We start from the raw sequence: 115343 nt of genomic DNA, 5'->3' as shown, positions 1-115343 counted from the left end.
TGCCCAGCGCGTTCCTGATTGTGCTTTTAAGAATAAAATGACTGTTTTCAGCCCATGGAGCACCCGACATGGAAGCTGCAACCCGCGCTTTTCACTTCCTCGGCAGCACCGGTGCGATTCGGGCCGGCTACCACACCCATGACTGGGCTGGCTGCGCCATCGGCCCGCCTGCCTGCTGGAGTCCCACGCTGTCCAACGCGGCCAGCCTGATCCTCGAATCGGAATTCCCGATGTACGTGGTGTGGGGTCCGCAACTGACCTTCCTGTACAACGCCGCCTTTGCCGCCCTGCTCGACAGCCGCCATCCACAGGCGCTCGGGCAACCGCTGGCCGAAGTACTGCCCGACCTGTGGCCGGGCGTGAAACCGCTGATCGAACGCGCGCTGGGCGGGCATCCGACCTACGGCGAAGACGTCCCCTGCCCGGTGTACCGCGACGGCCGCCCGGCCACCGGCTGGTTCACGCTGGCCTATTCGCCGCTGCGCGACGAAAAGGGCCTGGTGCGTGGCGTGCTGTGCGTGACCAGCGAAACCACCCAGCGCGTGCAGCTCGAGCGCCGCAACGCGCTGCAGCTGCAGGTGGTCGACACGCTGCGCCGCCTGCACCATCCGTCCGACATCATCGAAACCGCCTGCGCGCTGATCGGCAAATACCTGCAGCTCGACAATGCCTGCTACGTCGAAGCCGATGAAGAGAGCGGCAGCTTCGAGGTGGTGCACGACTGGCACCGCACCGCGCAGGCCGCGCCCTCGATGACCGGCCGGCTGGCACGCCTGGACGACTTCGGCGTGTCGACGCTGGCGCTGCTGCGCACCGGCGCCCCGCTCGCGGTGCACGACACCGAAGGCGACGGCCGCCTGCCGGAACGCGGGCCGCGCTATGCTGCCGCCGGCGTGCGCGCGATGCTGGCGCTGCCGCGGGTGCGCCGCAACGAACTCAAGGCCGCGCTGGTCGGCTATTCGAACACGCCGCGCGAGTGGGACGAGGAAGCCCAGCGCGTGGCCGCCGACATCGCCGAGCGCAGCTGGGAAGCGCTGGACCGCGTGCGCGCCGAGCAGGCGCTGCGCGACGCGGTGGCGCGCCAGACCACGCTGCTCGACATGAACGAGTTCCGCCTCGAGCTGTCCGATGTGCTGCGCCGGCTCGACGACCCGGCGCGCATCTTCGCCGAGACCGGCGCCATGCTGGGCCGCTTCCTGCAGGTCAGCCGCGTGCTGTACGGCGACTACGATGCCGACAAGGGCCTGGTCACCTTCCACTCGAACTACACCGACGGTATCGTCGCCGAGCTCAACGGCACCTTCCCGACCTCGCTGTTCGGCAACGGCAACTACACCGCGCTGGCGCACGGCACCTGGGTGTCGAGCGACCTGCAACGCGATACCCGCACCAACGGTCCCGAGGTCTGGCCCAACTATGCGGCGCTGCAGGTGCGCTCCGGCGTGGTGGTGCCGATCACCCGCAACGGCGCCCTCACCGCCTGCCTGTTCATCCACGACAACCTGCCGCGCGTGTGGAGCGCCGACATCGTGCGCCTGATCGAGGACGTGGCCGAACGCTCCTGGAGCGCGGTCGAGCGCGTGCGCGCCGAGGAAGCGCTGCGCCTGGCCGACCGCCGCAAGGACGAGTTCCTCGCCATGCTCGCGCACGAACTGCGCAACCCGCTGGCCCCGATCTCGGCCGCGGCCCAGCTGCTGAACATGGGCACGCCCGATAGCGCGCGCATCGAGCGCACCAGCGCCATCATCGCGCGCCAGGTGACCCACATGACCGGCCTGATCGACGACCTGCTGGACGTCTCGCGCGTGACGCGCGGGCTGGTGGTGCTGGCGCGCGACGAGATCGACCTGCGCCGCGTGATCGCCGATGCGGTCGAGCAGGTGCGTCCGCTGATCGAGGCGCGCCACCACCAGCTGACGCTGCGCATGCCGCCGGACGGCGACGCCGCCGTCGTGCAGGGCGACTACAAGCGCCTGGTGCAGGTGCTGGCCAACATGCTCAACAACGCCGCCAAGTACACGCCGGAATACGGCCTTCTGGCGATCGGCCTCGACCTGACCCGCGACCAGGTGCTGCTCAGCGTCGCGGACAGCGGCATCGGCATCTCGGCCGAACTGCTGCCGACCGTGTTCGACCTGTTCTCCCAGGCCGAGCGCACGTCGGACCGTGCCCAGGGCGGACTCGGGCTGGGCCTGGCCCTGGTCAAGAGCCTGGTCGAGCTGCATGGCGGCATGGTGACCGTCGCCAGCGCCGGCCGCAACCAGGGCAGCGAATTCACGCTGCGCCTGCCGCGCCGGCAGGGCGGCGACAGCGTCGAGGAAGCGCCGCCCGCGACTGCGGCGCCGGCCGCCGGCAGCCACCTGAACCTGATGCTGGTGGACGACAACGTCGATGCCGCCCTGACCCTGGGCCTGCTGCTGGAATCCGGCGGCCACACGGTCACCGTGGTGCACGACCCGCGCGACGCCCTGGCCCGCGCCGCGCGCCAGTCCTTCGACGGCTTCCTGCTCGACATTGGCCTGCCCGGCATGAGCGGCTACGAACTGGCACGCCGCCTGCGCAAGGCCGGCGCGCACGAGGCGCTGCTGGTGGCGATTACGGGGTATGGACGGCAAGCGGACCAGGGCGGCGCCGACGGGGCCGGGTTCGATCACTACTTCGTGAAGCCGGTGGACCCGGCGGGCTTGTTCGAGGTGCTGGCGGTGCGGGCCCGGGTGGGCCGTACGGCATGAGCTGACGCTCTTCTTTGCGTTGGCCAAAAAACCGTCGCCCCTGCGCAGGCAGGGGCGACGGTTTGAAGCTATTACTTAGAAGGTATTACGCCTCCTGCCCACCCTGCTCCCTCACCTCAGGCGCCAGGAACTCCCGCGGCTGGAAATCCTCCACCAGATCGAACACCCCGATCGACTCCACGTGCGAAGTATGCGGGAACATGTTCGCGATCCCGGCCTTGCTCAGCTTGTAGCCGGCGCGGTGCGTCAGGATGCCGGTGTCGCGTGCCAGCGTCGACGGACTGCACGACACGTACACGATGCGCTTGGGCAGCAGTTCCGGGTTGGACAGGCGCAGTTCGGCCAGCGCCACGGCGAGGGCCACGGCGCCGTCGCGCGGCGGATCGACCAGCATGCGGTCGAACTTGCCGAGGGCGATCAGGTCGTCCTTGGTGATCTCGAACAGGTTGCGCGTCGAGAAGCTGGTTTTATCCGACAGGCCGTTGGCGCGCGCATTTTCCAGCGCGCGCGTGGTCAGCGCGGTGCTGCCTTCGATGCCGACCACTTCGCGTGCCTGGGTCGCCAGCGGCAGCGTGAAGTTGCCGAGGCCGCAGAACAGGTCGGCCACGCGGTCTTCCGCTTGCACTTCCAGCAGGCGCAGCGCCTTGGCCACCAGCAGGCGGTTGATCTGGTGGTTGACCTGGGTGAAGTCGGTCGGCTTGAACGGCATGCGGATACCGAATTCCGGCAGCGTGTAATACAGTTCCTTCTTGTTCGGGTAGTACGGATACGCGGTATCCGGACCCTTCGGCTGCAGCCACCATTCGACGTTCCACTGGTCGGCGAAGGCTTTGACCAGCGTTTCGTCGGCCGGGGTCAGGGGCGCCATGATGCGCAGCACCAGCACCGTGCTTTCCTCGCCGACGGCCAGCTCGATCTGCGGCATCTGCTGGTAGATCGACAGCGACCCCACCAGTTCGCGCAGCGGCACCAGCATCTTCGCCACGTGCGGGGGCACGATGTAGCAGTTGGTCATGTCGGCCACGTAGCTGGAGTGGCGCTCGTGGAAGCCGACCAGCATGCCGCCCTTCTTGGCCACGTGGCGCACCGACAGGCGCGCGCGGTAGCGGTAGCCCCAGGTCGGGCCGTACATCGGGCGCATCACGTTCTCGGCCTTGGTCTTGCCGATGTGCCACAGGTTATCTTCGAGCACGCGCTGCTTCATCGCGACCTGGGCCGACGGCTCCAGGTGCTGCATCGAGCAGCCGCCGCAATGCCAGAAATGCTCGCACTTCGGCTCGACGCGCATCGACGACGCCTTTTGCAGGGTCACCATGCGGCCCGCTTCCCAGTTCTTCTTCTTGCGCGTGGTCTCGAAACTGACGCGCTCGCCCGGCAGCGCGCCTTCGACGAAGATCACCTTGCCCGGCGAGCCGTCTTCGTTCTCCAGGTGGCCGACGCCGCGCGCGTCCATGTCGAGGGATTTGATGTTGATGAAGGTTTCTTGCATGGGATAGAAGAAAGCAAAACGAGAAGACGAAAGCCGATGAACCGTACAATCAAGCAACGTCGTCCCTGCGCAGGCAGGGACCCAAGTTCGGTGCGTAGCGAGACAATTGTCAGCACTGCTTTAAAAAACTTGGGCCCCTGCCTTCGCAGGGGCGACGACTGTGGCACGTGTTCAAAAGAAAACTGGCCATTCCGGCCAGCCAAACATCATAGCAAGGAATCGCGCAAGACGCCACGGGCAGCCATGGCCCGCTTCAGCTTGACCAGGGCTTCCTGCTGGATCTGGCGCACCCGCTCGCGCGTCACGCCCATCTCTTCGGCCAGGGTTTCCAGCGTGGCGGGGTCGTCGTTGTCGAGGCCGAAACGGCGCATCACCACCACACGCTGCTTGTCGGGCAGCTTCTGCAGCCAGTCGCGCACCAGCAGCGTCATTTCGTGCTGCTCGGCCTGCGCATCCGGGCTGACGTCGCCGTCGTCCGGCAACATGTCCATCAGGCTGCTCTGCGGGTCGTTGTCGAGCGGGGCGTCGAGCGAGGTGGCGTGTTCGGACAGCGCCAGGATGTCCTGCACCTCTTCCACCGGCCGTCCGACCAGGCTGGCAATGTCTTCGGCGCTGGCTTCCTTGCCGTCGTGGTGCTGGGCTTCGAGATGGTATTTGGCGCGCAGGATCTGGTTCAGCTCGCGCACCATGTGCACCGGCAGGCGCACCGTGCGCGCCTGGTTCATGATCGCGCGCTCGATGCTCTGGCGGATCCACCAGGTGGCGTAGGTGGAAAAACGGAAACCGCGCTCCGGTTCGAACTTGTCGATGGCGCGCATCAGGCCGATGTTGCCCTCCTCGATCAGGTCGAGCAGCACCACGCCGCGGTTGATGTAATGCTTGGCGATCGAGACCACGAGCCGCAGATTGTGCTCGATCATCTTCTGGCGCGCGGCGAAGTCGCCGGCCTTGGCCAGCGTCGCGACCTGCACTTCCTGCTCGGCCCCGAGCAAGGGCTTGGCGCCGATGCGGTTCAGGTAATGCTGGGTGGTGTCGGTCGAAAGCTCGGCCTGGAGCACGCTTTTCAGCTCGTCGACGCCTTCGACGCTGCCCTCGTTCAGGAGCTCGGGGCGGCCGGCGCCATCCGCCCCGGATTCGCCGTCGTCCAGCGCCCCATCCGGAACATCATCCGGCGTATCTTCGTCCAGCGGATCGGGCGGCTGCGTCATTGGGCCTCTCTAGCGACTGGGCAGGAACTTCGACGGATCGACCGGCTTGCCCTGCTGGCGTATCTCGAAATGGAGTTTGACCGTGTCGGCATCCGAATTGCCCATTTCCGCAATGGCCTGGCCCTTGGCCACGTTCTGACCTTCCTTGACCAGGATCGAGCGGTTGTGCGCGTACGCCGACAGCAGACTGTTGCTGTGTTTGACGATTACGAGATTACCATATCCGCGGATGCCGCTGCCCGCGTACATCACCTTTCCGGCGCCGGCGGCCATCACTTGCTGGCCCGGCCTGCCCGCGATGTCGATGCCCTTGTTCTTGCCTTCATCAAAAGTGGCGATGATGCGGCCGTCGGACGGCCACATCCAGCTCAGCTTTTCGTCGTCGTTGGCGGTCACGGTGCTGCCGGCCGCCAGCGCGCCGCTGGCCGGCCGCTCGACCGCCTTCGGTGCCGGCGCCTCATCCTTGTCGGCATCGGCCAGGCTGGATTCGGAATACGGCTTCTTGTCGCCGCGCGGTGTCGTCTTCCTGGGGATGGCGGCCGGTTTCTCGGCGCCGGGCATGGTGATCGGCGAGGTCACCATCGCCGTGCTGCCCGCATTGCCGTTGCCGTTGCCGCTGCCATTGCCGTTCGGCGGCACCACGCGCAGTACCTGGCCGACCTTGATGTCGTCCGGGTCGCGCAGGTTGTTCCAGGTCACCAGGTCGCGGTAATTCTGGCCGTGGTCGAAGGCGATGCGCAGCAGGGTGTCGCCGCGGCGCACGGTATAACTGCCCTTGGCGTCGACATGATCCTCGCTGGCGGGCGCCGGCGCGGGGGATGGCGCCGGACGATACGGACGGTAGTTCGACGCGGAAGCCGTCGGACGGTCAACGACGGGCGCCTGGCGGGTCGGGGTGCTGCAGGCGGACAGGACGCCAAGGCAGAGGGTCAGCAGGGCTAAGCGGGGTGTTGGTTTCATTCTCTCTGTTTCTGTTACAACGTTCTGGCATGCTCAGGCTGTGCCTGGCCGCAACGGAACGAAATGGCAGGCCTCCAGCGTTTCGCTGGTCCATTCCGATGTGCCGGTGCGGATGATGCGCTGCAGGTGCTGGACATGGGCGCCGAGGGGCGCCACCAGTCGGGCACCGATGGCCATCTGCTCGAGCAGTGCGCGCGGCACCTCGAGTCCGGCCGCAGCAAGGATGATGGCATCGAAGGGCGCCACCTGCGGCAGCCCTAGCATACCATCTCCGTACTGCAAACGCAGGTTGGCGATGCGCAAGGGTCTCAGGTTGGCCTTGGCCAGCTCGTGCAGCGGCTTGATGCGCTCGATCGAATACACCTCCTGGGCCACGCAGGACAGCACCGCCGCCTGGTAGCCGCAGCCGGTACCGATCTCGAGCACGCGGCGCAGCGGATGGCCCCTGCCGCGCAGCAATTCGATCATGCGCGCCACGATGTAGGGCTGCGAAATCGTCTGGTTGTGGCCGATCGGCAGCGAGATGTCGGCATACGCCTGGGCCGACATGGCCGGCTCCAGGAACAGGTGGCGCGGCACCATTTCGAGCGCACTCAGGACCTGCGGATCCTTGACGCCCTGGCGCGCCACGCGCTGCGCCATGGCGCGGCGCGGCGCTTCGGTCGCCATCAGGTCGGAGCGCGGCAGCGCGGTCTGGGTCTGCGGCTGGGCCTGGCTCTTGGCCGGTCCGGCCGGGCCCGGCGCGGGCTGCACCGGGGCGCGCGTGGCGGCGCCCTGGCTGTTGCTGCGCGCGTTTTGCGTCGCGGTCTGCGGGGTCGCGATCGGCGCCCGCTCGACCGGTTTGCGCGTGACGGGTCCGGTCACGGACGACAGCGGCAAGGGAAAATTGCTGCGCTTTTCGCTCATGGTTGGCTCATTCCAGGCTGCTCCGCAGCAGCGCCAGCTGCTCGCGGTGGGTCAGGTCGACCTGCAGGGGCGTGACCGAGACGCGGCCCTGGGCGGTCGCATGGAAATCGGTGCCCTCGCCGGCATCGCGGCAGGCACCGGGCGCGCCGATCCAGAAGATTTCACGGCCGCGCGGATCCTGGCCGCGGATCACCGGTTCCGACTGGTGGCGGCGGCCCAGGCGGGTCGCGGTAAGCGGCCCCATCTGCTCGTACGGCAAATTGGGAATGTTGACGTTGAGCAGAAACGGCGCGTCGACCCCGTCGAAGCGGCGCAGCACGATGTCGCGCGCCACCCTGGCCGCCGATTCCACCTCGGCCCAGCCGGAGTGGACCTGGGAAAACGCGATCGCCGGGATGCCGAACAGGAAAGCTTCGGTCGCGGCCGCAACCGTGCCCGAATACAGGGTGTCGTCGCCCATGTTCTGGCCGTTGTTGATGCCGGACACGACCAGGTCGGGGCGCACGTCGAGCATCCCGGTCAATGCGATATGCACGCAGTCGGTCGGGGTGCCATTGACAAAATAAAAACCATTTGCAGCCTTCGACACCGACAGCGGACGGTCGAGCGACAAGGAGTTGGACGCGCCCGAGCGGTTGCTGTCGGGGGCGACCACCACTATGTCGGCAACCGCCGCGAGCGCTTCGGCCAGGGCGTTGATGCCGGGGGCGAGATAGCCGTCGTCGTTACTGATAAGGATACGCATGCAGCGATTTTACCTGAAGCAACGCCCGGAGCGACCTACCCCGCTGCACATTTATTGCTCAACCGGGCACCAGCGGCCGTCCACCGGCGGCCTGGATCAGGGCCCCTTCCAGCGAATGCACCTCGTCCTGGGTGAATGCCAGCAAGGCGTCCTTGTCGCCTTCCTGCAAATAGACCTGCTTGATCATGGCCGCTCCGCGCCGCCGTAGCGCATGCGCCACACTCGGGCGCAGGATGCTGGTGCGCAAGCTGTCGGCCAGTGCCCGCGCCTCGCGTGGACTGCGGCTGTCGATCAGTTCCTGCAGGCGCGACAGCTTGTCGTCGAGGGCATCGGCGCCGGCTGCGGCCGCGCCGGCCGCACTCCCGGCCACGCCGTCGGCGCCGCGGCGCACGCCGGGATGGCCGCGCTTGCCCTCCTCCATCGCATGCAAGCCTTCTTCCAGCGCGACCACGTGCTGTTCGATCCGGCGCGCCGCTTCCAGTTCGCCCTGCTGCCCGAGGTAGGATTGGCCCAGGCGGGCCAGCTCGCGCACTAGGGCCGGGGCCTGGGGGTCGGCGGCGCGCTCGTGCAGCGCATCGACCGCCTGTACCAGGCGCACCTCGGCCAGCGGACGCCAGGGAAAGTGCCCCGGCTCCAGCCATTCGAGCAGGGCCTCGATGCTGCGCACCGGGCCGAGCCGTCCCCCGGACACCTGGGTGCGTCCGGTCGGCAGGGCCATGCCGACCAGGCCGGCCTGGGGCAGCTGCACTTCGTCGAGGTAGCTGTCGAGCGACACGCTGGAGACGCCGTAACAGGCGCTCAGCAGCTTTTCCAGTGCCGGCTGGTAGGCCGGTCCGGCGGGTCCGACATCTCGGTCGCGGTCGCGGCAATGGGCGTCGCCGTAGCGCCAGCGCAGGCGCCCCTCGCAGGCCGCGTCGATCGGGCTCGGCAACGGATACACCAGCAGCGGCCGCTGCTCGTCCTCGTGGCTGCAGCGGTAGTCGAGGGCTCGCGCGACCACGCCCTGCAAGCCGTCCAGGCTGCGCGGGTCGGGCGTGAACAGGCCGACCATCTTGTCCGCCAGCAGCGCGGTGCAGACGCTGGTCGCGGCCGAGCGGCCGCTGCGGCAGTCGATCAGCACGTGGGCGAAACGCTGTTTCAGGTGCGCGGCAAAGCTGCGGAACAGCGCCGGGCAGGCGCAGAACAGCGCGTCCCAGTCGAGCCGGTCGGCGCGCTCGCCATAGCTGTCGTCGAAGCGGCCGGCGCGCATCAGGTACAGCGGGCGGCCATCATCCACCCGTTCGATGTGGGCATCCCAGTCGATACTGTCGAGCACGTGCGCGGCCAGCGCCTCGGTGTCGTCGCCGAAGCCGCGTCCCGGCGCACGCAGGCGGTCGCGGCAGGCCTCGAACAGTTCGAGCACGCCGCTGCGCCCGGGGGCGGCGGCGTCCTGGGTGCGCGGAAAATAATGGTGCAGGCCGGGACCCTCGAGGTCCCAGTCGATCATCAGCACCGGCGTCCTGGCATGCTTGCGGCCGGCCAGGAGCCAGCCGGCATGCGCGAGCGCCTGGCTGCGCACGCTGGCGCCGTCATAGGAATAGAACGTCGTCACCTCGCCGGTCTTCGTGGCCTGCGGCCCGGCAGCCGGCCCTCCGGCGGCCGACATGCCAGTGATGCGGTTGGTTTCCATAAGGCTCCTCATTTTTTTGGGAAGGTTGGATCCGGACTCTCGCGCCAGGGAGGTGGGACATCGGGAAGCACGAATTGGTTGCAGTCGTACCCCGGGGGCATGCTTTTTTTCTGGTAGTGGTAGTGCGTGACGATACGCTTGACCATACGGTCGATATCCGGGAGGAAGTCCGGATTCGACTTGAGGTCGGCGGTCGCCATCGTGTAACGCGAGAAGTCGACGTAGAACGAATCGGTGATCTGGGGCGGCAGGCCATCCGGGTGCTGGGTCATGATGACCGGGATGATCAGGCGGCTGGGCAGCGTGTACCACTTGCTGCGTTCGGCCTCGAGCCGGCGCATGGCCGCGTACTCGCGCCGCGTGTAGGCATGCGCCTCGTACTTCGGCGTGTAGATCAGCACCATGCAGACGCTCTCGCACATCGCGCGTGCGATCTTGCGGTCGAGGTCGTCTCCGCCGCCGAGCTGCTCGACATCGACGAAGAGCTCGTCTTCGTTGTCGAAATACGGTTCCAGATAGCAGCGCAGCGCATCCGCCAGCGTGGCCTTGAAACGCTGCATCAGCTCATGCCGGCCATGGGCATAGCTGAAAAAACAGCCGTAACGAATTGCCATTGCACCCCCTTAATTTTGCCTGCCGGTGTCAGCCGCAGGCCAGGACCTGCTGACTTTAGCAAGTCATTCATGGTGCATCTTGTGGGGGCACAAGTGGAAAGGTTAGCTTTCCGGTTTTGGCTGCTTGAAGAAATCGATGACGTCGGCCTGCACCCGTGTCCGCCTGAACGGCGGCAGGCTCTGCCAGATACGGCGCCCATACGGCTTGCTGATCACGCGCGGATCGCACAGCATCAGCACGCCGCGGTCCTCGACGTCGCGGATCAGGCGGCCGGCGCCCTGCTTCAGGTTGATGATGGCTTCCGGCAAGGTGTGATGGACGAAGCCGTTCATGCCCTTCTTTTCCATCACTTCGATGCGCGCGGCCAGCACCGGGTCGTCCGGCGGGGCGAACGGCAGCTTGTCGATGATCACCAGCGACAGCGCCTCGCCGCGCACGTCGATGCCTTCCCAGAAGCTCTGGCTGCCCACCAGCACGGCGTTGCCGGCGGTGCGGAAGGAATTCAGCAGTTCGGTGCGGCCGCGTTCGCCCTGCACGAACAGGGGGAAGTCGAGGCCGCGATCGGCGAACTCGGTGCGCAGGCGCTCGGCCACCCGGTTCACCGCGCGCAGCGTGGTGCACAGGAAGAAGCAGCGTCCGCCGGCGGCCTCGATCACGGGCAGCGCCATGTCGACCACGGCGTCGGTATAGCCCATGGTATTCGGCTCCGGCAGGCCGGTCGGCACGTACAGGATGCCCTGCTGCTGGTAATCGAAGGGGCTGGGCCAGCTAACCGCCGGCTCGCCGGTCATGCCGAGCTGGGCGCTGAAGTGCTTGAAGTCGTTCTTCACCGCCAGCGTGGCCGAGGTGAAGATCCAGCTGCGCGGCGTGCCGGCGCGCTGGCCGGCAAAGATCGGCGCGATCGACAGCGGCGTCTTGTGCAGTTGCAGCGCGGAAGCAAAGGCTTCGACCCACAGCACCGCGTCGTCGCCCTCGACCTCCTTGCCCTTCTTCGGTTCGCTCTTCCAGGATTTATATTGTTCCAGCAGCTCGACCGCGCGCACGCGGCACTGCTCCAGCGTCTCGGCGCGCTCGGCATTTTCCTCGAGTACGTCGACCAGGCCTTCCAGCTCTTCCTTCAGCTTGGCTAGCGCCGGGAAGAAATCCGAGCTCGGCGGCAATTGCGGCAGCGACAGACGGGTGCTGCCTTCGGGGAAGGTCAGGCGCAGGTCGCGCGCCGCCTTCTCGACCACCATCACGGTCTTGGCCCAGTCGGGACCGCCGCGCGCATGCGCCAGGCCCTCGGCCAGCACGTCGCGGCACAGTTCCAGCACCTGCGAAGTCGAGACCGAGGTGCCGAAGAACATGGTGGCCACTTCGGGCAGCTGGTGCGCCTCGTCGAAGATGATGGTGTTGGCAGCCGGCAGCAGCTCGCCCATGCCGCCCTCTTTCAGCGCCACGTCGGCAAAGAACACGTGGTGGTTGACCACCACCACGTCGGCCTGCTGGGCTTCGCGGCGCGCCTTCATCACGAAGCAATCCTGGTAGTACTGGCATTCCTGGCCGACGCAGTTCTCGCGCGTCGACGTGACCAGGTTCCATACCGATGCGGTTTCCGGCACCTTGGTCAATTCCGCCTTGTCGCCGGAATTCGTCATCTTCATGAAGCGCGAGATTTCGCGCAGGTGGCCGACGTCGTCGCGCGAAGTCAGGCGCCCGTTCGACAGCGTGCGTTCCAGGTTGTAATGGCAGACGTAGTTCGAGCGGCCCTTCAGCAGCGCGACCGAGACCGGCGCCCGCAGCGCGTTGCGCACGGTCGGGATATCGCGCGAGAACAATTGATCCTGCAGATTCTTGGTGCCGGTCGAGACGATGGTCTTGCCGCCCCACAGCAGAGCCGGCACCAGGTAGGCGAAAGTCTTGCCGGTGCCGGTGCCGGCCTCGGCGATCAGGGTGCCCTGCTTGCCGATGGCGTCGGCGATCGCCTTGGCCATTTCGGTCTGCGACTGGCGCGGGCGGAAGGTGCCGACGGCGGGCGCAAGCGGGCCGCCCGCACCGAAGATGCGGTCGACTTCCTCGTCGTATTTGCCGGGCGCCTGCGTGCCCATCAGTTCGGGCAGCTGGTCGGACGATGGCGCCGCTGGCGCGGGAGGAACGGATTCGTCCGCGGCGATGCCGGGCACAGGGAGATGATCGGTCAAAATGGTTTTGGAACGGAAAACAGGACGCTAGCTTAACGGAAATTATGCTGGCACGTCGGGGACCAGCTGCATCTTCAGCAGCGTAATGTGGTCCTTGAGTTGCAGCTTGCGCTTCTTCAGGCGGCGCAACTGCAACTGGTCGGCATGCCCGTCGCGGGTCAGCATGTCGATGACGGCGTCGAGATCGCGGTGTTCCACGTCGAGTTCGATAATACGGCGCTGGATCTCCTGGACGTCGATCATGGTATGCAATTCCGGACAGTTTGAGTAAGGACAGGGGTGGGAAGACAGCGGGCCGCCGCATGGGGGAGCGCGGGCGTCGCTATCGTAATGGCTTGCAACACTGGGGCAAACCAGTGCATAGTTTAATCTACCCCGGCGTTGCCGCCAACAAAGTTCGGCAAGCCGGTATCGGAAAGCCACGTTATGACTTCATACAAGATAGAAGCGGGAACCGCGCAGCACCTCGGCAACCGCCCGCAGCAGAACGACCGGGTGGCGCTGATGGGCGGCGCCCGCGCGCCGGGCTATGTGCTGGCGGTCCTGTCCGATGGGCTGGCGGGTGCGGCCGGATCGGAACAGGTCCTGCATACCGCCAAACAGGTGTTCGACGAATTCAAGCCGGGCGACCGTCCGTCCATCGAACGCCTCGAGCAGGTGCTGCGCGACATCGTGCAGGAGACCCACACCATCATCAAGATGAACGCGGTCGCGGCGCAGGCCGAAGCCCACGCCAGCTTCGTCGGCCTGGTGCTGAGTCCGCATGGCGAGGCGGTATGGGCGCACGTCGGCGACTCGCGCCTGTATCACTTCCATGACGCCAGATGCCTGGCGCGCACCGGCGACGCCGACTACGTCGAGCACCTGGTGTCGAGCGACCGCCTGCCGCTCGAATCGGCTAGGAACCACCGCAAGTCCAAGCTGCTGCTGAATGTGCTGGGCAATGGACGCAAGGATCCCTTCGTCACCGTCGGCCACCATACCGGGCTGGCGCCGGGCGACGTGTTCCTGCTGTGCTCGGATGGCTTGTGGCATTTCTTCACCGATGCCGAGCTGGGCGCGGCAACCGCGCGGGCAACCCCGCGCCAGGCCTCCGAGATGCTGATCGACAAGGCGGCCGAACGCTCGCAAGGCAAGTGGGGCAATTGCAGCATGGCCATCGTCAAGCTGGGGCACGCGCAAGCGCGCGGGTAGTTGAACGCGTGGACGGCAAAGCCGTCCACCCTACTGCAGCACAAACACCACCTTACTTCGGCTGCGCAGCCTTGGCTTTTTGTTCCGCTTCCCTGGCTGCTTTCGCAGCCTTCTCCGCCTTGCGCTCGGCCACGCGGCGCTGGCGCTCTTCCGACTCGGCCTTGCGCTTCTCGTAGGCGCGCACGTTGCTGGCGCGCTTGGCGGCGCCGGCCGCTTCCTTCTGCTGGGCTTCGCGCAGGCGCGCGTCGCGCTCGGCGACCCTGGCCGGCACGGTCGACTTGCGCGGCGCCGGCACCGGCGCAACCTCGGGCGCGGGCTTGGCCGGCTGCGCTGCCAGGCGCGCTTCCTCGGCCTGGAAGCGCTTCTCGGCTTCGGCCATGGCGCGGTCGCGTTCCTCGACCACGGCCTGGCGCTTGAAGTGCGCAGCCTGGACTTCGATCGCCCGCTGGGTCGCCAGCGCGCGGCGGCGCGTGTCCTTGGCTTCGTCGAGACAATTGTTGGTGAAGAATTTGTTGTAGCAGACGCGCTCGCGCTCGGCATAGCGGGCTTCGATCGCGGCGCGTTCGCGCGCCACGGCGGCCAGTTGCTGGTCGGCCTGGGCGACCGAGGTCACCGGCGGCGGCGGCGTCTCGCGCGGGACCGGCTCGGGGCCGGCGCAGGCCGCCAGGGCCAGGCTCAAGGTAATGGTCTGGGCGGCCAGGATGGCGCTGCGCAGTATCGGTTCGGGTTTCATCGGTTCCTCTTGTTGGATCACGCCAGTGCGTCGGCGGCGCCGCGGCGCTCCGCCAGCATGTATTCGCGCGACTGCATCTCAATGATACGCGACACGGTACGGTGGAACTCGTTCGCCATCGAACCCTGGGTGTACAACTGGTCGGGCGCGACCTCGGCCGACATCAGAAGCTTGACCTTGTGGTCGTAGAACACGTCGATCAGCCAGGTGAAGCGGCGCGCTTCCGACGACATCGAGGCCGACATGCGCGGGATGCCGGACAGGATCACGGTGTGGAAGCGGCTGGCCAGTTCCAGGTAGTCGTTCTGCGAGCGCGGGCCGCCGCACAGGGTCTGGAAGTCGAACCAGATCACGCCGCCGGCACGGCGCAGCGCACGGATCTCGCGCTGCTCGATGCGCATGCGCGGGTCTTCGTCGGCGGTGTCGGCCACCTTGGCGTAGGCGTCGCGCAGCGCGTGGTCGCTGGCCGCGTTCAGCGGCGTGTAATAGGCCTCGACCTGTTCCAGCGCGCGGTGGCGGTAGTCGATGCCGGCGTCGACGTTCATCACGTCCAGCTTGTCCTTCAGCAGCGCGATGGTCGGCAGCATGCGGTCGCGGTGCAGGCCGTCCGGGTACAGCTTGTCCGGGTCGTAGTTCGAGGTCATCACGAAGGAGACGCCGTACTCGAACAGCTTGGACAGCAGGTTGTACATGATCATCGCGTCGGCGACGTCGTTGACGTGGAATTCGTCGAAGCAGATCAGGCGATACTTCTTGGCGATGCGCTTGGCGACTTCGACCAGCGGGTCTTCCACGCCCTTCAATTCGTCCAACTGGCGGTGCACGGCGCGCATGAATTCGTGGAAGTGCAGGCGCGTCTTGCGCACCACCGGCACCACCGAATAGAAGCTGTCCATCAGGAAGGACTTGCCGCGCCCCACCCCGCCCCACATGTAGACGCCCTGCGGGACGTCGGGACGGTTGATCAGGCGCTTGAAAGCGGACGACCGCTGGGCCTTGTAATTTACCCAGTCGTCGTACGCCTGCTGCAGGCGGTCCACCGCGCGCTGCTGGGCAGCATCGGACTTGAAGCCGCGCTCGGTCAGCGCGTGCTGGTAATACTCTTGGACGTTCATGAGGATGACATCAAAAATATGGGGTGGACGGCAGTGCCGCCCACCCCACGACCGGTCAGGACAACCGGATTAGAAGTTCAGCGAACGCTTGTCGACGGCCAGCGCGGCTTCCTTGGTGGCTTCCGACAGGGTCGGGTGCGCGTGGCAGATGCGGGCGATGTCTTCGGCCGAAGCCTTGAACTCCATCGCGACCACGGCTTCCGAGATCAGCTCGGAAGCGACCGGGCCGACGATGTGCACGCCCAGGATCTCGTCGGTCGTGGCATCGGCGATGACTTTCACCATGCCGGTGGTGTCACCCAGCGCGCGCGCACGGCCGTTGGCCATGAACGGGAAGGTGCCGGCCTTGTAGGCGACGCCATCCTTCTTGAGCTGCTCTTCGGTGCGGCCGACCCAGGCGATTTCCGGCGAGGTGTAGATCACCCACGGGATGGTGTTGAAGTTGACATGGCCGTGCTGGCCGGCGATGCGCTCGGCAACCGCGACGCCCTCTTCTTCGGCCTTGTGCGCCAGCATCGGGCCGCGCACGACGTCGCCCACTGCCCAGATGCCCGGCACGCCGGTGCGGCACTCGTCGTCGACGGCGATGAAGCCGCGCTCGTCGAGTTGCAGGCCGACCGACTCGAAGCCCAGGCCATTGGTGTTCGGCACGCGGCCGATCGAGACGATCAGGCGGTCGAAGGTGGCGGTCTGCGCGGTGCCGGCAGCGTCGCTGTACTCGACGGTGACGTCATTACCGCGGTTGGTGATCGCGCCGATCTTGACGCCCAGGTGGATCGCCAGGCCCTGCTTGGTGAAGGCCTTCTGCGCTTCCTTGGCGATCTGCTGGTCGACCGCGCCCAGGAAGGCCGGCAGGCCTTCCAGCACGGTGACGTCGGCGCCCAGGCGGCGCCAGACCGAACCCATTTCCAGGCCGATCACGCCGGCGCCGATCACGCCCAGCTTGCCCGGGACGGCATCGATGGCCAGTGCGCCGGTGTTCGACAGGATGATCTTCTCGTCGAACGGTGCGCCCGGCAGTTCGCGCGGGTTGGAGCCGGTGGCGACGATCACGTTCTTGGCGGTGAGGGTGTCGGTGGCCGGACCGGTGACGTTGACGGTGAAGCCTTCGCCGGCCTTGCCGGCCAGGGTGCCGCGGCCATGGAAGAAGGTGACCTTGTTCTTCTTGAACAGGTAGACGATGCCGTCGTTGTTGGCCTTGACCACGCCGTCCTTGCGCTTGAGCATCTGGCCCAGGTCGAGTTGCAGGCCCTGCACGTTGATGCCGTGCTCCTTGAAGGCATGGCCGGCGTGCTCGAAGTGCTCCGACGACTGCAGCAGGGCCTTCGACGGGATGCAGCCGACGTTGGTGCAGGTGCCGCCCAGGGCAGGACCGCCCTTGGCGTTCTGCGCTTCGTCGATACAGGCGACCTTGAAGCCCAGCTGCGCTGCACGGATGGCAGCCACATAGCCGCCGGGGCCGCCGCCGATCACGACGACGTCAAATTGTTTTTCGGTGCTCATCAATTGTTTCCTTGTGTTCCCGATCTAGCGGGAAATTATTCTTCTGGAACGAAAATCCACAACAACACATAAACCACCGCGCCAAATCCGAATGTGAGGGTGAACAGCACGAATACCAGCCGCCACACCCACGCGTCGACACCCGAGGCCCGCGCCAGGCCGCCGCACACGCCGCTCAGCCAGCGGTCGGTGCGCGAGCGGCGCAGGGCGTTCAGTTCGGCGCCGAAGCTGCCGGCGCCCGCCGTGCTGCTGGCCTTGTCCAGGCGCACGTTGGCCGACGACAGGATCTTCGCCTTGGCCTGTTCGAATTCGGCATCGGTCAGGGCGCCGGCCTGGTGCAGTTCGTGCAAACGCTTGATTTCATCGGCAATCATGGTGACTCCCCTTCCATCAGACAACGATTAAACGAACCGGGCCGGCGCCCTGTCCTGGCGGATTACAGGTCGAGCAGCAGGCGCGACGGATCTTCCAGCGCGTCCTTCATGGCGACCAGGCCCAGCACGGCTTCGCGGCCGTCGATGATGCGGTGGTCGTAGGACATCGCCAGGTAGTTCATCGGACGGATCACGATCTCGCCGTTTTCGACCACGGCACGGTCCTTGGTCGCGTGCACGCCCAGGATCGCCGACTGCGGCGGGTTGATGATCGGGGTCGACAGCATCGAGCCGAAGGTGCCGCCGTTCGAGATCGAGAAGGTACCGCCGGTCAGGTCTTCCAGGGTCAGCTTGCCGTCCTTGGCCTTCTGGCCGAATTCGCCGATCTTCTTCTCGATCTCGGCGATCGACATCTGGTCGGCGTTGCGCAGGATCGGCACCACCAGGCCGCGCGGCGAACCGACGGCGATACCGATGTCGAAGTAGCCGTGGTAGATGATGTCATTACCGTCGACCGACGCGTTCAGGATCGGGTACTTCTTCAGTGCGGCGACGGCGGCCTTGACGAAGAAGGACATGAAGCCCAGCTTGACGCCGTGCTCTTTCTCGAACTTGTCCTTGTACTTGGCGCGCAGGTCCATGACCGGCTTCATGTTGACTTCATTGAAGGTGGTCAGGATGGCGTTGGTCGACTGCGACTGCAGCAGGCGCTCGGCGATACGGGCGCGCAGGCGGCTCATCGGCACGCGCTCTTCCGGACGGTCGCCCAGGTTGGCGGCCGGGGCGGCGACTTGCGGCAATGCTGCCTTCGGTGCCTGCTGCTGCAGCGGTGCCGGTGCGGCCGGTGCCGGTGCGGCGGCGCCGGCAGGCTTGTTGGCGACGGCGGCCAGGGCGTCGCCCTTGGTCACGCGGCCGTCACGGCCGGTGCCGCTGGCATCCGAGGTGCTCAGGTTGTTGTCGGCCAGGATCTTGGCGGCGGCCGGCATGGCGACGTCCGACTTGCTGCCGGCAGCCGGCGCTGCGCCGGTGGCGGCCGGGGTCGAATGCGGTGCGGCAGCGGTAACCGGCGCGTTGGCGACTGGTGCGGCGGTGATCGAGATCGGGCTGGTCTGGGCCGAGGCTTCGGTATCGATGATCGCGATGGTTTCACCGGCAACGACGGTGGCGCCGTCGGCCTTGATCAGCTGCACGATCACGCCGGCGGACGGTGCCGGCAGTTCCAGGACCACCTTGTCGGTCTCGATGTCGATCATGTTCTCGTCGCGCGAAACGGATTCGCCGACCTTCTTGTGCCACGACAGCAGGGTCGCTTCTGCGACCGATTCCGACAGCTGGGGGACCTTGACTTCGATTTGTGCCATTTAGAAAACTCCAATATTTGTGCTGTAAAAACCCCGTGCTGCATGTGCTTCACATGCAGCACGGGGTCATGTCGGACGTAGCCGCTTATTTCGTCAGGATGAAACCCTTGAGCTTCGAGAACGCGGTATCCAGCAGTTCCTTCTGCTGCGCGATGTGCTTGTCGGCGTAACCGACGGCAGGCGCTGCGGAAGCCGGACGGCCGGCATAGGCCAGGCGCTGGCCTGCTTCCATGCTTTCGAACAGGTTGTGCTGGATCTGGAACCACGGACCCTGGTTTTGCGGCTCGTCCTGTGCCCACACCACTTCGGTGGCGTTCGGGTAGCGCTTCAGTTCGGCGCCGAATGCCTTGTGCGGGAACGGATACAGCTGCTCGATACGGATGATGGCGGTGTCACTGACGCCGCGCGTCTTGCGTGCATTGACCAGGTCGTAGTAGACCTTGCCCGAGCAGGCGATCACGCGCTTGACCTTGTTGGCGTCGATCTTGTCGTCCAGTTCCGGAATCACGGTCTGGAAACCGCCCTTGGCCAGGTCGGTCAGCGCCGAGCCGGCGTCCTTGTTACGCAGCAGCGACTTCGGCGTGAAGATCACCAGCGGCTTGCGGAACTGGCGCACCATCTGGCGGCGCAGCAGGTGGAAGATCTGGGCGGCGGTGGTCGGCTGCACGACTTGCATGTTGTGGTCGGCGCACAGCTGCAGGAAGCGCTCGATACGGGCCGACGAGTGCTCCGGACCCTGGCCTTCGTAGCCGTGCGGCAGCATCAGCACCAGGCCCGAGGCGCGGCCCCACTTCACTTCGCCGGAAGCGATGAACTGGTCGATCACGACCTGCGCACCGTTGACGAAGTCGCCGAACTGGCCTTCCCAGATGGTCAGGGTGTTCGGTTCGGCGGTCGAGTAGCCGTATTCGAAGCCCAGCACCGCTTCTTCCGACAGCACCGAGTCGATCACGGTGAAGTTGGCCTGGTTTTCCTGGACGTTGGCCAGCGGCAGGTAGATGCCCTGGTCCCAGCGCTCGCGGTTCTGGTCGTGCAGCACGGCGTGGCGGTGCACGAAGGTGCCGCGGCCGGCATCCTGGCCCGACAGGCGCACGGCGTAGCCCGAGGCCAGCAGCGATGCGTAGGCCAGGTGTTCGCCCATGCCCCAGTCGAGGTTCATCTCGCCCTGGCCCATCTTGGCGCGGTCGCCCAGCACCTTCTCGACCAGCGAGTGCAGCTTGAAGTTTTCCGGCACGGTGGTGATGCGCTGGGCCAGGCGTTTCAGCTCGGTCAGCGGCACCGCGGTGTCGGCGGCGTCGGTCCACTTCTTGTTGAGGAACGGCGCCCAGTCGACGGCGTACTTGTTCTTGAAGTCGGTCAGCACCGGGTCGGTGGTGTGCTTGCCGGCGTCCATCGCGGCGCGGTACTCGGCGACCAGCTGGTCGCCGCCGTCGGCGGCGATGGTGTTCTGCGCAGCCAGCTTGTCCGCGTACATCTTGCGGGTGCCCGGGTGCTTGGCGATCTTCTTGTACATCAGCGGCTGAGTCAGGGCCGGGGTGTCCTGCTCGTTGTGGCCCAGCTTGCGGTAGCAGATGATGTCGACCACCACGTCCTTGTGGAACTCGGTGCGGTAGTCCATCGCGATCTGGGTGGCCAGCACGACGGCTTCCGGATCGTCGGCGTTCACGTGCAGCACCGGTGCCTCGATCATCTTGACGACGTCGGTGCAATACAGGGTCGAGCGCGCATCGCGCGGGTCGGAGGTGGTGAAGCCGATCTGGTTGTTGATGACCAGGTGGACGGTACCGCCGGTGCCGTAGCCGCGGGTCTGGGCCAGGTTCAGGGTTTCCATGACCACGCCCTGGCCGGCGAAGGCGGCGTCGCCGTGCACCAGGATCGGCAGCACTTCCTTGCCCTGGCGGTCGCCGCGGCGCTCCATGCGCGCCTTGACCGAGCCTTCGACGACCGGGTTGACGATTTCCAGGTGCGACGGGTTGAACGCCAGCGACAGGTGGACCGGGCCGCCCGGGGTCGAGATGTCGCTCGAGAAGCCCTGGTGGTATTTCACGTCGCCCGACGGCAGGTCGTCGGCGTGCTTGCCTTCGAATTCTTCGAACAGGTCGCCCGGGGCCTTGCCCAGGGTGTTGACCAGCACGTTCAGGCGGCCGCGGTGGGCCATGCCGATGACGATTTCCTGCACGCCCTGCTCACCGGCGCGCTGGATCACTTCGTCCATCGAGGCAATGAAGGATTCGCCGCCTTCCAGCGAGAAGCGCTTGGCGCCGACGTACTTGGTGTGGAGGTAGCGTTCCAGGCCTTCGGCCGCGGTCAGGCGCTCGAGGATGTGCTTTTTCTTTTCGGCAGTAAAGGCCGGGGTCGAGCGGATCGACTCCAGCTTTTCCTGCAGCCAGCGCTTTTCGGTCGGGTCGCTGACGTACATGAATTCAGCGCCGATCGAACGGCAGTAGGTATCGCGCAACATGTTCAGCAGGTCGCGCAGCGATGCGTCGTCCTTGCCGAAATAGGTGTTGCTGATATTGAATTTGGTGTCGAGGTCGGCTTCGGTGAAACCGTAGAAGGCGGGATCCAGTTCCGGGATCGGCGGACGTTCCTGGCGCTGCAGCGGGTCCAGGTTGGCCCAGCGCGAACCGAGGTAGCGGTAGGCGGCGATCAGCTGGGTCACGGCGACGCGCTTGCGGCCGAGTTCGGCGTCAGGCGATGCGGTCACGGTGCGGATCGGGCCCTGCTTGGCGCGCTCGGCGAAGGAGGCGATCACGGACGAGTGATCCACGTCCGGCTTGGCGGAACCATCGACCGCAGGCATGTGCTGCATGGCGTCGAAATAAGCGCGCCAGTTGTCCGGGACCGAACCCGGATTGCTCAGGTACGCTTCGTACAACTCTTCCACATACGGCGCGTTACCGCCGAACAGGTAGGAGTTGGCGTTATATTGTTGCATCATTCTTGCTCACCTTTCTTCGCGTTTCGCGAACTTAGGGCGGGTTATCTAACCTTCCGCGACACGGCCTGACCGGTTAGCGGATCGCACTACTACTCAAGTTGTGGGGGAAGGACTTTACGACACATTCAAGGGGCGAGAAAAACAACAGCCTGCTGCCCATTTTGCGCACGGTATTGTAACGCAAGCGGTGACATCAGACAGACACCGCAGACACATAATTTGTTGCCATATGTGACGGTTGACCATCTAAATGATAATCGTTATCATTTACCCATGAGCTCATCCACGCCCACGCCCGCATCCGCTGCCGCACCCGAACAGGATACGCCGACTTTGCCGGGCGCGCGCCGCGCCGTCTTCCTGCGCCAGCTGCACCAGTGGCACTGGATCAGTTCCGCCATCTGCCTGATGGCCATGCTGCTGTTCAGCGTGACCGGCTTCACGCTGAACCACGCGGCGCAGATCGAAGCCAGGCCCAGCGTGACGCGCCTGAAGGCGAGCCTGCCGCCGCCGCTGCAGAAAGAACTCGAAGCCTTCGCCACCGAACATCCGGACGCCAAGCTGCCGCTGCCGGCCGCACTGGCCGACTGGGCCGAACGCACCTTCCCGGTCGAGGTGCGCGGCGTGCGTGCCGAATGGAGCGAGGAAGACGCCTACGTGGCCCTGCCGCGCCCCGGCGGCGACGCCTGGCTGCGCATCGGCGCGGATGGCCAGGCCGAATACGAAAAGACCGACCGCGGCTGGATCTCCTGGCTGAACGACATGCACAAGGGCCGCAACGCCGGCACCGTGTGGAGCTGGTTCATCGACATCTTCGCGATCGCCTGCCTGGTGTTCTGCATCACCGGTTTCCTGATCATGAAATACCACGCGGCCAACCGGCCGTCGACCTGGCCGGTGATCGGCTTCGGCATCGTGCTGCCGATCGTGCTGGCCCTGCTGTTCGTTCACTAATATAAATACACTCACCGAGAAAGCGATCCATGAAACTGTCCCGCACGCTCGCCCTGACCCTGCCGCTCGTCTCCAGCGGTGCCATGGCTGCCGACCTGACCGTCAAGTTCGACCTGCCCCAGCTGAACGTGGCCGAGTACCACAAGCCCTATGTCGCGATCTGGGTCGAGCGCGCCGACCAGACTGTCGCTACTACTCTTGCCGTGCTGTACGACGTCAAGAAGCCGAACAATGCCGGCGAGAAGTGGGTCAAGGACCTGCGCACCTGGTGGCGCAAGGCCGGGCGCGACACCCAGCTGCCGATCGACGGCGTGTCCGGCGCCACCCGTGCCGCCGGCACCCAGACCCTCACCTTCGCCGGCGCCAAGGCCGGCCTCGACAAACTGCCGGCCGGCGACTACAAGCTGGTGATCGAAGCCGCGCGCGAAGCCGGCGGCCGCGAACTGGTGCGCGTGCCCTTCACCTGGCCGGCCAAGGGCAAGCTGGCCGCTGGTGGTGCAAATTCGGCCGCCGGCAAGGAAGAGCTGGGCGCGGTATCGATCGCCGTCCAATAACTGGAGACCTGCCATGAAAAAAATCGTCATCGTGCTGGCGCTGGCCGGCGCCGCTTTCTCCGCCCACGCCCACCGTCCGTGGATGGTGCCGACCCAGACCCTGATCGAATCCGACCGCGAGACCTGGGTCACGATCGACGGCGCCGTCTCGGAAGGCCTGTTCGACGTCGACCACATGCCGCTGCGCATGGAAGGCCTGACCGTCATCGCCCCGGACGGCACCAGCAGCCAGGCGCCGGCGCCGAGCGTCGGCAAGCACCGCTCCACGGTCGACGTCCAGCTGCCCAAGGACGGCACCTACCGCTTCACGCTGGCCGCGACCAACGTCATGGGCACCTATAAACTGAACGGCGAGACCAAGCGCTTCGGCCGCGGCGGCCCGCCCGAGGCCCCGGCCGGCGCCACCGACGTCAAGACCACTACCATGGTCCAGCGCCAGGACACCTTCGTCACCCGCAACAAGACCAGCACCGGCGCCCTGAAGCCGGTCGGCAGCGGCCTGGAAATGGTGCCGGTCAGCCACCCGAACGAGCTGCACGCCGGCGAACGGGCCAGATTCCGCTTCCTGCTGGACGGCAAACCGCTCGCCAACTTCCCGTTCAGCCTGGTCCCGGGCGGCGTCAAGTACCGCGGCACCGCCAACGAAGTGCGCCTCAGCACCGACGCCAACGGCGAAGCCAGCTTCACGCTGCCGGCGCCGAACATGTACTGGCTGAGCGCCGCCTATCCGGCCGACGCGCCGCGCGGCCCCGGCGCCGACGGTCCGGCCAAGCGCTACAGCTACTCGGCCACGCTCGAGATCCTGCCGGAGTAAGCGGAAGCTGTATGCGCGACGTCCTGGTTCCGCTCGAGATCGACCCAAGCCCGGCGCCCCCGGGCAGCCGCCCCCTGGCGCTGTCCGGCACCGCCATGGGCAGCGGCTGGTCGGCGCGCCTGATGCTGCCCGGCGGCGCCGATGCGCACCTGCTGCCGGCGCTGCAGGCCGAGCTGGACCTCGTGGTGGCCCAGATGAGCCACTGGGAACCCGACTCGCTGCTGTCGCGCTACAACCGGGCCGCGGCCGGCAGCTGGCATGCGCTGCCCTCGCCCTTCCTCGAGGTGATCGATTACGCATTGTCGGTGCAGCAGGCCAGCGGCGGCGCCTACGACCCGGCGGCCGGTGCGCTGGTCGACCTGTGGGGCTTCGGAGCCACCAAGCGCTACGACCAGGCCGGCTACTATGCGCCGGACGCGCAGGCCATCGGCGCCGTGCTGGCGCGCCGCCGCCATGCCCAGCCGGTGCTGGACCGGCAAGCCCGGCGCCTGCTGCAGCCGGGCGGCGCCGTGCTCGACCTGTCGGCCGTGGCCAAGGGCCATGCGGTGGACCGGCTGGCACTGTGCCTCGAGCGGCTGGGCATCCGCCACTACCTGGTCGAAGCCGGCGGCGAACTGCGCGGCGCCGGCGTCAAGGGCGATGGCCAGCCATGGTGGGTCGAGATCGAAGGCGTGCCCGACGCCGCTGCGGCCGGCGCACAACCCCTGCTGGCGCTGCATGGCCTGGCGGTCGCCACCTCGGGCGACTACCGGCGCTTCTACCGGCAGCACGCCGGCGGCCGCATCTCGCACACGCTCGATCCGCGCAGCGGCCAGCCGATCGCCAACGGCGTCGCCTCATGCACCGTCATCGCCCCCACCTGCATGGCGGCCGATGCGCTGTCCACCGCCCTCACCGTGCTGGGGCCGCGGGAAGGCCTGGCGCTGGCCGAGCGCGACGGCATCGCCGCCCGCTTCCTGGTGCGCGCCGCCGCAGCGAATGCCGTCCTGACCGCCATCACCTCGTCCGCCTGGCGCGCCCTGCTGCAATGATGCTCACCACCGAACCCTTGCGCTGGGGCGGCGCCCTGCTGCTGTCGGCCGGCTGGCTGGCGCTGAGCCTGCGTACCTGGTACGCGCAGCGCGCTGCCAGCGGCAAGGCCGCCACGGCCGACTGGCTGGTGGTGCATGCCAGCCAGACCGGCAACGCCGAGGCCCTGGCCAGGCACACCGCCGCGATCCTCGCCACCGGCGGCCTGCAGGCGCGCGCCGCCTGCATCTCCAGGCTCGACGAGGCGGCGCTGGCCGGCGCCACCAATATCCTGTTCGTCGCCAGCACCTACGGCGAAGGCGACGCCCCCGACGTGGCGGCGCGTTTCGCCGCCCGCCTGATGGCCAGGGAGGTCGACCTCCGCCACCTGCACTACGCGGTGCTGGCGCTGGGCGACGACAACTACATCAATTACTGCGGCTTCGGCCGCGCGCTCGACGCCTGGCTGGCGAAGCAAGGCGCCACCCGCCTGTTCGAACGCATCGACGTCGACAAGAACAGCGCGGCCGCGCTGGCCGCGTGGCAGCACCACGTCGGCCGCCTGGCCGGCACCGCGGACGCCCCGGACTGGGCGGCGCCGGCCTATGGCGAATGGCGCATCGGCGAGCGCCAGCTGCTCAATCCCGGCAGCAGCGGCGCGCCGCTGTACCGGCTGTCGCTGGTCCCGGCCGACGGCGCCCTGCCCGACTGGGAAGCCGGCGACCTGGCCCAGGTCGGCCCGCCGTCCGACCCGGCGCACCCGCGCGAATACTCGATCGCCTCGCTGCCCGGCGAAGGCCGGCTCGAGTTGCTGGTCCGCCTGCAGCGCAGGGAGGACGGTACCCCGGGCGCGGCCTCGGGCTGGCTGTGCCAGGGCGCCGCCACCGGCATCGACGGCGGCGACCCGGTCCAGCTGCGCGTGCGCGCGCACGAACGCTTCCGCCTCGGCGCCAACGCGCGCCGTCCGCTGATCGCGATCGGCAACGGCAGCGGCCTGGCCGGCCTGCGCGCGCTGCTGAAAGCGCGCATCCACGCCGGCGAGCACGCCAACTGGCTGCTGTTCGGCGAACGCCAGATCCGCCACGACTTCCTGCTGCGCGAAGAGTTGCTGGGCTGGCAGGATGCGGGCTGGCTGCAGCGCATCGACCTCGCCTTTTCGCGCGACCGCGCTGGCCCCCACGGCACCGATCGCCATTACGTCCAGCACCTGCTGCGCGAGCAGGCCGCACTGGTGGTCAACTGGATCGAACGCGGTGCCGCCATCTATGTCTGCGGCAGCCTGCAGGGCATGGCCGGTGGCGTGCACGAAGCGCTCGCGGAGATCCTCGGCAGCGCCACGCTGGAACAGTTGGTGGCAGACGGCCGCTACCGGCGCGATGTGTATTGACGACAGATTCGTCATTATTGTTTGTTCCTACCCGCACGATTGAAATAATTTTTCCATTTCCACATGGAAATTGATTAAACTGCCAATCAACTGTTCGACCCGCTACTTCCGGTCGAACAGCCCGTAACCGATTCCGCAGCACCATGCATGCATCCGCATTGACGAAACATGGGTGCACGGCCCGCAGGCTTTGCCGGACCGGACTGACTCACGACCACAAGAACAAAATGGGGCATGGCGGCCATCGCCATGTATGCGCAGGGACACTTATGTATTTTTCCGATAAATTGATGCGAACTTCCGCCGATCCGATTTCTTCCCAGTCTGCCGACATCCGGCAAGAACTGGCCTTGGCCGCCCTCGACGCCATCAACCGCGTCCAGGCCGTGGTCGAATTCGACCTGCAAGGCAACGTCATCCTGGCCAACCAGCACTTCCTGGATGCCATGGGCTATACCCGCGCCGAGATCGCGGGCCAGCACCATCGCATGTTCTGCACCGACGAGTTCGCCAATTCGGACGAGTACCGCGCCTTCTGGCACGCCCTCGCCGGCGGCCAGCCGAGCAGCGGCGAGTTCATGCGCATCGACAAGCACGGCTTCCCGGTCTGGCTGCAGGCGTCCTACAACCCGATCTTCGACGGCGAAGGCAAGCCGATCAAGATCATCAAGTTCGCCACCGATATCACCGCCGCCAAGCTGCAAAGCGCCGACAATGCCGCCAAGATCGACGCCATCAACCGCGCCCAGGCCGTGATCGAGTTCGACCTCAACGGCCGCATCGTGCACGCCAACGACAACTTCCTGGCGGTGATGGGCTACACGCTGGACGAGATCGAAGGCCAGCATCACGCCATCTTCTGCGAGCCGGCCTTCGCCGGCAGCCCCGAATACGCCGCCTTCTGGTCGCGCCTGGCCAGCGGCGAGCTGCATTCGGGCCAGTTCAAGCGCCGCCACAAGTCCGGCCGCGACGTCTGGATCAACGCCTCCTACAATCCGGTGTTCGGTCCCGACGGCAAGCCGTTCAAGGTCATCAAGTACGCCACCGACATCACTGCCCGCAAGCTGCGCAACGCCGACTTCGAAGGCCGCATGGCGGCCATCGACCGTGCCCAGGCCGTGATCGAGTTCGACCTCGAAGGCCGCATCCTGCACGCCAACCAGAACTTCCTCGACACCCTCGGCTACGCGCTCGACGACGTCGTCGGCCAGCACCACGCGATGTTCTGCGACCCGGTGTATGCTCGCTCGCACGAATACCGCGCCTTCTGGAAGCACCTCGGCAGCGGCGAATTCCACGCCGGCGAATTCAAGCGCATCGCCAAGGACGGCCACCCGGTCTGGATCCAGGCCACCTACAACCCGATCCTGGACGCCGACGGCAAGCCGTTCAAGGTGGTCAAGTTCGCCACCGACGTCACCGCCGTCAAGGCGCGCAACGCCGACTACGAAGGCAAGATGCAGGCGATCGACCGCGTGCAGGCCGTGATCGAATTCGACCTGCAGGGCAAGGTGCTTCACGCGAACCAGAATTTCCTCGACACGATGGGCTACGGCCTCGACGAGATCCGCGGCCAGCACCACCGCATGTTCTGCGACCCGGCCTTCGCGCATTCGCCGGAATACCTGGCGTTCTGGGACCGCCTCGGGCGCGGTGAATTCGACGCCGGCGAATACCGCCGCGTCGGCAAGGGCGGCAAGGAAATCTGGATCCTGGCCTCGTACAACCCGATCTTCGACGCCGAAGGCAAGCCGGTCAAGATCGTCAAGTTCGCCACCGACGTCACCCGCCAGAAGGCGCTGTCGGCCGAGAGCCGCGGCAAGCTGGACGCGATCGGCCGCTCGCAGGCCGTGATCGAGTTCGACATGCGCGGCAACGTGCTGTCGGCGAACGACAACTTCCTGCGCACCATGGGCTACGCTGAAGAAGAAGTGCTCAAGCAGCACCACAGCATGTTCTGCGAACCCGAACTGGTCAAGAGCGCGGCCTACCGCCACTTCTGGGCCAACCTGGGCCAGGGCCAGTTCCAGTCCGGCCGCTTCAAGCGCCGCGGCAAGCACGATGCCGACATCTGGATCGTGGCCACCTACAACCCGATCCTGGACGTCAACGGCAAGCCGTATAAAGTAGTGAAGTTCGCGATGGACGTCACCGAGCAGGTGCACCGCGAGGAGCTGGTCAGCGCCAAGGTCAAGGCGATTTCCGGCGTGCTGGGCGAGCTGTCGCAGTCGATCAGCGCGATCGCCGCCGGCGCCCAGCAATCGGCGGGCATGGCGACCCGGACCCAGGCCGACGCCACCGAAGGCAGCAAGCTGCTGGACCGCTCGAAGGACGCGATGCTGGCGATCCAGAAGTCGTCCGCCGACGTGCACGACATCATCGACACCATCAGCGAGATCGCCAGCCAGACCCACCTGCTGGCGTTCAATGCGGCGATCGAGGCGGCGCGTGCGGGCGAGCACGGCAACGGCTTCTCGGTGGTCGCCAACGAGGTGCGCAAGCTGGCCGAGAAATCGGCGATGGCGGCACGCGAGATCTCGAAGCTGATCAACGAGACCGTCAGCCGCGTCGGCGACGGCACCCGCCTGGCGGGCGAAGTCGAGCATGCATTCGAGCGCATCGTCCATTCGGTCGGCGCCACCAGCACCTCGATCGGCCAGATCCACGCCTCGACCAGCGAACAGGCGAGCGCCACGCGGGACGTCTCGAAGCTGCTGACCGAACTGGAAAGCATCGCCACGGAGCGCTGAGCCATGTCTGCTACCAAGCTGCGCCTGGCGCAGGCCAGCATCGGCGCGGTCCACCTCGGCATCCCGGTGGAAGCCGTGGTGCAGGCGATCGCGCTGCCCGACACCCCGGCCTTCCTGCCGCGCCGCCAGGGCGCGCTGCGCGGCGTGGTCGAGCACGGCGGCACCCTGGTGCCGGTGATCGACCTGGCGCGCTGGGTCGAGACCGGGACCCCGGCGCCGGGCGCCAGCGCACAGGATGCGCGCATCCTGGTGCTGCACGAAGGCGGACGCACCATCGGCCTGCAAGTCGATGCCGTGGGCGGCCTGCTCGACGTGGCGCCGCACCTGCTGACGCGCCTGCACCACGACGACAATCCGGAAGACGTGTTCCACACCGCGCTGCGCTCGCCCGACGACGGCCGTATCCTGAGCCTGCTCGAAGTCGGCCGCCTGGCCGACCTGGCGGCGGCCTGGAGCCAGGTCGGCCAGGCGATTGCGGCGGACCCGGCCGCATCCGGCGCCGCCCCCGCCCGCGCCGGCCACACCTGGGCGCTGCTGCAGACCGGCCACGGCCGGCTGGCCGTGCTGCCGGGCGACCTGCCCGAAGTGATGCCGATGCCGCCATTGGAACGCTTCGGCGGCGGCATCGACAGCGCCTACTGCATCTGGCGCGGCCGCCACCTGCCGGTGCTGCCTGCCGGCGCACTGATCGAAGGACCGTTCGAGGCCGGCAGCGAGCGCCTGCTGGCCGTGATCGAACGCGGCGGCCTCGCGCTCGGCCTGCCGGTGCGCGCGGCGCTGCAGATGTGCGCGCTGGAAGGAACCGGGCTGCCCGCCAAGAATGGCCTGACCGCCACCCTGTACGACGGCGACGGCCTCGAAGTCCACCTGCTCGACACCGCGCGCCTGTTCGAACGCTTCCCGGAAGCGGCACTCAGCAAGCCGACGGCCGCCGCCGTGGCCCCCGTGACGGCGGCGCGCCAGCGCAGCGCCAACGCGGTCGGCTACATCGTGTTCGAAGCCGACGGCCTGGGGGCCACCCCGCTCGGCGCGATCGAGCACATCCTGCCGCTGGCCGGCACCCTGGCGGCCACCATGGACTGGCGCGGCGCCGCCATCCCGATGGTCGACCTGCGCGGCGCGGCGGCCGGCGCTTCCGCCAACGTGCTGGTGGTAAAGGCGGCGGCCGGCCACGTCGGGTACGTGGTGGGGCGCGTGCAGTCGATGATCCCGCCGGGCAGCGGGACGCTGTACCGGATGGGCGTCGGCGGCAGCGGGCTGGAGTTCATCACCACCGGCGAGGGGGCCGAGCAGGCCAGTTACCGGACTGTCGACCTGGTGGCGCGGGCCGCCGCGTAGGCGCTGCCGCATCTCATCGTTATACGCAACACCGTCGCCCCTGCCTTCGCAGGGGCGACGTGCATGTTGCCGGGCCTTATCTGGCTTTCGCAGCCGGCACCGTCAACCCATCCAGCCAACCCACCGTCACCCCCGCCAGCGCGATCCGGTGATCCGCAAACCCGTGATCGCTCGCCAGCGTCACCGCCTTCAACGGCCCGCCGCGCGCGCGGATCGCCGCTGCCAGCGGCGCCACCTGCGCCGCGTTGCCGTACTGGGCATCGACGATCAGGAGCGGCTTGCGCGCCAGCTGCGGCGCCGCATCGACCAGGTCCCAGTCGCGCGCGTGGCGCTCGACTTCGGCCATCAGTTGCGCCGCATCGGTGCCGGCCAGGCTGTTGCCGAAATCGTCGCCCATGGCCGCGATCGCATCCTGGCGGCCCTCCGGCTTGGCCAGCACGGCCTTGCCCGAGGCGCCCACGTTCCAGGGATCGATCAGGGCCGCACCCAGCACATCGCCGTGCGTGGCGGCGTAGCGCGCGGCCAGGAAGCCGCCCATGCTGTGGCCGGCGACGACCAGGCGCGCAGGGTCGATGCCATACTGGCGGGCGTTGTCGGGCCGGCGCAGGAAGTCCATCGCCACCTCGACGTCATCGAAGGCGCCGGCCAGCGAAAAGCGGCCCGGCGAGCCCCAGCTGCCGCGGTAATGCAGCGTCAGCACGTTCCAGCCGGCGCGCCGGATCGCCTGCGCCAGGTCGAGGTTCTGCTCGTTGCCGGGGAGGCCGTGCAGCAGCAGCATGGTTGGTTTCGGCCCGGCGCCGGACGCCAGCATCAGCAGCGCATTCATGCCTTCGCCGTGGCTCAGGATCAGCACCTGGCGGTTGACGGCCGGATGGCTGGCGTCGCGCGCCGGATCGGCGACCACTGCGCGCGGGATGGACACGGTGGGGGCGGCCATTGCCGGCGCGGCCAGCATGGCGGCGGCGAGAACGACTGAAGCAAACTGGTGGCGCATGCGGGTCTCCTTATCGGTCGGACAGCGTGAACCTGCTGATAATAAATCCTTTTTCACCTAGAATGGCCTTCCACTTCCCATTCCGCCCCACCTTGAGATTCTCGATCGGCCACCGCCTGTTCGTTTCGGTCCTGCTTGCGATCCTCGCGGTGGCGGCCGGCGCCGTGTTCCTGCTGCGCCAGAACGTGCTGGCCAGCTTCGGCGACTACGCCGTCGGCATCGAACTGGACCGCCTGGACGAACTGTCGGCCGCGCTGGCGCGCCAGTACCGCAGCCACGGCGGCTGGACCTTCATCCCCGCGGATGGACGCCAGGCCTGGATCGCGCGCGAGCTGGCACGCCTGCAGCGGGTGCGCGAGGGCGGCTTGCCGGCAGCGCCACCGGGGCCGGCCGCCCCTTCCCTGCCCGCGGCGGCAGCCGGCCCGGCCGCGGCGCTACCGGCGGACCCGCCCGCGCCGCCGGCCCCGCCTGCACCGCCACCGCCGCCGCCCTTGTCCGCGCCGCGCGTGCTCGCCGCCGATGTCGATCCAGTGGCGGGGCCGCTGTCGCTGCCGCGCCGCATTACCCTGTTCGACGCCGGCGGCAGCTACCTGGCAGGCCGTCCACCCGGCGCCATCCCCCTCGCGCGGCGCGCCATCGAGAGCGGCGGCCGCACCGTCGGCTGGATCGGCGTGGCGCGCGGTGCCCGCCCCAGCGATGCGATGGCGTATGCCTTCCTGGAACAGCTGCACAGCAGCCTGTGGCTGATCTTCGCGGCGGCGGTGGGCTTGAGCGCGCTGGCGGCGATCGGCCTGGCGCGCCACTTCCGGCGCCCGATCGGGGCGCTCGAGGATGGCGCCCGCAAGCTCGCCGACGGCCGTTTCGAGACCCGCCTGCCCGTCACCCGCAGCGACGAACTGGGCGACCTGGCGCGCCACTTCAACGCCCTGGCAAGCCGGCTGCAGGGCGCCGAGGACGCACGCCGCCAGTGGGTGGCCGACACCTCGCACGAACTGCGCACGCCGCTGGCGGTACTGCGCGCCCAGCTCGAAGCGCTGCAGGACGGCGTGCGCAGCGCCACCCCGGACACGCTCGACGCCATGCTGCGCCAGGTGCTGGCCCTGAACAAGCTGATCGACGAACTGTATGCGCTGGCCCGCGCCGACGTCGGCGCGCTCGACTGCCGCCCGCTGCCGCTCGACCTGTGGCAGCTGGCCTGCGGCCAGCTCGATGCCTTCGCCGAACGCCTGGGGGCGGCCGGCCTGGCGCTCGACATCGGTCCGGCACCGGCGCACGGCACCGTGCTGGCCGATCCCGACCGCATGCGCCAGGTGCTCGACAACCTGCTGGAAAACAGCCTGCGCTACACCGCCCCGGGCGGACGCGTGGCCCTGCACGCCCAGGCCGGCCATGGAAGGCTGCAGCTGCACCTCGACGACAGCGCCCCCGGTGTGCCGGACGCCGCGCTGGCGCGCCTGGGCGAGCGCTTCTACCGCATCGACGCCTCGCGCAGCCGCGCCCACGGCGGCGCCGGCCTCGGCCTGGCGCTGTGCCGGCGCCTGCTCGAAGCGCAGGGTGCGGCGCTGGCCTTCGGGCAGTCGCCGCTGGGTGGCCTGCGGGTCACCATCAGCATCCCCACATTGAAGGAAACTGCATGAGCGCACGCATTGCCATCGTCGAGGACGAGCCGGAACTGGCCGCGCTGGTCGCCGACTACGCACGGGCCGCCGGCTACCGACCCGCGCTGTTCGACGACGGCGCACAGGCGCTGGCAGCGTTCCGGGACGCGCAGCCGGACCTCGTCGTGCTCGACCTGATGCTGCCCGGCCTCGACGGCCTGAGCCTGTGCCGCGCGCTGCGCGCGTTTTCGCAGGTGCCGGTGATCATGGTCACGGCCCGGGTCGAGGAAATCGACCGCCTGCTGGGCCTGGAAGCCGGCGCCGACGATTACCTGTGCAAGCCCTTCAGCCCACGCGAACTGATGGCGCGCATCAAGGCGATACTGCGCCGCAGCGGCCATGCGGCGGCGGTACTTGCCGTCGACAGCGCCGCGCACCGCATCGCCGTGCACGGCAAGCCGCTGGACCTGACGCCGAGCGAATATGGCATCCTGGCCGCGCTGGCACGCCGTCCCGGCCAGGTGTTTTCGCGCGCCCAGCTGCTCGACCTGGCGCGCGAAGGCAACGCCAGTCTCGATGTCACCGACCGCGCCATCGACAGCCACATCAAGAATCTGCGGCGCAAGCTGGAGGCCGTGCTGCCGGGCGTCGACGCGATCCATTCGATCTACGGGCTGGGTTATCGGTTCGATTTATAAGCAGCGTCTCCAAATTGTCTCCACATTCGGGCGGCATCATGGCTTCACTCAACTCACTGTCTGGGGAAAAACCATGAAACGTCTTCATCTGCGCCACCCGATCCTGCTGCTGGCCCTGATCGCCGCAGCGCCCGCCGCCTTCGCCCAGCAGCCCCAGGCGCGGGTCCACTGCACGGCCGCCAACGGCGACTGCCCGCCACCGCCACCACTGCCCGCACCGCCAGCACCGCCAGCGCCGGGAATGCATCGCGTGTCTGCGCCGCCTGCCCCGCCCGCACCGCCAGCACCGCCGGCCCCGGGGATGCGTGGCGTACCTGCGCCACCAGCGCCGCCCGCACCGCCGGCGCCGGGAATGCGTGGCGTGCCCGTGCCGCCTGCGCCGCCGGCACCGCCCGCCCCAGGGATGCATCCCGTGCCCCCGCATCCAGCCGCCGCGGCGGCGCCACCCGCCCCGCCGGCCCCGGCCGTGCCGCCGGTGCCGCCTCAGCCGAAGGAGGTCCCGCGCGACGACCGCGCCCGCTGACACGGCGGCGGCCCGGCCCTGCCTCGACTTTTGCGGGCCGATACTTTATGCTGGCCCGCATGCCGTCCCCGACTCCGCCGAAACCGACCGCCTCCGAACTCGAGCTGCTGCGCATCCTGTGGCAGCTCGGTCCGGCCACGGCGCGGCAGGTGCACGATGCCATCGCCGCGGAGCGTCCCGACATGACTGCCGCCACCGTCCTGCGCCTGCTGCAGCTGATGCACGGCAAGGGCTTGCTGGTGCGCGACGAAAGCCTGCGCGCCCATGTGTACGCGCCGGCCCAGCCGCAGGACGCGATGCAGACCAACCTGGTCAGTGAACTCATCCATAAAGCCTTTTCCGGCTCCGGCAAGGCCCTGATCCTGGCCGCGCTGCGCGGCCACGTCAGTGCCGGGGAGCGTGCCGAGATCAAGGCCATCCTCGACGGGGACAAGGCGCCGTGAACCCGGTTGTCGAGCGCGATTCCGATCCGCGTCCGGCCGCACCACGGGAACCCGAACTCGAGGATTGCTGCGGCACCGGCTGCGTCATGTGCGTGTTCGATGCCTACCAGATCGCCCTCGAGAACTACCAGGCCGCCCTGCTCGCCTGGCAGGCGCGCCATCCCGACCAGCCGGCCTAGCGCACTCTGTTCACTGACGAACAATCGATCAGCGCGCCCGTCATTACAATCACGTCTTCTACAACGGATGTGGAGGCATTCGTCATGTTCGACATGGATCTGCCCTGGTGGGAGTTCGTCGCGCGCGGCGCACTCGTTTATCTGGCCTTGCTGGTGATGGTGCGGCTGTCGGGCCGGCGCACGATCAGCCAGCTGACGCCCTTCGACCTGCTGGTCGTGATGCTGCTGTCGGAAGCGGTGTCGAACGGCCTGTCCGGCGGCGACGACTCCGTCAGCGGCGGCCTGATCATCGCAGCCACGCTGATCGTGCTGAATGCCAGCATCGGCATGCTGTCGGCGCGCAGCCGCAAGATGGAAGCGCTGTTCGACGGCGAGACCGTGCTGCTCGGCCGCGACGGCGTATTCTTCGACAAGGTGGTCAAGCGCAACCGCGTCGGCCAGTCCGACATCGAACAGGCGCTGCGCGAAGCCGATTGCTCGCGTCAGGAAATGCAGTGCGCCTTCCTCGAAGCCGGCGGCAGCATCACCATCATGAAGCGGCCGCTGGCCACCGACCCGCCCAGGACCTGACTGCCCGGACACCTGAGCATTTCCGGATCTCACTCGCCGCTGAGCATTATCTCAGCCGTACGGTGTGCACCTGTGCGCGCCGCCGGTGCTAAGTTTTTGTGCAGCACTCCAGGACGGGGTGCGCGTTGCAGGACTTATGCTCAACAGGAGAGTTCCATGAAACACGTTCTGTCTGTTCTCGCACTCGCCGCGGGTACCGCGCTGGCCGCGCCGGCCTTCGCGCAATCCGGCACCTTCCGGGCGGTCGCCAGTGGACCGGCCGAGTCGCCACCGAACGGCTCGGCCGGCAGCAGCCTGGTGACGATCGAAGTCATCGGCACCCAACTGACGGTCGACGCGCCGTTCCAGGACCTGACCGGCACCACCACCATGGCCCACGTGCATTGCTGCACGGCCGATCCGTTCACCGGCGTGGCGCCGGTCGCGGTACCGTTCACCGGATTCCCGACCGGGGTCCGCAGCGGGACCTACAGCGCCACCGTGTCGCTGGACGATGCCGCCTCGTATGACCCGGTCTTCCTGGCGGCCAACGGTGGCACCGCCCAGGGCGCGTATTCGGCGCTGGTCGACGCCATGCTCGCCAACGAGGCCTACGTCAACATCCACACCTCGGCCTATCCGAACGGTGAAATCCGCGGCTTCGTGGTGGCGGCGCCGATACCGGAACCGGCCGAGTGGGCGATGCTGGGCGCCGGCCTGGCCGGGCTGGTCTGGCTGGGACGGCGCCGGCGCGACGAGGAGAACTTGCGCCTGGCGGTCTAGGCCAGTTCGCCGTAGGGCGAGGCAGCTTGCGCTTCGCGCGCGGCAAGCAGCCTGGCCCAGGCCGGGACCGCCGCTTGCCAGAAGGCCGCCAGCGACGCGCCCGTCTTTGCGGCTTGCGGCCCCAGCTCGGCGTCGAGGTCGAGGCCGAGGAAGCGGGCCGCAGCGCGCAGGGCGGCCACCGCCGCCGCTTCGTCACCCGGCTGCACCGCCAGCGCGCCGGTCTGCTTCGAGAGCTTTTCGCCATGCTCGTTGCGGACCACCGGCACGTGCAGGTAGCGCGGGGTCGGCACCCCGAGCAGGCCCTGCAGGTAGATCTGGCGCGGCGTCGAATCGAGCAGGTCGGCGCCGCGCACCACGTCGGTCACGCCCTGCTCCGCATCGTCGACCACCACGGCCAGCTGGTAGGCCCAGAAGCCGTCGGCACGCTTCAGCACGAAATCCCCGGATTCCAGCGCCAGGCACTGCGTCACCCTGCCGGCGAAGCGGTCGATGAAGGTCACCAGGTCATTGCCGGTGTCGGGCACGCGCAGGCGCAGGCTGCGCGATGCGCGTCCCGGCGCCAGCCCGTGGCGGCAGGTACCCGGATAAATGGCGGCGCCATCCGGCCCGACGCCCAGGCGCGAATCGGCGATCTCGCGCCGGTTGCAGCCGCAGCCATACACGGCATCGGCCAGGCGCCGGCGCGCCGCCTCGTACAGATCCTTGCGCCGGCTCTGCCACACCACCTCGCCGTCGCTGTCCATCCCCAGCCGGTGCAGCAGGGCCAGGATGTCCTCGGCGGCGCCGGGGACGCTGCGGCCTTCGTCGATGTCCTCGATGCGGATCAGCCAGGTGCCCTGGTGGACGCGCGCGTCGAGATAGCTGGCCACGGCTGCGACCAGCGAGCCGGCGTGCAGCGGGCCGGTGGGCGACGGCGCAAAACGGCCGACATAGGGTTTCATAGCAGGTTGTAGAGACAGATCGGAAGGCGCCACCTTAGCATATCGGAACGGCGGCCGTGGCGCCTGGTGGCTGGCTTTTGCGGTTCGGTTTCGATTCATGTCGGTTAGTTGCAGATGCAGGCAGCAGCGAGGGCGATGCGCTGCTGGCAATCAGCCCTACTGCTATCATTGGAGTTCCGATCCGCCCCGAGATTCCCATGTGCGTCAACTACCGTCCCCCGCTGCCCGAACAACTCGACATGGTCCTCGGCGTCCTGGTCGACCTGATCCGCGACCGCGACTGGGCGCCCGAGACCTGGAAGGATTACGCCGCGCCGATCCTGCGCAGCGGCGCCGGCGGCCGCCGCGAAGTGAGCCTGGCCAGCTACGGCATGGTGCCGCGCCGCCACATCCCGGCCGGCGTGAAAGTGTTCGACACCATGAATGCGCGTGCTGAATCGATCGCCGACAAGCGTTCCTTCGCGCCCGCCTGGCACCGCACCCAGCTGTGCGCGGTGCCGATGACCTGCTTCTACGAACCGAACTACGAGAGCGGCCGCGCCGAACGCTGGGGCATCGGCATGCAGGACGACGCCCTGTTCTTCGTCGCCGGCCTGTGGCGCGAATGGGGCGAGGCCGACGGCAAGGTCGCGACCTCGTTCACCCAGATCACCATCAACGCCGACGAACACCCGCTGATGCGCCGCTTCCACAAGCCGGGCGACGAAAAGCGCGCGCTGGTGGTGCTGCCGCCGGATGAGGTCGACGCCTGGCTGGAATGCCGCAGCCCGGAGCTGGCACGCAGCTTCCTGCGCCACTACCCTGCCGAGGCGATGAAAGCCTGGCCGGCGCCCACCACCGTGCGCAAGAGCGCGGCGCCAGCGCCAGCGCCTGCCGCGCAGGGCAGCCTGTTCTAGCCTAGCTGCCCGTGGCCGGCTTGGCCGCCGCTTTCGCTTCGGCAGCCTTGATCAGCCCGGTCACCTGATCGGCAACCTCGTTCGGCACCGCAATCGACAGCTGGTAATGCAGGATCTCGAAGCCGCCGGCGGTCTTGCGCAGCACCCCGCTGGCCATGCAGTGGCCCATGTTCTCGGTGTCGAGCAATTCGTCGAACCAGACCAGCTTGCCGTCGTCGGACACGTGGACGTTGCGCCGCGTGGCATGGAATATCCAGGCCGCTTTCTTGCCCTCGAAGTACTTGCGGCCCCAGGCACGGAAGGCCTCGCGCTGCCACAGTTCGCTGCGGTCGGTACCGATGTAGACACCGTCGGGCGCCATCTTGTCGAAATACACCATGCGCGCATGGGCGGCATCGTCATGCCAGCCGTCGACAAAGGCATTCACCTGTTTGACCAGGGCAGGATCGGGCTGGGCGGCCTGGACCGCGCCGGTGAACAGCAGACAGCATGCCAGCAGCAGGGATTTCATCATGGCGTCGACCTTTGTCGGAAAATACATATTGTACTTTTGAAATGTAACCCTTCGTGCAAGTTGTCGGACGGATGTCAACTTGGTGTACATTTGTTCAGTATCGATTTGTACATTCGCCGCAAAGGATGACATGCAGATGAGATATCCGACACAAGCCGGCACGCTGGTACTGGCATTCGCCGGGTGCCTGGCGGCGGTGGCCCAGGAACCGGACGCATTGGCCCTGGAGGACAAGCCCAAGGTGCCGTTTTCCCTGAAGTTCAAGGATGACGCGATCGCCAGGGCCGTGCGCGAGACGGTGGCGGAGTCGAAGGAGATGGAGAAAGCCAGGGAGGGCACCACCTCGGCCGCCCTCAGCCTCAAGGGGGTCCTGAAGGGGGACCAGTACGACGCATTCGGCCGCCAGTTCTCGGAAGCGCAAAAGCCTTCCTGCCTGGGACCGGATGCATTGAAGCACCAGCCGGCCGGATTCACCTACGGCGGCTGGAACTTCAGCCTGGGTCCACTGCTTACCCTGCCGTTCTGGACCGCGGCGGTGGTGCGCGGCAAATGCAGGTAGGCAGGCGCAGCCAGGCCCAGGCATTGCCGGATCAGGCCGCCGGCAGCGCCGCCAGGATCTGCTCGGTGCTGCGCACCCGGCCCATCAGCGGGAACATGTTCTGGACGGCCCACTGGTGCGCGCCTTCGCCGATCGACGACATCGCGTCCTCGGCGAATACCAGGTCGTAGCCGAGGTCGTGCGCCACGCGCGCGGTCGACTCGACGCCGATGTTGGTCGCTATGCCGGTCAGGACGATGTCCTTGACGCCGCGGCGGCGCAGGATCTGGTCGAGCTCGGTGGCGTGGAAAGCGCCCCACTGGCGCTTGGTCACCAGGAAATCGCCCTCCTGCATGCCTGCTTCCGGCACGATGTCGCTCGGGTTCGGCGGAATCACTTTCAGGCCCGGGAGCGCGCGGTCGGCTTCGTGGGCCGTCAGTTCGCCGACGCTGACGCGTACGTAGACGATGGTGGCGCCGGCGGCGCGGAAGGCGTCGGCCAGGCGCACCGAGTTGGCGACGACCTGCGACGGCGGATACGGCGCCAGTTCACGCGCGACATTGCCGTGCTGGAGGTCGATCAGGACCAGGGCGGTGGTGTGGGGATTCAGGTTGGTCATACGGACTCGCAAAAAGAAAGTGAGGGTCTCCCTGGCCATGGGTGTGCAAGGGAAGCTGCGAGGATAGCAAAAGATTCCCCGGCGCGTGGGCGGCGCTCCGGTTACGGCCTCAGGCGCGCCGCGCCACTTCCAGCCGGCGTACTTCCGGCGCCTGCACCGTCGCGCGGGGCATGCCGAGCGCCACCGCGAACGGCAGCAGGAAGGGCGTCAGGTCCCACACGATGCGCCCATCCGCATGCCCGGTGATGGCCGCATGCAGCCCCGGCAGCAGCATCAGCACCAGCAGGCTGCGCAGGGCGCGGATACGCTCAGGCGCGTCGCGCAGGCCGGCCAGGGCCAGCGGCAGCACGAAGCCGGCGCAGGCGCCGAGCGATAGCAGCTGGTTCAGCCTGGACAATCCGGTAGGCTCCGGCGCAGCCACGATCTCAAGCGTGCCCGGCGCCAGCCAGACCTGCAGCACCACGATGCTGCCGATGGCCACCGCCAGCGCCGCACCGATGCGCGCGCGACTCACCTGCCCGCTGGCCGCCAGCCAGGCCAGCAGCAAGATGTCTTCGGCGCGGATCGCGGTCCCGGCCAGCGCCGCCGCCAGGGCCAGCCCGGGCCGGCCGGTCAGCACGCCGCACACGAACAGCATGCGCATGCAGATCGAACCCGGCTCGACCAGCACCGCCGGCGCATACCATACGGTCGGCAGCGACAGGATCACCAGCAGGCCCGCCGCCAGCGCCCGCTGGCTGCCGAAGCCGAGGCGGCGCACGGTGGCGGTGGCCAGCACTGCGGTCACCGTGACGAACAGCCAGTTGAGGGTGGCGAATACGTGGTGCAGTTCGCCCGGCAGCACGCTGGCCAGGGCCGGCAGACCCAGCCGATAGGTGAACGGCGCCGCCAGCACCGGCAGCGCCGATTCGCCGCGCAGCCAGTGCACCAGGCCGAGATAGGCGGACGATTCGGCTTCCACCGCGCCCCAGCGTCCCATCATCATGAGCAGTGCCAGCAAGGCGTAGCCGCCGATCACGAGGGGCCAGTTGAAATCGCGCGGAATGCGATACACGTTGCCGGAGAGGTGCGTCATGCTGCCTGGGTCGGAGTTCGGATGGTTTCAGCATAGTCAAACCTTGCGTTTCCGTCCATTTTGCCCGTGCGGCAGGCAGCCGGACGACCCGGCGTGCATGCGCCCACTCGCGTACGCGCATGGAATCGTGGATAATCGCGTGCATGAACGATACTACCCAATCCCAAACCCAAGCCGCCGAGCAAACCTCGGTGCAAACCCCTGCCCTGCCCGACCGCCTGTCGATCGACCCGAAGAGCCCGCACCACAATGCGGAGGTCTTCAAGCGTCCGGTCGGCATCCGTTTCAACGGCAAGGAACGCGTCGACGTCGAGGAGTACTGCATCAGCGAAGGCTGGATCAAGGTTGCCGCCGGCAAGACCCTGGACCGCAAGGGCCGTCCGATGCTGATCAAACTGAAGGGCACGGTCGAGCCGTACTTCCAGGACTGATTCCCTCTTTCGATCGAACGACGGCCGCTGGCGCAATCCAGCGGCCGTTTTTGTTTGGCGCGCAAGCGGCACAGGTGAGCGACAGAAGTAAGCGGCAAAAGCAAGCGGCACCAGCATAAAAAAAGCGAGCCCGAAGGCTCGCTTTTTGCAGACGACTGATTACAGTCGATCAGCGCTTGTCGATTTCCGGCACATCGCGGCGCGGTGCACCGACGTACAGCTGGCGCGGACGGCCGATCTTCTGTTCCGGGTCGGCGATCATTTCGTTCCACTGGGCGATCCAGCCGATGGTACGGGCCATCGCGAAGATACCGGTGAACAGCGAGACCGGGATGCCCAGGGCCGACTGCACGATGCCCGAGTAGAAGTCGACGTTCGGGTACAGCTTGCGCGACACGAAGTATTCGTCGTTCAGGGCGATCTTTTCCAGTTCCATGGCCAGCTTGAACAGCGGGTCGTCCTGCAGGCCCAGCTCTTCCAGCACTTCGTGGCAGGTTTCGCGCATCAGCTTGGCGCGCGGGTCGAAGTTCTTGTAGACGCGGTGACCGAAGCCCATCAGCTTGACGCCCGAGTTCTTGTCCTTGACCTTCTCGATGAAGGCCGGGATGTTCTCGACGGTGCCGATTTCCTTCAGCATGTTCAGTGCGGCTTCGTTGGCGCCGCCGTGTGCCGGGCCCCACAGGCAGGCGATACCGGCAGCGATACAGGCGAACGGGTTGGCGCCCGACGAACCGGCCAGGCGGACGGTCGAGGTCGATGCGTTCTGCTCGTGGTCGGCGTGCAGGATCAGGATGCGGTCGAGGGCGCGCACCAGCACGTCGTTGACCTTGTACTCTTCGCACGGGTTACCGAACATCATGTGCATGAAGTTCGCGCTGTACGACAGGTCGTTGCGCGGGTACATGAACGGCTGGCCGACCGAGTACTTGTATGCCATGGCGACCAGGGTCGGCAGCTTGGCGATCAGGCGGATGGCCGAGATCTCGCGCTGCTTGGCGTCGTTGATGTCCAGCGAGTCGTGGTAGAACGAGGCCAGCGCGCCGACGGTACCGACCAGCACCGACATCGGGTGCGCGTCGCGGCGGAAACCGCGGAAGAAGAACTGCATCTGCTCGTGGATCATCGTGTGCTTGGTCACGGTGTCGCTGAACGTCTGCTTCTGTTCGGCGTTCGGCAGTTCGCCGTTCAGCAGCAGGTAGCAGGTTTCCAGGAAGTCGCAGTTCACGGCCAGCTGCTCGATCGGGTAGCCGCGGTACAGCAGCTCGCCCTTGTCACCGTCGATGTAGGTGATCGCCGACTGGCAGGCAGCGGTCGACATGAAGCCCGGGTCGTAGGTGAACTCGCCGGTCTGGCCGTACAGCTTGCGGATATCGATGACGTCCGGGCCGATCGTGCCTTTGTAGATCGGCATGTCGATCGACTTGCTGCCGTCGGAGAACGACAGGGTGGCTTTGGTATCAGAGATGTTCATGTCACTTCCTTCTTTGGGTTAGTTTCGCTTACGCTTGCCGCAGGCGCGCCACCAGGGCATGCACGTGCGGCAGGTCGACCTCGCCTTCGGGCTCGGCGCGGCCCAGCAGCAGGTCCATCAGCGGATTGTCCGCCAGGTCCAGCAAACGGGTCAGCGCATCGACTTCCTCGTCCGTCAATTCTTCTTCATGCGCGTCCAGGAAGCGCGTGAGGATCAGGTCGTTTTCCAACAGGCCACGGCGTGCACGCCAGCGCAGGCGGGCGCGGTTGGCGGGGTCGGATTGATGCGCGTTTTGGGGCAGAGTCACACGAGAGTCCGTTGTTCGGTCAACACTATACTCCGGCTGCCCGGTATGGGCAGTACGGTAGTTCTACTGTATTTATTAGCAACAATTTAGGCGCGATATCTTCCGAAATATACCTGTTAGCAGAAGATGGCGTTTGTTTGTGCATTGCGTACCGTGGACGGGAAACCCATCCACGGTGCTGGTTCGATCTGTGCCTTAAATCGCGCGGCGGACCAGCAGCTCCTTGATCTTGCCGATCGCCTTGTTCGGATTCAGGCCCTTCGGGCACACGTCCGTGCAATTCATGATCGAGTGGCAGCGGAACAGGCGGTACGGGTCTTCCAGGTTGTCCAGGCGCTCGTTGGTCGCTTCGTCGCGCGAGTCGGCGATGAAGCGGTAGGCTTGCAGCAGGCCGGCCGGACCGACGAACTTGTCCGGGTTCCACCAGAACGACGGGCACGAGGTCGAGCAGCAGGCGCACAGGATGCACTCGTACACGCCGTCCAGCTCTTCGCGCTCGGCCGGCGACTGCAGGCGTTCCTTCTCCGGCGGGATCGACTCGTTGATCAGGAACGGCTTGATCGAGTGGTACTGCTTGAAGAAGTTGGTCATGTCGACGATCAGGTCGCGCACCACCGGCAGGCCCGGCAGCGGACGCAGCACGATCGGCTGCTTCAGCTCGTTCAGGTTGGTGGTGCAGGCCAGGCCGTTCTTGCCGTTGATGTTCATTGCGTCCGAACCGCACACGCCTTCGCGGCAGGAGCGGCGCAGCGCCAGCGAGTCGTCGACGTCGGACTTGATGCGCTGCAGGACGTCGAGCAGCATCTTGTCGGTGTCTTTCAGCTCGACGGTGACGTCTTGCATGTAGGGCTTCTGATCCTTGTCCGGATCGTAGCGGTAGATCTTCAGTTGGACTGTGCGTGCCATGGTTTACCTATTCGTTCGGGGCGGGGCCTGTGCCCCGTCCTCATCAATATGTTGGATCGTGGATCAGAACGTACGTGGCTTCGGTTTGAAGGTATCGACCGTCAGCGGCTTGGTGACCACCGGCTTGTAGTCGAGGCGGTTGCCTTCGGAGAAGAACAGCGTGTGCTTCATCCAGTTGTCGTCGTCGCGCTTCTCGTAGTCGCTGTGGGCGTGGGCGCCGCGCGATTCCTTGCGGGCCGCTGCCGACACGATGGTCGCCTTGGCGACTTCGATCAGGTTGTCCAGCTCGATCGCCTCGATGCGGGCGGTGTTGAACACGCGCGACTTGTCCTTGAACGAGACGTGCTTGCGGCGCTCGTCCAGCTTCATGATCTCGCGCACGCCTTCGTCCATCAGGGCCTGGGTACGGAACACGCCGCAGAACTTCTGCATGGTGGCGCGGATGTCGTTGGCCACGTGCTGCACCTTCTCGCCGCCGGTCGAGTTCTCGAGGCGGTTCAGGCGGTCCAGCGCGTAGTCGGCGAAGCCGCCCGGCAGCGCGCGGTTGCCCTGCGCCTTCAGGTTCTGGCCGACGATGTGGTTGCCGGCCGCGCGGCCGAACACCACCAGGTCGAGCAGCGAGTTGGTGCCCAGGCGGTTGGCGCCGTGCACCGAGACGCACGAGCATTCGCCGATCGCGTACAGGCCGTTGACGATCTTCTGGCCGCCGGTGCCGTCAGGGGCAACCACCTGGCCGTGGATGTTGGTCGGGATGCCGCCCATCTGGTAGTGGATGGTCGGGACGACCGGGATCGGTTCCTTGGTCGCGTCGACGTTGGCGAACTTGTGGCCGATTTCCAGGATCGACGGCAGGCGCTTGCGGATGGTGTCCGCGCCGATGTGGCGCAGGTCCAGCAGCACGTGGTCCTTGTTCGGGCCGACGCCGCGGCCTTCCTTGATTTCCTGGTCCATCGAGCGCGACACGAAGTCGCGCGGCGCCAGGTCCTTCAGGGTCGGCGCATAGCGCTCCATGAAGCGTTCGCCGTTCGAGTTGATCAGGATGCCGCCCTCGCCGCGCACACCCTCGGTGATCAAGACGCCCGCGCCGGCCACGCCGGTCGGGTGGAACTGCCAGAATTCCATGTCCTGCAGCGGCAGGCCGGCGCGTGCCGCCATGCCCAGGCCGTCGCCGGTGTTGATGAAGGCGTTGGTCGACGCGGCGAAGATACGGCCGGCGCCGCCGGTGGCGAACACGGTCGTCTTGGCTTGCAGCATCATGACGTCGCCGGTTTCCATTTCCAGCGCGATCACGCCCAGCACGTCGCCGTCGGCGTTGCGGACCAGGTCCAGCGCCTGCCATTCGACGAAGAAGTGGGTACGCGAGCGGACGTTACGCTGGTACAGGGTGTGCAGCAGTGCGTGGCCGGTACGGTCGGCGGCGGCGCAGGCGCGCTGCACCGGCTTTTCGCCGAAGTTGGCGGTGTGGCCGCCGAACGGACGCTGGTAGATCGTGCCGTCCGGGTTGCGGTCGAACGGCATGCCGAAGTGTTCCAGCTCGTACACGACCTTCGGGGCTTCGCGGCACATGAATTCGATCGCGTCCTGGTCACCGAGGTAGTCGGAACCCTTGACGGTATCGAACATGTGCCAGTACCAGTCGTCTTCGCTCATGTTGCCCAGCGACGCGCCGATGCCGCCCTGTGCAGCGACCGTGTGCGAACGGGTCGGGAAGACTTTCGACAGCACGGCCACGTTCAGGCCGGCTTCCGACAGTTGCAGTGCGGCGCGCAGGCCGGAACCACCGGCGCCGACGATGACGACGTCGAAGTGACGGGTAGGAATTGCAGAGTTGAATGCTGCCACGATTACACGCTCCAGAGAATTTGCACAGTCCATGCGGCGCAGGCGAGCAGCCACAAGATGGTCAGGGACTGCAGGGTCAGGCGCAGGCCGACCGATTTGATGTAGTCCATCCAGATGTCACGGATGCCGACCCACACGTGGTAGAACATGCCGAAGAAGGTCACCATGGTGAACAGCTTGAACCACTGGCGCGAGAACAGCCCGGCCCAGCCTTCATAGGTGAAATTCTGGCCGGTGAGGAAGGAAACCAGCAGGACGATGGTGAAGACCGCCATCAGGATCGCGGTCAGGCGCTGGGCCAGCCAGTCGCGCATGCCGTAGTGGGCGCCGACGACGAGGCGGCGCTGGCCGATATTCTTTTTGGTGTCAAAGCCTTGCATGATTAGAACACTCCGAACAGTTTCAGGGCCACCAGCAGGGTCAGGACCAGGCTGATGGTCAGCACCCAGCGTGCGGTTTTCTGCGAATCGTCCTTGTCCAGGGCGATGTGGTTATCCATGAACAGGTGGCGGATGCCAGCGGTAAAGTGGTGCAGGTAAGCCCAGGACAGGCCGAGGATGACGATCTTGGTCAGCGGGTGGCTTACGACACCGGCGAAGTGCTTGAAGGTGCCTTCCGACAGCAGGCTTTGCTGGAAGAGGTACAGCAGGAACGGCAGGAACAGGAACAGGCCGGCGCCGCTGACGCGGTGCAGAATCGACACGAGCGCCGACGGCGGCTGTTTGTAGTACCCGCGGTACGTGATATCGCCAAAGTCGACATTACGGATCACGGGCCGGCCCTTTTTCTGAGCCTCTCTCACGGCTTCGGACATTGCAACACCTCCATTAATACTGACAAATTTATCGAACCCAGTTTTCTTTGATTTTGTGACCTGCCCAGCGGCTGTTTCCAGCATCTGGTGGGGACGTCGACCGGGCCTTGCCAACGCTTTCCCAAAACCAAGGCATTGTAATCGCTACAAGCGATTAGTGCACCAGCATAGAGCCAGCGCAAAAAACATTCAGGACAATTCGTTTTGGTAATGATGCTGCGCAGTCAAATACAAACCGCGCCGCAACTCCACCGCCTTGTCTCCATAGGTAAACGACACCCGGTCCACGCACAGCAGCGGCGTCCCCGGCGTTACTTTCAACAATTCCGCATTCGCCTCGTCGGCCGCCACCGCACGGATCTTTTCGCTCGCGCGGATCATGCGCGTGCCGAATTCCGATTCGAACAGGCCGTACATCGGCCCCTTGTACTCGGCCAGGCGCTCCATCGTCAGGCCCTTGAACAGCTGGCCCGGGAGCCACAGCTCTTCCAGGATGGTGGGCGCGCCGCCGAAGGACAGCAGGCGCTTTACGTAGACGACCGCATCGCCCGACTTCAGGTCGAGCAGGCGCGCGACCTCGGCGGCCGCGCGCACGCGCTTGACCTCGATATACTGGTGATCGGCCTGGTGCGGCATGCCCTCGTCCGGCATCAGCTTCAGGAAGCGGAAGTGGGCACGCGCTTCGTGGTGGGAAGCGACGAAGGTGCCCTTGCCCTGGCGGCGCACCACCAGGTTCTCGGCCGCCAGTTCGTCGATCGCCTTGCGCACGGTGCCCTGGCTGACCTTGTAGCGACCGGCCAGCTCGACTTCACTGGGGATGAGTTCGCCCGGTTTCCACTCGCCCGACTGCAGGCTCTGCGTAATGAGGGCCTTGATCTGCTGGTAGAGCGGGGAGAAGGTGGGCGACGGTACGGGTGCCTGGGCCGTTCCGGGAGCAGCGTTGCCGGCGCCCGCGGATGGGATGCCATTGCTGTTCGGATTGGACGATGCTGGGTTCATAGAAGGAGATTTTTTCACAAATCACCTGCCCCGTCCAGTGCGAACACGGCAAAGTTATGTGTCTTATATAAGACATATGATATGAATTGACAGATGGAATAGCAGAGGAATACACTCCCGGTCGACCGGGTATGGGCGCCCCCTGTTGGCAAGGTGCCGCACACCTGATTTTTTGGAAACCGCTTTTGGTATCATTGCAGTTTTCCTGAACCTGCAACGTTGACCCCGAGTACTCAACAGTACCTTTTCCCACTTTTGGAGATTCATCATGGCTAAAACCCCAATGCGCGTCGCCGTGACCGGCGCGGCCGGCCAGATCGGCTATTCCCTGCTGTTCCGCATCGCCAACGGCGACATGCTGGGCAAAGACCAGCCGGTCATTCTGCAGCTGCTCGAAATCGACAATGAGAAAGCCCAGAAGGCCCTGAAGGGCGTCATGATGGAAATCGACGACTGCGCATTCCCGCTGCTGGCCGGCATGACCGCCCACAGCGACCCGATGGAAGCGTTCAAGGACGCCGACGTCGCCCTGCTGGTCGGCGCCCGTCCGCGCGGCCCGGGCATGGAGCGCAAGGACCTGCTGGAAGCCAACGCCCAGATCTTCACCGTGCAGGGCAAGGCGCTGGACGCCGTCGCTTCGCGCAACGTGAAAGTGCTGGTGGTCGGCAACCCGGCCAACACCAACGCCTACATCGCGATGAAATCGGCTCCGAACCTGCCGGCCAAGAACTTCACCGCCATGCTGCGCCTGGACCACAACCGCGCCCTGTCGCAAGTCGCGGCCAAGACCGGCAAGGCCATCGCCGACATCGAGAAGATGGTCGTCTGGGGCAACCACTCGCCGACCATGTACGCCGACTACCGCTTCGCCACCGCCGGCGGCGAGTCGATCAAGGACCTGATCAACGACCAGGAATGGAACGCCAACACCTTCCTGCCGACCGTCGGCAAGCGCGGTGCCGCCATCATCGAAGCGCGCGGCGCCTCGTCGGCAGCCTCGGCCGCCAACGCAGCGATCGACCACGTGCGTGACTGGGTGCTGGGCACCAATGGCAAGTGGACCACCATGGGCATCCCGTCGGACGGTTCGTACGGCATCCCGGAAGGCATCGTGTTCGGCTTCCCGGTGACCACCGAGAACGGCGAGTACAAGATCGTCCAGGGCCTGGAAATCGATGAGTTCTCGCAAGATCGCATCAACAACACCCTGAAAGAGCTGACCGAAGAGCGCGCTGGTGTCGCTCACCTGCTGGGTCAGTAATTAACATCGTCGCCCCCGCCTGCGCGGGGGCGGCGACTTTAGCAAGATAAATTAGCCATGCATCCTTCCGAGGTTTTATTCCAGGGTAAACGCCAGCCAGCGCTGCTCCCCGCCTGCGACCACTACGCCGGCAGCGAGAAGCTGATGCGCAAATCGATGGCCCTGCAACAAGAGCTCGGGCCCGTATTCGACATCACCTTCGACTGCGAAGACGGCGCCGCCGCCGGCCGCGAGCGCGAGCACGCGGAACTGGTCGCCACCCTGCTGAACGAGGTCGGCAACCGCCACAAGCGCATCGGCGCGCGCCTGCACGACCTGCACAGCCCGCACTTCCAGCAGGACGTCGACATCATCGTCGGCGCCGCCGCCAGGCAGCTGGCCTACGTGGTGCTGCCCAAGCCCGAGGGCGTGGCCGACGTGCTGCGTGCCAAGGAAGCGGTCAAGCGCGCGGCCGACAAGGCGGGCCGGCCGGACCTGCCGGTGCACGTACTGATCGAGACCCATGGCGCCCTGCACCAGGTGTTCGAGATCGCCGCCCTGCCCCAGGTCGAGTGCCTGTCCTTCGGCATCATGGATTTCGTGTCGAGCCACAACGGTGCGATCCCGGCTGCCGCGATGCGTACGCCGGGTCAATTTACCCATCCCCTCGTAGTACGGGCGAAGCTGGAGATGGTTGCGGCATGTCATGCGTTCGACAAGGTCGCCTCCCATAATGTGACGACGGATATCAAGGACAGCGCGGTTGTCGCCAACGACGCCACCCGCGCCGCCGGCGAATTCGGCTTCACGCGCATGTGGAGCATCCACCCTGACCAGATCAAGCCGATCGTCAAGGCCTTCACGCCGCGCCTGTCGGAGGTGAACGAAGCAACCAACATCCTGCTAGAGGCGATGGCAGCGAATTGGGGACCGATTGCCCAGCATGGCCGCTTGCACGACCGCGCCAGCTACCGATATTATTGGACGGTGTTGCAGCGCGCTAAGCTGGCCGGTCTTGCGTTGCCGGATGCCGCGGCGGCAATCGTCAACCAACCGGAAACCATCTGATGGCCCTCACCCTCAAACACATCGCTGCCGCATGCGCTCTCGCGTTCGCGGCCGCCGGCCTGTGCGCGCCGGCATCCGCCGCTTCGGAACACGACACCCACCCCAAGGCCGTCAAGGTCTTGAAGGAAAAGCACCACAAGCCCTCGAAGAAGGCCAAGGAAGAGCCGGCGCCGGAAGTCGCGGCCGCCGAGGATGAGCCGGAACCGGACATCACCGACACCGTCGTCACCGACTACGCGTGCGAACTGAACAACAAGGTCACGATCTACACCAACGCCCAGGACGACGGCCACATCGCGCTGCGCTGGAAGAACCGGCTGCACCGCCTGGACCGTATCGGCACCACCACCGGCGCCCTGCGTTTCGAGAATCCCAAGTTCGGCCTGATCTGGATCGGCATCCCGTCGAAGGGCATCCTGCTCGACTCGAAGCTGAACCGCCAGCTGGCCAACGAATGCAAGAACGCCGAACAGGCCAAGCCGCTGGTGGCGGCGGTGCCGGCGGCGGAAAAGAAAAGCTGATGCCGGCGCCCCGGTGAAGGCGCCCGCTCCGTTTTAAAGTAGTTAACAAAATCCTCTACAAGGAGAATTCATGTCTCACAACACGTTTAACACGCTGAAGGACCTCCCGCTGAGCGCGGGCCAGACCGGCCAGTTCTACTCGCTGCCGGCACTGGGCGAGTCCCTGGGCGTGAACCTGTCGCGCCTGCCGGTGTCGATCCGTATCGTCCTCGAATCCGTGCTGCGCAACTGCGACGGCAAGAAGGTCACCGAAGAACACGTGCGCCAGCTGGCCAACTGGGGCCCGACCGCCCAGCGTACCGACGAGATCCCGTTCGTGGTCGCCCGCGTCGTGCTGCAGGACTTCACCGGCGTGCCGCTGCTGGCCGACCTGGCCGCCATGCGCAACGTCGCCGCCAAGACCGGCGCCGATCCGAAGAAGATCGAGCCGCTGGTGCCGGTCGACCTGGTGGTCGACCACTCGGTCACCATCGACCACTTCCGCACCCCGGACTCGCTCGACCTGAACATGAAGATCGAGTTCCAGCGCAATAACGAGCGCTACCAGTTCATGAAGTGGGGCATGCAGGCCTTCGACACCTTCGGCGTCGTGCCGCCGGGCTTCGGCATCGTCCACCAGGTCAACCTCGAGTACCTGGCCCGCGGCGTCATGAAAAACGGTTCGATGTACTACCCGGACACCCTGGTCGGTACCGACTCGCACACCACCATGATCAACGGTGTCGGCGTGGTCGGCTGGGGCGTGGGCGGCATCGAGGCGGAAGCCGGCATGCTCGGCCAGCCGGTCTACTTCCTGACCCCGGACGTGATCGGCGTGAACCTGACCGGCGCGCTGCGCGAAGGCTGCACCGCCACCGACCTGGTCCTGACCATCACCGAACTGCTGCGCAAGGAAAAAGTCGTCGGCAAGTTCGTCGAGTTCTTCGGCGAAGGCACCCGTTCGCTGTCGACCACCGACCGCGCCACCATCGGCAACATGGCACCGGAATACGGCGCGACCATGGGCTTCTTCCCGGTCGACGAAAAGACCGTCGACTACTTCCGTGGCACCGGCCGCACCGAAGAAGAACTGACCGCGTTCGAGAACTACTTCAAGGCCCAGAACCTGTTCGGCGTGCCGCAGGAAGGCGAGATCGACTACACCCGCGTGGTGCACCTCGACCTGTCGACCGTGACCCCGTCGCTGGCCGGTCCGAAGCGTCCGCAGGACCGTATCGAGCTGGGCAACATGAAGTCGACCTTCACCGACCTGTTCTCGAAGCCGACCACCGCCAACGGCTTCAACAAGAGCCCGGACGACCTGAACAAGGTCTACGAAACGACCAACGGCGTGCGCGTGAAGAACGGCGACATCCTGATCGCCGCGATCACCTCGTGCACCAACACCTCGAACCCGAGCGTGCTGCTAGCCGCCGGCCTGCTGGCCAAGAAGGCCGTCGAGAAGGGCCTGACCGTCGCTCCGCACATCAAGTCCTCGCTGGCCCCCGGCTCGCGCGTGGTCACCGAGTACCTGACCGCCGCCGGCCTGCTGCCTTACCTGGACAAGCTGGGCTTCGGCGTGACCGCCTACGGCTGCACCACCTGCATCGGCAACGCCGGCGACCTGACCGCGGAGCTGAACGCCGCGATCACCCAGAACGACATCATCGCCGCCGCCGTCCTGTCGGGCAACCGTAACTTCGAAGCGCGTATCCACCCGAACATCCGCTCGAACTTCCTGGCCTCGCCGCCACTGGTCGTCGCCTACGCGATCGCCGGCAACGTCAACAAGGACCTGATGACCGAGCCGGTCGGCAAGGGTGCGGACGGCGTCGACGTCTACCTGGGCGACATCTGGCCGACTTCGCAGGAAGTGCAGGACCTGATGAAGTTCGCGATGAACTCGGAAGTCTTCAAGGCCAACTACGCCGACGTCAAGGGCAACCCGGGCGCGCTGTGGGAAAACGTGTCGTCGGTGTCGGGCCAGGTCTACGACTGGCCGGAGTCGACCTACATCGCCGAGCCGCCGTTCTTCAGCGACTTCGAGATGACCCCGAAAGCCAGCGCCGCCGGCTTCACCGGCGCCCGCGCGCTGGGCGTGTTCGGCGACTCGATCACCACCGACCACATCTCCCCGGCCGGTTCGATCAAGGAAGACGGTCCGGCAGGCAAGTACCTGAAAGAGCACGGCGTGCTCAAGGCCGACTTCAACTCCTACGGCTCGCGCCGCGGCAACCACGAGATCATGATGCGCGGCACCTTCGCCAACGTGCGTATCAAGAACAAGATGATCCCGCCGAAGGCCGACGGTTCCGCAGTCGAAGGCGGCATCACCATCCACCAGCCGAGCGGCGAACAGATGTCGATCTATGATGCCGGCATGAAGTACATCGCGGAAGGCACCCCGACGATGATCTTCGGCGGCGAAGAGTACGGCACCGGCTCCTCGCGCGACTGGGCCGCCAAGGGCACCCAGCTGCTGGGCGTGAAGGCCGTGATCGCCCGTTCGTTCGAGCGTATCCACCGTTCCAACCTGGTCGGCATGGGCGTGCTGCCGCTGCAGTTCCTGGCCGACGACAGCGTCGAGACCCTGGGCATCACCGGCAACGAGACCTTCGACCTGAAGGGCCTGGAAGGCGAGATCCGTCCGCAGATGCAAGCCGTGCTGGTGATCCACCGCGCTGACGGCAGCACCAAGGAAACCTCGGTGCTGCTGCGTATCGACACCCCGATCGAAGTCGACTACTACAAGCATGGCGGCATCCTGCCGTTCGTGCTGCGCCAGCTGCTGGCTGCGTAATTATGTGTTCGCTGCCCGCTTCGGCGGGCAGTGCGGCAACGCAAAAAGGGCTGGAACCTGTGAGGGTTCCAGCCCTTTTATATTGTTTATGTTGCTAGCCTAAAAACGATGACGGTGCTTTTCAGGTCTCGGCCCACATCCTGAGCAGGTTGTGATAATGCCCAGTCAACCCCACCATCTCCGGCCCATCGCCATGCTGCGCCCGCAAAGCCTGGATATTCGCATCCAGCTCGAATAACAGGGACCGCTTCCAGTCATCCCGCACCATGCTCTGCACCCAGAGAAAAGACGCCAGCCGCTCGCCGCGCGTCACCGGCATCACCTGGTGCACACTGGTCGACGGGTACACGATCGCATCCCCGGCCGGCAGCTTAACGTCGTGGGCGCCATAGGCGTCGACCACCGACAGCTCGCCGCCGTCGTATTCCTCGGGCTCGGACAGGAACACCGTGCACGACACGTCGGCGCGCACCGCCGCCCCGCCCCGCTGGGCGCGGATCGCGCCATCCACGTGCGGCCCGTAGTGCTCGCCGCCGGCATAGCCGTTGAAGTAAGGCGGCAGGATGCGCAGCGGCAGCACGCTCGAGAAGAACAACGGATTGGCCATCAACGCCGCGCTGACGATCCCGCCCAGCTCCAGCGCCAGCGGCGACCCTTCAGGCAGCTGGCGGTTGCGCTTGACCTGGGCTCCCTGGCTGCCGACGCTCTGGCGGCCGTCGACCCAGTCCGTCTCGCGCAGGCGCGTACGGCACTGCGCCACCTGTTCCGGGCTCAGGACGCCGGGGATATGCAGCATCATGGTTCGATCCTCCACGTGAAAACGCCCTCCCCGCTCGCGGCGCAGGAGGGCTGTGCGTATTAATTATATGGAACTCAGAACTTCAGGTTGGCGGTCAGCGTCGCCGAGCGGCCCGGCGCCACGCCGGCGTAATGCGGCGACGACACCTTGTCGAAGTACAGCTTGTCGGCCAGGTTCTGCACGTTCAGCTGCAGCGACAGGTCGCGGTTGACGTTGTAGCTGGCCATCGCGTCGAAGCGGGTGTAGCCCGGCGCGAACTTATTGTTGTTGACGTTGGCATACACGCGGTCCATGGCCGACAGGCCGGCGCCGACCGTGAAGTCCTTGTTGATCGCATAGCTGGTCCACAGCGTGGCGCTCTTCTTCGGCGTGGTCGGGAACTGGTTGCCGTTGTACGGCGACGGAATCCAGCTCGTGCCCGAGGCGATGTAGCCGTTGTCGGCCACCACCGCATCCAGCCAGGTGACGCCGCCGAACACGGTCCAGGCTTGCGTGACCTTGCCCGAGAAGCCCAGCTCGACGCCCTTGACTTCGCGGCGGCCGACGTTCTGGGTGGTGCCGTCCGGCGCGGTGACGCGGGCATTGTTCAGCTCGCTCTTGAACAGCGCGGCGCTCAGCGACAGGCGGCCGCCCGGCATCACGTCCCACTTGGTGCCCAGTTCCCAGTTCTTGCTGCGCTGCGGCTGCAGGTTCTGGACCTGCACGGTCAGGCCGTCCAGGCCGTCGCCGCCGTCGTTGCCCGGCGGCGTGGCCGAGGTGGCGTAGGACAGGTAGACGCTGCCGTTGCTGGCCGGCTTGTACACGATACCGGCCTGGGTGCTCCAGAAGGTGCTGTCGACGCGGGCACGGACGGCAGCGGCGGTGCCCGCTGCCGGGGTGAACAGCTTGCTGTCGAAATCGTCGAAGCGCGCGCCCAGGTTCAGCAGCCACTGCGGGGTGAACTCGATCGTGTCGAAGGCATAGGCTGCCTTGGTCGTGGTCTCGACGCTGGTCTGGGTCGGCGACAGCGTGCGGGTGTAGAGCCACGGATCGTTCGGGTTCGGATTGACCAGCGTGGTGCAGTTGTACAGCGTTGCGGCGCCCGAGGTCGGGCAGGTGAAGGTACCGGTCAGCGGGTTGTTGGTGCCCGGCGTGAACACGTAAGCGGCACGGTCGGTGCGCTCGCGCGAGAATTCGACGCCGGCGTTGTAGCTGTGCTTGATGCCGGCGGTCTGCAGCTCGCCGCTTAGGCTGGTGACGTTGGCGGCGGTGGCGGTCTCGGTGGCACGCGAGTTGGCGCGGCGCCAGACGTTGCCGTACAGGACGGTGTTGCCCTTGGAATCGTCGGGCTGGGTCCAGACGTAGTCGTTCTGCGAACGGCCGTAGCGGGTCACGTTGCGCAGCACCGCGGCTTTCGAGAATTCGTGGCGCAGGTCGACCGTGCCGACGTCGCTCTTGGTGTCGCGGAAGTCGCGGCTGGCCAGGCCGTAGAAGGTGTTGCGGTCGACGTTCCACGGACGGCCGTCGCCGTTGCGGGCGACGAAGCTGCCGCTGCTGAACGGGTTGTTGAAGGGGATGCCGGTGTCCGGGATCTCGTGCGTGGTCAGGTGGTAGACGCTGACGATGGCGCGGGTCGGGCCGTTCAGGCCGAAGGTGACGGTCGGCGCCACGCCCCAGCGGCTGCCGCCGACCACGTCGCGGCCCGGCGTATCGGCTTCGTGGCCCATCACGTTCAGGCGGAAGGCGCTGTCGCTGCCGATGCTGCGGTTGATGTCGGCGGTGACGCGCTTGTACTTGTCCGTGCCGATGCCGACCGAGGCGTTGTTGAAGTCGTAGGCCTGCGCGGTCTTGCTGACCAGGTTGACGCCGCCGCCGGCCGAGGAACGGCCGCCATAGGCCGAATTCGGCCCCTTGACCACTTCGACCTGCTCCAGGTTGAAGATCTCGCGCGACTGCGAACCGGCGTCGCGGATGCCGTCGACATAGGTGTCGGTCTGGGCGTTGTAGCCACGGATGAACAGGTTGTCGCCGACCGGGTTGCCGCCCTCGCCGGCGCCGATGGTGATGCCGGGCACGGTGCGCAGCGCGTCCGTCAGCGACACGGCGCCGGTCTGGGCGATGATCTCGGCCGGGACCACAGTGACCGATTTCGGGGTATCCAGCAACGGCGCGGTGAATTTCTGGTTGGCGGAGGCAGCAGCCTGGCTGTTGGCGCCGGTCACCTGCACGGTCGGGATCGATTGGTCGATGACGAGGTCGGGCGCCGCCTGGGCGCCCAGCGGCAGGGCCAGCGTCGCCAGCATGGCCAGTGCCGGTGCCGGCAGCGGGGCGCCGTGCTTGCGGCTCTTGATGAAGGCGTTCCGTGGTACCGCGGTCTTGTTATGGCTTGTCATTGTGGTCGAGGTCGGCGCCGTCTCTCTCCATCCGGCGCTAAAAGAAAATGAGAACGATTCGCATTATGATTCTTGTTGGACGGTTTGACAAGCGCGGATGAGCAGCGGAGTGCCTTCAATCATTGCGAACTTGCCGGTGCGTTACTGGCATATGGCCGAATCAACTACAATACCGGGGATATGGGTTTATCATGATTGACCGGACCCTCGATCTCATTACATCAATTTACCGAAGAGACTCCCAAGCGCTATGCGTCGCCCCTCCAAAGATTCACCCAAACTCTCGGCAGAAAGCCAGCGTCTCGTCAGTATCAGCCAAGCCATCGTGCAGGCGGCCAGCCGCGTTGAAGAACGGACCTGGGAGCGCAACCTCGACTCGCAGCTGCAGAAGCTGCTGAAGACGAACCACCAGGACAGCATCGACGGCGCGCTCAACGTCCTGTTCAAGGGCGACCTCGCTGCCTACGACGTGCTGATGGATTGCGTCGAAGCGGTCAGCGAGTCTTCCTGCATGACCGAACAGGCCGACGGCGGCGAAACCCAATGGCAGACCCTGCTGATCGCGGCGCCGGTGCTGGCCTGGACCCGCTTCGCGATCGCCTCGGGCACCATCCCGGGCGACGTGCTCGGCACCCTGGGCGCCCACCTGTCGGCCCACCTGCTGGCCGAAGGCACCGAAGTGGCGCTGGCCCCGACCCTGTACTCGCTCGACCAGCTGCCGCGAACCCATGCCGAAACCTATGCGCTGACCCACAAGCTGGCCCAGGCCGCGCACAAGAACGGCAAGAACGGCGGCGTCAAACCTGCCGCGCCGGGCCCGGACACCTCGCAGTTCCTGGCCGACACGCGCTACCTGCTGGCCGCCGTGGTCGCCCCGCAGGGCGCCCCGCTGTTCCGCTGGCAGGAGCCGCAGCACCAGGTCAACTTCGAAGCCGTGCGCGACGCCGCGCTCGAGCAATGGCGTGTCCAGGCCGGTCCCAGCATCGGCCGCCTGCTGCCGGGCTGCGGCATCGAGCTGCTGCTGCCGGAAGCGTACTACGTGGCCTGCCGCGAAGCCGACAAGCTGATCCGCCCGGTCTCGATCCGCGCCGCCGTCCACTACCTGACCCACACGCTGGGCGTGGAACCGGGCGACCTGCGCGCCGTCGTGGCCGGCTTCGGCGACGAAGCCAGCGACACCCAGGTCGACGAATACCGCGTCGGCTTCACCCTGCGCCAGCAGTCCGACGTCGTCTACGGCATCGTCTGGCCGCTGTACGGCCAGGAAGACGAGGAAGGCACGCCGATGGAAGGCCCGGCCCCGGGCGAACGCCCGCTGGCGCCGCTCGACGAGATCGTCCGCCACCTGAACGAAGTCGGCATCACGCACGTCAAGCGCATCGGCGAACGCTATGTGGCCGAGTACTGCGACGATTGCGGGGCACCGCTGTTCGCCGACCCGAGCGGCGAGCTGGTGCATGCGGAGATGCCGGAGGATACGCCGGCGGGGAATGAGCATTTTCACTGAGCGGCGCTATTGCGGCTCGTCGGCTATTGCAGCGCATCGCTAACGCGCTAGCTTCGTCAGCTCAAAAACCGTCGCCCCTGCGCAGGCAGGGGCGACGTTTTAAGGTAGCGGGCCTAGGTGTGCTGCTCGGCCCGCTCAATCCGTTCGCTCCGCTCCGCCTGTTTCTCCTGCTCCGCCAGATAAGCATGAATCTGCGCCACCGCAGCCGCCCCCTCCCCCGCCGCCGCCGCCACCCGCTTGGTCGACCCGGCCCTCAAATCTCCCACCGCGAACACCCCGTCCACGCTGGTCTCCAGCGCCCGCCGCGCATGCTCGCCGGTGGCGTCGAATCCGGTCAGCACGAAGCCCTTGTCGTCCAGGGTCACGCCGCACTCGTCCAGCCAGTCGCTGTTGGGATCGGCGCCGATGAACAGGAACAGGTGGCGCGTCTCGCAGCTGTGCAAGGTCCCTTGCCGGCGTTCGCGGTATTGCACGCGCACCAGGCCGCCGTCGTCGCCTTCCAGCGCCGCCACGTCCATGTGGGTGTGCAGTTCGATGTTGGCGCTGGCCGCGATGCGTTCGATCAGGTAGCTCGACATGGTGGCTGCCAGCCCCGGCCCGCGCACCATCAGGTGCACCTTGGCGGCGTGGGCGGACAGGAACACCGCCGCCTGCCCGGCCGAATTGCCGCCGCCGACCAGCACCACTTCCTGGCCGCGGCACAGGCCGGCCTCGACCGGCGACGCCCAGTAATACACGCCGCGGCCTTCGTAGCGCTCGAGATCGGGCAGCGGCGGCTTGCGGTAGCGCGCGCCGGACGCCAGCACCACGGTGCGGGCGCGCAGGCAGGTGCCGTCGTCCATCTCCACCCTGATCGGACGCGCATCGCACAGCAGGCGCACGGCGCGCGCCGGGATCGCGATCTCGGCGCCGAACTTGAGCGCCTGCACGTAGGCGCGCCCGGCCAGCGCCCGACCCGAAATGCCGGTCGGGAAACCGAGGAAATTTTCGATGCGCGCGCTGGCGCCGGCCTGGCCGCCATAGGCGCGCGCGTCCAGCACCATCGTCGACAGGCCTTCCGACGCCGCGTACACGGCGGTCGCCAGCCCGGCCGGACCGGCGCCGGCCACCAGCACGTCGAACACCTTGTCGCGGTCGATGCGCGGCAGCGTGCCCAGGCAGCGCCCCAGTTCGACCAGGCTCGGGTTGCGCAGCACGAAACCGTCCGGCAGCGCCACCAGCGGCCAGTCCGATTCCGTGCGCCAGTGGTCGCGCACCAGCTGCGCCGCTTCCGCGTCAAGCGCCGGATCGCGCCGGGTGTACGGGTAGGCATTGCGCGACAAAAAATTCTCGACGTCGAACAGGCCGGCATGCCCGCTCGGGCCGACCAGGATCGGCCCGCCCGGCTGCTCCTCGATCAGGCGCACCCGGCGCAGGATGAAGGCGCGCATCAGGCGCTCGCCCAGCTCGGCCTCGGCCATCAGCAGCGCGCGCAGCGAGGGCGCGTCCAGCACCAGCGTGTCGAGTTCGCCCACGGCGACGCCATCCACCAGCGGCGGCCGCCCGGACAGCGAGGCCACTTCGCCGCTGAACTGGCCGGGACCGTACTCGACCACCTCCACCCGCTTGCCGAGCGCGTCGGTGCGGCTGCACAGCAGGTGGCCGGCCAGCACCACCAGCATGCCGGGCGAATCGACGCAGGCGCGGAACACGGTGTCGCCGTCGTGCCAGCGGCGCGGCACGGCAAAGCGCTGCATGCGGCGGATATCCTCGTCCCCGAGCACGGGATAGATCTGGTGACCGCGCGTCGCGAGGTCGACCGCGGAACGGTGTTCGTCAGGAAGGAATTCGGAAATCGCCATGTCGGACCGCCTTCGAAAGAAGTGATCCGACCATCCTAAACCAGATTACTGTTTTGGCAAGGCGGCGATGACGCGTTTCGCGAACTCGGCCGTATTGCCGGCGTGCCAGCGCCAGACGACGACCAGGTCGTGCTCGGGCGAGACCACGATATCGTTGCTGCCGGCGCCGAGCGCGGCATAGGCGCTGGCCGGCAGGCCCGGCAGGTTCTTGCCCCTGGTATTCAGCCACCACAGATAGCCGTAGTCCGGTCCATGCGCGCTCGGGCTCAGGGCCGCCTTGACGTAGTCCGGCGGCAAAATCTGCCGGCCATTCCAGTTGCCGCCACGCAGCCACAGGTAGCCGAAGCGCGCCATGTCCCAGGAATCGATCCACATGCCGCCACCCCAGCGCGTGCCGCCGCTGACCGAAGCCATCAGGCGGCCGTCGATCTCGACATAGCTGTTGGTGTACGGCACCCACTTCCAGCTGGCCGAGGCGCCGATCGGGTCCATCACTTCCTGCTGGAACACGTCCGGCACCGGCTTGTTGAAGACCCGCAGCAGCGACAGCGCCAGGCGGTTGATGCGCACGTCGTTGTACTCGAAATGGCTGCCCGGCGCACCCAGCGCGCGCGGCTTGCGCTCGCCGGCACCGAAGGCCTCATGGCCGATGAAGTCGGCGTTCTTGCCCCACAAGCTGCCTTCCCATTCGGATTCCTGCTGCAGATGCTGCTTCCAGGTGACCGCGGCATTCTGCGCGGAGGCGTAGCCGCCGTCCCTGACGGTCTGCCCTACCGGCTGATTCAGGTCGGCAATGCGGCCGTCGCGCAGCGCCACGCCGGCGACGGTGGCGAGCATGCTCTTGGCCACCGAATAGGTCGGGTCGACGAAATGGGTGTCGCCGAACTCGGCCACCACGTAACCCTTGTAGATCACGACGCCGTTGGTCGGCGCGCGCCGCGACGGCAGCGAACCGAGCGGCTCGCCGAAGGTCTTGCGCTGGTCGGAGAAGTCGCGCTCGCGTTCGGTTTCGTGGGACTGCGCGAAGGCGATCGCTTCGGCCAGTTTTGCGCCGTTGATGCCGAGCTGAGCCGGGGCCTTGCGGGCCCACTCGGCAGGCGGCGGAAAGTAGGCGGTAGATGCGGCAGCCAATGCGGCCGGCGCTATCGCTGTCAATAAAGACGTTAACAGGACGACGCGCCGCGTGACCCGAATCATGCTTTATCTTTCATGCTTTATCTTTCCATTGCGAATAAGGCGAGCGGATCAGGCTGGAATTGTAGTAACGCTTGTCGCCGGTGACTTCGCGCCCGATCCAGTCCGGCTTGTCGAAGGCTTCGTCTTCGGACCCGAGCTCGATCTCGGCCACCACCAGGCCGGCATTCTCGCCCGCGAACTCGTCGACTTCCCAGACGTGCCCTCCATATTCGATGCGATGCCGGGTCTTTTCCACCAGCGGCTGCTCGCACAGGCGCTCCAGCAGCTCGGCGGCGTCGGGCACCGGAATGTCATATTCCCATTCGCCGCGGCTGGCGCCGGTGACCTTGCTCTTGATCGTGATCACGGCACGCTCGCCTTCGATGCGAACCCGCACGGTCCGTTCGGGGTCAGAGCACAAGTAACCCTGGCGCATCAGCGTCGGTTGGCCCTCGCCGCGCCAGCCATCGCCGGCAAGCAGGAATTTGCGTTCGATCTCGATGCCCATGACCGCCCCGCTCAGTCGTCCAGCGATTGCAGGATCGGCTGCAGCATCGCCGCGCCGAGCGCCACGCTGCGCGGGCCGTTCCAGCCAACGTGCGGGTCAGGCAGGTCGGCGTTGTCCTTGAATGGCATTTCCAGCGTCAGCGACAGGCACTTGAAAGTATGGCCGATGTACTTCGAGGCCAGGGTCAGCAATTCCTCGTTGTACTTGCTGGCCGCGTAGCCGATCTTGTTCTGGAAGTCCGGGCTGCTGGCCATGTAGCGCTCGATGAAGGCGTTCTGGGCTGCCGCACGCTCCGGCGTGAAGTCGGTCAGCATCTCGCAGCCGGCCACGAAGTTGTAGGGCAGCGCTTCGTCGCCGTGGATGTCGAAGAACATGTCGACGCCCGTTTCGTGGATCTTGTTCTTCACGCACAACACTTCCGGACTGCGCTCGAGCGACGGTTCCATCCACTCGCGGTTCAGGTTGGCGCCGGCGGCATTGGTGCGCAGGTTGCCGCGCACCGAGCCGTCCGGGTTCATGTTCGGCACGATGTAGAACACGGCGCGCTGCAAGAGCTTCCTCGCGACCGGGTTGGCGTTGTCCAGCAGCGCATCCATCATGCCCTCGACGAACCACTCGGCCATCGTCTCGCCCGGATGCTGGCGAGCGATCACCCAGATCTTCTTCTCGGCCTGCGGATTGCCGATCACGACCATGTTCATGTCGCGGCCATCGACCGTGGTGCCGATGTCGTGCACGCGCGCGATCGGGTTCTCGGCGACTTCACCCAGCAGGCGAAGGTGGCGTTCCCAGGTGTAGGGCTCGAAATAGGCGTAATAGATGCTGTCCAGTTCCGGGGTGTGCTCGATGGTCATGACCTGGCCGTCGAAACGGGTCGGCACCCGGAACCAGTTCTCGGTGTCGTAGCTCGCCACCGCCTGGTAGCCTTCGAAGCCTTTCGGGTAGGTGGCCTGGCCCGCATTCAGGAAGCGGATCGTGCAGGCCTGGCCACGCGCGCCCTGCAGGCGGAAGTGGAACCACTGGTGGATGTCGGCGTGGGAATCCTTGCGCAGCTTGAGATCAATGCGCTGCGGCGATTCCGCTTGCACGACGTCGATCGCGCCCGCGTCGAAATGTTGGCTGATTTTGATGGCCATGGCTGTTCCTTGGTTGCGCGTGCTTATTGCGCTTCGAGATCGATCAAATCCTTCGTGTACGCCAGCATGATCTGGCGCATCAGTTCGACGTTGCCGCGGTCCAGGATGACCGTCAGGTCCGGTTTGCGGTCGAGGTTGAAGGTCATGCTGATCTTGCCAGGCAATACCTTGCAATTCACCGTGGACGCACGCGGGACGTTGGGACTGTCCCAATCCATCTGCGTGATCTGCGGACCGGCCGCCGGCGCCTGCAGGGCCGGGTCCTGGTTGATCGGCAGGTGCTTGAGCAGCCAGAACACGATCGATGCCGGGACGAATACGCAGACGTCGCTGCTGCCCTGGTTGGAGAACTTGACGAGCAAAAGGTTGCCAACCCGGTCGCACGACATGGACATGCTCTTGACTTGGCGAATGACCGCAGATTTCACGACGAATCCCTAGGAAATATGGTTAAAAAGGCGCAAAGATTCTACCCCATCCCATATCGGAATTGTGTGAAAGAAATGCAAAAGGGGAGCGCTCCGCTCCCCTTCCGTTCTTGCTTGAGGGAGGAACGGTGCCGCCACCGTCCTCCCATCGTGGAATCCATTACTGCTTGTTGCCTTTCGACGAGCTGCGCGAAGATCCGGATGCGGAACCCGAAGCCGATGCCGATTGACGGTTGCCATGGCTCATGCTGCCTGCACGGCGTGCCTCTTCCGAGGTGAATTCGTGTGCGGTGCCCTTCTGATGTGCCGCCTTGCCGCCTTCGCTGGCGATCTGGCGCTGACGCTCCGGGTCCATCGATGCGAAACCGCGATTCTTGGTGCCGCCGCTCTGTTTGTTGCCCTGGTTGTTCGATGCCATGCTCTTCTCTCCTCGCGTTGCTGGAAAAACCGCCGCGTCCTGCGGCAGGCGTTGCCCGATGCCGCCGGTGAAGTACCGTTGAGCGATCGGTCGAATCATCTTATGCAGCTCGGATGGGTGACACTATAGGAGCATTTCAGATGACTTTGTAGGACAATGAGAGACAGAAAATGCACTTACGAAATCAACTTCCGGTAGTAAATAACTCGTCAGTATTTCTCCTACAGTCAGCGCCAACGTCTTCCTATACTGGACGCATGCCGGAAGGCGCATGATGTCTCCATCAGGCGGGGCGCAGCCCTGCACTCATCCGTTAGAAAAGGAGACGCGACCATGGACGCGAACCAACGCAGCGAAGTCAACAACCAGACCAACAACGGCGCCAACGAAAAATGGACGCCCGGCGCGACCGGCAAGAGTGCCGAGAACGGCGCCCCGCTCGACCACACCTACCCGCAGGGGCTGGGCGTGCAGCAGCAGGGCAACCAGCAGCGCGACATCATGGGCACGCAGCAGAGCGGCATGGGCCCGGGTGCGGCCCCGGGCGGCATGGGCGGCCGCGAAAGCGGCGACGATTCGGGCATCCCGGGCGGCTCGATGGAAACCCAGATCAACGGCGGCTCCGGCCCGGTGCAGGGCATTACCGACAGCCACCAGCGCCAATCGGAACAAAAGTCGTGGGCCTACGGCATGCTGGAACAACCGGTCGGACATCGCCCACAGGACAGCGGTGTGAATCTCAACCAGCAACGCGACATGCGCCGCGACGACGTACGCGGGCAACTACCCTCGCAAAGCACGGCCCAGCCGGACCTGCAGGGCGGCTCGCTCGGCCCGCGCGGCGGCAACCTGAACATGCAGGGCGATACCCGCGGCGGCGGCATGGCCGGCCCGCTCAGCCAGCAGCAGGCAGCGAGCCAGATGAGCGGTTCGATGGGCAACCGCCAGTCGGCCGCCCCTGTCAGCCAGGGTGACCTCAGCACCACTGGCGGCGGCATGGCCGGGTCGCAATCGCGCAACAGTGGCGGCCAGGAAGCCCAGCACGGCAACATGCAGGAAGGCGTGGCCGGCTCGCATGCCGGCGCCAACCAGGAAGCGGACTTCGGCGGCGTGCACCAATCGAATGACGCGGCCGGCGGCCTGCCGCGCTCGCCGGGCAATACCGGCGCCAGCACCGACCGTGCCGGTTCGCAGACCGGCGCCGGCGGCCGCGAAGCCGGCACCGAAGACGTGCACAAGTCGAACGACGCCGCCGGCGGCTACCCGCGCAGCCCGGGCTTTGCCAACCGCCTGGCCGGCGACAGCAACATGGACGACGATACCGGCTTCAAGCGCAAGTAAAGTCCAGTTAGTTCCCGCCTCAACGGCGCCGCCCTTCGGGACCGGCGCCGTTTTTCTTGATGCAGGTTCAAACCGGCAACCGCCGCCGGAACCCTGCCATTCGCTCGCCGGTCGAACCGATCACATCATCGCCGACAGCGAGCCCACTATGCTTCATCACCGCGACGCTCAGCCACTTGCAGCATCCTTGCCCCCTGCCGGGGAGGAGCCGCCATGCGCCGCCTGAACGTGCTCACCTGGCACACGCATGGCAGCTACCTGTATTACCTGGCGCATGCGCCGCACGAATTCCACGTGCTGGCCCGTCCCGGCCGCCCGCCCGGCTATGGCGGCCGCTGCGGACCCTTCCCGTTCGGTCCCAACGTGCACGACCTGCCGGCCGCGCAGGCGCGCGAGCGCGAGTTCGACTGCATCCTGTTCCAGGAAGACCACCACTGGCACAAGGACCAGTACGAACTACTCACGCCGACCCAGCGCGCCCTGCCCCGCATCTACCTCGAACACGACCCGCCAGGCCTGCTGCCGGGCATGGCACCAGGGCGCGCCGCCGGCAGCAGCACCGGTGCCACGGTCTGGCCGACCGATGCCCGCCACCCGGTCGACGATCCCAACGTGCTGCTGGTCCATGTCACGCCCTTCAATGCGCTGATGTGGGACAGCGGCCGCACGCCCACGCGCGTGATCGAGCACGGCGTCGCGCTGCCGCAAGGCGTGCGCTACGGCGGCGACATCGAGCGCGGCCTGGTCGTCACCAACCACCTGGCGCGGCGCGGCCGCCGCATGGGCGCCGACCTGTTCGCCGCCCTGCGCACCGAGATACCGCTCGACCTGGTCGGCATGGGTTCGAGCGAACTCGGCGGCATCGGCGAGGTCGACCATCCGCAGCTGCCGGGGTTGGCGGCGCGCTACCGCTTCCTGTTCAGCCCGGTACGCTATTCAAGCCTCAGCCTGTCCACGATCGAGGCCATGATGGCCGGCGTGCCGGTGGTCGCCCTCGCCACGGCCGAGATGGCGACCGTCATCGCGCACGGCGTCTCCGGCGTCGCCGTCACCGACACGCGGCGCCTAGCCGATGCCATGCGCGCCCTGCTGCGCGACCGCGGCCTGGCCGAACGCCTCGGCGCCGCCGGCCGCCGCACCGCGCTCGAGCGCTTCTCGATCGCACGCTTCGGCGCCGACTGGGACGCGGCGCTGCGCCACGTCACCCGCTAGCCAGGGCCAGCCATGAAAATCGACGATCCCGCGCTCGCCGCCAATCCGCCTGCCGCAATGCCCGCTGCGCCGCCCACTGCCATGCCCGCTGTGCTGCCCACCGTGCCGTCCACCGGGACGAAGACGGCGGCGCCGGCCCTGGCCGACGGCCTGGAAGCGCCTGACGCCCTCGGCACGCCGCGCCGCATCGCCCTGGTCAGCGACCACGCATCGCCGCTGGCGGCGCCCGGCAGCATCGATTGCGGCGGCCAGAACGTCTACGTGGCCCAGCTGGCGCGCGAATTGGCGCGGGCCGGGCACCGGGTCGACGTGTTCACGCGGCGCGACGCGATCGGGCAAAAGCAGGTCGTGCAGTGGCACGATGGCGTGCGCGTAATCAATGTCCCGGCCGGCCCCGCGCACCACGTGCCGAAGGAGCAGATGCTGCCCTACATCGAGGCCTTCGCGCGCTTCGTCACCCGCTTCATCAAGCGCGATGCGCGCCACCAGGGCGCGCCCTACGACATCGTCCACGCCAATTTCTTCATGTCCGGCATGGTCGCCCGCCACCTGAAGCAGACCCTCGGCATTCCTTTTGTCATCACCTTCCATGCGCTGGGCCAGGTGCGCCGCCTGGCCCAGGGTACGGCCGACGCCTTCCCGCCGGCACGCGTGCGTATCGAGCACACCCTGATGCAGGATGCCGACCGCATCATCGCCGAGTGCAGCCAGGACCGCCAGGACATGGAAAGGCTGTATGGCGCCAGCCCGGCACGCATCGCGGTCGTGCCCTGCGGCTTCGACCCCGAAGAACTGTGGCCGATGGAGCGGACGGCGGCGCGCAGCCTGCTCGGCGTCGAGCGCGCGCCCTTCACCGTGCTGCAGCTGGGACGCATCGTGCCGCGCAAGGGCGTCGACACCGTGATCGAAGCCATCGCGCTGCTGCGTGCGCACCACGGCATCGATGCCCGGCTGCTGGTGGTCGGCGGCGATGCCGGTGGCGTTGCAGGTAGCGCTGCGGGTGGGCATGCCGGCAAGCCTGCGGGCGCCGGGCCAAGCGGCAGCGGGCGCGACGCGCCGGAACTGGCGCGCCTGCAAGCCCTGGCGCACCGCCTCGGCATCGGCCCCGACGTCCATTTCGTCGGCCAGCAGCCGCGCGACGCGCTGCGCCACTACTACGGCGCCGCCGACGTGTTCGTCACCACCCCCTGGTACGAACCCTTCGGCATCACCCCGGTCGAAGCGATGGCCTGCGCGCGCCCGGTCATCGGCGCCGAAGTCGGCGGCATCAAGAGCACCGTGGTCGACGGCAGCACCGGCTACCTCGTCCCCTCGCGCGACCCGCAGGCGGTGGCGGCGCGCCTGGCCACGCTGCAGCGCAATCCCGGGCTGGCGCGCGCCATGGGCGAAGCCGGACTGCGCCGCGCCGGCCAGCACTACACCTGGCGCATCGTCGCCCGGCAGGCGGCGGCGGTGTACGCCGACGTGCTGGCCGAGGCCTGCGCCCCCATCCCCATGACCCACCCCTAGGAGCACACCAGCATGGCAGAACCCATCGTCACCGACGCCTTTGCAATCGAGCCCGCCACGCATGACCTTGCCGCCGCCGATCCTGGCGCCCCCGACCTGCGCGGCAAGGTCGCCTTCATCACCGGCGCCGCGAGCGGCCTGGGCGCTGCCCTCGCCGCCACGCTGGCCCAGGCCGGCGCCGACATCGTCGCCGCCGACCTGCGCGCCGGGCCGCTGCAAACCAGCCTGGCCATCCTGCGCGGCTACGGCGTGCGTGCCGAAGCGCTCACGCTCGACGTCGGCGATCCGCCCGCCGCCCACGCCGCCATCGAACGCACCGTCGACCGGCTGGGCCGGCTCGACATCCTGGTCAACAATGCCGGCACCGACGTTACCCTGCCGATCGACGAACTATCCGAACAGGAATGGCTGCGCGTCATCAATACCAACCTGAACGGCCCCTTCCTGCTGGCCAAGCACGCGGCCGCGCACATGCGCGCGAGCGGCACGCCCGGCGACATCGTCAACGTCGCCTCCACCGCCGCCAAGCGCGCCTGGGCCAACGCCAGCGCCTACCATGCCAGCAAATGGGGCCTGCTCGGCCTGTCGCATGCGCTGCACGCGGAACTGCGCCCCTACGACATCCGCGTCACGGCGGTGGTCGCCGGCGGCATGCGCACGCCCTTCCTGCTCGACCGTTTTCCCGATCTCGACCCGGCCCGGCTGCAGGACCCGGCCACCGTCGCCCTCGCCATCCGCCAGGTGCTGCTGCTGCCGCGCGAAAGCGTGATCCCCGAGCTCACCATCCTGCCGATGCAGGAAACCTCGTGGCCATGAAGGCCGTATTCATCGACAAGGACGGGACGCTGGTGGACGACCTGCCCTACAACGTGGAACCGCGCCGCATCACGCTGTGCAGCGGCGCCGGTGCCGCGCTGCGGCTGCTGGCCCGGCTCGACTACCGGCTGTTCGTGGTCAGCAACCAGGCCGGCGTCGCCTTCGGCCGCTTTCCCGAAAGCGCGCTGGACGGCGTGGCCGACCGCCTGCACGACCTGCTGTTCCGCGAGCGCCTGAGCCTGGACGGCTTCTATTACTGTCCGCACCACCCGGAAGGCAGCGTGGCCACCTACGCCCACGACTGCCACTGCCGCAAGCCGATGCCCGGCCTGCTGCTGAAAGCGGCCCACGAGCACGGCATCGACCTGCGCTCGTCATGGATGGTCGGTGACATCCTGCACGACGTCGAAGCCGGCAACCGCGCCGGCTGCCGCACCATCCTGCTCGACAACGGCAACGAAACCGAATGGCGGCTCGGTCCGCGCCGCATCCCGACCCGGATGGCGCCCGACCTGTACACGGCGGCAGTGCTGATCGCCAGCCACGCGGAGCAGGCATGAATGCCGTCCACCCTGGCTGGCGGTCGGCACGCCGCATCCTGTGCGTGCGCCTGGATTCGCTCGGTGATGTACTGATGTGCACTCCGGCGCTGCGAGCGCTACGCGCCGCCCTGCCGGGACGCAGGCTGACCCTGCTCGGCTCGTCTGCCGGTGCCGCGGCGCTGCCTTTCATTCCCGAGCTCGACGACGTCATCGTGCATGCGGCGCCGTGGATGAAGAGCGCTGCCACCGATCCGGCCGGTGGCAACGCCGGCCCCGGCACGGCGGCAGCGGCCCGGACCGGCCAGGCAGACCTGGCCCTGGTCGATACCCTGGCCGCGCGCGCCTTCGATGGCGCCGTGATCTTCACCACTTACACCCAGAGCGCGCTGCCGGCGGCACTGCTGTGCCATCTGGCCGGCATCCCCTTGTGCCTGGCCCATTGCCGCGAGAATCCCTATCGGCTGCTGAGCGACTGGGTGCCCGACCCGGAGCCGGCGTCCACCGTGCGCCACGAGGTGCAGCGCCAGCTGGCCCTGGTCGGGCACGTCGGCTGCAGACCCGGCGACCTCGGCCTCTCCTTCGTGCCGCGCGCCGCCGACCGCGCCGCGGCCATCGAACGCCTGCGCGGCGCCGGCATCGATCCCGGCCGGCCCTGGATTCTGCTGCACCCTGGCGCCAGCGCCGCCTCGCGGCGTTATCCGGCCGGCCACTGGGCGCAGGTCATCGCGCTGCTGTCGGCAGCGACCGACGTGCCGCTGGTACTGGCGGGCAGCGCGGCGGATGTGGAGCTGGTCGAGGACATCCGCCGCCGCGCCGGCCTGCCGCTGCCGGCACTGCCGACGCTGGCAGGCCGGCTCGTCCTGGGCGAACTGGGCGCGGCGCTGCGGATGGCCGCGGTCGCCGTCACCAACAACAGCGGACCAGCGCATATCGCCGCCGCGGTCGGCACGCCGCTGGTCGACCTGTATGCGCTGACCAATCCCCAGCACACACCCTGGGGCACACGCAGCCGGGTGCTGTTCCACGACGTGCCCTGCCGCTTCTGTTTCAAGAGCACCTGCCCGCAAGGACATCATGACTGCCTGGCCGGCGTGGCGCCGCGGCGCGTGGCCGAGGCGGTGCTCGACCTGCTGCAGCGGGGCACTGCCGGGCCGCCCACGGTATTGGCCGAGGCGACGGTGCCGGCGGGCGACGGCTGATCGGCAGCACCTGCGCTGCCCTGCCATGCAACCGCCGGGCGCAGGTCTGCCGGGCTGCTGGGCCGCAGGGCCACCGGACCGTGGGCAGCCGGGCCGCCGGCTCCCCGCTGTGGACTGCGCTCAGCGCAGCGCCGGCTGTGCGCCGGCCGAGACGGCAGGAGCGGCAATGCCAGCCTTGCCGGTAGCACCCTTGCTGCCGGCGCCGGCCGCGTCCGTGCCTGCGCCCGCGCCGAATCCCAAGCCGCGGAACAGCGTCAGCGGAATCGCATTCGCCATCGCCTGCATGCCGAGATCGTTCGGATGCAGGTGGTCGCCGCTGTCGTACGCCGGCAGCATGCGCGTCGGGTGGGCCGGATCGCGCACCGCGCGCTCGAAATCGATCACGCCATCGAATTCGTCGCCGCTGCGGATCCAGTTGTTGACGGTCTGGCGCACCTGCTCTTTCTCGGGCGTGTAATAGCCGGGGAAGACCGTGCCTTCGAAGGGTGTGAGCGTCGCGCCATAGATCGCGATCCCTTTCGCGTGGGCGCGTGCGATCAGCTGGCGGTAGCCGGCAATCAGGTCCTGCGCCGTCACCGCTTCCGATGCCGGAATAGTGCCGGTGCCGGGATGGCCGATGTCGTTGATGCCGATCAGGACGATCAGGTAGCGCACGCCGGCGGTGGCGAGCACGTCGCGGTCGAAGCGGGCCAGCGCGGCGCGCCCGAACAGTGGCTGCTCGCCCGGGTCGCGCAGCAGGCGGTTGCCGCCGATGCCGCGGTTGACCACGCCCAGGCGCGCATTCGGCGCCAGCAGGGTGGCGATACCGTTCGGTGCCGACACCAGATCGCGCGTGGTCTGCAGGCGCAGTGCCAGCAGGTCGGGCCAGCGGCGGTTGGTGTCGATCGTCGTGTTCGAGCCGTCGGTGATCGAGTCGCCCAGGGCCACGATGGCGGCGTTGGCCGGCGTGTTGACGTCGACTTCGGTCAGGAAGGGCCAGGACGTGAGGGTGCGCTCGGTCGGCAGCGTGGCGGCGCTGGTGAAATTCCCCGGCAGCGAGACGTAATTGGTCTGGAAGGCCGAGCCGTGGATGGTGGTGGCCTGCACCGTATCCGGCAGGTGCAGGCTGACGGCCAGGTCGGACAGTGCCGGCACGTCGAGGTCGACCGGATCGGACAGCACCGGCGCGCCCGGCGGGATCACGATCGAGCGCATGCCGCTGAAGGTCAGCGGGCGGTCGCTGCCGTCGACGATGGCGGCGCCGGCCTGGCGCCGGGCGACGTGGGCTTCGCCGATGCGCAGCGGCGTGGTGCCGAGTTCGTTGGAGATGCGGATGCGCACGCGCGGCCCGCCGATGCTGGTGTGGACGATCAGGCGCAGGGTCTGGTTGCTGAAGCTTTGCGTCTGCGCCGCCAGCGGCGGCCCGGCCGGCGCGGTGCCCCAGGTCCCGACCCACTGTTCGGCGCTCCAGGGGCCGGACTGGGCGATCGCGGGGAGCTGCGGCAGCGACATGCCGGCGCCAGCCAGCAGGACGGCGGCCAGGAAGCCGCGCCGGTGCTGCTTGGTTGACCGCAGGGTCGGTAACAAGGACGGCAGGAATGGTTTCATGTGTGGCTCCTCTATTGTTTTGTATCGTCATGGTCGACCGCCCTGCATCCCCAAGGCAGCCTCGACAGCAGGCAGTAGCCTAGCGAGCCACTGTCGCGTCAACAAGACGGCGCCAAGGCCGACTTTTGCGCTGGATCGAGGAAGCGGCTGGAACTTGTATCACAGCAGAACTTTATTGACGAGCTACAAGTTCCCGTGGTCATTATCGCTTCTTCATGCGCGCCACCCGGGCATCGCTTTCGCGCTGCTCGCGGCGGTCGCGGCGGTAGGTGAAAAAGGTGTTGGCGAGAAAGCCCGCCACGGCGATGGCAATGCCGACCACGGCGCCGACGTCGGTCAGCGTGAGCGAGGCGCCGATCGACGCCATGCCTGCGAGATAGCTTGCCACTTCCGGCATGCCTGGTTTATTCATGGCCTCCCCCTTCCAAAGGTTTAGTATTTGACGTAGAGTATAGAACTCTAAACTGATCAACGTCAAGAACACTAAACCCAATCGAGTTTAGAACACTTAACATGAATACACTATCCGACCGCTTGGAACATATGTATCGCGCCATTCCCTCCCTCGAGGGCGAGCGCGGCCAGACCGGACTGGTCAAAGCCTCGGGCGCGTCCAAGAGCGTCGTCAATCAATGGTTGACGGGAAAAATCAAATCGATGGACATCCGCTATGCGCTGAACATCGAACGCGCACTCGGCTTCTCCCACATCTGGCTGATGACCGGCCTGGGCGAACCGCATGCTGCGCCGGACGAACGGCCGAGGAATGCGCTGGCGGTGCGCGCCGTCGACAACGAGGACCGCGAATTCGTCCAGATCGCGATGGTCAAGCTGCGCCTGTCGGCCGGCATCACCGGCTTCCAGACCGAACCCGAGGGCCGCGACGGCGGCACCCTCGGCATGCGCCGCAACTGGATCGAGCGCCACAACCTGAGCGCGGAGCACCTGATCGCGATCCTGGTCAAGGGCGAAAGCATGGAGCCGTCGCTGTACGAAGACGACATCGTGATCATCAACACGCTGGACAAGAAGCCGGTCGACGGCGCCGTGTATGCCTTCAACTACGAAGGCGAAGCGGTGGTCAAGCGCCTGGCGCGCGACGCCGGCCAGTGGTGGCTGACCTCGGACAATCCGGACCAGCGCAAGTACCACCGCAAGCTGTGCCAGGGCAATGCCTGCCTGGTGATCGGCCGCGTGGTGCGCAAGGAAAGCGACCGCATATGAAGCGCGCACCATGAAGATCAGGACCGCAGTGACCGAACTGAAAGGCGTGCGCGTGGCGGTCGCCTTTCCGCCGCCGGCCTGGGTCACGCCCGGCATGGGCGATGCGCTGCTGGCGCGGCTGCAGCCTTATTTCCCGGCGCTGCCGGTCATGCTGGCGGCGGTCCGCAAGCACGGCGTGCGTACCCATGCCACCTTCCAGGCGCAGGCGCTGGTGGGCGACGCCGACCTCGGCGCGCTGGAGACGGTCGAGATCGACCTCGACCTGCCGCCGCAGCTGCCGGACGCGGTCCTTCCGTTCTAGCGTCCGCGTTCAGTCCAGCCGCTTGAGCCGCTGGCCATGGATGCCCCAGCGGCAATCGATACCGTCCACTTGCCCGCACAAGGCCCAGCCGGTACCGATCTTCTCGACGGTCACCGCGCTCTCGAGTTCCCTGGCAAGTTTTTCGGCCCAGACGCTCGCGGCACCGCGGCCCTTGAACAGTTCCTTGCCTTCGTAAATCACGGTGGCATCGAATACGGGCATGGCGAATACAGTCATTGTTTTCTTGATAAGAATTCTTCTGAAGCGCTATCCTAGCATTTCATGCATCTGCGGCATACTGGTGGCCACGACAGGACATGGAAAGAACGCCACGGATGCAAGACGAATTGCCGCACATATCGATACCACGCCGGCTCGGCAAGCCCCAGCGCGCCGGCCTCGCCTTCGTCTTCCTCTGGTTCTTCATCGGCGGCATCATGCATTTCGTCGCCACCGACACCGAAGCCCGCATCGTACCGCCATGGATGCCATGGCCGGTGGCGGCGGTGCTGGTCAGCGGCGTCTTCGAGCTGCTCGGCGCCGCCGGGCTGCTGGTCGGCGCCACCCGCCGCGCAGCCGGCATCGGCCTGTTCCTGCTGACCCTGGCCGTGACGCCGGCCCACATCTACATGCTGCAGCGGCCCGACCTGTTCCCGGTGCCGCTCTGGGCCTTGTGGCTGCGGCTGCCGATCCAGGCGGCGCTGCTGTGGCTGATCTGGTGGAGCACTTACAGGCCGAGATCGGACAGGCCCGGATGATCGTCCGGCCGCCGCCCCAGCGGCCAGCGGAACTTGCGCTCGGCTTCCTGGATCGGCATGTCGTTGAGGCAGGCGAAGCGGCGCTGCATCAGGCCGTTCCCGTCGAACTCCCAGTTCTCGTTGCCAAAGGTGCGGAACCAGTTGCCCGAATCGTCATGCCATTCATAGGCATAGCGCACGGCGATGCGGTTGCCCTCGAACGCCCACAATTCCTTGATCAGGCGGTAGTCCAGTTCCTTCTTCCATTTGCGGTCGAGGAATTGCACGATCTCGTCGCGGCCATTCACGAATTCGACGCGGTTGCGCCAGCGGCTGTCCGGCGTATAGGCGAGCGCGACTTTTTCGGGGTTGCGGCCGTTCCAGCCGTCTTCGGCGAGGCGGACTTTCTGGATGGCGGTTTCGCGGGTGAACGGCGGCAGCGGCGGACGGGGTTCCAATACGGGCATGGCGGTCTCCTTGTCGTTGTCCTGGACAGGATAACGCAGGCGGGACCGGCGCGGGACAAGCACGGGCAGAAATGAAAAAGGCCAGCTCGATAGCTGGCCCATCGCATTGCATGCATTGGTCGCGCACGAGAATGCGGACATCTGCCGCGAATGATGGTAGCGCGTTCGCGCTAATTAATTCTGTGGCGCCGCCGTGATCAACTCGTCATGCTGCGCCAGGACGTCGCTTGCCTGACTTGCGGGCTTCGAGGCCTTCATGAGTTTCCGGCGCAAGACTTGATTCAGCGGTTCTTCGAAGTACTTGAAGCAGACGCACGACAAGCACGTCGTGAAGATGAAATAGGCGGCGAAAAAAAAGTGCGGCTGCTGGATTGCAAGAACACTCTTTCCAAGGAACGCATATACCAAGCGCCACATTGGCCAGTGAAGAATGTAAAGGGAGTAGCTCGCGCCACCCAAAAACACAAGTGGCCGCCAAGACAGAAGCCTCGCGACAGCGCCTTGCCCACACGCCAGCGCACAAATGAACAAAGCAACCAGGGGAGCGAACGCACCACTGCAATACCACCTGGTATTGATCCGCAGACACATTATCGCGGCCAGCGCCAGCACCGACGCGATCGCCAAGAATGGCGCGACGCGGTCAAAAGACGAGGTCTTGCGCCCCTTCCAGATTAACCCTGCGGTTACGCCAACGAGAAACTCGGGGAGCCGCGTCAACGGCACAAACCCCCAGTAGTCGCCTGCCTTCAGAGGGAATACCGATTGCATGAAAACGCCGAATACAGCCAGGCCGCAGAATGCGGCGCCGGCGAGCATCAGCCATCCTTTCGACAGCCTCGATAACACAACGCAGACAACCGGGAAGAGAAGGTAGAAGAATGCCTCTACCGACAGAGACCAGCCCGGGGGATTCCACATGCCCCAATCCAGCCCGAACGAATGGAACTAGGCCTGCCCCAGGATGAGTGAGAGCACGCCGCTTGAAAACTGCAACGATACCGAATCCCCTTGCCGCGCCAATACCATCGGCGCCATCAATGCCATGCCAAGCAAGTAGGTCGGGTATAGACGCGCTACGCGCGCCGCCCAGAAATTCTTTGCGCTACCCCGCATTTCTCCTGGCTTGTTTGCATAGCTGTACGCCAGAATGAATCCCGAAAGCACGAAGAAAACGGTTACGCCAAAACCGCCATGGTCGATAAAGTTCCTGAGTACGGGATTAGCGATGTTGGAAAAGTGATAGATCACTACCATTGCCGCAGCGAAGAATCGAAGCCCGGTCAGCGGAAGTAATTGATTGCCTGGTTTGTTGGACATGACAGATGTTTATTAGTAAAGTAAATAAACTTTACTTTCCATCAACTATCCAGTCAAGGGAGCAATCAAGCTGCATATTTTTGTTGCTTTTTTCATATGCCTGGCTGAAGCGGTATCGGAGTTGGTCTGGTGAGCCAAGCAATGCCGCTACCTGAGCGGCTTTTGGCATCTGCTTGATAGCGACAAGGGCCGCCAAAAGAAAAAGGCCAGCTCGAAAGCTGGCCCATCTCATTGAATTCATTGGTCGGGGCGAGAGGATTCGAACCTCCGACCCCCTGCACCCCATTCACCTTCCAATGCGTCCAACACCGTGTGCCACGGTCTAGCTTGCCAGTCAGAAATCAATCTAAATCAAAGACTTACAAGCTCAATGCGTCCAGCATAGTGTTCACTCGTACACTGCAATCCAACGACTTTTTCTTACCGATTTCTTACCACATGCTGAGGAGGCCCCATGGTCGCGCTCAAGCTCACCGCAACGAAGATCGATCGCTACAAGCCCTCAAAGAGGGACGAAATACTTACCGACGGTAACGGGCTGTCTTTACGTTTCCGACGGGCGCAAGACGGGAGCGTAGCCCGTACCTGGCTGTACGTCTACAAAGCCGGTACCAAATCGGTCTACCTAACGCTCGGAGAACATGGCAGTACGCTCTCCGACTTCGACACGAATCTATATGGAATGGCTGCCGAAGGACGTCTTAGTCTGGAGGTAGCGCGCCGCATTGCCGCGGAGATCAAGGACTGGAGGAAGCGCGGAATCGATCCAAAAGCGCATATCGAAGAGGCACACAAGACAGCCGTGGTCGAGGCGGAAGCGAAAGCAAGGTCGGCGAACCTGCTGGAAACCAGTCTACGGCAAGATAGCCTCACAGTTCGCGATCTCTTCGATACGTGGATCGTTGATGGCGTGAGACGCAAGGATGGCAACCTCGCGCTGAGGCGATTGTTCGAAAAGGATGTACTGCCTAGGATTGGCGCGACCGCGATCAAGGTACTCACTGAACACGAGATCCGCTCGGTGCTTCGGGCACAGGTCGGCCGAGGCGTAAACAGGACAGCGGTGATGACGCGGAACAGCCTGACGCAAATGTTTTCTTGGGGGCGGAAACGCCAACCATGGCGACGCTTGCTGGTTGACGGCGATCCGATGGAGCTTATCGAGATCGAAAAGATCGTATCTCCCGATTATGATCTGACCAATGAAAGCGATCGGATCTTGTCAGCCAATGAAATTGCTGAACTCTGGACTGCGTTGAAGCGGAGTGAAAATGAATATCGAATGGCGCCTAATAAGCGGCTCGCTGCGCAGCCATTGGAAAAAAAGACTCAATACGCAATATGGATCATGCTTTCTACCCTCTGCCGTGTAGGAGAGATGACGATGGCGCGCTGGGAGCATGTGAATTTTCAAGACGCGGAATGGCACATACCGAAAGCAAACGTGAAAAGAAACGTGGCGCACTTATTTGTCTACCTATCGCCATTTTCATTGGAGCAATTTCGTCTATTGAAAGAAGTTACTGGATACTCAGAATGGTGCTTTCCGGCCAGGTCTAACGAAAGCCATATGGATATCAAAGCCATCGCCAAACAAATCGGAGATAGGCAGTCCATGTTTAAAAGCGAAAAAGCGGACAAGGTGCAGGCTGCGAAGACACATCGTCGCCGGGATAACAGCTTGGTTCTGGCCAACGGCAGGAATGGCTCATGGTCTCCACATGACCTGCGCCGTACGGGGGCAACCATGATGCAGGCATTGGGCACTTCGCTTGAAACGATTGACCGATGCCAGAATCACATCATTTTTGGCAGCAAAGTGCGACGAGTATATCTGCGTCACGACTATGCAAAAGAAAAGCGCGAGGCATGGAGCCGCCTTGGCAGCACATTACAGTCTATTATAGCCGCAGTCAATATAGATGACAAAACCGAAATAAATAAAGAAGTCTTCACATACGAATCTAACCCATCGATACCTGATTAAACTGGAAATACCTGTTTACTATCAAATAGTCGCTCCATCCCATCTATATAGTCATATATAGGAACTCGAAGTTTTATCCTATCCTAACTAAGGAGTGCCATTATGGATACGAATTCGCAGATCATGGAGCGCTTGATCAGGATCGACGAGGTGCAGCATATTTGCGGCCTGTCGCGCAGTTCAATTTATGCAAGCATCAAGCAAGGTGTATTCCCAGTACAAGTAAAGCTCTCTCCGAAGTCTTCCGCCTGGGTATATAGCGAAGTGCTTGCATGGATAAACGCACGTGCGGCATTACGGCAAAATTGACTTGAGTCCGAGCCGTCAAAAATTCTGTGTGGAAGAGCGGAACGTCGTGAACTTATGATCTCAACGATCAGACGGCCGTGCTTCCATCACCGCTTTATTGTTGTCGACGTTTCCTCTCCCAGCTCGTTCATACGTGCCTTTAACGACGCGTTCACGCCTTCCTACCTGGCGCCATCATCGAACCTAGCACCGCTGGTGCCGTGCTGGTAGCGCGACTCCGCTACAGAGCTGCCGGATTCTGCCTGCTTCAGGACGGTAAAGACAGACTGTCGGTAAAGTGGGACGTCTTCATGTAGTGCTTTCGGTGCTCAAGGAACGTTGCTCCAGTTCATAAGGCTAGAGGCGGCTTGTCGAAAAGTGCTGACAAGTCAACGTGCCTCATCATGAGAAAGTTCAGTTTTCATCGATGCGCTGGGCTACGCCATCGTTTCGGAATTATTAGCGTATGTCTTCTGCAGTGCCCGCTTTCTCATTGATGGGCATGAGGAACGCCCGCCAGGCACGGTTCTCGAACAGCCAGCAGGCTTCCTCCCTCCTGCAGAGAGCATCACCTAGGCTACCAGCGACCGCTATCTGTCTCTGCCGCCTTCGTCAAGCAACATCACTCTACCAGACCACTAGCTCAGCACGACACCGTCTACTCACGCGCAAGTCCGATGGGCTTGAAATCCCGATCTAAAGCGTTATCCAAAAAAAGGATAACAGACATAATTAGATAACATTATCTGACTAACCTGATGGGCATTACGATGTCCTTCGAAGCGTTTGTTTTTCCTCATAATTTTGTGCGACACATCAATTGATCGGCAAATTTGATTGCTGTTATCTGCGTCGCAATATAACTGGAGACAGCTAATCATGCGATCCCCTGCATCCCCCTCCCCTTCAGAGGCCTTCGATACCGATGTGCTGATTGTCGGATCCGGCCCCATGGGGGCTACTACTGCCCTGACTTTGGCCACCCATGGCGTCAAAGTGCATATGGTGTCACGCTGGAACTGGCTAGCCCATACGCCCCGTGCGCACATCACCAACCAACGCACTGTGGAAGTATTCCGCGACCTGGGTATCGAACAGGATGCCCAACGTTATGCCACGCCATGGGAATGGATGGGAGAGAATCCAATCCTGACCAGCATTGCTGGTGAAGAACTGGTCAGGCTGCCTGCTTGGGGCGCTGGCGAAGCACGCAGGACCGATTACGTGACTGGAAGCCCTTGTACGTTGATGGACCTACCACAACCGCTGATTGAGCCGATCCTGTTTAAGACGGCCGCCGAGCGCGGTGCTACCTCGTCGATGAATACCGAGTACCTGTCGCACGTCCAAGATAATGACGGCGTGACAGTAAGGCTGCAAGACCGTCTTTCCGGTCGCGAATATACGCTGCGAGCGAAATACCTGGTCGGCGCTGATGGCGCGAACTCGCAAATCGCCAAGGAAATCGGTCTTCCCTTCACTGGAGAAATGGCCCGTGCCGGAACCCTGTACACGCTGTTCAATGCCGACCTAACTCGCTACGTGCAACACCGACCTAGCGTCATGCACTGGATCGTCAGTCCGGAAGCTAGCTTCGGCGAGCTTGGTGTCGGCATGATGCGCGCAGTTAAACCGTGGACGCAGTGGATCGTTGGCTGGGGCTTCGACATGACGAAGGGCGAACCAGATCAGTCGGACGAAGCTGTGCTGCCGCGCATCCGTGCGCTGATTGGGGTGCCCGACATTGAGATCGAGGTCGTCAATAAGTCGGTCTGGTACGTGAACGAGGCGTATGCCACGGAATATTCCCGAGGCCGCGTGTTCTGCGGTGGCGACGCGGTCCACCGTCATCCACCGTCGAGCGGGCTTGGCCTCAACACTTGCGTACAGGACGGCTACAACCTCGCATGGAAGCTGGCCTTCGTACTCAAGGGCCAGGCCGATCCGGCATTACTTGACTCCTATTCGGCCGAGCGGGCACCGGTCGGCAAGCAGGTCGTAAAGCGTGCCAATCAGTCGCGCCGCGATTATGCCGCTTTGAAGAAAGTGTTCCGCGTCGAAGGCGCCGACAATCCCGTTGCCGCAGGTATCGCGCGCTTCAAGGAAGCTAGTCCGGAAGGCGCTAAGGCCCGGACCGAAGTGCTCAGTGCAATGGAAGTGAAGAACCACGAGTTCAACGCACAAGGTGTGGAGATGAACCAGCGCTATGAATCTGGCGCCGTCCTTCCAGACCCGGAGGCTGGCGAAGAAGTCTGGAAGCGCGATGCCGAGCTGTATCTCCAGGCGACCACGCGACCAGGGGCGAAGATCCCGCATGCCTGGCTGATCGATGCGCGAGGCGTCCGTATCTCGACGCTCGACGTTGTCGGCAAAGGGAAATACTCCCTCGTAACTGGCCTGTCGGGGCAGGCTTGGGCAACTGCTGCGGCGCGCATCAACCTGCCCTTCATGCGCACAGTCGTCATCGGCGAGCAGGCATACCAAGACGTGTATTGCGATTGGGTACGCCAGCGTGAAATGGACGAGGCCGGCGCTCTGCTGGTACGTCCGGACGGATTCGTCGCGTGGCGACATGCAAGCAGCGTCGACAATGCCGACACTGCGTTGAGCTTGCTGCAACGTGCCCTCGCCGACCTGCAGCTGCACAGCTGAATCACCTGCGCCGTCACCGGATGCTAGCCGCATCCGGCGCAGCGCCATAATAACTATGGAGATTACATGAGCGTCCACCTGGAATGTCTCTCGCACACACCGTTGCTGGGTCACTTCGACCCACCGGCACCGGTACTCGAGGAAGTGCTCTCGCTGCAGCGCGCCGCGCGCGATCGCATCGCCGCGTTCGATCCCGAGCTCGTCGTCTTGTTCTCGCCCGACCACTTCAACGGCTTCTTCTACAACGTCATGCCGAGTTTTTGTATCGGTACAGGCGCCCATGCCATTGGCGACTTCGACAGCCTCGCCGGCACACTGAACGTACCCTTTGACCTGGCGACCGATTGCGCGGCGGCCGTAGTCAACGATGGCATCGATGCCGCGATCTCGCACGACATGCAGGTCGACCATGGCACGGCTTATCCGTTGCAACACCTCATCGGCGCACTGGATAAGTATCCCGTAATTCCGGTATTTATCAACTCGGTAGCTAAGCCGCTGCCCACGTTCAAGCGTGCGCGCCTGCTGGGCGAAGCAGTCGGGCGATGGGCTGCTAGCACCGGCAAACGCGTCTTGCTGATCGGATCGGGCGGCTTATCCCACCAGCCGCCGGTACCTGAATATGCCAGCGCGCCGGAGCAAGTACGCAAATCGCTTGATGGCGCGGGCTACACCTTGTCGCCGGAAGATCGGGCGGCTCGCACTAATCGCACGATCGCAGCGGGCAAAGCCTTCGTACAGGACCGGAACAGCCTGCACCCGCTGAATCCTGCATGGGATAACGGTTTCCTTGACATGCTCGAGACACAGACTTATGAGCAGCTCGACCGTGTGTCCAACGACTTGGTGTCGCAAGTCGCCGGCCGCAGTACCCACGAGGTCAAAGCCTGGCTGGCGGCGTTCGCCGCACTATCAGCGTTCGGCCCCTACCGCAGCAGCCATCGCTACTACCGCGAAATTCCAGAATGGATTGCCGGTTTCGGCGCCCTCAGCGCCAAGTCCCTCGGCGCCTGACCTACTACACAAAGATAAAGGAATCACCATGTTGATCAATGAAGCCGAAACCAGCAAGTTCGTTACCGTCAAGGAAGCCGACGCAGACCTGCACATTCACTACAACGATTGCGGCGATGGCGCAGAGGTCGTAGTGATGCTGCACGGATCCGGCCCTGGCGCTACCGGCTGGGCCAACTTCAACCGCAATATCGAACCGCTGGTGCAAGCTGGCTACCGTGTTCTGCTCATCGACTGCCCTGGCTGGGGCAAAAGCGCTTCGGTCGTCAACAGCGGCTCCCGTTCGGACCTGAACGCGCGCGTCGTCAAGGGTGTGATCGACCAGCTCGGGATCGAGAAAATCAGCATTCTCGGCAACTCGATGGGTGGACACACTGCAGTCGCTTTCGCATTGACCTATCCGGGTAATGTCGCAAAGCTCGTGCTCATGGGCGGCGGCACTGGTGGCATGAGCCTGTACGCGCCGATGCCAACGGAAGGCATCAAGTTGCTCAACGGCCTGTATCGCGAACCAACCCTGGAAAACCTGAAGAAGTTCAACGACGTGTTCGTGTTCGATCCAAGTGTGCTCACCGAGGAACTGCTGCAAGCCCGCCTCGCTAACATCCTGAGCCGCAAAGATCACCTCGAAAACTTCTTGGCGTCGCTGGCCGCTAACCCGCGCCAGTTCCCGGACTTCGGGCCGCGCTTGCCGAGCATTACTGCCCCGACCTTGATCGTCTGGGGCCGCCAGGATCGCGTCGTTCCTTTCGATACCGGATTGCGCCTGGTCGCCGGCATTCCGAATTCGCAACTGCATATCTTCAACCAATGCGGTCACTGGGCCCAATGGGAACATGCGGACGCTTTCAACCGCATGGTAGTGGACTTCCTCAAGCACTAATTATCAGGAGACAAAACGTGACCCTCGACCCGAACTCCATCGCTGAGGCGGCGAAGCTGCTGCGTGATGCGCAAGCCACCGGCTACTGGATTGCTCCGTTGCGCGATACCTTTCCCGGTCTCGACGTAGACGCTGCGTACGCAATCCAGAAACTCAATACCGAATTTGCTCTCGCGGCTGGCGCGCGCCTAGTTGGTGCAAAAATCGGCCTGACCTCCCCGGCCGTACAAAAACAGCTTGGCGTGGATTCGCCAGACTACGGTGTGCTGCTGGATGACATGGGCTACCCCGAAGGCATGCCTATACCCATGACGCGACTGCAGCAGCCCAAGATTGAAGCGGAGGTTGCGTTCGTGCTTGGCCGCGACCTGGACCTGCAGAATCCGACGATCGTCGACGTCATCAATGCCATCGATTACTGCTTGCCTGCACTCGAAATCGTTGGCAGCCGCATTGATGGCTGGAACATCAAGCTGGTCGACACCGTTGCCGACAATGCGTCGTCGTCGGCGTGGGTCATCGGCGCGGCGCCGAAAAAACTCCACGAGGTGGACCTTCGGGCCTGCGCAATGACCATGACTCGGGATGGCGAGGTCGTCTCCAGTGGCACCGGCGCGGCTTGTCTTGGCCATCCGCTGAATGCGGTGTTGTGGCTGGCGCGGACGATGGTGCGTGTCGGGGCACCTTTGAAAGCGGGACAACTGGTGTTGTCCGGCGCGCTTGGACCAATGGTTCCGGTCGAGGCAGGCAAGACTTATACGGCCCAGATCGAAGGGCTTGGCAGTGTCACTGCGGTCTTCGAGTAAACCGTCCGCGCACACGACATCCGTCATTTGTAGTTCCGCTCAATTCCTGGGGTAACTTCATGAGTAAGAAAATCAAGGCAGCGATCATCGGCTCGGGCAATATCGGTACCGACCTGATGATCAAGATCCTGCGTCATGGCCGCAATATCGAGATGGGCGCCATGGTCGGCATCGACCCGAATTCCGACGGCCTCGCGCGTGCCGCGCGCCTGGGCGTGGCAATCACGCACGAATCGGTAGAAGGCCTCGTCAGGCTACCGGTGTTCGCCGATATTGACGTCGTGTTCGACGCCACATCGGCCGGCGCCCACGTCAAGAACGATGCTTTCCTGCGCGAGAAAAAGCCGGGGATCAGGATGATTGACCTGACCCCAGCCGCCATCGGCCCCTATTGCATCCCTGTCGCTAACGGAGACGCCAATCCGGACGCTCTGAACGTTAACATGGTGACGTGCGGCGGTCAGGCTACCATTCCGATGGTGGCTGCAGTGTCGAGGGTGACTAAGGTTCACTATGGCGAAATCATCGCCTCTATCTCGAGCAAGTCGGCGGGACCGGGCACGCGCGCCAACATTGACGAGTTCACCGAGACCACGTCAAAGGCGATCGAGGTGGTCGGCGGTGCGGTGAAGGGCAAGGCGATTATCGTTCTCAACCCTGCCGAGCCACCGCTGATCATGCGCGATACCGTGTACACACTCAGCGAACTTGCCGACGAAGACAAGATTGCCGCCAGTATTGAAGAGATGGTCAAGGGCGTGCAGAGCTACGTACCAGGGTATCGCCTGAAGCAGAAGGTGCAATTCGACCGGGTCGACACGCCAGTGCGCATCCCGGGCGTCGGCGACGCAATCACCGGCTTGAAGACCTCGGTGTTCCTCGAAGTCGAAGGCGCCGCACATTACCTGCCGGCTTACGCCGGCAACCTCGACATTATGACCAGCGCGGCATTGCGTACGGCCGAAAACATGGCAGAGCGCATGCTCGCCGCCACTCAGGCCGCGTAAGGAGAACAACGATGATCACCGATCCGACATCCCAGAAGATCTACATTTCCGACGTCACCCTGCGCGACGGCTCGCATGCCATCCGTCACCAGTATTCCGTTGAACACGCCAGGCAGATCGCCAAAGCACTGGACGACGCCAAGGTAGACAGCATCGAAGTCGCGCACGGCGACGGCTTGAACGGCTCCAGCTTCAACTACGGGTTCGGGGCTCATACCGACCTTGAGTGGATCGAAGCTGCTGCCTCTGTTGTCAAGCACGCCAAAATCGCCACCTTGCTCTTGCCTGGCATCGGTACTATTCACGACCTCAAGGCTGCATATGACGCGGGCGCACGCATCGTGCGTGTAGCTACTCATTGCACCGAGGCGGACGTATCGCGCCAGCACATCGAATATGCGCGCAATCTCGGCATGGACACGGTCGGCTTCCTGATGATGTCGCACATGACTACTCCCCAGAAGCTGGCCGAACAGGCCAAGCTGATGGAAAGCTACGGTGCCACCTGCTGCTACGTTGTCGACAGCGGCGGCGCACTGTCAATGCAGGATGTCCGTGACCGCTTCCGCGCGTTCAAGGATGTGCTCAAGCCGGAAACCCTGACGGGCATGCATGCCCACCACAACCTGAGCCTCGGCGTTGCCAACAGCATCGTGGCCGTGGAAGAAGGCTGCGACCGTGTCGATGCCTCGCTGGCCGGCATGGGCGCGGGTGCAGGTAATGCGCCGCTGGAGGTTTTCATCGCCGCGATCAGCCGTCTCGGCTGGAACCACGGCACCGATCTCTACAAGCTAATGGATGCTGCCGACGATATCGTCCGTCCGCTGCAAGATCGCCCTGTGCGCGTCGACCGCGAGACGCTGGCCCTCGGCTATGCAGGGGTATATTCCAGTTTCCTGCGCCACGCCGAAGTGGCGGCGCGCAAGTATGACCTGAGCGCTGTCGACATCTTGGTCGAACTGGGTAAGCGGCGCATGGTAGGCGGTCAAGAAGACATGATCGTCGACGTCGCACTGGATCTGCTCAAGCGCTGATAAGCATAGACAGAAAGGAAGGACCCAGCCGGCACCTCCCCGCGTTTATATAGCGGAGGAGGTGTTTTTCATACAGGGATCGATTCTGGAAGGTCGGTATAACAAGCCATGACACTACTTAATTTTTCGCAGCCGATGATTGGTGAGGACGCGATTGCCGCAATGGTGGAGACGATGCGGTCCGGCTGGATTGCTAGCGGCCCGCGCGTTCTCGCCTTCGAGCAGGCGCTATCTGCGTCGTTCGGCGATCGTCCGACGCGTAGCCTGACCTCCGCGACCGGTGCGATGGAGCTGGCACTGCTCGCCTGCGGCATCGGCCCGGGCGATGAGGTCATCACATCGACGCAAAGCTTCTTTTCGACCATGAACATGATCGTCAAAGTCGGAGCGCGACCGATCTTCGTCGATTGCGACCTGATCACGCGCGCCATCGATCTGGCACAGGTGGAAGCATCGATCACGACACGCACCAGAGCGATCGTGCCGACCCATTTCCCAGGTGCGCTGGGTGACATGGATGCACTTTATTCGCTTGCGCGACGCTACGGACTGCGGGTCATCGAAGATGCGGCTCTAGTACAAGGCTCTGAATGGCAGGGCCGGCCGGTTGGCAGCTTTGGCGACATCGCGACTTTCTCGTTTCACCCCAATAAGAACATGACGACCATCGAAGGAGGAGCGATTGTCGTGCCGGATGAGAAAACCGCACGGCGTGTCGAAATCCTTCGCTTCCATGGCATCCAACGTAACCGGGATGATACCCGCGACGTCGCGCTCGTCGGCGGCAAGTACAATATGTCCGACGTATCGGCCGCGATTGGCCTGGCCCAGCTTGCGCGGCTTCCCGAATTCTTGGCTCACCGACGCAAGCTGGCGGATCGTTATTTTGAGGTGTTTCCGAAAATCGACGATGCAGTCCTGCCGCCGCGGGGTCTAGCAGGGCAGACTTGGAACATGTTTTGCGTACTGCTTCCCTACGAACGCATGGGCACGACGCGCCAAGCGTTCCGCGCTGCCCTGCTCGGGCGTGGCATCGCTACTGGCCTCTCCTACGAGGCATCTCATCTAACCACTATAGGCAAGCTCCTAGGCTACCACAGCGGTCAATTTCCAAACGCTGAGCAGATCGGTGCTCACACTGTGAGCCTACCCCTGCATTGCGGGATGGACGTCGGTGATGTCGACCGTGTTTGTGCAGAGATCGCCACACTGATCTAATTTCTAACGTCTGTTTAACCTGGCGGAGAACGGCTGACCATCCTCCGCGTTTGTACAGATTTAGAATGTGTGCTTAATACCGGTCAACACGCCTTTCTGGGCGAGCCCGGCACCAACGGTACCGCCCGCGCTGAGCGAAATGGCGGCGGCCCCGTCGTTATTGAGGTAGCCACCCATTAGATAGACCGATGTTCGCTTCGACAGCACGTACTGGATCCGCGCAGCGGCGAAGTCGACCTTGTCACCGCCGTTCTTGAGATCGTAGTGCGCGACCTGGGCATCAATGATCCACGCCGGCGTATAAGCGTACGACACACCAAGGTACGACAAATTGGATGTGGGTGCGCGTGCATTGCCTTCGTTCTTTCGATGAACGTAGCCACCGGCGAATTTGAATTTGTTGACCTTGATATAGCCGCCCACATGAGTGCGTGAATCAGACAGTGCACTGCTGGTAGGGCCAAAAGCTGCAGCAGCGCCCGGTCCACCATTATATGTGTCATACGCCCCGATCACGCCCCAGGCGGCACCATCGTACTTCAACATGGCCGACCAGTTGCGACAGGCCTGGCTGTCGCTTGCCAACTCGCCTCCACAGTTGGTCGCCGTAGGACCGCCAGCGGCGGAGGCATCCCGGCCGAAGCTATAGGTCGCGCCGAATGCCAGCGCTCCCATGGCACCACGGTAGGCAATCGAATTGTCATGGCGCGAGTTGGGCAAGTAGCCATCGAGCGAACCGATCGAGTACTGGACGGGGCCCATCACGTCTGTATCGGCAAATGAGCCATACATCATGCTGTAGTTACGGCCGACTGTGACTTGGCCCCAGCTTCCGGCAAGCCCTACCCAAGCCTGGCGGCCAAACAAACGGTTGCCTTGCCCCATCATGCCGGTATCGGGAGAGAACCCGCTTTCCAATACGAAAATCGCCTTCAAGCCGTTACCAAGTTCTTCCGTACCGCGGAAGCCGACCCGGGACGGCATTAGGCCCCCACTCAGGCTCGGCATACGCGTCAGCGAGTCACCGGCGGCATTTGCATTGGTGACGTGCTCCACGGCGACGTCGATCGAGCCATATACCTGCACATTCGTCTGCGCGTAGGCTAGCTGGATTCCTGCAGCGGCAAGAGTTAGGCCGAATACGATATTTCTGCTGTTCATGTTGTCTCCTCCTTTGTATGTGGCATTGCTCGCCACTGTTCTTAAAGTTTTCTTCGTCAACGGCTGGGCGGTATTGTTTCAAATGGCTAAGCTGTCGCACTGGCCGTCCTGTCTTGGCGGCCAGTGACGTTTGGATGATTTGCAAGACGTGCGTTTCGCCTACTCAGCAGGATTGCGTCGTGGGTAACACAGACCACATTGTTAAAGTGGCCGAATGCGCGGCGTGATGACTTGCGCCGCGCCGTGACGGGTTTGTCGGAACAGACCAGATCAGACATGACCATCGATACCGCTGTACGCAAATGCTGGAGGTGCGGAATCAATACCTTGGCCGCGCTGCCGATCTGGGATTATTCGCGTCGTGCAGCCATCTGCAACTCAACCTGGAGGCCGGCGCTGCGCACCGACGAGTACGAACAAAACGGTTGCAGGCTCATTGCCTGGATTGCGCCACGCATGCCGGGTGCCCTGCTGTACCACGATGTCATGTTTGCCGAAGGCAATCTGCTTTCCACCGTCCAGCTCGAGCACGATGCTTCCTTCCAGAACTACGCCGTAATCGATGGTGTCGGTCGTGTGCATGCCCGGATTGTCAGGCTCGAATCGTTCTGCCAAACCAGGCAACACTGCAGCGTGTTCGGCGCCGGCAGCCTCCGGGTTAAATTCATCTGCTTGATAAACCGAATCAGGCGGAAAAGTGATCACGAGGAGACAGGTTCCCCCAGGTTCCGGTACCCAGCTGCTCGTATTGGCTGCAGCATCGCGCGGTGCGGCCGGGACCGAAGCTTGCGCATCGGTTGCCCATGCCAGCGATGTAACGAACCCGGGCACATGCTGAAATGCGGTGCTGCGTGGTATGGGTCCGTCTGAAAGGATCGTTGACTTGGAGAGTGGATCCTCGATAGTGACTACACGTCGAAGGGTCATAATGGTCCTTGATGTCGTTTTCAGGCGCGCGGTGAACGGCGTGTTAGGGAGTAACCACGACATTCGTAAAGCCGCCGTTTCGGGCTTCGACTGCATCTAATGCTTCGTTGATCTCCGTAAGACCAAAGCGCTGATGCTCGAATACTGACAAGTCCAAGGTGCCGGCCTGGGCCATTGCCGCCATGTCCTCTCCCTCGGCAGTGCTGAACCACAACGAGCCAATGTAGCTCAGTTGTTGACACATCATCGGGAACGGATCCAGGGGCAACGGGTCCGCCATGCCTCCACAGGCCACCGCCTTACCGCCTCGCCGGAGTGCCTTGATCGCATCGAGTGTCGCTTCCGCAGGCGCTCCAGGCCCAAGCGTCTCGATCAGAACATCGACACCATACCCATCGGTTGCATCACGCACTACTTCGTGCATGCTTCCTCCCGCACTCAATGTAATGGTGTGGATCCGGTCTGGAGCAAGCGCTTTTGCCTTTCTCAGCAGATCCTCGTTACGGCCTGTGCCGAAGATGCGGCTTGCACCCATCGCAAGCGCAAGTAACAGTGCGCCCAGACCAAGTGTGCCGGTCATCCCATTGATCAGCAAAGTCTGGCCAGGAGCGAAGTTCGCCTTACGTAACGCGGAGTAGGCAGTGCCGAGGTAACCAAAACGGGCCGCTTGGTCGAAGGTGACCGATTCAGGAAGCCTGACAAGGCTGCTGACCGGAGCGATAAGGTGTTCTGCAAAGCCTCCATACGGGTATTTGTCATAAATCTGCTGCGAGCCTGGACCGAATCCGAAATACCCCTGAAAGGTAAAAGCGGGACAGTTGATCTGGTCATTGCGGCGACATGCCGTACAAGAGCCGCAGGACAGACCCGGGTTCACATAGACCCTATCACCTGGCTTGATGGCTGTTACGTTGCTTCCCACCGCTGCAACGACTCCCGCTGCATCCAGACCATAGATTGCAGGCAGTTTGGGTAGTGGCAGGAAAGGAAACCATGTCGAATAGTGGTTCACGACATTACGCAGGTTAGGCACGACACCACATGCTTTTACCTGAACCAGGACGTCAGTAGGACGCGGATCCGGCAGCTCAATGGTATCGACAGAAAACGCACCGCCTTCTTGGTGCAGTCGCGCAGCTTGCATAGTTTTCATGGAATGTCTCCTTGATTGATGTCCGGCCAAACAGGTTCGTGCTGCCGCCTGTCTGACCGTCTCTTATTGAAGGTTATTAAACAAGTGGCTTCGTCAATGTCCTATGTCGAATCCGGACCAGCATAGTTGCTGTAATCTCGGAATCGACAGGGAGGATTTGCAGTGCTCAGGCCGCCTGGACGACGACTGCAGACTTTTTTCGAGGAACGGCGAATGCGACAAGCACCATGCACACGGCGGCGAGCGCTGCGATACCGAGTACGCCAATCGACAGGCTGCCCGTGGTCGTCTTCACGTAACCGAGAAGCGAAGGACTGACAAAGCCGCCTACATTGCCCAACGTGCTGATGAAAGCAATACCGACCGGTGCAGTCTTCTTATCGAGATATGCCGGTGGAAGAGACCAGATCAATGGCCCACTCGCGCCAGTCGCAAAACTAGCGACAGCGAATGCGGCGAGTGTCATTGTCAGAGACTGCGCCGCGGTGGCAGCAACCAGCCCTACCGCGATGAGCAAGAAAATAAAGATCAGGTGCCAGCGCCGCTCCATGTAGCGATCGGATGTCCAACTCAGGACAACCGCACCAACAAATCCCAATGCCAACGGCAATGCAGTGATGAGCCCGACAGTCGCCAGGGACTTCACTCCACTTTCCTGAACGATGGTAGGTAACCAGAAGAACAGCAAATAGTTGCTGCAAATGGCAGTGAACCATAGAAGCGCGACCATGAAATTCTTGGGATTGCGCAGGATTTTGCCAATGAGGCCCGCCCCATGAGCTTCTGTAGGTACCGCCTCTGCAGCCAAATCGGCCTTGACCAAGGCTTTTTCAGGCGCAGTCAGCCATTCGGCGTCATCGGGCTTGTCGCGCAGGACGAAAAAGGCAATGACACCAAGGATGCATGCCGGCAGTCCTTCGACGATGAATACCCACTTCCATCCCGCCATCCCCATCAGGCCATTCATGCTGGTCATGATCCAGCCGGTCAACGGGGCAGCAATGGATCCGGCTACCGCATTAGCAACGAAAATCACTGCAGTGACACGGGCCCGCATGTGCGTTGGGAACCAGAAGGTCAGATACAGGATGATCCCCGGGAGGAAACCGGCCTCGAATGCCCCGAGCAACATGCGCAGGACTATCAGATGCGTCACACTGGAAATAAATGCTGTGGCAGCTGTAACCAGGCCCCACAGGACCATGATGCGCACAAAAGTACGTCGCGCGCCCCACTTCTCGAGATACATATTGCTCGGGATCTCGCATAACGCATAGGTAATAAAAAAGACACCCGCAGCGATGCCATACCAAGTGGCATCGATCCCGAGGTCCTTGGTCATTTGTAGCTTGGTAAAGCCAATATTAATGCGGTCGATGAAGGCCAGACCGTAGCAGATGAACAGCAGCGGAATGATCCGCCACCAGATCTTTTTGTAGACACGCGCACGACGATGCTCGTCGTCGCCCAAAGCGGTTCCATAGCTGTTCACCATGTTGTCTCCTGTTGCGCTAAATGCGATTTTTGTTGATGTATCGGACATCGAGGCCCGTTACAGAATGATGCTATTCGTCAGAGCGTTATACTGATAATGCTTATTTTGCATATCAGCTATCCGTTTCAAGGATATCGGGTATCATGAGAAGTCATGGCAGCTGTCGTCCCCAACGTAAGTTCGCGAAACGGTTAGACCGCTGTCCTGCTAGACCAGCCATCGAGGCGTCTGAGGAACCACCAATGGATTCAAAGCTGATCGACTACTTTCTCCGCGTTGCCGAGCTCGGTAGCATTAACAAGGCGGCCGTGGATCTGCGACTGTCGCAGCCGGCGTTGTCGCGATACATCGCCAGCCTGGAACACGAGCTTCGCGCGAAGCTCTTTATTAGGACGCAAGGCGGCGTACAACTGACGGACGCCGGGATGCTTCTACGGGAGAGAGCACGACCAATCCTGCGTCAGTTGACGAATTTGATCGAACAGGTCGGCGATCGTGCAGCCGGCCAGTTATCGGTTGGCGTTCCGCCGTCCTGGCAGTACCTGTTCACGTCCAAGTTCGTCGCAAGGCTCATTGAAAAATATCCAAGCATTTCTCTGCGCGTGCATGAGGGCGTCAGCCATGCTCTCCGAGAGGATATGCATGCTGGCATGCTCGACCTGGCTATCATTCCGTTTGAAGGGAATTCGCCCAATGGTTACGCAGACATGGCTCTCATCCGTGAACCGCTGATCCTGGTTTCCCATAGAGACGCTGAGCTGCAGCCCGATAAGCCAGTTTCGTTGTCGCGGCTGGACAATCTGAGTCTGGCCCTTCCAGGCAAATTGAATGCGGTTCGCTCACAGGTTGAAAATGCTCTCTCCCGCCGCGGCTTGGCGTTTAAGCATGTGTTTGAAATTGATGCGATGAATTTATCGATGGACTTGGCGCGTCAGGGCGTGAGCTCCACTGTAACGCCGTGCTGTGCGGTCAGCGGTAATCCGCGCTGGGAGGACTCTGTTTCGTGGAGTCCAATTCGCGGAGCGTATATCACTTGGGCGTTGTGCGAGAACAGCGCAAGAAGCCATTCGCCAGCGGTACATGAGGGGCGGCGCTTGATCACCCAGGTCGTGGACGAGGCAGTTGCAAGTGGCGCTTGGCTTGGTGCAGAACGTTTGTCGCAATAGTAGCTTAGTGGCGTTAGACGGTACCATCTGATGGAAGATCCGAAACCGGCAACGCTTTTGCCATTCCACGATGTCGGCTTCGTTGCGCCGACATACACGGATGTCCGCGCCCTCACCCAGCGCTACAAGCTGACCGGTGCCGCTGTGGCACGTATTACCGGCGTGCTGCCTCGTACGGTTCGCAAATGGCATGCGCCACCCGAGACAACGAACCACTCTCCTATTCCATATGCGGCTTGGCGCCTGCTGTTGATCGAAGCAGGTGCCGTTGCGCCTACCGGCATCGAGAAGCTGATAACGTAGATTTGGTTTTTTCGAGCTGATCTTTCACCTCATTTTTGCAGCGGGTTGTCTGCGGTTTGATCTCGCTGCTGCAAGCGCTCCTGGACCTGTTTGACCAGGGCGCGCTGCATTGCCCGTTGCTCGGTGTCGAGCGCTGGCATATCGCGAATGAACCGTTCCACATCATCGGCCAGCTTCGTATCGCCGTCTTGTCGAAGTCGCACGACGCTCTGTGTCAGCTTCTGTACTACGTCAAGCCTGCGCGCAGCCATCGCGACCTCCCATGGTTTTGGCGCGACGTCGCCCTGCTCGAGGTCCCTCGCCGCAGTGAGAACACGCATGGCACGGGCCTTCGATGGCTTTCCCTTGCCAGCCTTGGCACGCTTTTCGATATGCCACTCGGCACCGTCGACGCTTTTGAACGCTTTCCCTCGCTCGGCACGAGACGTCGCGTTCGCTTCGATACCCCGTGCACGCAACTCTGCCGCGAGCATCTCGCGCCAGCCGCGTAGTGTTCCTTTTCGAATGTATATCCGCTGGCCTTTCTCGTCCTCTGCTCGAAGCACCAGGTGCACATGCGGGTGCGCGGGAGGATCATCGGCCGGATCGGTTTCCTGCGTATGCAAGACCATCACATACTGATGTCCCTGAAATTGCTGTCGCGCGAACGCCTGCACGGCCTCAAGTATGGTCTCCGGATCGGTTTTCGACGGCATCGAAAATATGATGTTGAAGGAAGGATGCAATGCCTCGCCCCTGCCGCTACGTATGCGTTGCATATCCAGATCCCACGACGCATGCAGCTCCCGAATCGCGCTCTGACCGTCGATGCGCTCCCCTTGCTCGCTGAAGGTCAGCAGCCGGCCATTACGGGAAATGTACATCATGTAGCGCAGGATACCGGCGATCGCATCCCGGTCATCGTCGCTCGATCGGCGGCTGCCTTTCACCTTGATGACGACTTCAGGCGCACGGCTGACAGTGCGTCGCAGTTGTTCCTTGATGGCAGACCAGTCACGCCCGTGGCGGGAATAGCCGCCCTCGCCGGGTCTCGTTTCCTTCCGGCCATCTTGTGACGGCCGATATAACAACCGGCGAATTCCCGACCGGCGCCCTTGTGGAGTAGCCCCAAGCTCTTCATGCTTCGCCATCGTCGCCCCCCCATCCGCGCAGGTTCGCCTTCAAGAGTTCCTTGACCGTGGTCGTTTCCAGGTCAATCAGCATCCTGATCACGTCGACGTCCGCACCCAGCGGCCCGTTCGCCTGTCCGTTCGACGCATTCAATTGCTTTGCAATCTGATTGATATTGCGCCCCATGTCCGCAAGCTGCCGCGCCACCTGGCGAACCGCATCGATTTCAGAGATGCACAGCACCGGCCGACGATCCACATGTGCATAAAATAAATTTGCCAGGTAAGTCCCGCGATACCACTGCCGCTCTGCAGCAAGGCGCCCGAGCTCGGAGAAGTAATACGCATCCAGCCGAACAAAGACCTGTTCGGATCTGGCACCACCCCGCTCAAGTCCAACGCCATTCACCGGCATCTGGTCGATGCCAGCGACCTCATCCAACCGGTCAAGAAAGTCCCTGATCAACGCCGCCGCCAAGCGAGAAGACGTCGTCCCCCGCAAGCCGGCCACCACTTCAAACCGATCCTTCACCTCCGCACTGACAGCTGCTCCGATAGTAGGCATAGCTCCTCCAACAGCAAGAAAAGCGGTTGCGAATCGACTTTGTTCGGCCCTACCCCATGCACATTAAACAGCTTCGTCCTGCTCTCGGTTTTGATTTAGGCAGGATAGACTGACGTCTTAAATGCTTAATGTCTTCGACATCAAGCATTGGTCCTCGTCCCTTCGGGACTGCGGGCATCCACATCACAGCTCCCGAACTATCACGACATCATCCGGCGCCACAAGCCGCAGTGCCGCTTCGTAAAACACCTGAAGCACAACACCACCAGCCGCCATCCCCGCTCCCAACACTAAAAGCCAAACCTGATCCCGGAAGAAGAGCAGCGCCCCTCCAAAAAGCACCAAACCGCCCACCACAGCCAAACTCACAATCGGTACCAGCACCCGCCCGATCAGCACCAGGACAACATAAAAGCTAAAGCGAACCGCCCGGATTACGGAGACGCCAACCCGCACGACAACGCTCTTCAACAACCGGCTCATCTTCCGCTCCTCAACACTCAAGCAGTAGTCCCATATGCTTCGCAATCAGCGTCCGCCGCGTCACCGATCAAATACAAGCTCCGCTATGGACACCATCGTCGGAGCGCCATCAGCTTCAAAAACAATAGGCACAGTGGCACCCACCAAAATCCACGCTTGCCGCCCCCTGTATTGCACACCGATGTGACCAACGGTGGAAGCTGCTGTCGACGAAGCCGCATTGTCTTCCCGCTTGCCAGCGCTTGAGCCTACTTCGTCATGACGAAGTTTCGCTTCCGCGGCAGGTTGTGGCACTCTCCGCGAGTCCGAGAAGGCCGGTCGTACCAAAGCACTGCCATCCTGAGCCGACTTTCCCGACCCCGCGTTGTCACCATCATCGCTCGACGCGGCGTCAGGTAGAGACGCCAAACCTGGACAAGCGCTTTCCTCCCGATGATGGACAGATGCTTCCAACAACGAAGAATCAGCCGCGCTTGCGCCCGCTTCGTCATGACGAAGTCGCTCCAGCGTCTGTTTGATCGTCTCCCTGGTAATGTGCGGCGCCTCACGACACCAGTCGTCGATCTGTACAGGAAAGGCCTCCCAGGCCTGGCGCAGGTCGTACAACGTACGTGCCGACGTGACACCCGCCGCGTACGCCAGATTTACGCAATCCGGCGCATCGATGATGGCCAGGTGCTCGGTGACAAAGGTCTGGTTCTTCTTACGAAGCCGCTCGGTAATTTCAACCTTCGATTCGCCGGCATCGAGCCTGCTTTTGATGAACAGGGCACGCGCCCGCGTCGTCAGACCGACCCGCAGCTCGTTCTCGTTGACCTGGTCATAGGTATCGAACTGCTCATCGACGAAGGCCGGAATGCTCGCAAATCCGTTACGCTGCGCCGACTTGTAGCGTCTGTGCCCATAGTTGATGATGTATTTACCGGGAAGCGCTGGATGCGGTCGAACAGAAATCGGTGTCTTCACCCCTCGCGCCCCGACGTCGGCATCGAGTTCCTCCTGGGCGACCATCGCATCAGGCTTACCGTCGTCGTCGGCATTACGCGGGTTGTTCGGGTCCGGAATGATGTCATCCAAAGCAATCGATAGCGGCTTGCCCTTCGCCGCCAGTTGGACGTTCGCCACGTCCGCAAGCCCCATCAGGTTCATGCGTGTAGTCATGGCCTCACCTCCGCACCTTCCATCTTTCCGATGAGGACATCGAACACTGCACGAATTTCCTTGCCTGCATCGCGTGCAGCCGTCTTGATGCGATTGCGGTTGTCGCCAGTGCCACCTTCTTTCAGGCGCCACACAGGTACCTGCGCGCCTGCTGCCTCGCGGTAGGCCTGGCGATCGGTAATCGGCTTTGGAAACATGTACTGATGGTGCGACGCCAGCAGTTGCTTGAAGTCCTGGACCTGGGCCGGCTGGCGTGGATCGAACTCGTTTGCCAGGATGCCGAAGTTGACCAGTCCGGGATTGAAATGCTGCTGGATGAACATGACACGCATGAGCACTTCAGCCGATACCGACACGCTGAACGGATCGATCTTGCAAGGGATGATGACGAAATCGCTGACTGCCAAGAAGGCGTTGGCGATCCTGCTGTTGGAGCCCGGCGTGTCGAAGGTCACATAGTCAAAATGCGGCGCCAGTTCGGCAAGACGGTCACGCAAGTTCGCTACCAGTACCTCGTCTTCCAGGTCGCATTGCTCGATTTCGCGCATGCGGACCTTGTCGGTCGGGATCAGCGCAAGCTTGCCGAGTGCCGCCGGCATGGGTAGCGGCTCGTCCGAGAAGAGATCGGCCGCAGTGAATGATTCGACCGCATAAGGCGCCATGGCGTTGCTGGCGTTGCCCTGCTCGTCGCCATCGACAAGGACAGAACGGAACCCTCGTTCGGCGAGATGATGCGTGAAGTTATAGCTGGTGGTTGTCTTCCCCACGCCGCCTTTCTGGTTGACCGGAATAAACTTCTTCATTTCCTCATCCTCCTGCGCGCGATATAGGCAAGTTGTTCGACCAGATCGGCCACATCGTCCGGCAAAGCCACATGGACCACCCGCCAACCGGCCGGCCGCTCGCCGCACTCCACATGTGTCTTCCAAGCCCGCGCCACCATCGCACTGACGCCCTGCACCGTCATGTGAAGCTGTTCGGCGATGTCCCGCTGCTTGGCACCGTCCACCAGGACGCGACGTATGTGTTCGATGTTGGCTTCCTTTTGCCGCTCCAGATGCGGCCGAATGAAATCGAATTCGCTGGGTGTAAGCCGCTTCCTCTCTGGCATTGCAATCTCCCCTTGCTTCGCAGCGATGTGCCGCTCCGCTGACTTAGAAATTACGCGTTAAGTCAACGGCAAACTCTGACCTAGATTAAGTCGGCACTAGGAGGGCGAGGCTAATGTAGGACGCATAACCCATCGAGGATAGCCATGCGATACCGGCTTGCTTTCATCTTCTTGCTATCTAGCGTCACGGTCTCTGTGCAAGCGCAGCCGCCATATCCCGTGGTATCCGAAGCGGAGCAAAGACAGCGCGACAAGGACCGCAGGCTGATTCTGGAAACAGAACTCGCCGCGGAACGGGACGCATTGACCAAGTCCCAGGCGATGTCCGCTACCTCCCCAGAACGCGACGCTACCGTGCACCGGCATACGGAAAATATCAAAGCCTTGCAGCGCGAGCTCGATGCCGTCGCAGGCCGGGCGACCGACCGCGAGCCGCAGCGGGTCATGGTCAGGGCGATTCGTCCCGCCGCCAGCACTACTGCCCCAAAAGCCCCGCGTTTCTGGGATCCATACAGTCGTACTTCGGACACAACCGATTTTTCAACCAGCCCTAGGAGGGAAAGCCATGAGTAACACTGCCCAACGTGCGCTCACGTTCGTCCTGTACGCAGGTTTGCTCGCCTTGCAGGCATCGCCTGCCTTCGCACAGTTCACGGGAGCCGGTTCCCAAGCCACCAACTGGGTCGTCCAGCTTCTTACCCCAATCGTTCCTCTCGCCGTTGCGGTCGTCGGCGTCCTGTGCCTGACGGGACGTGTCAACTGGGGATGGTTCGTTGGTGGCCTGGTCGGCACCGCCTTGTTCTTCGGCCGCGACCAGGTGGTCTCGATGTTCCGCGGCTGGCTGGGAGCCTGACATGGATCGCGAGGATGGCATCGACGTCGATCCGCTCGCGGTCGCACTGACCCGGCCCTCGACCATCCTCGGCGTTCCTTATGAGGCTTGCGTGATCAATCTGCTGGTATCGGTCGAGGCCTTGTCCCTGACCGAAAACCTGCTCTGGCTTCTGATGTGCATTCCGGTCCATGCCATCTGCTACCTGATCACGCTGAACGATCCGCGGTCTTTCGAACTGCTGATCCTGTGGGCACGCACCAAGCTGGGCACGCTCATCGGATCGCGCGGTTACTGGTCCGCGTCTTCATACAGCCCACTGACTTTCAGGGAACGCTTCGGCCCATTCAAACGGTGGCGAGTGCTGCGCCACCTACAACGGGAGAAAAGGACATGAACACCTCGATAGCACGGCAACAGGCCGTCCGGCGCGAGACGCCGGCGGCGCGGCACATACCGTACCAAGGACACCTTACGCCCAGCATCGTTGACACCACGTCGGGCGAATGCCTGTGCGTGCTGCGCCTCGCCGGATCATCGTTCGAATGTGCGGACGATGGCGACATCAACAACCGGCACCTACGTCTCAACCGCATCGTCATGAGCCTGGCCGATCCCCGCGTATCGATCTGGCAGCACATCGTGCGTCGCGAGGAAAACCAGTACCCGGACGGCGACTTCCCGCCAGGGTATGCGCGGGAGCTGAACGAGCGCTACAAAGCAAAGATCGGCAGCGAGCAACTCATGATCAACGAGCTTTACATGACGATCGTCCTACGGCCGTTCCGCAATAAGGCCGAAGGTCTGCTCGCAGCGGTATTCTCTCCCCGCACGCCGCAGGAACTCAGGAAAGCACGCGAGGAACTGGTGGCGGAACTCGAGCAGATCGTCACCGACCTTGCGGCCTCGCTGGCTTTCTACGAGCCCGAGCGGCTGCAATTATACGAACGACAGGGCGTACTGTTTTCACAGCCCGCCGAATTCTTCAACTTCCTGATCACAGGCGCTTGGGAACGGGTTCCCTATGCGCCGGTACCGCTCAAGCATTTAATCGGCGGGGTGCGGCCGATTTTCGGCAACGAAACGGTCGAAGTCCGGGGCGCCGATGCGAGTCACTTCGAGGCCATGCTCGGGATCCAGGCATATCCCCCCGAAACCAACCCGCTGTTCCTCGACGAGTTGCTCACACAACCCTTCGAAATGGTCATCACGCAGTCGTTCGAATTCCAGGCGAAGGATACGGCACTGCGCAAGATGCGGACGAAGGCGAACCGCATGCAGAACGCCGGCGATGCGGCAACGTCCCAGATCGAGAAGATTCCCGAGATCGCCGACGACCTGGCCTCGCGCCGGGCCGTGATGGGAAGCCATCATTACAACGTACTGGTGAAAGCGCGGACTGTGGATACGCTGCTCCACGACGTGGCCGACGTACGCCGGATCCTGATCGATACGGGCATCAAACCGGCACGTGAAGACCTCGCGCTGGAAGCGGCCTACTGGGCGCAACTGCCGGCCAACTTCGCGATGCGTCCTCGCCTGTCGCCGATCAACAGCCGCAACCTGTGCGGGTTCCACCCATTGCACAACTTCCCGACCGGACGCCGCACCGGCAACCACTGGGGCGATGCCGTCACCATGCTGATGACGGCCGCCGGCACACCGCACTACTTCAACCTGCACTCATCGGATCCGCAAGCCGTCAACGGCGGCGGCAAAAAGGATGTGGGCCACGCCATCCTGTTCGGCCCGAACGGTTCGGGCAAAACCGCAACGGTGTGTTTCCTGCTGTCGATGATGCAGAAGTTCGGCGTGACGTCGGTGCTGTTCTCCAAAGACCGCGACACCGAAATCGTGGTGCGCCGGCTGGGCGGCAAAGTATATCCGCTGCGTCTGAACGAGCCGACTGGACTTGCGCCCTTCGCGCTCGATGGAAGCGACCCGGCCAACCTGCGACACCTGCAGCTGCTGGTGCGCAAGCTGATGAGCCGCACCGTCGTGACCGAATCCGGCATGGAAGTCGATACCAAGCCGCTGACCGTACAGGAAGAAAAGGATGTCGACAAGGCAATTGCCCAGGTGATGGACATGCCGCTGTCCGCACGCCGCCTGGGCCGCGTACTGGACTTCCTGCCGAAAGGCAACCTGTACGACCGCCTCGCCAGATGGTGCCGTGCCCGCGAGGAAGGACGGAGCGACGGACCACTGGCATGGGTGTTCGACAATCCCTCGGCCACGATCGCGCAGGAACTTGGCACGGTGCGTACCACCGCGTTCGACACCACGGCCTTCCTCGACGATGCCGAGCTGCGCACGCCGATCACGCTGCACCTGTTCCACCTGACCGGTCATCTGATCGACGGCCGGCGCCTGGCCGTGTTCTTTTCCGAGCTGTGGAAATCGATGGGCGACAAGCATTTTGCCGCCTTCATCAAGGACCTTCTGAAAACGCTGCGCAAGAAGAATGGACTCGTCGTGCTGGATTCGCAGTCGCCCAGCGACGCCCTGCGGCATCCGATGGCCCGTACCCTGATCGAGCAGATCGCAACGCTGATCCTGTTTCCAAATCCAGGCGCCGACCAGTCCGAACACGTCGAAGGACTTGGACTGTCGCACCGCGAATACAGCCTGGTCAAGACCGACCTGCCCGAAGGTTCCGGCATGTTCCTCCTGAAGCAGGGCCGCCACTCGGTCGTGCTCAAGCTGCCATTGGCGGGCATGGACGAAGACCTGGCCACGCTATCGGCCCGCACGTCCAACCTGATGCTGATGGACCGGCTCATCGCGCAATACGGCGAAGACCCGGCAGCGTGGGTGCCTCACTTCAACGAAGAAAGGAAATCGGCGTGAAACTCAAGACACTCTTTGGCACACTCGTCCTGGCCAGCGCTTCGCTCCAAGCGTCCGCACAAATGACGGTGATCGATCCGGCCGTGCTCGGCGAAGCCGTCAAGCAGGTCAAGTCATGGACTGACCAGTACCAGCAGATGCGCACCCAGATCGATGCGATGAATTACCAGATCAAGGCCATGACCGGCGATCGCGGCATGTCGCACCTGTTACCCTCAAGCGAACCGGCATTGCCGGCGAACTGGGGGCAGTCGATGAGCAATCTGTCCGCGCTTGCGCAGCAGATCCGCCAGTCGCAGGCGGTGCTCCAGCCCGACCAGGCATCGCACCTGTCGCCCGAGCTGCAACGTTTCCTGGCGCAGGCCCAGAATGTCTCGGCCGCCAACCAGGCCATGACGCAGGCCGCTTTCAACGACGCTGCCCTGCGCCAGTCGCGCTTGAACCTCCTGACCGCCACTCTGGCACAGACCACCGAACCGAAGGCCGCATATGACCTGGCCAACCGCATCGCCATCGAGCACGCGGAACTCGTCAAGGACCAGAACCAACTCGAAGCCGCAGCCAGCGGCGCCACGGCACAGGATCGGGCGCAGCGCCTGATGATCAGCCAGATGCGCGCCAGCGCGGTCGGCACGAACATTCCCCGTATCGATACGTCGTTGCCCTGAGCATCGACGCCGCGATCGAGCGCCTTCAATCTAACGGACTCCATACATGAAACCGATCCTGTTTCTCCTCGCAGCGGCATCCCTGGCTGGCTGCACCCGCGAAGCCAGCCAGACCATCCCCGAGCTGGGGGAGCGCGTCCTCACCGTGGATGAATACCTCAAGCAACCGGACCTGCGCCAGCGGGTCGGCGCGCTCTGCCACAACGATCCCGGCCGGATGGGCATGACGCCGAACTGCGTCAACGTGCGCCGGGCAGATCACATCGCCTCGATGGGCACCGCTGCGGACCTGCGCATCGACTTGTCGAAATAAGGGAGCGAGATCATGACTGCACCGACCCTGTATAGCGACAGCCTGAACTATATCAACGCCGTATGCGAATCCTTTGTCGGAGATAACGTCGCCGCGGTTGCCCGGGTTGTCGGGCCGCTGCTGACGGCGATGCTGGCCCTGTACGTGGCACTGTGGGGGTTTGCCAGCATGCGCGGCCTGATCAAGGAGCCTGGCAACGAGTTTATCGGCCGCGTCGTGAAGCTGGCCGCCGTCCTCGGCATCGGCTTCAACATGGCGAACTACAACACGCTGATCACCAACACCTTCCTGCGCGGTCCGGACGAATTCGTGGCCGGCTTGGCGCAGAGTTCCGGCAGCAACGGCGTGATCAGCGGTCTCGACGCCATGCTGAACGACGGGCTGACGCTGACTGCGCGCTATTGGTCGAAAGCCGGGGTCCTCGACGGTGACTTCGGCATGTACATCATCGCCGCCGCCGTCATCATCGTGACCATCATCGTCACGGCCTACGCCTTTTTCCTGATGGCCCTGTCGAAGGTAATGCTGACCGCCGTGGTCGCAATCGGCCCAGTGTTTTTCATTGGCCTGCTGTTCGAGGCGACCGCTGGCTTCTTCAATTCCTGGCTGCGCCAGCTGGCGAATTACTTCCTGGTACCGGTGCTGGTCGTGATCGTCAACCTCTTGATCATGAAGCTATTCGCACGCGCCGCCAGCGGACCCGCGGCCCTGACCTCGAGCGCTGAAGTCGCCGAAGTGTTCCCGTTCCTGGCCATGGGCTTCGTCTGTCTTCTGGCCCTGGCCTCGGTGCTGAGCGTCGCGGCCGGCCTGGCGGGCGGTGTGTCGCTGTCCTCGTTCGGCATGGGCCGGCTGGTGGGCAATCTCTTGTCGCGCAGCGGCTTGAAAGCGGCCCGGCAGATCGGCCAGTACGGCACGCGGCCCGTCACATGGGCCGGAAAGAAGGTAAGCCGCGGCGCGTGGAGTGCCTACCAGAACCGCAGCCGCAATTCCATCCGTCCGACGAAAACCAAAGCGAAATCGCTGACTTACAAACCGTGAGGAACATCATGCGCAAGCTTCTGCCCCTGCTGGCCATGGCCGGCCTCCTGGCCGGATGTGCGAGCAAGCTTCCCACCTGTGACGGCAAGGACCGGCGTCCCATCAATGAACCCGGACGCGCCGAACTCCACTACCCCAGCTGCGGCGCCGCCGCTTAAGGAGGATGCAATGAACAAGCTACCCGATGCGGACAAGCTCGCCAGGGAACTGGCCGCCGCACGCACGCTGATCGAATCCCATCCGAACATGCAGCAACTGCTGGACCTGGCCGCGGACGACGCCGATCGCCGCGCGACGGAGAGCGAGCGCTCGCGCCGCCTCGCCTGGCGCATGGCAGGCACGTTCGGGGCCATCGGCTTCGCGGCCGTCATCGTGGCAGGTGGCGCCGTCGCAACCTCGATGCGCCCTGCTACTCCGCCCGAGGTGCTGGTCGTGAACAAGACCGACGGCTCCGCGCAACGGCTGACATCGCTGATCGATTTCCAGATGAACCCGGAAGAATCGACGATACGCCGCAACGTCGATACCTTCGTTGCCGCGCACGAAGGTTACAGCTACGAACTGGCGGACATCCATTACTACACCGCTGCGGCTTTCATGAGCCCGCAGCTCCAGGCGCAGTGGGTCAAGTCTTGGGAACCGACTAATCCCGATTCGCCGCCGAGGAAATACAAAAAGGAACGCCGGGTGCGGATCGCGGTCGGCGCCATCACGATTCTGCGCAACGGTCTCGGTACAGCGATCGGCGCCCGTGCAGGGTTCACGAAAACAGAATTGGTGAACGACATGGAGGACGGGCCGGCGACCAACTGGATCGCGACCATGTCGTTTCACTGGGTGAATCAGCCGGCCAACGAGCGCGACCGGCGCATCAACGATCTCGGGATGGAGATCACCGACTACACGGTCGATCGCGACATCAATACGGTGAAGCCGGCGCCTGCGCGACCGGTACGCGAAGCGGCCCGGCAAGCGGCGTCGCCGATGGCACTGGTGTCGCCGACCGCTATACAGCAGGTGTCGCCATGAACAAGCGCATCCTGTCATGCCTGACGGCGCTGACGCTGCTGTCCACGGCCCATGCGGCGCAGGAGCCCGAGCCATCCAAGGGCGACCCGCGCATCCGCTACGTGACCTACGACCCGAACAACGTCGTCCTTATCTACAGCAAGGTAGGCGCGTCGCTGCTGATCCAGTTCCAGCCGGACGAGCAGTTGGTCGACATGGTCGGCGGGGACGTCGACGCCTGGGGCGCAGCAAGCACCAAGGCGAGGAATGGCATATTCCTGAAGCCGGCGGCCGTGCTGCCGGAAACGAACATCCAGGTCATCACCAATCGCCGCACCTACAACTTCGAAGTCAAGCTGGCACCCAAGGGCAAGCCGAACTACCTGACCGTGCGGTTCCGGTATCCGGACGACGAGCGCAAAGCCATCTCGGCCGCGACAGAGTCCGACCAGGTACGTGCCCTGCTCGACGCCGGATCGCCGGCGGGCAATCGCCGCTACACCGTGCAGGGATCGAGCGAACTCGCGCCGCTCGAGGCGTGGGACGACGGCAGGACCACGTTCCTGCGTTTCCGTGCACGTGCAAGTGTTCCCGCCATCTATGTGGCCCGGGGTGACGACGAATCGCTGGAGCAGATCGAAAGTCCGACTACGCAGGACGACGTGGTGCAGATACCCGGCGTACGCCGCAAGCTTGTCCTTCGGATCGGCAGACAAGTGGCCTGTATCTTCAACGAAGGCTTCGACGCGCATGCGGCACGGCCGGCGACCAACACCGCCTCCCCTTACGTCAAGCGGACTTTGAAAGGGACATCGAAATGAACCTGTTCAAACTCAAGCAGCAGGAACCCGATCAGGAAGACGAAGGCAGCATCGAAGGCGAGCGCGCGCTGACCTCGGTCAATAAGGGCGTCACGTTGCAAAACAAGCTGACCAATTGGGCTGTAGTGATCGGCCTGTGCGTGCTGACCGGCGTGCTGCTATACAAGTATTACGCCGGCATGTACAAGGAATACGAAGGCAAGAAGACGCCGGTCAAGGATGTCACACGCACGGTGGCGACAACCGCGCTGCCGCCGTTCTCCATGCCGGACCCGGATCCGCCCTCTGCTTCGCCTGCCCTCGCAGCCGACAAGCCGCCTCGTCTGCAAGCGATCCCTATGACACAGGGGGCCAACATTGCCGCCGGCAATGGTCAGCCTCCGGTTAAAAGCCTGGCGGAGCTCGTACAGGAACGTCGCCTGAAAAGTTCGCTGCGCTTCAACCTGCAACACGGCACTGGTGGCGCCGACGCCGGTCCGAAATCGTTGGCTACAACCGACGCCGCCGACACGAGCGGTGTCCAAGCCGAGTCCGAGCCGCGCAGCACGAAAGCAATGCAGCCCGCGCATTTTTCGGCCGCGCATGCCTACATGGTGCCGGACCCAACATTGATCATGACGCGCGGCAAAGTCATTCCCTGCACTCTGGTTCCGGCGATCGACACCACATTGGCAGGCATGGTGACCTGCCTCACCGGCGAGGACGCAACCGGCGCCGACAATAAGGTCTCGCTGATGGATCGCGGCACCGTCTGCGTCGGCCAGCAGGGTGGCGGCGTGACCCATGGCCAGCGCCGCGTCGGCATCATCTGGCAGCGTTGCGAGACGCCGCAGCATGTGCTGGTGCCGCTCGAATCAGGCGCGACGGATGCGCTTGGGCGCCCCGGCCTGTCTGGCCAGGTGGACAACCATTTCTGGGATCGCTTCGGCGCCGCCATCGCACTCAGCCTGATCAGCGACATCGGCCCCTACCTCACTGCGGTACGCCAGGGCGGCGACAACAATACCACGATCGCCTTTCCGAACATCCTCAACGGCCCACAGGCCGTCATGGGCGAGGTGTTGAAGAACACGATGGATATCCGCCCAACCATCACGGCCCCGCAAGGCGCGCGAGTGCTGATCTACCTGGCGGGAGATATCGACTTCCGGGACGTCTACCAACTGGAAAGGAGCAAACAGCCATGAACGACATCAGTATGTCCACACTGGACCTGCACCTGCAGCCGATCGCCGACCTCCTGAAGAACGATTCGATCACCGAGATCGTCGTCAACCGTCCGGGCGAAGTCCTGCTTGAACGCCGCGACGGTTGGGAAGCCGTGCAGCAACCGGCGCTTTCGTATGCCTGGTGCGAGGGCCTGACCATGCTGCTGCGGAACCGAGCGAACCAGAACCTGACCGAAAACTGGCCATTACTCGGTGCCCAGATGCCGGGCGGCTTGCGGGTGCAGGTTGTGGTCCCGCCGGCGGTCGAAGCGGGACGGATCTCGCTGACGATACGCCGGCCCAACATGCAGGTGCTGCCGCTAAGCGACATCATCGGTGGCGGCGCCTTCGATTTGACACGATGCGAACAATCGCTGCTGTTGAGTGTGGAGGACAGAACGCGGATAGAGAAAACGCTTCCCGAAAACGACCGTGCCCTGCTGACGATGTTCCGCGACCGCGACTGGAGCGCCTTCTTCAAGACGGCGGTCGAGGGCCGCAAGAACATCGTATCGTCGGGCGCAACCGGTTCCGGCAAAACCACGCTGAGTAACGCCCTGGCCGCGATGATCCCGTTGAACGAACGGATCATCACGGTCGAGGACGTGCCAGAGATGCGTCTGCCCCATCCCAACCAAATCAATCTGTTCTATCCCAAGGGCGAAAACGGCGTCTCGAAGCTCCAGGCACGCGATCTCCTCGAAGCCTGCCTGCGCATGCGCCCGGATCGCGTGCTGCTGGCCGAACTGCGCGGGGGCGAAACGTTCTTCTTCATCCAGAACGTGCTCAATTCGGGACACCCCGGCACGATCACGACCGTCCACGCCAGCCGCGCCAAGCTTGCATTCCGACGCCTGGCCCTACTCATCAAGGGCAGCGCGGAAGGCGCCGGCCTTGACCTGACGGACATCACCGACAACCTGTATGCCCTGGTCGACATCGTTGTGCAGATGGAACGGCTTCCCGACGGCTGCCGCGTTGCCAGCGAGATCTACTACGACCCGGCATTTGCCGCGCGCCAGCTTGGCTAGGAGGCCATCATGCTGATCACACCGATCGACAGTGCCCGCTATAAAGCGATGGCGTTTTCGGGCCTGCTGCTGGCCGGCCTGCTGGTAACGCTATACCTGGCCAGCTACCTGTTCCTTATCCGGCTTTCCAATCCCATGTTGCCGCCGACTGCCGCAACACCGCTGACGGTGATCCGATACTGGATGGCATACGGACAGGAGCCGTACACGCGCAACTGGCTGCTCGGCTGCCTGGGAGCCGGTGCGGTGCCATCGATCGCAAGCATCGTCTACCTCGCGCGTCCAGTCAGTCGTTCGCTGCACGGCGACGCGCGCTTCGCCACGCTGCGCGAGGTGGTCCGCGCCGGCCTGCTCGGAGAGCGGGGCATTGTCATCGGACGATGGGGCCGCCGCTTCCTGATGCTGGGCCGCCAGCTGTGCGCGATCGTCATCGCGCCGCCGCGTTCCGGCAAGGGTGCTGGCCTCGTGCAACCAAATGCGCTGTCATGGCACGGGAGCATGGTAGTGAACGACGTGCGCAAGGAATGCTATCGGATCACGGCCGGGTTCAGGGCGAAGGTGTCCGACGTCCACCTGTTCGATCCGCTGTCACGCAACGGCATGACGGCGCAGTGGAATCCGATCTCGCCTTACTACGTGCCCGACGAGCCGGCACTGTGCGTGGATGCCTTGCAGAAGCTGGCCAATCAGCTGTCGCCCGACCCGGCGACCGGCGATCCGTTCTGGCCCGCGTCGTGCCGCGACCTGTTCTTGGGAATCGGACTGTATGTGATCGAGACGCCATCGCTACCCCGCACAATGGGTGAAATGGTCCGCCAGGTCATGCATGGCGCCGACGATTCGGTCAGCGACCACTGGAAAGCAATCATCGCTGAACGCGACGATTCGAAAAAGCCGCTGTCCGCGACCTGCAAGCGGATGCTGTACGACTTCATCAATCTTAGTCCGCAAACCCAGTCGTCGGTCCGCAAGACCTTCACCGCCAAGCTACAGTTGTGGACCAATCCACTTGTCGATGCTGCAACCAGCGCGGACTCGTTCGATCTTCGGCAACTGCGCCGTAAACGAATGTCGATCTACCTGGGCGTCCAGCCCGGAGACCTGGGACGCCTGTCGCTGCTGATGAACCTATTCTTCACGCAGCTTCTCGATGCGAACATGGACAAAATGCCGGAGGACGACCCGACCATCGTGCATGAGCTGTTGCCGATCATGGACGAATGGGCGGCGATGGGCCGCATGAACATCATTGAGAACAGCATCCAGTTGATGGGCGGCTATGGCATCCGTCCGCTGCTGATCGCACACTCGGTGCCGCAGATCCGCGCCATCTATGGGCCGGACCACACGAAGAACATCATCGCGTGTTGCGGCGCGCGCATTGTCTACGCACCGAACGAAAGCGACTACGCGACCGACATCTCACGCGAATTAGGCACGTTCACTACCGAGAATATGTCACGTTCGCGACAGGCGAAAAGCATGCGCGCTGGCAGTGTCACGACCTCTCAGGCGGCACGCGCGCTGCTCAACCCACAGGAAGTGAAGATGATCGGAGTGAACAATCAGATTGTCTTTGTCGAACACATCCCTCCGATCTTTTGCCGAAAAATCTGGTATTGGAAAACACGCGTGTTCGCGCGGCGCGCAAACCTCATCGTGCCGGCAGTCGAGCCCATCGAAGTCAACATGCCACCGGCTCCACCGTTAGTGGAAAAGGAACAGCCAACCGCCGGCAAAACCCTCTCTGCTCGGGCAATCACGCCCGCCGATGTGCCCAAGCTGAGCAAGCTGAAGCTGACTGATTACGCCGTGAACTTCGATAGCATCTCTTTACCGAAAGGAGAAAAACTGACCGGCGAAGACCTGCAAAAGACTCTGGATGCTTTTTTGACAGCAGTTGAGGCTTAAAGGAGAAATCATGAGTACCCGGAATGACGATAAGCAAACTCTTCCGTTGCCTGGCGTGGCTGACGATCAGTCTGCTGGCAACCAAGCTGCCGAAGACGAAACAGGCCTGGTTTCTGGGCTTGCCAAGGTTCACTCTAACCCGGCGCTCCAAGCCCTTCGCGATACTCCGCCCATGGACGGGAGAGAGACGTTGCCGCCTCATGATGCTAATGCCAAATCGACGCGTAAGGCTCGATCGGCTAAAACATCATCTCCCGACGCCTCTTCAACAAGAAAGGCAACCCAAATAACCGAGAACGATGGCAGACCCGCAAACGCGAAACGTACTTCTACAAGAAGATCAACTGACGTCGTACTGGAGACTGAAGCGGAAACATCAAAACCAAAACGTAAGTCGCGAGCAAAATCAGCGCAAATGCCCACCGCGGATGTCGGCCACCCTGGGCCCAGGCTGGACATCCCTAACCTCACACCGGAGGCAATGAGCTTTCTCGCAGACCAAGATGCAAAGGCAGCTGACCTATTCAAGCTTTCGACCGAGAGCCAAGCATTTGTACAATATCATTTAAAGCAAATGCATTCTTTAGAACAGAATAGCCAGTTAACGAATGCGTTACTGAGAGCGAGTGCTCGCCCAGTCAGCCCTGCGTTCGAAAAATTCGTTGACGCACTGACGAAAGTGGCCGGCGAGAAGTTGGCGGTGCCAGTAACGCTAAGTATGCCGAAAACCGAGGTATTGCTTACTCAAGAGACTGGAAATCTACCGGTTGCATCCTATGCACCCAGACGCGAAGGGGTTGGCATGTATGCGCCGGTGACGGTTCAACTTCGCAGCATAGACATCAATACCAATACGCTTGACGTTGCACCTCCGGTATCCATGGGGGTGTCAGGCAACGTCAAAACAAAGTCGCGACGCGGTGGCGAAAACGATGTACCGATCCACCTTGAGAACAGTATCGAACGTGAGACTGCACCTTTGCGCGTATCCCCCGTGGTTGATGTGCCCCAGCACGGAGCAATCGTTGAGCCAAGCAATACGTCGAAAGCCAATGACGAATCCATTCCGCTATCCGGTTCAAATCTCGGCCGAAATTTCATGTGGTCTGTAGTAAACTGGATTTTGTGGAGGAGAAAAGATCAGCTTCCATCAATGCACGTACACGTCACGTCCGAAGTTGGCGGCGCTATGTCGGTAGCGGCGCGCGCGCCAGTAGACAAGAATTCCACCGCCGTACCGGATGCTGTTATACGCCGTTTCCTCAAGGTGGAACAACAATACTATTTTCCTGACAAGAGCCTAGCTTTCATTGATCATGGCAACAAGCTGGCAACGCACGGGGTCCATCCCGAAGTAGTTCGCTCGCTGGTCGAGATAGCGAAAACTCGCGGCTGGGATAGCATTACCGTCAAAGGTGCTGAAGAGTTCCGACGCAGCACTTGGATGGAAGCAGCGCATAATGGGCTAAAGGTCGCAGGCTATCAGCCCTCGAAGCTCGATTTAGCTGAGCTCGCAAACAAACCTGTAAAGAATACCGTCGAGAAAAGTTCAGTCAAAGACAAAAACACCTCAGATTTTTTCGCTCATCAACGTACGGTATCAAATGATCCAAAAGAATTTAGCAAAGCGGCCGTCAAAGGAGCGGATGACCTGACGAACCAAGGGGCTTCGGTCAGTTCTGAGCTGGCAGAGAAAGCAAAGTCGTTTGCGAACGAGAAAGCCACCTTTGTGGTCAAAAAATACCCTGATCTTGCTGGAGCATATGGCTTGATCGAAGCTGCAAAATCTTTTGCGGGCCAAAACCTTCCAGAATCAGCGCGCGACGAATTTGTCGGTATGGCCCGCCGACATGTAATCCAAAAAATCGCAGTTGGGGAACAGGTTACTGGCCCAAAGATTTTCACCGCATCAACCAGAATTAAGGAGAGCACCGAGCAGCGTCCCAGTGCAAAGTCTGTTGATTTAGGAAAATCACAGAAAATCAAACAACCAACAAAAGAAAGATAACCTGCGAAGATTACATCTGATGATAACGTGCACAGGCGTACGTTATCAAGATACAAAGATACAAAGATACAAACGACCGAACATGAATGCCGTATCGAAGACCGTGGCACCACGATTCAAACTTGGCGAAGAGTTTTTAAAGGATGGAGGAGAGAAAACCGCGAGTTCTAGATGCGAACAAAATAATCACAAGTGTAAAACCCTGTCAAATCAAAAGCGTCGCTGCAGGGTGATTTCTCTATACACTGAATTTCGAAATCACCCTTAACAAATTTTTAGCTTACGCTCCTAAATCCCCCTCAACTGGCAGGCAATCCTTTTCCAAATCACAGGGCTGACCAGCCTGTACTAGCTTAAGTAGATCATGGGCGGCCATTGTCGTAGGCGTATAAGGATATGACACGTTAAACCTGAAGGCTTCATCGAGAGATGCAATCCCCAGTAGAGTTGCAATATTTCCTTCTTCGCCGAGCTTTTTCCGAGCACCTGAAAATCGATCTCTACTCGACGAGTAGGCACATCTTTTTTAACTAAATCAACAGTCCTAGCCATTAATGCCCGTAAAAGTTTCTGAGCGGCGGGCTCAACCGAATGCAGCCAGTTGAACCTTCCTAACTAAAAAACAACCTGATATCGAGGAAGTTTATGGCTGTGCATAGTGTATCGTCCTGCGAGGTAGTCTTGAATGAAATTATCGAAGACATCATTGGCGAAATCGATGCCGATCTAGAATTTCAGCCACGTGCTTTTCCGCCCGTGTTCTGTGCTTTTAAAGCAGCAGTCAATGCGGTGGCGGTAGCGTGCCGTGACGCAGGTCCAGTTGACGAAGTAATTGCCGCTCAGCGAACATATGATATGTCGGTGGGCTCGACATGCGAGAAAGCTTTTGGACTCTTTGCTGAAAACATGTTGTTAGCTATAGCTATTTAACTCATGGCCATTGGTCCACTGGTGAGAAGGTCAACTCATCATAGATAACGTAGACATACTCCCCAAGAAAACGGCGGAAAGCGGTTGATGTCATGTGCATTCCCACGGGCTGCCCAGGAAAATGTCTATGGAAGACCTCTTCAAACTTGCGATGGGATACGCTTTCGAACAAACAACGCGAAACACCAAAATCCTCATCAGTGACATACCCATCTGCGGTTAGTCTAGCAATAGGTTCTTTGAAACGTGTTTCGTTCTCAAAAAAATATCCAGTGAACTTTGCTGTGATTATCAAAGTTCCCTTTTTATACTAAATCTCGCCCGCCAATCAGCCGCTAACAATTACCTTGAGATCGGTTCCAGATACAGTTTTAACATACGTGTAACTAGTTCCTAACACTGCCTTCTGCTCATCAGTTATCTGCGCCTTAGAAATTGCAGGCTGAACAATATAAAAGCCGAGAACCATTTCATGATCTCGACACTTGTAACGCAAAAGATCAATCTCAGAGATATCCCCTTTTAGCATTCTATTAAATTCCGACACGATCGACTTTTCAAATCGTTTTAGCAGTCGTGAAAGTAACGCCTCCCCAGTGTGCATCCATTTAACCGACCTAGATGTTTGTCCGCAAACTTCATACGTATCCCCGATCCTTCCACCAGGAGTCGCTACGCCATTATTAGCAGGACAATACTTGCAATGATATAAGTCAATCTGAATTATGCCGTCACGTTCTTTAATCGCGACAAGGTCTGCAATCTCGCCAGAACCATCGTCATTGAAAATGATATCGTACTGATCAAAAATCTTTTGAAACGTGAACCCCTGCACAGTATCCAAATCTTTTTCTTTCCTCATGGATTCATTTTGAATCTTAGTTGCTCCCCAATCCCATGAGATTACTAAATCTTCTGGAATCTTTATGTTCAATGTAGCAGGAGAATAATATCGGTAATTACCAAAAATCATAGATCCATCTTGTTTCAACAACTTCAATGGATTCTCATACAGGTATTCAGCAAAACTGCGCTCACCGTGCAAGGAAATTTTCACATCCCCGCACTCCACACTAAAGTCGTCAGCCTCTAGTCTCAATATGATTTTGGCGACAGATATTTTCTCGATTTCGCTTTTTTCATAATACAAACTAATTTCAATTTCCTTATCTGATATTCTGTTTGGCGCACCAAGCACCACATCCAACATGTTATACGATACTCCACCACAAATGAGATGAATCTTCAACTCACTTTCAATCAATAAGCTATCTGGCCAATCAGCATAAAACAATCCTGTAGGCCATGAGTCAGCTATAAGCTCGGATCGCATCACATTGTTTATTATGTTTTTTACCTCAATAGTGTCATCGTTAATTTTCTTTGCCACTTTATCGCACCAATTGACCCACCGATTAAGCGGCCCAGAATCCATTTCCCAGATCTTTCCTTTGTGAGAACAGCCGGCATTTGTCCGCTCTCCATCAAGATAACCAGCCGCAAAAATATTGGATTTCGTTGCAGTGTTGTTTTCAAGATCCCCGATAATTGCGTTAATGTTTCTGCCAACATACATAGTAAAGCGCAGCTCTTTATTGTTTCGTGATAAACCAACATTTTGCAGTTTCAATAGTTTAATTTCGTGCAATGTGCGGAATGTCTTTTCACCCGCGATTATCTTTGATTCTTTCGCAAGTAGGTTCCGGAAATGATTCGCTTGTCCATCATCTCCAGAACAATGTACAAATAGCGTATTCAGTTTCTCATGGAAGTAAGCTAAGTAGAGAAACCACTCTACATTGGAAATTTCCGAAGTGTTAGCCCACGGAACTGACACCTGCGCACTCGTAACGAGGACAACAAGATTATTTTTTTCGTTCACGGAGAAATACTCTACCTCCTCCTTTCGCGCAACGAAGTTTTCGATATTCTCAGGGTGCCAATCATCTTTTAACAACCTGTAGGCTCTTGCGCTGATCTTTGGCGAAGGATTCAAGGCCAAAATCGACTTTCCGCCCTCATCATTTTTGAACTGGTCAGCAAATTCTTGCTGCTTTATTTCTTTGACTATTTTATTTTCGCTAACATCACGAATGACTGCACTCCAGTCTGCACTTTCCTCATAAAGCTCAGCCATCTGCGCATCCATTCTCTGATTTGCGATGTTGGCTACAAATTTCGCCGCGCCTAATTTCCTGTTAATCCTTGTGAATCTACCGATGAATTGCAAAGTTACAGCTGGAGACTGATGCTGGTCGTGAATCGCAGCTATCTTCAACTCTGGCAAATCAAACCCCTCACCAAGCATAGCGACACAAATAATAATACGATACTGCTTTGCTTTTATGTTTTCCAAAATTTGATCCTTATCCTTAACACCAGAATGGATAAGAACTAAGTCAAGTTTGGTCAACGCTTTGTAAATTTCGTAGAGTTGCTTGGCTTTTGCCTGCGAACGAGCACGCACCAGTAATAAGTGATCGTTCCCCTCTTTAATATCTGATTCGAGTAGCTCAATTGCTTTTCCTGCTACTGCTTCATCTCCTAATTTAGGATTGTATTCACGAACTGGATGGAACTCTATCTCCTGGAAGTAGCCATCGGCTTGCGCCTCACGCAACGAATAATGGTAAATTATTTTTCCATCTAAGCTTTTCCTATCTTCCCTAAACGGGGTAGCGGTGAATTGAAGCGAGGGTTTTCCGGCGAAGGCCTTCTTAACCTTTTTCCAAGTATGCGCAGCGACGTGATGTGCCTCGTCAAATATAACGTGGGAGCAATAAGTGGCTAATAGCTCCAGAGCTCGATCTGAAAAATTTTGCAATGATTGCGGCGTTGCAATTATCACGTTAGACGCAGTCAGCCCTTTTACTTCTTCTTCATTTAACCCAGAATTGATTTTGCTAACTACTGCGGATTTTACGCTCTCATTTACCGCTCCCATTGCTCTCAAATTTCTCAATGCAACAATACCCTCTGCGATCTGGTCTCTCAGTGCGTCAGATGGCACGACAACGAGAGTTCGAACAAATAATCCGGCTAGAATTAGAGATGAAATGGTGTCGGTTTTGCCAGTTCCGGTCGGCATCACAATAGTAGCAGGCTCCTGGGGCGCTGAGACAAGGTGTGCTAGTACCGTGTAAAGCGCGCCAAGCTGCGGCTTCCGCAATCCCAGATTTTCACTTTTATCGCTTGGCTCGACAAAACGAAATGGATGATCTACCCAGCTGCGATATACTTCATTGTTGTTATACATATTTGCATCCAATGGCATCTGGCACCCCAATTATTGTGAAAATTTCGATCGGATATATTGTGCGCTTGTCCGCTAACAGCAGAGTTTCCTCAAGGATAGCAGAGTATCCAACGCAGAAAGTCACAAAAACTATAGTCCGGAGAAATTTTTGGTTATGGATCTATATGCTGGCTGAAAGCGTTGCGCAACTCGAAAGATGCAGAGATGACGTGCTCAAGGGGTGTTCGCATGGGCGCTGGCAACTTATC

At 63.2% G+C, this 115343-nt stretch carries 107 protein-coding genes and 1 pseudogene; 57 read left to right on the top strand and 51 right to left on the bottom strand.

Annotated features, from left to right (window positions below; translation table 11 throughout):
* Positions 1-68: 68 nt before the first annotated feature.
* Positions 69-2732, top strand: a complete 2664-nt coding sequence (locus FBX97_RS16080; RefSeq protein WP_141833283.1) for an ATP-binding protein — start codon at positions 69-71, stop codon at positions 2730-2732.
* A gap of 85 nt (positions 2733-2817) precedes the next feature.
* Here FBX97_RS16080 and rlmD read toward each other — a convergent pair whose 3' ends face one another.
* From rlmD to FBX97_RS16035, 9 genes are all read right to left on the bottom strand, one after another.
* On the bottom strand, positions 2818-4221 hold the full coding sequence (rlmD, locus tag FBX97_RS16075; protein ID WP_141833281.1) for a 23S rRNA (uracil(1939)-C(5))-methyltransferase RlmD: 1404 nt from the start codon (positions 4219-4221) through the stop codon (positions 2818-2820).
* Positions 4222-4427: 206 nt separating this feature from the next.
* Positions 4428-5429 carry an RNA polymerase sigma factor RpoS gene (gene rpoS, locus FBX97_RS16070; RefSeq protein WP_141833279.1) on the bottom strand — a complete coding sequence of 334 codons (1002 nt, stop codon included), beginning with the start codon at positions 5427-5429 and terminating at the stop codon, positions 4428-4430.
* A 9-nt stretch (positions 5430-5438) separates the two neighbouring features.
* A complete protein-coding gene (locus FBX97_RS16065) occupies positions 5439-6389 on the bottom strand; it encodes a peptidoglycan DD-metalloendopeptidase family protein (protein ID WP_141833277.1) in 951 nt (316 codons plus the stop codon).
* A 33-nt stretch (positions 6390-6422) separates the two neighbouring features.
* A complete protein-coding gene (locus FBX97_RS16060) occupies positions 6423-7295 on the bottom strand; it encodes a protein-L-isoaspartate(D-aspartate) O-methyltransferase (RefSeq protein WP_141833275.1) in 873 nt (290 codons plus the stop codon).
* A 7-nt stretch (positions 7296-7302) separates the two neighbouring features.
* Positions 7303-8040, bottom strand: coding sequence for a 5'/3'-nucleotidase SurE (surE, locus tag FBX97_RS16055; RefSeq protein WP_141833274.1), 738 nt, complete (start codon positions 8038-8040; stop codon positions 7303-7305).
* 58 nt (positions 8041-8098) lie between these two features.
* A complete protein-coding gene (locus FBX97_RS16050) occupies positions 8099-9709 on the bottom strand; it encodes a hypothetical protein (RefSeq protein WP_221631812.1) in 1611 nt (536 codons plus the stop codon).
* A gap of 8 nt (positions 9710-9717) precedes the next feature.
* Positions 9718-10323: a toll/interleukin-1 receptor domain-containing protein gene (locus FBX97_RS16045; protein ID WP_141833272.1), complete on the bottom strand. Its 606-nt coding sequence runs from the start codon at positions 10321-10323 to the stop codon at positions 9718-9720.
* A 102-nt stretch (positions 10324-10425) separates the two neighbouring features.
* Positions 10426-12411: an ATP-dependent DNA helicase gene (locus FBX97_RS16040; RefSeq protein ID WP_141834566.1), complete on the bottom strand. Its 1986-nt coding sequence runs from the start codon at positions 12409-12411 to the stop codon at positions 10426-10428.
* A 135-nt stretch (positions 12412-12546) separates the two neighbouring features.
* Positions 12547-12747 carry a YdcH family protein gene (locus tag FBX97_RS16035; protein ID WP_036239942.1) on the bottom strand — a complete coding sequence of 67 codons (201 nt, stop codon included), beginning with the start codon at positions 12745-12747 and terminating at the stop codon, positions 12547-12549.
* A 183-nt stretch (positions 12748-12930) separates the two neighbouring features.
* On the opposite strand from FBX97_RS16035, the gene FBX97_RS16030 reads away from it, so the two are divergent.
* Positions 12931-13698 carry a PP2C family serine/threonine-protein phosphatase gene (locus tag FBX97_RS16030; RefSeq protein WP_141833270.1) on the top strand — a complete coding sequence of 256 codons (768 nt, stop codon included), beginning with the start codon at positions 12931-12933 and terminating at the stop codon, positions 13696-13698.
* A 52-nt stretch (positions 13699-13750) separates the two neighbouring features.
* On the opposite strand, the gene FBX97_RS16025 is transcribed toward FBX97_RS16030, so the two are convergent.
* The 6 genes from FBX97_RS16025 to FBX97_RS16000 form a co-directional block, all read right to left on the bottom strand.
* The gene (locus FBX97_RS16025) at positions 13751-14431 is read right to left on the bottom strand and encodes a hypothetical protein (protein WP_141833268.1); all 681 of its coding nucleotides are present in this window, start codon (positions 14429-14431) and stop codon (positions 13751-13753) included.
* Between the two features lie 17 nt (positions 14432-14448).
* A complete protein-coding gene (gene zapE / locus FBX97_RS16020; protein ID WP_141833266.1) occupies positions 14449-15546 on the bottom strand; it encodes a cell division protein ZapE in 1098 nt (365 codons plus the stop codon).
* A 69-nt stretch (positions 15547-15615) separates the two neighbouring features.
* Entirely contained in the window at positions 15616-17049 is a 1434-nt protein-coding gene (gene lpdA, locus FBX97_RS16015) for a dihydrolipoyl dehydrogenase (protein ID WP_141833264.1), read from the bottom strand.
* 35 nt (positions 17050-17084) lie between these two features.
* Positions 17085-17423 carry a PspC domain-containing protein gene (locus FBX97_RS16010; RefSeq protein ID WP_141833262.1) on the bottom strand — a complete coding sequence of 113 codons (339 nt, stop codon included), beginning with the start codon at positions 17421-17423 and terminating at the stop codon, positions 17085-17087.
* A 62-nt stretch (positions 17424-17485) separates the two neighbouring features.
* Entirely contained in the window at positions 17486-18784 is a 1299-nt protein-coding gene (odhB, locus tag FBX97_RS16005; RefSeq protein ID WP_141833260.1) for a 2-oxoglutarate dehydrogenase complex dihydrolipoyllysine-residue succinyltransferase, read from the bottom strand.
* 85 nt (positions 18785-18869) lie between these two features.
* Complete coding sequence (locus FBX97_RS16000) at positions 18870-21725, bottom strand: 2-oxoglutarate dehydrogenase E1 component (protein WP_141833258.1); 2856 nt, start codon at positions 21723-21725, stop codon at positions 18870-18872.
* 273 nt (positions 21726-21998) lie between these two features.
* On the opposite strand from FBX97_RS16000, the gene FBX97_RS15995 reads away from it, so the two are divergent.
* The 7 genes from FBX97_RS15995 to FBX97_RS15965 all read left to right on the top strand — a co-directional run bounded on the left by FBX97_RS15995 (position 21999) and on the right by FBX97_RS15965 (position 30530).
* Positions 21999-22679 carry a PepSY-associated TM helix domain-containing protein gene (locus tag FBX97_RS15995; protein ID WP_141833256.1) on the top strand — a complete coding sequence of 227 codons (681 nt, stop codon included), beginning with the start codon at positions 21999-22001 and terminating at the stop codon, positions 22677-22679.
* 29 nt (positions 22680-22708) lie between these two features.
* Entirely contained in the window at positions 22709-23233 is a 525-nt protein-coding gene (locus FBX97_RS15990) for a DUF2271 domain-containing protein (RefSeq protein WP_141833254.1), read from the top strand.
* A gap of 13 nt (positions 23234-23246) precedes the next feature.
* The gene (locus FBX97_RS15985; protein WP_141833253.1) at positions 23247-24047 is read left to right on the top strand and encodes a DUF4198 domain-containing protein; all 801 of its coding nucleotides are present in this window, start codon (positions 23247-23249) and stop codon (positions 24045-24047) included.
* 11 nt (positions 24048-24058) lie between these two features.
* A complete protein-coding gene (locus FBX97_RS15980; protein ID WP_141833251.1) occupies positions 24059-25078 on the top strand; it encodes an FAD:protein FMN transferase in 1020 nt (339 codons plus the stop codon).
* The gene (locus FBX97_RS15975) at positions 25075-26442 is read left to right on the top strand and encodes a sulfite reductase subunit alpha (RefSeq protein WP_141833249.1); all 1368 of its coding nucleotides are present in this window, start codon (positions 25075-25077) and stop codon (positions 26440-26442) included. The genes FBX97_RS15980 and FBX97_RS15975 overlap by 4 nt, the downstream gene beginning before the upstream one ends.
* A gap of 290 nt (positions 26443-26732) precedes the next feature.
* Positions 26733-29192 (top strand): PAS domain-containing methyl-accepting chemotaxis protein, encoded by a 2460-nt coding sequence (locus FBX97_RS15970; protein ID WP_141833247.1) that lies wholly within the window; start codon positions 26733-26735, stop codon positions 29190-29192.
* Between the two features lie 3 nt (positions 29193-29195).
* Positions 29196-30530 carry a chemotaxis protein CheW gene (locus FBX97_RS15965; protein ID WP_141833245.1) on the top strand — a complete coding sequence of 445 codons (1335 nt, stop codon included), beginning with the start codon at positions 29196-29198 and terminating at the stop codon, positions 30528-30530.
* 76 nt (positions 30531-30606) lie between these two features.
* Here the strand turns inward: FBX97_RS15965 and FBX97_RS15960 are convergent, their stop codons facing one another.
* Positions 30607-31524, bottom strand: a complete 918-nt coding sequence (locus tag FBX97_RS15960; RefSeq protein WP_141833243.1) for a S9 family peptidase — start codon at positions 31522-31524, stop codon at positions 30607-30609.
* 92 nt (positions 31525-31616) lie between these two features.
* On the opposite strand from FBX97_RS15960, the gene FBX97_RS15955 reads away from it, so the two are divergent.
* The 6 genes from FBX97_RS15955 to FBX97_RS15925 all read left to right on the top strand — a co-directional run bounded on the left by FBX97_RS15955 (position 31617) and on the right by FBX97_RS15925 (position 36297).
* A complete protein-coding gene (locus tag FBX97_RS15955; protein WP_141833241.1) occupies positions 31617-33161 on the top strand; it encodes an ATP-binding protein in 1545 nt (514 codons plus the stop codon).
* Positions 33158-33820 (top strand): response regulator, encoded by a 663-nt coding sequence (locus tag FBX97_RS15950; RefSeq protein ID WP_141833239.1) that lies wholly within the window; start codon positions 33158-33160, stop codon positions 33818-33820. Before FBX97_RS15955 ends, FBX97_RS15950 begins: the two co-directional genes overlap by 4 nt.
* Positions 33821-34402: 582 nt before the next feature.
* The gene (locus tag FBX97_RS15940; protein WP_141833237.1) at positions 34403-34786 is read left to right on the top strand and encodes a BlaI/MecI/CopY family transcriptional regulator; all 384 of its coding nucleotides are present in this window, start codon (positions 34403-34405) and stop codon (positions 34784-34786) included.
* The gene (locus FBX97_RS15935; RefSeq protein ID WP_141833235.1) at positions 34783-34965 is read left to right on the top strand and encodes an oxidoreductase-like domain-containing protein; all 183 of its coding nucleotides are present in this window, start codon (positions 34783-34785) and stop codon (positions 34963-34965) included. Before FBX97_RS15940 ends, FBX97_RS15935 begins: the two co-directional genes overlap by 4 nt.
* 84 nt (positions 34966-35049) lie before the next feature.
* The gene (locus FBX97_RS15930) at positions 35050-35535 is read left to right on the top strand and encodes a DUF421 domain-containing protein (RefSeq protein ID WP_141833233.1); all 486 of its coding nucleotides are present in this window, start codon (positions 35050-35052) and stop codon (positions 35533-35535) included.
* A gap of 156 nt (positions 35536-35691) precedes the next feature.
* Positions 35692-36297 (top strand): CHRD domain-containing protein, encoded by a 606-nt coding sequence (locus tag FBX97_RS15925; protein WP_141833231.1) that lies wholly within the window; start codon positions 35692-35694, stop codon positions 36295-36297.
* On the opposite strand, the gene gluQRS is transcribed toward FBX97_RS15925, so the two are convergent.
* On the bottom strand, positions 36294-37238 hold the full coding sequence (gene gluQRS, locus FBX97_RS15920) for a tRNA glutamyl-Q(34) synthetase GluQRS (RefSeq protein WP_141833229.1): 945 nt from the start codon (positions 37236-37238) through the stop codon (positions 36294-36296). The two genes, FBX97_RS15925 and gluQRS, sit on opposite strands and share 4 nt — an antisense overlap.
* Positions 37239-37435: 197 nt before the next feature.
* On the opposite strand from gluQRS, the gene FBX97_RS15915 reads away from it, so the two are divergent.
* Positions 37436-38134: an SOS response-associated peptidase gene (locus tag FBX97_RS15915; RefSeq protein WP_141833227.1), complete on the top strand. Its 699-nt coding sequence runs from the start codon at positions 37436-37438 to the stop codon at positions 38132-38134.
* 1 nt (position 38135) lies between these two features.
* Here the strand turns inward: FBX97_RS15915 and FBX97_RS15910 are convergent, their stop codons facing one another.
* Positions 38136-38648, bottom strand: a complete 513-nt coding sequence (locus FBX97_RS15910) for a nuclear transport factor 2 family protein (RefSeq protein WP_255517487.1) — start codon at positions 38646-38648, stop codon at positions 38136-38138.
* 136 nt (positions 38649-38784) lie between these two features.
* Between FBX97_RS15910 and FBX97_RS15905 the strand changes: the two genes are divergently transcribed.
* Positions 38785-39207 (top strand): hypothetical protein, encoded by a 423-nt coding sequence (locus tag FBX97_RS15905; RefSeq protein ID WP_141833225.1) that lies wholly within the window; start codon positions 38785-38787, stop codon positions 39205-39207.
* Positions 39208-39238: 31 nt separating this feature from the next.
* Here FBX97_RS15905 and FBX97_RS15900 read toward each other — a convergent pair whose 3' ends face one another.
* A complete protein-coding gene (locus FBX97_RS15900) occupies positions 39239-39805 on the bottom strand; it encodes an isochorismatase family protein (protein ID WP_141833223.1) in 567 nt (188 codons plus the stop codon).
* 109 nt (positions 39806-39914) lie between these two features.
* The gene (locus tag FBX97_RS15895; RefSeq protein WP_141833221.1) at positions 39915-40880 is read right to left on the bottom strand and encodes a hypothetical protein; all 966 of its coding nucleotides are present in this window, start codon (positions 40878-40880) and stop codon (positions 39915-39917) included.
* A gap of 143 nt (positions 40881-41023) precedes the next feature.
* On the opposite strand from FBX97_RS15895, the gene FBX97_RS15890 reads away from it, so the two are divergent.
* Entirely contained in the window at positions 41024-41311 is a 288-nt protein-coding gene (locus FBX97_RS15890) for a DUF3297 family protein (protein WP_141833219.1), read from the top strand.
* Positions 41312-41480: 169 nt separating this feature from the next.
* Here the strand turns inward: FBX97_RS15890 and gltA are convergent, their stop codons facing one another.
* The 7 genes from gltA to FBX97_RS15855 all read right to left on the bottom strand — a co-directional run bounded on the left by gltA (position 41481) and on the right by FBX97_RS15855 (position 47650).
* The gene (gene gltA / locus FBX97_RS15885) at positions 41481-42782 is read right to left on the bottom strand and encodes a citrate synthase (RefSeq protein ID WP_141833217.1); all 1302 of its coding nucleotides are present in this window, start codon (positions 42780-42782) and stop codon (positions 41481-41483) included.
* 28 nt (positions 42783-42810) lie between these two features.
* The gene (locus tag FBX97_RS15880) at positions 42811-43089 is read right to left on the bottom strand and encodes a succinate dehydrogenase assembly factor 2 (RefSeq protein WP_141833215.1); all 279 of its coding nucleotides are present in this window, start codon (positions 43087-43089) and stop codon (positions 42811-42813) included.
* A 195-nt stretch (positions 43090-43284) separates the two neighbouring features.
* Positions 43285-43995 carry a succinate dehydrogenase iron-sulfur subunit gene (locus FBX97_RS15875; RefSeq protein WP_141833213.1) on the bottom strand — a complete coding sequence of 237 codons (711 nt, stop codon included), beginning with the start codon at positions 43993-43995 and terminating at the stop codon, positions 43285-43287.
* A gap of 63 nt (positions 43996-44058) precedes the next feature.
* On the bottom strand, positions 44059-45837 hold the full coding sequence (gene sdhA / locus FBX97_RS15870; RefSeq protein WP_141833211.1) for a succinate dehydrogenase flavoprotein subunit: 1779 nt from the start codon (positions 45835-45837) through the stop codon (positions 44059-44061).
* A 2-nt stretch (positions 45838-45839) separates the two neighbouring features.
* The gene (sdhD, locus tag FBX97_RS15865; protein WP_141833209.1) at positions 45840-46217 is read right to left on the bottom strand and encodes a succinate dehydrogenase, hydrophobic membrane anchor protein; all 378 of its coding nucleotides are present in this window, start codon (positions 46215-46217) and stop codon (positions 45840-45842) included.
* Positions 46218-46219: 2 nt separating this feature from the next.
* Entirely contained in the window at positions 46220-46651 is a 432-nt protein-coding gene (gene sdhC, locus FBX97_RS15860) for a succinate dehydrogenase, cytochrome b556 subunit (protein ID WP_185748605.1), read from the bottom strand.
* A 189-nt stretch (positions 46652-46840) separates the two neighbouring features.
* Positions 46841-47650 carry a GntR family transcriptional regulator gene (locus FBX97_RS15855; RefSeq protein WP_141833207.1) on the bottom strand — a complete coding sequence of 270 codons (810 nt, stop codon included), beginning with the start codon at positions 47648-47650 and terminating at the stop codon, positions 46841-46843.
* A 268-nt stretch (positions 47651-47918) separates the two neighbouring features.
* Here FBX97_RS15855 and FBX97_RS15850 point away from each other — a divergent pair, with 268 nt between their 5' ends.
* The 4 genes from FBX97_RS15850 to acnA all read left to right on the top strand — a co-directional run bounded on the left by FBX97_RS15850 (position 47919) and on the right by acnA (position 53258).
* Entirely contained in the window at positions 47919-48911 is a 993-nt protein-coding gene (locus tag FBX97_RS15850) for a malate dehydrogenase (RefSeq protein WP_141833205.1), read from the top strand.
* Positions 48912-48968: 57 nt separating this feature from the next.
* Entirely contained in the window at positions 48969-49958 is a 990-nt protein-coding gene (locus FBX97_RS15845) for a CoA ester lyase (protein ID WP_141833203.1), read from the top strand.
* Positions 49958-50479, top strand: coding sequence for a hypothetical protein (locus FBX97_RS15840; RefSeq protein WP_141833201.1), 522 nt, complete (start codon positions 49958-49960; stop codon positions 50477-50479). The genes FBX97_RS15845 and FBX97_RS15840 overlap by 1 nt, the downstream gene beginning before the upstream one ends.
* A 70-nt stretch (positions 50480-50549) precedes the next feature.
* The gene (gene acnA / locus FBX97_RS15835) at positions 50550-53258 is read left to right on the top strand and encodes an aconitate hydratase AcnA (protein ID WP_141833199.1); all 2709 of its coding nucleotides are present in this window, start codon (positions 50550-50552) and stop codon (positions 53256-53258) included.
* Between the two features lie 121 nt (positions 53259-53379).
* On the opposite strand, the gene FBX97_RS15830 is transcribed toward acnA, so the two are convergent.
* Both FBX97_RS15830 and FBX97_RS15825 read right to left on the bottom strand, forming a co-directional pair.
* Positions 53380-54057, bottom strand: a complete 678-nt coding sequence (locus FBX97_RS15830) for a Fe2+-dependent dioxygenase (RefSeq protein ID WP_141833197.1) — start codon at positions 54055-54057, stop codon at positions 53380-53382.
* A gap of 74 nt (positions 54058-54131) precedes the next feature.
* Positions 54132-56429: a TonB-dependent siderophore receptor gene (locus FBX97_RS15825; protein WP_255517486.1), complete on the bottom strand. Its 2298-nt coding sequence runs from the start codon at positions 56427-56429 to the stop codon at positions 54132-54134.
* Between the two features lie 250 nt (positions 56430-56679).
* Here FBX97_RS15825 and FBX97_RS15820 point away from each other — a divergent pair, with 250 nt between their 5' ends.
* Positions 56680-57936, top strand: a complete 1257-nt coding sequence (locus FBX97_RS15820; protein WP_141833195.1) for a DUF2863 family protein — start codon at positions 56680-56682, stop codon at positions 57934-57936.
* A 113-nt stretch (positions 57937-58049) separates the two neighbouring features.
* Here FBX97_RS15820 and FBX97_RS15815 read toward each other — a convergent pair whose 3' ends face one another.
* From FBX97_RS15815 to FBX97_RS15790, 6 genes are all read right to left on the bottom strand, one after another.
* The gene (locus tag FBX97_RS15815) at positions 58050-59777 is read right to left on the bottom strand and encodes an FAD-dependent oxidoreductase (RefSeq protein ID WP_141833193.1); all 1728 of its coding nucleotides are present in this window, start codon (positions 59775-59777) and stop codon (positions 58050-58052) included.
* 45 nt (positions 59778-59822) lie between these two features.
* Positions 59823-60908, bottom strand: a complete 1086-nt coding sequence (locus tag FBX97_RS15810; RefSeq protein ID WP_255517485.1) for a serine hydrolase — start codon at positions 60906-60908, stop codon at positions 59823-59825.
* Positions 60909-60984: 76 nt separating this feature from the next.
* On the bottom strand, positions 60985-61461 hold the full coding sequence (locus FBX97_RS15805; RefSeq protein WP_141833189.1) for a CYTH domain-containing protein: 477 nt from the start codon (positions 61459-61461) through the stop codon (positions 60985-60987).
* A gap of 11 nt (positions 61462-61472) precedes the next feature.
* The gene (locus tag FBX97_RS15800; RefSeq protein WP_141833188.1) at positions 61473-62597 is read right to left on the bottom strand and encodes a carboxypeptidase family protein; all 1125 of its coding nucleotides are present in this window, start codon (positions 62595-62597) and stop codon (positions 61473-61475) included.
* A 23-nt stretch (positions 62598-62620) separates the two neighbouring features.
* Positions 62621-62959 (bottom strand): hypothetical protein, encoded by a 339-nt coding sequence (locus FBX97_RS15795; protein WP_255517484.1) that lies wholly within the window; start codon positions 62957-62959, stop codon positions 62621-62623.
* A 226-nt stretch (positions 62960-63185) separates the two neighbouring features.
* Positions 63186-63443, bottom strand: a complete 258-nt coding sequence (locus FBX97_RS15790) for a KGG domain-containing protein (protein ID WP_141834558.1) — start codon at positions 63441-63443, stop codon at positions 63186-63188.
* Positions 63444-63776: 333 nt separating this feature from the next.
* On the opposite strand from FBX97_RS15790, the gene FBX97_RS15785 reads away from it, so the two are divergent.
* From FBX97_RS15785 to FBX97_RS15760, 6 genes are all read left to right on the top strand, one after another.
* On the top strand, positions 63777-64784 hold the full coding sequence (locus tag FBX97_RS15785) for a hypothetical protein (protein ID WP_141833186.1): 1008 nt from the start codon (positions 63777-63779) through the stop codon (positions 64782-64784).
* 213 nt (positions 64785-64997) lie between these two features.
* Positions 64998-65996 (top strand): glycosyltransferase family 4 protein, encoded by a 999-nt coding sequence (locus tag FBX97_RS15780; RefSeq protein ID WP_141833184.1) that lies wholly within the window; start codon positions 64998-65000, stop codon positions 65994-65996.
* Between the two features lie 12 nt (positions 65997-66008).
* Complete coding sequence (locus tag FBX97_RS15775; RefSeq protein WP_255517483.1) at positions 66009-67505, top strand: glycosyltransferase; 1497 nt, start codon at positions 66009-66011, stop codon at positions 67503-67505.
* A 12-nt stretch (positions 67506-67517) separates the two neighbouring features.
* A complete protein-coding gene (locus FBX97_RS15770) occupies positions 67518-68321 on the top strand; it encodes an SDR family oxidoreductase (protein ID WP_141833182.1) in 804 nt (267 codons plus the stop codon).
* Positions 68312-68881, top strand: coding sequence for an HAD family hydrolase (locus FBX97_RS15765; RefSeq protein WP_141833180.1), 570 nt, complete (start codon positions 68312-68314; stop codon positions 68879-68881). The genes FBX97_RS15770 and FBX97_RS15765 overlap by 10 nt, the downstream gene beginning before the upstream one ends.
* Positions 68878-70062, top strand: a complete 1185-nt coding sequence (locus tag FBX97_RS15760) for a glycosyltransferase family 9 protein (protein WP_141833178.1) — start codon at positions 68878-68880, stop codon at positions 70060-70062. Before FBX97_RS15765 ends, FBX97_RS15760 begins: the two co-directional genes overlap by 4 nt.
* Before the next feature lie 120 nt (positions 70063-70182).
* On the opposite strand, the gene FBX97_RS15755 is transcribed toward FBX97_RS15760, so the two are convergent.
* Positions 70183-71649: an SGNH/GDSL hydrolase family protein gene (locus FBX97_RS15755; protein ID WP_141833177.1), complete on the bottom strand. Its 1467-nt coding sequence runs from the start codon at positions 71647-71649 to the stop codon at positions 70183-70185.
* 202 nt (positions 71650-71851) lie between these two features.
* Positions 71852-72061 carry a holin gene (locus FBX97_RS15750; RefSeq protein WP_141833175.1) on the bottom strand — a complete coding sequence of 70 codons (210 nt, stop codon included), beginning with the start codon at positions 72059-72061 and terminating at the stop codon, positions 71852-71854.
* A 101-nt stretch (positions 72062-72162) separates the two neighbouring features.
* On the opposite strand from FBX97_RS15750, the gene FBX97_RS15745 reads away from it, so the two are divergent.
* Positions 72163-72873, top strand: a complete 711-nt coding sequence (locus tag FBX97_RS15745) for a S24 family peptidase (RefSeq protein ID WP_141833173.1) — start codon at positions 72163-72165, stop codon at positions 72871-72873.
* A gap of 10 nt (positions 72874-72883) precedes the next feature.
* On the top strand, positions 72884-73174 hold the full coding sequence (locus FBX97_RS15740; protein ID WP_141833171.1) for a hypothetical protein: 291 nt from the start codon (positions 72884-72886) through the stop codon (positions 73172-73174).
* A gap of 9 nt (positions 73175-73183) precedes the next feature.
* On the opposite strand, the gene FBX97_RS15735 is transcribed toward FBX97_RS15740, so the two are convergent.
* On the bottom strand, positions 73184-73411 hold the full coding sequence (locus FBX97_RS15735) for a hypothetical protein (protein WP_141833168.1): 228 nt from the start codon (positions 73409-73411) through the stop codon (positions 73184-73186).
* Between the two features lie 98 nt (positions 73412-73509).
* Between FBX97_RS15735 and FBX97_RS15730 the strand changes: the two genes are divergently transcribed.
* Positions 73510-73932: a DoxX family protein gene (locus tag FBX97_RS15730; RefSeq protein WP_185748603.1), complete on the top strand. Its 423-nt coding sequence runs from the start codon at positions 73510-73512 to the stop codon at positions 73930-73932.
* Here FBX97_RS15730 and FBX97_RS15725 read toward each other — a convergent pair.
* Both FBX97_RS15725 and FBX97_RS15720 read right to left on the bottom strand, forming a co-directional pair.
* A complete protein-coding gene (locus tag FBX97_RS15725) occupies positions 73902-74378 on the bottom strand; it encodes a nuclear transport factor 2 family protein (RefSeq protein WP_141833166.1) in 477 nt (158 codons plus the stop codon). The genes FBX97_RS15730 and FBX97_RS15725 overlap by 31 nt on opposite strands.
* A 174-nt stretch (positions 74379-74552) precedes the next feature.
* Positions 74553-75698: pseudogene (locus tag FBX97_RS15720) on the bottom strand (acyltransferase family protein).
* A 454-nt stretch (positions 75699-76152) separates the two neighbouring features.
* Between FBX97_RS15720 and FBX97_RS15710 the strand changes: the two are divergent.
* From FBX97_RS15710 to FBX97_RS15670, 9 genes are all read left to right on the top strand, one after another.
* Positions 76153-77685 carry a site-specific integrase gene (locus tag FBX97_RS15710; protein ID WP_141833159.1) on the top strand — a complete coding sequence of 511 codons (1533 nt, stop codon included), beginning with the start codon at positions 76153-76155 and terminating at the stop codon, positions 77683-77685.
* Between the two features lie 102 nt (positions 77686-77787).
* The gene (locus tag FBX97_RS15705; protein WP_141833157.1) at positions 77788-77994 is read left to right on the top strand and encodes an AlpA family transcriptional regulator; all 207 of its coding nucleotides are present in this window, start codon (positions 77788-77790) and stop codon (positions 77992-77994) included.
* An 858-nt stretch (positions 77995-78852) separates the two neighbouring features.
* The gene (locus tag FBX97_RS15700; RefSeq protein WP_141833155.1) at positions 78853-80625 is read left to right on the top strand and encodes an FAD-dependent monooxygenase; all 1773 of its coding nucleotides are present in this window, start codon (positions 78853-78855) and stop codon (positions 80623-80625) included.
* A gap of 66 nt (positions 80626-80691) precedes the next feature.
* Positions 80692-81639 carry a 3-carboxyethylcatechol 2,3-dioxygenase gene (locus FBX97_RS15695; RefSeq protein WP_141833153.1) on the top strand — a complete coding sequence of 316 codons (948 nt, stop codon included), beginning with the start codon at positions 80692-80694 and terminating at the stop codon, positions 81637-81639.
* A 28-nt stretch (positions 81640-81667) separates the two neighbouring features.
* Positions 81668-82522: an alpha/beta fold hydrolase gene (locus FBX97_RS15690; protein WP_141833151.1), complete on the top strand. Its 855-nt coding sequence runs from the start codon at positions 81668-81670 to the stop codon at positions 82520-82522.
* 17 nt (positions 82523-82539) lie between these two features.
* Positions 82540-83328, top strand: a complete 789-nt coding sequence (gene mhpD, locus FBX97_RS15685) for a 2-keto-4-pentenoate hydratase (protein WP_255517482.1) — start codon at positions 82540-82542, stop codon at positions 83326-83328.
* Between the two features lie 59 nt (positions 83329-83387).
* A complete protein-coding gene (locus FBX97_RS15680) occupies positions 83388-84335 on the top strand; it encodes an acetaldehyde dehydrogenase (acetylating) (protein ID WP_141833147.1) in 948 nt (315 codons plus the stop codon).
* 11 nt (positions 84336-84346) lie between these two features.
* Positions 84347-85369 carry a 4-hydroxy-2-oxovalerate aldolase gene (dmpG, locus tag FBX97_RS15675; RefSeq protein WP_141833145.1) on the top strand — a complete coding sequence of 341 codons (1023 nt, stop codon included), beginning with the start codon at positions 84347-84349 and terminating at the stop codon, positions 85367-85369.
* A 108-nt stretch (positions 85370-85477) separates the two neighbouring features.
* Complete coding sequence (locus FBX97_RS15670) at positions 85478-86587, top strand: DegT/DnrJ/EryC1/StrS aminotransferase family protein (RefSeq protein WP_141833143.1); 1110 nt, start codon at positions 85478-85480, stop codon at positions 86585-86587.
* A gap of 60 nt (positions 86588-86647) precedes the next feature.
* Here FBX97_RS15670 and FBX97_RS15665 read toward each other — a convergent pair whose 3' ends face one another.
* The 4 genes from FBX97_RS15665 to FBX97_RS15650 all read right to left on the bottom strand — a co-directional run bounded on the left by FBX97_RS15665 (position 86648) and on the right by FBX97_RS15650 (position 91323).
* Entirely contained in the window at positions 86648-87748 is a 1101-nt protein-coding gene (locus FBX97_RS15665; protein WP_141833141.1) for a porin, read from the bottom strand.
* A 378-nt stretch (positions 87749-88126) separates the two neighbouring features.
* A complete protein-coding gene (locus FBX97_RS15660) occupies positions 88127-88675 on the bottom strand; it encodes a cupin domain-containing protein (RefSeq protein WP_141833139.1) in 549 nt (182 codons plus the stop codon).
* A 43-nt stretch (positions 88676-88718) separates the two neighbouring features.
* Positions 88719-89828 (bottom strand): alcohol dehydrogenase catalytic domain-containing protein, encoded by a 1110-nt coding sequence (locus FBX97_RS15655; RefSeq protein ID WP_185748602.1) that lies wholly within the window; start codon positions 89826-89828, stop codon positions 88719-88721.
* Between the two features lie 166 nt (positions 89829-89994).
* Positions 89995-91323, bottom strand: a complete 1329-nt coding sequence (locus tag FBX97_RS15650) for an MFS transporter (protein ID WP_141833137.1) — start codon at positions 91321-91323, stop codon at positions 89995-89997.
* Between the two features lie 242 nt (positions 91324-91565).
* Here FBX97_RS15650 and FBX97_RS15640 point away from each other — a divergent pair, with 242 nt between their 5' ends.
* Both FBX97_RS15640 and FBX97_RS15635 read left to right on the top strand, forming a co-directional pair.
* Positions 91566-92489, top strand: coding sequence for a LysR family transcriptional regulator (locus FBX97_RS15640; RefSeq protein ID WP_141833135.1), 924 nt, complete (start codon positions 91566-91568; stop codon positions 92487-92489).
* Between the two features lie 30 nt (positions 92490-92519).
* Positions 92520-92792, top strand: a complete 273-nt coding sequence (locus FBX97_RS15635; RefSeq protein ID WP_141833133.1) for a transcriptional regulator — start codon at positions 92520-92522, stop codon at positions 92790-92792.
* Between the two features lie 29 nt (positions 92793-92821).
* Here the strand turns inward: FBX97_RS15635 and FBX97_RS15630 are convergent, their stop codons facing one another.
* From FBX97_RS15630 to FBX97_RS15605, 6 genes are all read right to left on the bottom strand, one after another.
* A complete protein-coding gene (locus FBX97_RS15630) occupies positions 92822-93922 on the bottom strand; it encodes a hypothetical protein (protein ID WP_141833131.1) in 1101 nt (366 codons plus the stop codon).
* Positions 93909-94466: a plasmid mobilization relaxosome protein MobC gene (mobC, locus tag FBX97_RS15625; protein WP_141833129.1), complete on the bottom strand. Its 558-nt coding sequence runs from the start codon at positions 94464-94466 to the stop codon at positions 93909-93911. Before mobC ends, FBX97_RS15630 begins: the two co-directional genes overlap by 14 nt.
* Before the next feature lie 183 nt (positions 94467-94649).
* Entirely contained in the window at positions 94650-94949 is a 300-nt protein-coding gene (locus tag FBX97_RS15620; protein ID WP_141833128.1) for a hypothetical protein, read from the bottom strand.
* Between the two features lie 60 nt (positions 94950-95009).
* The gene (locus FBX97_RS15615) at positions 95010-96110 is read right to left on the bottom strand and encodes a ParB/RepB/Spo0J family partition protein (protein WP_141833126.1); all 1101 of its coding nucleotides are present in this window, start codon (positions 96108-96110) and stop codon (positions 95010-95012) included.
* Complete coding sequence (locus FBX97_RS15610; RefSeq protein ID WP_141833123.1) at positions 96107-96913, bottom strand: ParA family protein; 807 nt, start codon at positions 96911-96913, stop codon at positions 96107-96109. Before FBX97_RS15610 ends, FBX97_RS15615 begins: the two co-directional genes overlap by 4 nt.
* Positions 96910-97221, bottom strand: a complete 312-nt coding sequence (locus tag FBX97_RS15605) for a TrfB-related DNA-binding protein (RefSeq protein WP_141833121.1) — start codon at positions 97219-97221, stop codon at positions 96910-96912. The genes FBX97_RS15610 and FBX97_RS15605 overlap by 4 nt, the downstream gene beginning before the upstream one ends.
* Positions 97222-97365: 144 nt before the next feature.
* Here FBX97_RS15605 and FBX97_RS29610 point away from each other — a divergent pair, with 144 nt between their 5' ends.
* From FBX97_RS29610 to FBX97_RS15540, 14 genes are all read left to right on the top strand, one after another.
* Positions 97366-97794: a hypothetical protein gene (locus FBX97_RS29610; RefSeq protein WP_185748601.1), complete on the top strand. Its 429-nt coding sequence runs from the start codon at positions 97366-97368 to the stop codon at positions 97792-97794.
* Positions 97787-98074 (top strand): TrbC/VirB2 family protein, encoded by a 288-nt coding sequence (locus tag FBX97_RS29605; protein WP_185748600.1) that lies wholly within the window; start codon positions 97787-97789, stop codon positions 98072-98074. The genes FBX97_RS29610 and FBX97_RS29605 overlap by 8 nt, the downstream gene beginning before the upstream one ends.
* Position 98075: 1 nt before the next feature.
* Positions 98076-98450 (top strand): type IV secretion system protein VirB3, encoded by a 375-nt coding sequence (locus FBX97_RS15595; protein ID WP_141833117.1) that lies wholly within the window; start codon positions 98076-98078, stop codon positions 98448-98450.
* Positions 98447-100903, top strand: a complete 2457-nt coding sequence (locus FBX97_RS15590; RefSeq protein WP_141833115.1) for a VirB4 family type IV secretion/conjugal transfer ATPase — start codon at positions 98447-98449, stop codon at positions 100901-100903. The genes FBX97_RS15595 and FBX97_RS15590 overlap by 4 nt, the downstream gene beginning before the upstream one ends.
* Positions 100900-101571, top strand: coding sequence for a type IV secretion system protein (locus FBX97_RS15585; RefSeq protein ID WP_141833113.1), 672 nt, complete (start codon positions 100900-100902; stop codon positions 101569-101571). The genes FBX97_RS15590 and FBX97_RS15585 overlap by 4 nt, the downstream gene beginning before the upstream one ends.
* Positions 101572-101617: 46 nt before the next feature.
* Positions 101618-101884, top strand: a complete 267-nt coding sequence (locus FBX97_RS15580; RefSeq protein ID WP_141833111.1) for an EexN family lipoprotein — start codon at positions 101618-101620, stop codon at positions 101882-101884.
* 12 nt (positions 101885-101896) lie between these two features.
* Entirely contained in the window at positions 101897-102922 is a 1026-nt protein-coding gene (locus FBX97_RS15575) for a type IV secretion system protein (protein WP_141833109.1), read from the top strand.
* Positions 102923-103090: 168 nt separating this feature from the next.
* Positions 103091-103951 (top strand): virB8 family protein, encoded by an 861-nt coding sequence (locus FBX97_RS15570; protein WP_185748599.1) that lies wholly within the window; start codon positions 103091-103093, stop codon positions 103949-103951.
* Positions 103948-104751 carry a TrbG/VirB9 family P-type conjugative transfer protein gene (locus FBX97_RS15565; RefSeq protein ID WP_141833105.1) on the top strand — a complete coding sequence of 268 codons (804 nt, stop codon included), beginning with the start codon at positions 103948-103950 and terminating at the stop codon, positions 104749-104751. Before FBX97_RS15570 ends, FBX97_RS15565 begins: the two co-directional genes overlap by 4 nt.
* Complete coding sequence (locus tag FBX97_RS15560) at positions 104748-105938, top strand: TrbI/VirB10 family protein (RefSeq protein ID WP_141833103.1); 1191 nt, start codon at positions 104748-104750, stop codon at positions 105936-105938. The genes FBX97_RS15565 and FBX97_RS15560 overlap by 4 nt, the downstream gene beginning before the upstream one ends.
* The gene (virB11, locus tag FBX97_RS15555; RefSeq protein WP_141833102.1) at positions 105935-106990 is read left to right on the top strand and encodes a P-type DNA transfer ATPase VirB11; all 1056 of its coding nucleotides are present in this window, start codon (positions 105935-105937) and stop codon (positions 106988-106990) included. The genes FBX97_RS15560 and virB11 overlap by 4 nt, the downstream gene beginning before the upstream one ends.
* 9 nt (positions 106991-106999) lie before the next feature.
* On the top strand, positions 107000-108901 hold the full coding sequence (locus FBX97_RS15550) for a type IV secretory system conjugative DNA transfer family protein (RefSeq protein WP_141833101.1): 1902 nt from the start codon (positions 107000-107002) through the stop codon (positions 108899-108901).
* Positions 108902-108911: 10 nt separating this feature from the next.
* Positions 108912-110909, top strand: coding sequence for an LPD7 domain-containing protein (locus FBX97_RS15545; RefSeq protein ID WP_141833099.1), 1998 nt, complete (start codon positions 108912-108914; stop codon positions 110907-110909).
* A 681-nt stretch (positions 110910-111590) separates the two neighbouring features.
* Positions 111591-111839 (top strand): hypothetical protein, encoded by a 249-nt coding sequence (locus tag FBX97_RS15540; protein WP_141833098.1) that lies wholly within the window; start codon positions 111591-111593, stop codon positions 111837-111839.
* A 328-nt stretch (positions 111840-112167) separates the two neighbouring features.
* Here FBX97_RS15540 and FBX97_RS15535 read toward each other — a convergent pair whose 3' ends face one another.
* Positions 112168-115095 carry a DEAD/DEAH box helicase gene (locus FBX97_RS15535; protein WP_255517481.1) on the bottom strand — a complete coding sequence of 976 codons (2928 nt, stop codon included), beginning with the start codon at positions 115093-115095 and terminating at the stop codon, positions 112168-112170.
* Positions 115096-115343: the final 248 nt, after the last annotated feature.

This window comes from Herbaspirillum sp. SJZ107, from assembly GCF_006715485.1.
Lineage (GTDB): Bacteria > Pseudomonadota > Gammaproteobacteria > Burkholderiales > Burkholderiaceae_D > Telluria.
Note: the sequence above shows the minus strand (reverse complement) of the source record. Positions and strands in the feature narration are given on the sequence as shown.

Coding starts and splice junctions, on each gene's coding strand:
- FBX97_RS16080 (WP_141833283.1), top strand. CDS start 69: ATGGAAGCTGCAACCCGCGCTTTTCACTTCCTCGGCAGCACCGGTGCG.
- rlmD (WP_141833281.1), bottom strand. CDS start 4,221: ATGCAAGAAACCTTCATCAACATCAAATCCCTCGACATGGACGCGCGC.
- rpoS (WP_141833279.1), bottom strand. CDS start 5,429: ATGACGCAGCCGCCCGATCCGCTGGACGAAGATACGCCGGATGATGTT.
- FBX97_RS16065 (WP_141833277.1), bottom strand. CDS start 6,389: ATGAAACCAACACCCCGCTTAGCCCTGCTGACCCTCTGCCTTGGCGTC.
- FBX97_RS16060 (WP_141833275.1), bottom strand. CDS start 7,295: ATGAGCGAAAAGCGCAGCAATTTTCCCTTGCCGCTGTCGTCCGTGACC.
- surE (WP_141833274.1), bottom strand. CDS start 8,040: ATGCGTATCCTTATCAGTAACGACGACGGCTATCTCGCCCCCGGCATC.
- FBX97_RS16050 (WP_221631812.1), bottom strand. CDS start 9,709: ATGGAAACCAACCGCATCACTGGCATGTCGGCCGCCGGAGGGCCGGCT.
- FBX97_RS16045 (WP_141833272.1), bottom strand. CDS start 10,323: ATGGCAATTCGTTACGGCTGTTTTTTCAGCTATGCCCATGGCCGGCAT.
- FBX97_RS16040 (WP_141834566.1), bottom strand. CDS start 12,411: ATGGGCACGCAGGCGCCCGGCAAATACGACGAGGAAGTCGACCGCATC.
- FBX97_RS16035 (WP_036239942.1), bottom strand. CDS start 12,747: ATGATCGACGTCCAGGAGATCCAGCGCCGTATTATCGAACTCGACGTG.
- FBX97_RS16030 (WP_141833270.1), top strand. CDS start 12,931: ATGACTTCATACAAGATAGAAGCGGGAACCGCGCAGCACCTCGGCAAC.
- FBX97_RS16025 (WP_141833268.1), bottom strand. CDS start 14,431: ATGAAACCCGAACCGATACTGCGCAGCGCCATCCTGGCCGCCCAGACC.
- zapE (WP_141833266.1), bottom strand. CDS start 15,546: ATGAACGTCCAAGAGTATTACCAGCACGCGCTGACCGAGCGCGGCTTC.
- lpdA (WP_141833264.1), bottom strand. CDS start 17,049: ATGAGCACCGAAAAACAATTTGACGTCGTCGTGATCGGCGGCGGCCCC.
- FBX97_RS16010 (WP_141833262.1), bottom strand. CDS start 17,423: ATGATTGCCGATGAAATCAAGCGTTTGCACGAACTGCACCAGGCCGGC.
- odhB (WP_141833260.1), bottom strand. CDS start 18,784: ATGGCACAAATCGAAGTCAAGGTCCCCCAGCTGTCGGAATCGGTCGCA.
- FBX97_RS16000 (WP_141833258.1), bottom strand. CDS start 21,725: ATGATGCAACAATATAACGCCAACTCCTACCTGTTCGGCGGTAACGCG.
- FBX97_RS15995 (WP_141833256.1), top strand. CDS start 21,999: ATGAGCTCATCCACGCCCACGCCCGCATCCGCTGCCGCACCCGAACAG.
- FBX97_RS15990 (WP_141833254.1), top strand. CDS start 22,709: ATGAAACTGTCCCGCACGCTCGCCCTGACCCTGCCGCTCGTCTCCAGC.
- FBX97_RS15985 (WP_141833253.1), top strand. CDS start 23,247: ATGAAAAAAATCGTCATCGTGCTGGCGCTGGCCGGCGCCGCTTTCTCC.
- FBX97_RS15980 (WP_141833251.1), top strand. CDS start 24,059: ATGCGCGACGTCCTGGTTCCGCTCGAGATCGACCCAAGCCCGGCGCCC.
- FBX97_RS15975 (WP_141833249.1), top strand. CDS start 25,075: ATGATGCTCACCACCGAACCCTTGCGCTGGGGCGGCGCCCTGCTGCTG.
- FBX97_RS15970 (WP_141833247.1), top strand. CDS start 26,733: ATGCGAACTTCCGCCGATCCGATTTCTTCCCAGTCTGCCGACATCCGG.
- FBX97_RS15965 (WP_141833245.1), top strand. CDS start 29,196: ATGTCTGCTACCAAGCTGCGCCTGGCGCAGGCCAGCATCGGCGCGGTC.
- FBX97_RS15960 (WP_141833243.1), bottom strand. CDS start 31,524: ATGCGCCACCAGTTTGCTTCAGTCGTTCTCGCCGCCGCCATGCTGGCC.
- FBX97_RS15950 (WP_141833239.1), top strand. CDS start 33,158: ATGAGCGCACGCATTGCCATCGTCGAGGACGAGCCGGAACTGGCCGCG.
- FBX97_RS15940 (WP_141833237.1), top strand. CDS start 34,403: ATGCCGTCCCCGACTCCGCCGAAACCGACCGCCTCCGAACTCGAGCTG.
- FBX97_RS15930 (WP_141833233.1), top strand. CDS start 35,050: ATGTTCGACATGGATCTGCCCTGGTGGGAGTTCGTCGCGCGCGGCGCA.
- FBX97_RS15925 (WP_141833231.1), top strand. CDS start 35,692: ATGAAACACGTTCTGTCTGTTCTCGCACTCGCCGCGGGTACCGCGCTG.
- gluQRS (WP_141833229.1), bottom strand. CDS start 37,238: ATGAAACCCTATGTCGGCCGTTTTGCGCCGTCGCCCACCGGCCCGCTG.
- FBX97_RS15915 (WP_141833227.1), top strand. CDS start 37,436: ATGTGCGTCAACTACCGTCCCCCGCTGCCCGAACAACTCGACATGGTC.
- FBX97_RS15910 (WP_255517487.1), bottom strand. CDS start 38,648: ATGATGAAATCCCTGCTGCTGGCATGCTGTCTGCTGTTCACCGGCGCG.
- FBX97_RS15905 (WP_141833225.1), top strand. CDS start 38,785: ATGAGATATCCGACACAAGCCGGCACGCTGGTACTGGCATTCGCCGGG.
- FBX97_RS15900 (WP_141833223.1), bottom strand. CDS start 39,805: ATGACCAACCTGAATCCCCACACCACCGCCCTGGTCCTGATCGACCTC.
- FBX97_RS15895 (WP_141833221.1), bottom strand. CDS start 40,880: ATGACGCACCTCTCCGGCAACGTGTATCGCATTCCGCGCGATTTCAAC.
- FBX97_RS15890 (WP_141833219.1), top strand. CDS start 41,024: ATGAACGATACTACCCAATCCCAAACCCAAGCCGCCGAGCAAACCTCG.
- gltA (WP_141833217.1), bottom strand. CDS start 42,782: ATGAACATCTCTGATACCAAAGCCACCCTGTCGTTCTCCGACGGCAGC.
- FBX97_RS15875 (WP_141833213.1), bottom strand. CDS start 43,995: ATGGCACGCACAGTCCAACTGAAGATCTACCGCTACGATCCGGACAAG.
- sdhD (WP_141833209.1), bottom strand. CDS start 46,217: ATGCAAGGCTTTGACACCAAAAAGAATATCGGCCAGCGCCGCCTCGTC.
- sdhC (WP_185748605.1), bottom strand. CDS start 46,651: ATGTCCGAAGCCGTGAGAGAGGCTCAGAAAAAGGGCCGGCCCGTGATC.
- FBX97_RS15855 (WP_141833207.1), bottom strand. CDS start 47,650: ATGAACCCAGCATCGTCCAATCCGAACAGCAATGGCATCCCATCCGCG.
- FBX97_RS15850 (WP_141833205.1), top strand. CDS start 47,919: ATGGCTAAAACCCCAATGCGCGTCGCCGTGACCGGCGCGGCCGGCCAG.
- FBX97_RS15845 (WP_141833203.1), top strand. CDS start 48,969: ATGCATCCTTCCGAGGTTTTATTCCAGGGTAAACGCCAGCCAGCGCTG.
- FBX97_RS15840 (WP_141833201.1), top strand. CDS start 49,958: ATGGCCCTCACCCTCAAACACATCGCTGCCGCATGCGCTCTCGCGTTC.
- acnA (WP_141833199.1), top strand. CDS start 50,550: ATGTCTCACAACACGTTTAACACGCTGAAGGACCTCCCGCTGAGCGCG.
- FBX97_RS15830 (WP_141833197.1), bottom strand. CDS start 54,057: ATGATGCTGCATATCCCCGGCGTCCTGAGCCCGGAACAGGTGGCGCAG.
- FBX97_RS15825 (WP_255517486.1), bottom strand. CDS start 56,429: ATGACAAGCCATAACAAGACCGCGGTACCACGGAACGCCTTCATCAAG.
- FBX97_RS15820 (WP_141833195.1), top strand. CDS start 56,680: ATGCGTCGCCCCTCCAAAGATTCACCCAAACTCTCGGCAGAAAGCCAG.
- FBX97_RS15815 (WP_141833193.1), bottom strand. CDS start 59,777: ATGGCGATTTCCGAATTCCTTCCTGACGAACACCGTTCCGCGGTCGAC.
- FBX97_RS15805 (WP_141833189.1), bottom strand. CDS start 61,461: ATGGGCATCGAGATCGAACGCAAATTCCTGCTTGCCGGCGATGGCTGG.
- FBX97_RS15800 (WP_141833188.1), bottom strand. CDS start 62,597: ATGGCCATCAAAATCAGCCAACATTTCGACGCGGGCGCGATCGACGTC.
- FBX97_RS15790 (WP_141834558.1), bottom strand. CDS start 63,443: ATGGCATCGAACAACCAGGGCAACAAACAGAGCGGCGGCACCAAGAAT.
- FBX97_RS15785 (WP_141833186.1), top strand. CDS start 63,777: ATGGACGCGAACCAACGCAGCGAAGTCAACAACCAGACCAACAACGGC.
- FBX97_RS15780 (WP_141833184.1), top strand. CDS start 64,998: ATGCGCCGCCTGAACGTGCTCACCTGGCACACGCATGGCAGCTACCTG.
- FBX97_RS15775 (WP_255517483.1), top strand. CDS start 66,009: ATGAAAATCGACGATCCCGCGCTCGCCGCCAATCCGCCTGCCGCAATG.
- FBX97_RS15770 (WP_141833182.1), top strand. CDS start 67,518: ATGGCAGAACCCATCGTCACCGACGCCTTTGCAATCGAGCCCGCCACG.
- FBX97_RS15760 (WP_141833178.1), top strand. CDS start 68,878: ATGAATGCCGTCCACCCTGGCTGGCGGTCGGCACGCCGCATCCTGTGC.
- FBX97_RS15755 (WP_141833177.1), bottom strand. CDS start 71,649: ATGAAACCATTCCTGCCGTCCTTGTTACCGACCCTGCGGTCAACCAAG.
- FBX97_RS15750 (WP_141833175.1), bottom strand. CDS start 72,061: ATGAATAAACCAGGCATGCCGGAAGTGGCAAGCTATCTCGCAGGCATG.
- FBX97_RS15745 (WP_141833173.1), top strand. CDS start 72,163: ATGAATACACTATCCGACCGCTTGGAACATATGTATCGCGCCATTCCC.
- FBX97_RS15740 (WP_141833171.1), top strand. CDS start 72,884: ATGAAGATCAGGACCGCAGTGACCGAACTGAAAGGCGTGCGCGTGGCG.
- FBX97_RS15735 (WP_141833168.1), bottom strand. CDS start 73,411: ATGACTGTATTCGCCATGCCCGTATTCGATGCCACCGTGATTTACGAA.
- FBX97_RS15730 (WP_185748603.1), top strand. CDS start 73,510: ATGCAAGACGAATTGCCGCACATATCGATACCACGCCGGCTCGGCAAG.
- FBX97_RS15725 (WP_141833166.1), bottom strand. CDS start 74,378: ATGCCCGTATTGGAACCCCGTCCGCCGCTGCCGCCGTTCACCCGCGAA.
- FBX97_RS15710 (WP_141833159.1), top strand. CDS start 76,153: ATGGTCGCGCTCAAGCTCACCGCAACGAAGATCGATCGCTACAAGCCC.
- FBX97_RS15705 (WP_141833157.1), top strand. CDS start 77,788: ATGGATACGAATTCGCAGATCATGGAGCGCTTGATCAGGATCGACGAG.
- FBX97_RS15700 (WP_141833155.1), top strand. CDS start 78,853: ATGCGATCCCCTGCATCCCCCTCCCCTTCAGAGGCCTTCGATACCGAT.
- FBX97_RS15695 (WP_141833153.1), top strand. CDS start 80,692: ATGAGCGTCCACCTGGAATGTCTCTCGCACACACCGTTGCTGGGTCAC.
- FBX97_RS15690 (WP_141833151.1), top strand. CDS start 81,668: ATGTTGATCAATGAAGCCGAAACCAGCAAGTTCGTTACCGTCAAGGAA.
- FBX97_RS15680 (WP_141833147.1), top strand. CDS start 83,388: ATGAGTAAGAAAATCAAGGCAGCGATCATCGGCTCGGGCAATATCGGT.
- dmpG (WP_141833145.1), top strand. CDS start 84,347: ATGATCACCGATCCGACATCCCAGAAGATCTACATTTCCGACGTCACC.
- FBX97_RS15670 (WP_141833143.1), top strand. CDS start 85,478: ATGACACTACTTAATTTTTCGCAGCCGATGATTGGTGAGGACGCGATT.
- FBX97_RS15665 (WP_141833141.1), bottom strand. CDS start 87,748: ATGAACAGCAGAAATATCGTATTCGGCCTAACTCTTGCCGCTGCAGGA.
- FBX97_RS15660 (WP_141833139.1), bottom strand. CDS start 88,675: ATGACCCTTCGACGTGTAGTCACTATCGAGGATCCACTCTCCAAGTCA.
- FBX97_RS15655 (WP_185748602.1), bottom strand. CDS start 89,828: ATGAAAACTATGCAAGCTGCGCGACTGCACCAAGAAGGCGGTGCGTTT.
- FBX97_RS15650 (WP_141833137.1), bottom strand. CDS start 91,323: ATGGTGAACAGCTATGGAACCGCTTTGGGCGACGACGAGCATCGTCGT.
- FBX97_RS15640 (WP_141833135.1), top strand. CDS start 91,566: ATGGATTCAAAGCTGATCGACTACTTTCTCCGCGTTGCCGAGCTCGGT.
- FBX97_RS15635 (WP_141833133.1), top strand. CDS start 92,520: ATGGAAGATCCGAAACCGGCAACGCTTTTGCCATTCCACGATGTCGGC.
- FBX97_RS15630 (WP_141833131.1), bottom strand. CDS start 93,922: ATGGCGAAGCATGAAGAGCTTGGGGCTACTCCACAAGGGCGCCGGTCG.
- mobC (WP_141833129.1), bottom strand. CDS start 94,466: ATGCCTACTATCGGAGCAGCTGTCAGTGCGGAGGTGAAGGATCGGTTT.
- FBX97_RS15620 (WP_141833128.1), bottom strand. CDS start 94,949: ATGAGCCGGTTGTTGAAGAGCGTTGTCGTGCGGGTTGGCGTCTCCGTA.
- FBX97_RS15615 (WP_141833126.1), bottom strand. CDS start 96,110: ATGACTACACGCATGAACCTGATGGGGCTTGCGGACGTGGCGAACGTC.
- FBX97_RS15610 (WP_141833123.1), bottom strand. CDS start 96,913: ATGAAGAAGTTTATTCCGGTCAACCAGAAAGGCGGCGTGGGGAAGACA.
- FBX97_RS15605 (WP_141833121.1), bottom strand. CDS start 97,221: ATGCCAGAGAGGAAGCGGCTTACACCCAGCGAATTCGATTTCATTCGG.
- FBX97_RS29610 (WP_185748601.1), top strand. CDS start 97,366: ATGCGATACCGGCTTGCTTTCATCTTCTTGCTATCTAGCGTCACGGTC.
- FBX97_RS29605 (WP_185748600.1), top strand. CDS start 97,787: ATGAGTAACACTGCCCAACGTGCGCTCACGTTCGTCCTGTACGCAGGT.
- FBX97_RS15595 (WP_141833117.1), top strand. CDS start 98,076: ATGGATCGCGAGGATGGCATCGACGTCGATCCGCTCGCGGTCGCACTG.
- FBX97_RS15590 (WP_141833115.1), top strand. CDS start 98,447: ATGAACACCTCGATAGCACGGCAACAGGCCGTCCGGCGCGAGACGCCG.
- FBX97_RS15580 (WP_141833111.1), top strand. CDS start 101,618: ATGAAACCGATCCTGTTTCTCCTCGCAGCGGCATCCCTGGCTGGCTGC.
- FBX97_RS15575 (WP_141833109.1), top strand. CDS start 101,897: ATGACTGCACCGACCCTGTATAGCGACAGCCTGAACTATATCAACGCC.
- FBX97_RS15570 (WP_185748599.1), top strand. CDS start 103,091: ATGAACAAGCTACCCGATGCGGACAAGCTCGCCAGGGAACTGGCCGCC.
- FBX97_RS15565 (WP_141833105.1), top strand. CDS start 103,948: ATGAACAAGCGCATCCTGTCATGCCTGACGGCGCTGACGCTGCTGTCC.
- FBX97_RS15560 (WP_141833103.1), top strand. CDS start 104,748: ATGAACCTGTTCAAACTCAAGCAGCAGGAACCCGATCAGGAAGACGAA.
- virB11 (WP_141833102.1), top strand. CDS start 105,935: ATGAACGACATCAGTATGTCCACACTGGACCTGCACCTGCAGCCGATC.
- FBX97_RS15550 (WP_141833101.1), top strand. CDS start 107,000: ATGCTGATCACACCGATCGACAGTGCCCGCTATAAAGCGATGGCGTTT.
- FBX97_RS15545 (WP_141833099.1), top strand. CDS start 108,912: ATGAGTACCCGGAATGACGATAAGCAAACTCTTCCGTTGCCTGGCGTG.
- FBX97_RS15535 (WP_255517481.1), bottom strand. CDS start 115,095: ATGTATAACAACAATGAAGTATATCGCAGCTGGGTAGATCATCCATTT.